The following is a 115343-nucleotide window of genomic DNA, read 5'->3' on the forward strand; positions in this document are numbered from 1 at the left end:
GCAACCCGATACGACAGACGTGTCAGCAACTTCTTGAGCTTCATCCATCTCGCCGCAGCCATGCTATGGATGCGCTGAATGTCGATTCAGCCTAGGGCGTTTTGCGAATCTGGGTGATCACAGAACTCGGGGGCGCCTTGGCGCCCCCGTTTCGTGTCAGACCTCAGGACCGGCTCAAGCCGCCGCAAGTTCGCCCTTGCGCTTGTCGACCACCTTCTGCGCCACCGGTCCGGAGAGCTCCTGAAGATGGTCGAACTCCGCCTCGAAGGTACCGACGCCGGCCGTCGCCGATCGTAGCTCGACGATCAGCATGCCCATCTCGGCCTGCGGGATCAATGCTTCGGTCACATCCCAGCCTTGCCAGCCGTCACGACCGTCGAAGCCGAGAAGCTGACCACGCCGTCCGGTGACGATCTGGTTGATGCGAGCGGTAAACTCGCTCGGCCCGTAGAACTTCACTTTCAGGATTGGCTCCAGCAGCACCGGCGAGCACTGCGGTAGTCCTTCGCGCATGCCGATGCCGGCCGCCGTCTTGAAGGCCATGTCGGAACTGTCGACCGGGTGGAACGAACCATCGGACAGCGTCACCTTGACGTCCACCAGCGGAAAGCCGAGGGCGCCCCGCTTCAGGCTTTCGACGACGCCTTCTTCGATCGCCGGGAAGTAGTTCTTCGGCACGGCGCCACCGGTGACCACTTCAGCGAAAGCGAAGCCCTCGCCGCGCCCCAGCGGCTCGATGGTCAAGACGCAATCGCCGAACTGACCGTGACCGCCCGATTGCTTCTTGTGGCGGCCGCGCACGGTGATCGACGACTTGATGGTCTCCCGGTAGGGAATGACGGGATCTCGCGTCACCACGGCGACGCCGAACCGGTTCTGCAAACGTTCGAGCTGAACGCGCAGGTGCATTTCTCCCTGCCCCTCGATCCGTGTCTCCGCCGTGTCGGCGTCCTGCACGACTACAAGCGACGGGTCCTCTTCCGCGAGACGCCCCAGCGCCGTCGACAACTTGACGTCATCCTTGGCTTCCTTCGAGGCCACCACCATGGAGATGACCGGCGGCGGCGGAATGAGCGGCGCGAGCTCCTGTGGCGGCGCCTTGCCGGACGACAACGTCAAGCCCGTCTCGGCTGGATCGACCTTGCCAATACCGACCACAGAACCCGCGACTGCCTCCGGCATCTTGCTCGGCGCTCCCGTACCGAGCGCATAAAGGCCGGACACGCGACCAACCGTGCCATCGGCGGCCGTCAGCGCCAAGCCGTCGGTGAGTTTGCCCGAGAGCACCCGCACGATGGAGAGCTTGCCGGCATGCGAAGTCTGCACGGTCTTGGCCACTTGCACGATGGTCTCGGTGGCGTCGGAAAGCCCCAGCCGCGCTCGCGTTTCGTCGATGCCGGCCGCGTCATGACGCAGCGCCTTGAGAAGGCGGGTGATGCCATTCCCCCGCTCCGCCGAACCCACGAACACCGGCGTGATCTGCCCGGACCGCATTTCCTTGCGCAAATCCTGGAAGATCTGGCTTCGATCGGGAGCGACGTCGGACAGCAGTTCCTCCATCAGCTCGTCATCATAGTCGGCAAGGCGCTCCAGCATCTCGTAGCGGGCGGTCAACTCGTCGGCCTGATGATCGGAGGGAATGGGAACTTCCTGGCTTTCGGCGTGTTCGCGGTAGACCAGCGCCCGTTCGAGGGCCAACTCGATGGTGCCTACGGCCGCCCCGTCCTTCCAGATCGGAATCTGACGCAATACCAGCGGCGTCGTCGACGCCGACTGCATGAGCTTCAGGGTATCGCGCAACGTGGCATCGGCCTTGTCGATCTTGTTGACGAACAGCACGTGGGGAACGCCCGCCGCTTCCAGGCGCCGAAGTACAAGTTGCAGGGCTGGGATCTTCTTCTCGTCCGCCTCGCAAACCACCACCGCCACATCGGCGACGGCCAACACGGGCTGCATCTCGAAGGCGAACTCGACAAAGCCCGGGCAATCCAGGAAGGTGTAGCGGTCGCCCAGGAACTCGGCGTCCGCAGCGTTGAGGTCTATGCCCATGCCGTGGGCACGAGCCTCCTTGGAGCGGTCGCCAACGCTACTGCCCGCTGCCACGTTGCCAGCTTTCGGAATTGCCCCCGTCCGCTCGAGGATCGCCTCGAGAAGCGTTGTTTTGCCGCTGCCGTGAGGCCCCACGATGGCAACGCAACGGGGGCCGGCTGCTCTGCCGTCGGTGGTTGTTCCGGTATGCTCTGACATGGCTGACCTCCAGATACGTTTCCGTTATGTTCTCGCCTGTCCAATTCCGCAGCCCCCGTTTCCCGGGACTGCGGAGCGTTCACTCTTGGGTCGGACACCCCTCCTCCGATGGCCGACAAGGCAAGAATGTGCCTGTTTTCAAGGCTTGGCAATACGGGCAAGCGGCAGCTGGCGCGGAACCCGACTAAGGGATGAACGCGTTGCCGGGCGGGCAAGTTGCCCTGTGGGAAAACATCCGGAGAAAAGATGGCAGGCAGGAATCAGACGCGGGATGTCGTCCCCACGAGGCCGACATCCCGCGTCACTGGAGCCGGCGCTCGCCTCGGGAGGAACGGAAGCGAGAGCCGGGAGATCGGGAGCGGATGGTCTCCGCTCCCGGCTGTCGGGCGGTTCTCAGCCGAGACGAGCCCACTCAGGCAGCATGTCGCCATGGGCGCGGCAGAGATCGTCGACCAGCGACCAGATCTGGTCGAGGTCGAGCTCGGCGGCCGTGTGCGGATCCATCATCGCCGCGTGGTAGAGGTGCTCGCGATTCTCGGTCATCAGTGCTGCCACCGTCAGCTCCTGGACGTTGACGTTGGTGCGTATCAGCGCGGTGAGCTGCGGCGGCAGATCGCCGACGTAGGTCGGCTGAATGCCGGAGGCGTCGACGAGACAGGGGACCTCGGCCGCGCAATAGTCCGGCAGCGACGTGATGCAGCCATTGTTGCGGACATTGCCGTAGATCACTGACGGTTCACCCGTCCAGACTGAGTTGATGATCTGAGAGGCATACTCGTGGCTCTCCTTTACCTCGACGGTGTCGGAAGCCTTCAACGCCTCAAGATCCTTCTCCCAGCGGGCGATCTGCTCGACGCAACGCTTGGGATACTCGTCGAGCGGAATGCCGAACTTCTCGATGAGGTCGTCGCGGCCTTCCTTGATGAACCACGGCGTATACTCGGCAAAGTGCTCGGAGCTCTCGGTGACAAAGTAACCGAGCCGCGTCAGCATCTCGTAGCGCACCTTGTTGGGACAACGCGGGTTCCAGCTCGACGGCTTGGGATAGCGGCCTTCGCGGTAGCCCCGGACCAAGTCGGGATAGAGGTTACGGTAGCTGCCGTCGGCCTGGCGATGCTCGAACTTCAGGTAGAAGGCCATGTGGTTGATGCCGGCCGCCCGATAACGAATCTCCGAGATCGGAATCTCCAGGTCACGGGCCAGCTCCTCGGCGGTACCCTGCACAGAGTGGCAGAGACCAACCTGGCGAATTTTCGGGTACTTGGCCGAAATAGCCCAGGTGTTGATCGCCATGGGATTGACATACTGGAGCAACACCGCGCTCGGGCAGACCTCCATCATGTCGGCGCAGATAGCCCAGAGGTGCGGGACCGTGCGGACGCCGCGCATGATGCCGCCAACGCCCAGCGTGTCGGCGATGGTCTGGCGCAGACCGTACTTCTTGGGCACGTCGAAATCGGTGACCGTGGCCGGCTTGTAGCCGCCGATCTGGAAGGCGACCACGACGAAGTCGGCGCCTTCGAGCGCCTTGCGGCGGTCGGTATAGGTCTCGATCTTCGCCGGGGCATCGAGCAGCCTGACGAGACGGCCGACGACCATTTCGCTTTCTGCAAGACGCTTCTCGTTGACGTCCATCAAGGCGATGGTCGCGCCCTTGAGTGCCGGCCGGTGCAGCACGTCGCCGAGGATGTTCTTCATGAACACCGTCGAACCGGCACCGATGAAGGTGATCTTGGGATTGGCCGCCATCTTCGCTTTCCTCCAGGCAAACAGATTTCCCGCACGAACCGGCGCTGCCGGTCCGCCATAGGGGACTGGTTTGATGTTTTCCGTTTCGGGGCCCCGAGCCGTCACTCTCGACGTTCGGAGCCCTTGTCGGGGACCGCGATGCCTCCCTGGGAGCGCATGGCGTGCCCCGGATTACCGCCGCCTAAGCGGCCACTTCGAAGGCCGCCTTCACCAGCTTTTCGGTGTAGGCGGTTTTGGGTTTGAACAGGACTTCCTCGACCGGTCCCTCCTCGACGATCTGCCCATGCTGCATGACGATGACGCGATGGCAGAGCGCCCGGACAACCTTGAGGTCGTGGGAAATGAAGAGATAGCTGAGCCCCCGCTCGTCCTGCAGCTTGCGCAGGAGATCGATGATCTGAGCCTGCACGGACAGGTCGAGCGCCGACGTCGGCTCGTCGAGCAGGATGAACTCCGGCTCAAGCGCGATGGCGCGGGCGATGGCGATGCGCTGCCTCTGACCGCCGGAGAACTCGTGCGGAAAGCGCGACAGGATGTTGGTCGGCAGCCCGGCCGCCGTGAGCGCGTCGCGAACCCGATCGAGACGTTCCGCCCGGTTGGCGCCGATACCGTTGACGACCAGCCCTTCCTCGATGATCTGGCAGACCGACATGCGAGGGTTGAGCGAGGAAAACGGATCCTGAAACACCACCTGCATGCGCGACCTGAGCGGTCTCAGTTCTTCCCGGCTCTTGCCGTGGATAGGCTTGCCGTCAAAGTAAATCTCACCACCATCGGGATCGGACAGGCGGATCAGGGCCTGGCCAAACGTGGTCTTGCCGGAGCCACTCTCGCCGACGATGCCCAACGTCTCGTGGCGGCGCAGCGTCAGGCTGAGATTATCGACGGCGACCAGCTCGTGAAACTCGGCGTTGAAGAAACCGCCCTTCTTGAGCATGAAGGCAACGCGAACATCCTTGCCCGCGAGCATCACCGGCGACTCAGCCGGCAACGGATTGGCGTGGCCACGTGGCTCAGACCCGAGCAGGTGGCGGGTGTAGGGATGCCGAGGATTGCCGAACAGCGCCTCGGTGGTGTTGTGTTCCTTCACCTCCCCCTTCTGCATCACGTAGACGTAGTCGGAGAACTTGCGGACTACGGTGAGATCGTGGGTGATCAGGATCACCGCCATGCCATGCCGCTGTTGCAGATCGCGGATCAGCTGAAGGATCTGTGCCTGGACCGTCACGTCGAGGGCCGTCGTCGGCTCGTCGGCGATCAGCACGTCGGGATTGTTGGCGAGCGCCATGGCGATCATCACGCGCTGGCGCTGCCCACCCGACAGCTGGTGCGGATATTGGTTGATGCGCGATTCCGGCTCTGGAATGTGCACTTCCCGCAAGAGTTCGATCGCCTTCTCGCGCGCCTTGGCCTTCGACAGCTTCTGATGGATACGGATCGCCTCCACGATCTGGGTGCCGATCGAGTAGACCGGGTTCAGAGAGGATAGCGGCTCCTGGAATATCATCGAGATGCGATTGCCGCGCAGCACACGGCGGCGCTGCGACGACCACTTGAGCACGTCGTCGCCGTTGAAGAGGATGCTGGCGTCGGGGGCGACACGCGCGCGTTTCGACAGCAGTCCCATGATGGTTCGAGCGGTAACGGACTTGCCGGAGCCGCTTTCGCCCACCACGGCGATGGTCTCGCCGCGATAGAGCTGCATCGACACACCGCGTACCGCCTCCACTTCGCCGTCCTCGACCTTGAAGCGGACGGCGACATTCCGGCAATCGATAATCGGTTCCCCTGTGCGGCTTTCATGATCGAGCCGCACGTCCGGAGCGAGGTTTTCGTCTCTGTCCATGTTCGGCTTCCTCAATAGGGGTCGATCGCGTCACGCAGACCATCGCCGAGCGCATTGAAGGCGAAGACGGTCGCGAAGACGAAGGCCACGGGCGACAGAATCCAAGGATAGGAGCCGATAGCCGAGTAGTTGGAGGTATCCTGCAGCATCAGTCCCCAGGAGATCAGTGGCGGCTTCACGGCAAAGCCGAGGAAGCCGAGGAAGCTTTCGAGCAACACCACGTTGGGGATGGCCAGCGTCACGGCGACGATGACGTGGCTCATGACGTTGGGGAAGATGTGCTGGAAGATGATGCGCCGGTCGCGAGCGCCGATGGCCATCGCCGCACGGACGTAGTCGATGCGGGCGAGAGCCAAGGTTTTTCCTCGCACCTCTCGCGACAACTGCGCCCATCCTAGCGCCGACATCACGAAGATGACGAATGCGAGGAATACCGACGTCGGCGCCGTCACCGGGATCAACGAGGTGAGTGCGAGATAGAGAGGCAACTGCGGGAAGGCCAGCACCAACTCGACGAAACGCTGCATCCAAATGTCGAACCGACCGCCGAAATAACCGGAGACCATGCCGACCGTCGTGCCAACGACAGTGACGATCGACACCACGGTGAGCGCGATCATCAGCGAGATACGCGAGCCGTAGAGGGCGCGCGACAAGACATCGCGCCCAAACTTGTCGGTGCCGAGGAAATGCACCGGCTTGCCGTCGATGGCGCCAAACAGGTGCCGCTCCGCCGGAATCACCCAGAGCAGCTTGTAGGGCGCGCCCTTGACGAAGAAGCCGAGGTAGCGGGGATTGTCGTAGTCCGGCCCGATCAGGGGTTGATAGGTGATCGGGTCGAGCTCCTCCCCCTCCACCATCGGGTAGATGCGCGGAGAAAAGCTCCAGTTCCCGTCCTTGTCGGCGAAGGAAACGGTCTCGGGTTGCGAGTAGCCGACATCGGTCAACTTCGGATCGACCGGCGACAGAAAGTCGGCAAACAAGGCGATGAACACCAGGAGGATGACCATCACCAGTCCGGCCATGCCAGTCCACGAGCGCTTGAGGCGCCGCCAGACCAGGGAGACATAGCTCTCGCTGCCGTGCGTCTCGACGATTTCGCCGGCGTCGTTCAGGGTGGATTCGCCAGGAACTAGCATCAGTTGGCTCCTCCACCAAGGCGGATACGGGGATCGAGAAGAGCAAGCAGGATGTCGGCGATGATGTTGCCAACGATCAGCGTGGCGGAGAGTACGAGCATGAAAGTGGCTGTGACGTAGACGTCGCCGACGGCCATCGATCCGACAATGGCCGGGCCAACGGTTGGAAGGGCAAAGATGATGGCGGTTTCGATTTCGCCAGTCAGCATGTAGGGCAGCACGACACCCTGATACATGACGAGAGGATGCAGCGCATTGGGCACCGCGTGCCGCAGGATCACGACACCTTCCGAAAGCCCCTTGGCCCGCGCCGTTTCGACATACTGGGCGTTGAGAGTGTCGAGCAGATTACCGCGCATCACACGCATGTTGTAGGCAAGGCCGCCGAAGGTAGCGATGGCAACCACAGGCCAGACATGCTGTACGAGATTGACGAACTTGCCCCATGACCAGGGCGCACCGCCATATTTTGGCGAGAAGAAGCTGTTGATCTCACTGACATTGAAGTGGAACACAAGAATATAGACGATCACCAGCGCCATGAGAAATCGTGGAACCGTCATACCCAGGAAGGATATGAAAGACAGCAGGCTGTCTATCCATGAATACTGCTTGGTCGCTGCTATGATTCCGAAGGATATGCCTATGACGGAAGCCAACAAGTGGCATGTCAGCGCCAGTAGAAGCGTTCTGGGCAGACGCTCGGCCACCACGTCGGCAACCGGGCGGTTGTAGAAGAAGCTGCGGCCGAAATCGCCTTTGGTCACCATGCCGGCGATCCAGTTGACGTACTGGACAGGGATCGGCTTATCGAGCCCGTGCTCATGGGCATAGGCTTTCGCCTGCGCATCGGCTTGCTCGAAGGAAGCGCCGCCCTGGTTGATCAGCTGCGAGCGAATGAAATCGCTGTAGTCGCCCGGCGGGGCCTGAATGATGGCGAACGTGACGACGCTCAGGATGAAGAGAACCGGGATCGCCGAGGCGATGCGGATGAGCAAGAAGCGGAACATGGGTCTGAGACTTCCTGACTCTTGTCATGGATTTTGAAGGACCCATCTCTTGCGAAACGGGCTGGCTTGGATCGCCATCGGCCAGCGGCCACTGATGGCTGAAGATCTTAGGCTCCCTCGGACTCCCGGACAATTCTGCGGAGGTCTCGGAAGAAGTGTCCCGGCGGCGGGGGGCACCGCCGGGACGCTGCAGCATCCGCCGATCGGACTGGATCCGATCGACAAGCGGCTGCTCAGCCAGGGACTCGGAAGCACTCTTAAGTTGCCGACCAGATGTTCATCTGGTCGGCGAGTGCCCGGGCCTTTCGAGTGGGAAGATTACTCGACGGGGCCCTTCTCACCCGGCTTGCCGGGCAGAGAGTCGGTGGCCAGCTCGTAGTCGCCCTGCTTGTCGGCGGGGACGTAGAGGCGTTCGCGGAGAACCGTGTCTTCAGCCCAGTTGAACATGAAGATCGGGGTTCCCGGAGGAACATTGGCAAAGCGCTTGTTGATGATCAGAGCACCGGGGTACTCGGTCAGACCAACGCTGTTCACGTTGCTGGTTGCGACCTTGTTGTACTCCTTCATCAACTCGGCGCGTTCGGCGACGTCCTGAGTGGCGATGAACTTCTTGACGATGTCGACGAGCTGCTGCTCGAAGGGCATCAGATCCAGCTCACCGCTCTCCGGGGCACGATGGAACCACGAGGTCTTCGGGCCGACGGCCGCGAGCTGCTCGGTGTTCTGCACGACGGCCGTCAGCTCCGGACCATGCCGGTTGATCGTCCAGTCGAACTTGCCGCCGTAGTTGGCGTTGTCGCGCTGCTTGCCATCGAGGGCATTGAGGACGACGCGCAGACCGAGCTTCTCCATCTGACCGATCACGCCTTCGGCGAGGTTCTTGTCGGTGGAGTAGTCGGCGCTGACCAGCAGCGTGATCTCGACGTCCTTGCCCTTCATCGGGCCGTCCGTGTAGTTCACGACGCCGTTGCCGTCGGTGTCCTTGAGGCCGGCCGCTTCGAGTTCCTTCTTGGCCCCATCGAGATCGAAGGGATAGTAGAAGGTGCTCTCGCGGTCATAGAAGCTCGAACCGGAGGAAATGCCGCCCGGGTAGATGGCCGTGAACGGCCCCTTCACCAGCGCCTCGCCGAGCTTCTGCCGGTCGAGACCCATGGTCACGGCCTTGCGGAAGTGGTCATTGCGGTTCAACTCGCGCACCGCCTGGCCACGCTCATCCGGACCACCCCAGCCGTTGGCCGAGAAGTTCATGTAGAGGTTGTAGCCGATGAGACGCGGGCCGAACTCGAGGCGGGCCGGCGCTGTGGGCTGAGCGGCGCGCTTGAGCGACTCAACGAAGTTCTCGGGCTGCTCCAGGTTCGAAATATCACCCGAGCCGGCCACGGCCTGCACGTCACGATCCGCCCAGGTCGACAGCTTGAAGTGGACTTCGTCGAGATACGGCAGCTGATGGCCTTCCTCGTCGACCTTCCAGTAGTAGGGGTTACGGCGCAGGACGATGATGTCGTCAGGACGGTAGAGAACCGGCGACCAGGCGCCCATCACCGGCCAGTTCAGGAAATCCGGCGGGAAGGCGTTCTTGTACTGCTCGTAGGTATTCTTGGAGTACTTGGGATGCTGCGGCTTCAGCATATGGGCGGGCCCGGGGCAGAAAGTGCCGTAAGCCATGTTGTAGAGATACTGCTTGGGGAAGGCGTCCTTGAACGTCCACTCGATGGTGTAGTCGTCGATCGCCTTCAGCGTCGTGCCCGCGCCGAAAGTCTCGGCCGTGGCGCCGTTGGTCGGCGAAACGTTCGGATCGAGAACGTTGTCTTCCCAGTAGAACATGACGTCTTCGGAGGTGAAGGGCTCGCCATCCGACCACTTGGCGCCCTCGATGAGGTGCATGGTCAGCTTGTGACCATCTTCGGACCACTCCCAGCTCTTGGCGAGGTTCGGAAGCGGCTCCATGTCATCGGCTTTGATCTCGAACAGCTGCGCGGTGCGCGTCAGACATTCGTACATGCCGATGTCGATGCCGCCCCAGCCCTGCACCTGTCCGGCCTGATAGTTCCAGCCCTCGGGGCGACCGCCGATGACGTGGCGGAGCGCATCGCCATAAACGCCGATGCCGTCGGGCATGTTGCCGGTCTTGAAGACGAGCGGCTCCTTGGGCAGACGGTCTTTGACCGGGGGCAGGCGCCCCTTGTCGACGAAGTTCTTGGTGATGTACTCGGGTTCGCTATAGGACGGCAGCGCCTTGTACTCGTAAAGATCGCTGCGTGCGACATAGTTGACCTTGCCCTGCCCCTGGAACACCGGGGCCTCCGGCACGGCGGTCAGCTCAGACGCAAAAGCGGCCGTCGCAAAGAACGACGCGCCGAGCATCAGAGCCGACGTCAATTTCATCCGATAAGTCATTCCGTCATGTCCTCCCTCGTAAACCGACCACCGGCCATGAGCCGGCGAACGACCAATGCGATGGGCAGCGTCGGAACGCATCCCCCCGCGCCTCTTCCCAAGTCGACCGGTTTCCTCAACTGACCAGTCGGCTTCCCCATTGCGGCAGTCCGTAGTGCCTACCGCCTCCGGCGAGGACGACAGTCCACGCCGGAAAACTCATGAGCAACGCGGCCTCGTCAGACCTTGGTGCGCGCCTTCTCCTCACGGATCTCGTCGATGCCGCGCGCCTCCCGACGGGCCGCACCCTGCCAGTCGCGCGTCTTGACGGTCGACTTGGCGACCCTCTCCTTGGCCGCGTCGATGGCGTGGGCATACTGCGGCAACCAAGGCGCCTGGGCGACCAGCATTTCGTCGACCATCGCCCAGACTTCCTCGGGCGTGCAGATCGCCCCGACGAGCGGATCGTGCAGCATGGCGAGCTTCAAAAGTTCGACGTCGCCCGTCACCGCAGCGTGGACCGACATGCGCTGCACGTTGACCGACGACAGGCAGGTGGCCGCGCAAGCCTCGGGCAATGTGATGCCGGCCACCATGTTGATGCCGAAGCGGTCGACGAAGCCGGGCGATTCGATGATGCAATCTTCCGGCAGATTGGTAATGACGCCACGGTTCTTCTGATTGAAGTGACCGCGATAGACCCTGCCCGTTTCCAGCGCCTCGATAATATGGCTGGCGTGCTCGCTCGAGCGCCGCGCCGGGTCGATCTTCTCCTCGGCTTCCTTCAGGAACTCGGGGAACTCCGTCTCGAACCAGTTGCGCTGCTCGGTGGTGAAACGCAGGTAGCCACCCGTCTCGCCATGAATCCAGTCGGACATGTCGATCCAGTTCATGATCTCGCCGGGCCGCTTGCGATACCAGGGCAGGTACTCAGACAGATGGCCGTTGCTCTCCGTCGAATAGACGCCGAAGCGCTTCAGCACGTCGATGCGGACCTTCTCCTGCTTGGAGTAGACCGGGTGCGCCTCGAAGGCGGCGACGATCTCGTCCTTGGTCACCTTGCGGCCGCGGACGCGGACGTCGACGTACCAGGTCTGGTGATTGATGCCCGAGCAGACGTAATCCACCTCGTCATGGCCGACGCCGAAGATGTCGGCGATCTGCTCGCCACCGTGCTGAACGCCATGGCACAGGCCGATGGTGTCGACCTTGCCATACTCGATGGCAGCCCAGGTGTTCATGGCCATGGGGTTGGCGTAGTTCATGAACTTGGCGCCGGGCTCGGCAACCTCGCGGATGTCCTTGCAGAAATCGAGGATCACCGGGATATTGCGCTGCCCGTAAAGGATACCGCCGGCGCATATCGTGTCGCCAACGCACTGGTCGACGCCATATTTGAGCGGAATGCGAATATCATCCTGGTAGGCGTCGAGACCACCGACGCGGACGCAGGAAATCACATAGCGCGCGCCCTCGAGGGCCTTGCGGCGATCGGTGGTCGCGGTAACCTTGGCCGGGAGCTTGTTGACTTCGACGATCTTTCTCAGGATCGTCGCGATCATCGTCAGATTGTGCTCGGAAATGTCGGTCAGCGCGAACTCGACATCGGCAAATTCGGGTACGCAAAGAATGTCGGTAAAGAGCTTCTTGGTGAAGCCGACGCTTCCCGCGCCGATAATCGCAACTTTGAAGGCTGCCATGCTGTCCTCGTTCACTCGCCTAAGTCGACCGAGGCAAGGATACTTCCAGGCAATACAAAGACGTTGCGCAACCGACACTGTCGCTTTGCGCCTGACATCTTGTCCTGGGGGAAGTCCCTGGCTCCGTCCGTTCCGTTCTTCTTGTTGGCTGCATTAAGACGTAATATGGCCACCAAGGCCAGACGAGGATTGTGCTTCGATGGGTAATTCTGTGCTCGACAAACTGCGACAAAATGGACCGGGAATGACAACCATGTCGTTGCCGCGAGGGCGCAACCTGCTCCATACGATGCCCACCAGCACCGGTTATGATATTCAAACTTCAAAGGAATATTCTTGGGATGGACGCAAACGCGGACAGACCCCGTTCACGGTCCTCCAGCATACTATTTCCGGGCATGGAAATTTGCGCTACGAGGACAAGCACTATCGCATCAGCGAGGGCGAGGCGCTTCTGGTGCTGGTGCCGCACAATCATCGCTATTGGCTCGAGGACGGTGGACGCTGGGAGTTCTTCTGGATTTCCATGAACGGCGAGGAGGCGCTGAGGCTGCATAGGTCGGTAATGGCGGTCACCGGTCCGGTACTTCGCCTGAAGCCGCGAACCGTCGAAACGCTGGCCGACTGCTCTCTCAGGATGATGGAGGGCGAAGGGGAGACGCCAGGGGCCGCATCGGCCCTGGCTTACCGCGCCGCCATGGCGCTTTATGATGACGTCTTCGCAGGTACCTATTCGGACGCCACCCAAGCAAGTCCGATGGCGCCCGTGATCCGGCACATCCTCAACAACCTGCAAAGCGACTTGTCGGTCGATGAACTGGCCGGCGTGGCCGGCCTCAGCCGGGCCCATTTCAGCCGGGTCTTCACCGCCACCGAAGGACGACCGCCATCGGAGTATGTCCTGGCCGAGCGGATGCGCCGTGCCGCCAAGTTGCTCGCAGTCAACACGGAAATATCGGTGAAGGAAGTGGCGACGCTGACCGGCTTCCCCGACCCCAATTACTTCTCGAAGGTGTTCCGCCGCTTTTTCGGAGCAAGTCCGACCGAGTTCCGCACCACCGGAATGTACGCCACGCAGACGATCGGCACGGACAGATAGTATTGTGGGCGCAGAACTGGCGCCTCGCCATCAGCCGCCGTTGGCGGCGATCCAGGCGCCCAACGCCTCGCGCTCCTCGCGCGTGATGCCGGTTTCGTTGCCGAGCGGCATAACATCCGAATCGACCGCCTGCATCTTGATGAGTGGCGCATAGCGGCGAATGTGATCGATGTCGGTGAAGACGAGCCCCTTCGGCGGCTCGGTGAAGCCTTCGTGGGTCGGCTTGGCCGAATGACACATCACGCAATGCGTCGCGGTGATCCGAAGCACGTCGAGGTCGGTGACCGGCGCCGAATCGGCGGTCGTCTCCAAGCGCGGCACGGGCGCGGTGGCGATGATTGCGAGAAGAAGACCGGCCGCTGCCCCCGGAAGCGCCCACCAGTATTTCCGGAAAGAGTCGCCCGCTTCATGGCGGTTGAGAAGGTGGCGAACCATGCCGCCGATGACGAGAATCAACGCCACCAACAACCAGCCGTGCGGATGGCCGGTGAGCAGCGGATAATGGTTGGACACCATCATCAGAAGCACCGGCAGCGTCAGATAGTTGTTGTGGATCGAGCGCTGCCGTCCCTGCAATCCAAGAGCTGGGTCCGGTGGCTCGCCGGCCATCAGGGCGGCTGCGATCTTCTTCTGGTTGGGTATGATCACCCGGAACACGTTGGCGGCCATGATGGTGCCGACCAGCGCGCCAACGTGGATGAAGGCGCCGCGCCCCGAGAAGACGTTGCTGAAAAGCGCCGCGAAGCCGACGATCATCAGGAAGACGCAGAAGACGACAAGACCGGGATGATCGTCGGTCGTGTGTTTCAAGAGGCCATCATAGGCCAGCCAGCCGACGAGGAGCGACAGTACCGAGATGGTGATGGCCTGCCACGGCGCGAGATCGGCGACCGATGGATCGATCAGATAGGCCCGGGCGTTGAAGTAGTAGACCGTCGTCAGAAGAAGGAAACCGGAGACGAAGGTGAGGTAGGCCTCCCAACGGTACCAGACGAGATCCTCCGGCAGCTCTTCGGGCGCCACCGCGTATTTCTCGACGTTGTAGAAGCCGCCGCCATGCACGAGCCAAGCCGTGCCGTAGACACCAGGGTTCATCTTCGCCCGTTTGCGAAGACTGAGATCGAGGGCAATGAAGAAGAAACTGGTGCCGATCCATCCGATACCAACCACGAGATGGAACCAGCGGACGAGAATGTGCAGCCACTCGATGGCGAAGCTCAGCATGTAGGGCTCGGAACCTCGTTGCGGACGTCGCCCGGCCTAGCGTGTAGGCATGGCGCATCCATACGCATTTAGCCGTAATTTAGCTCCCGAGAGCCGACTTACGCAAGTCGGCAGACAGAGCGAAATGCCAATATTTCCGGCATGTTGACGGCTCATTCCAAAGCAGAGAGGCCGCCCGAAGGCGGCCCCGTGCGAGTTTAGCGAGAACGCGAACAGCCGAAGCTTACTGCGGCAGCTTGTCGTCGACGCCCTTGACGTACCAGTTCATGCCCAGCAGATCGCCATCGGGAGCGACGACGCCGTCGGCATAGCGCTCCTTGCCGTCCTGATCGAAGATCGGACCGGTGAAGGGATTCCAGCCGCCAACGATCTTGGCCTCGGTCTCCTCGGCGAGCTTCTTGGTCTCGTCGGACATGTTGGTGTAGTCGGCCATGTGGACAGTGCCGTCCTTGATGCCTTCCCACACGTCTTCGGCCTTCCAGGTGCCGTCGAGAACGGCCTTGACCGACTTGATGTAGTGCGGGCCCCAGTCATCGACGATGGCGGTCATCTGCGCCTTGGGCGCAAACTTGATCATGTCGGACGACTGGCCGAAGCCCTTGAGGCCACGCTCCTCGGCAACCTGAATGGCGGCCGTCGAATCGGTGTGCTGGACGATGATGTCCGCGCCCTGGTCGAACAGCGCCTTGGCGGCATCGGCTTCCTTGCCCGGATCGAACCAAGAGTTCACCCAGACGATCTTGATCTTGAAGTCGGGATTGATCGACTGCGCACCCAGCATGAAGGCATTGATGCCCATCACAACTTCCGGAATCGGGAAGGAGACGATGTAGCCGGCGAGGCCTTTCTTCGATTCCTTGGCAGCGATCTGGCCGAGGATGTAGCGGCCTTCATAGAAGCGGGCGTTGTAGAGGCCCATGTTGGGGGCGCTCTTGTAGCCGGTTGCGTGCTCGAACTTCACGTCCGGGAACTTCTTGGCCACCTTCAGTTCGGGATCCATGAAGCCGAACGACGTGCCGAAGACGATGCCGCAGCCTTCGCGGGCGAAGCGCTCGAAGACGCGCTCGGCGTCCGGGCCCTCGGCGACGTTCTCAACATAGGCGGTCTCGACCTTGTCGCCGAGTTCCTTCTCCACGGCGAGACGACCCTGGTCGTGCTGATAGGAGTAACCGAAGTCACCGATCGGGCCGGTGTAGACCCAGCAGGCCTTCAGCTTGTCGGCGGCCGCGGCACCGGAGACGGCGCCGATGGCGAGCGCCAGGGCCGTACCGGCAAGAAGCGCGAGTTTCTTCATGTTCATTCTCCCCTGGTGTGGGTTTTCCCACGGTCTGTCACGGTCTTGAATGAGGCGCCGGCCGACCGTATCGCCGACGCTTGTCGCAAACCCCTCCCGCCTCAGCGGTCGGGTACGAAAGACTTGCCCAGGCTGCTGGGCGTGTTGAAAAGCGTTGCCCGCCGATTGCCGGAGATGGCGACCAACACGACCACCGTGGCAAGGTAAGGCAACATCGCCAGAAACTGCGACGGGAACCCGACGCCAAACGCCTGGGCATGGAACTGCAACACGGTCACCGCACCGAACAGGTAGGCCCCGACGGCGGCCCGCCACGGTATCCACGACGCGAACACCACCAGCGCCAATGCGATCCAGCCGCGACCGGCGGTCATGTTCTCCACCCAGAGCGGAGTATAGGCGACCGACAGATAAGCGCCACCCAGACCGGCCATGGCTCCGCCGAAGGCCACCGCGAGATACCGCACGCCAACCACCGAATAGCCGAGGGCATGCGCCGAGGTGTGGTTGTCACCGACAGCGCGCAGGATCAGGCCGGCGCGCGTCCGGTTGAGAAACCAGGAAACGCCGAACACGGCCGCGAAGGACAGATAGACGAGGATATCTTGCCCAAACAGGATCTTGCCGACGAACGGCAGATCGGTCAGGCCGGGAACATCGAGGCTCTGGAGCTTGAGGCCGGGCTGGCCGACAAAGCTCTCGCCCATCAGACCGGATAGGCCAAGGCCGAACAACGTCAATGCAAGGCCGGACGCCACCTGATTGGCAACCAGCGTCAACGTCACGAAGGCGAAGATCAGCGACACGAGCATGCCAGCGACGGCGCCACCGACGATGCCGAGCAAGGGACTGCCGGTAGAAATCGTGACGGCAAAGCCCGCGACGGCGCCCATCACCATCATCCCCTCGACGCCGAGGTTCAGGACGCCGGACTTCTCAACGACCAGCTCGCCGGTGGCAGCCAGCAGAAGCGGTGTCGCCGCCGTGATGATGGTGAGGATGATGGCCTCAAGCATGAGCGCTCTCCCCCTCGCGGCCGGTAACCAAGCGCACCTTGTAGAGGATCAGGGTGTCGGCAGCCAGCACGAAGAACAGCAGTACGCCTTGAATGACGGTGGCGAGCTTGGAGGACATCTGAAGGGATGTCTGGATGGCTTCGCCGCCCAGGTAGGACGAAGCGATGACGAGGCCGGCGATCAGGATGCCGATCGGATTGAGGCGACCGAGAAAGGCGACGATGATCGCCGTGAAACCGTAGCCCGGCGAAATCACCGGCTGCAACTTGCCGATCTCGCTCATCACCACCATCATGCCGGCGAGCCCAGCCAGCGCGCCCGACAGGGCGAAGGCGAAGGCAGTCATGCGGCGGGTCGAAAATCCGGCAAAGGAGCCGGCGCGCGGGCTCTGGCCAAGAACGCGAATCTCGAACCCCTTCAGCGTCGAGCGCATGACCACCGCCAGGACGATGACAAGGAGCAACGCGATCGGTGCGGAGAGATTGAGATAGATGCCTCCGACGTCGACGGCGTTCAGCACCGCCCACTCGTGGAAATCGATGGTGATCGGGAAGTTGTAGCCCTGCGGGCTGCGCCAGGGGCCACGGACCATCCAGTCGAGGAACAGGTTGGAGCAGTAAACCAGCATCAGGCTGGTCAGGATCTCGTTGGTGCCGAAGACGGTCTTGAGCTTGGCCGGAATCAGCGCATACAGCGCGCCACCGGCCATTGCCATCAACAGCATCAGCGGCAGAACCACCGGGTTGACGAAGTCCGGAAACAGGATCGGCGGGATCGACCCGACAATGGCGCCGATGGTGAGCTGCCCCTCGGCGCCGATGTTCCAGTTGTTGGAGAGGTAACAGACGGAAAGGCCAAGGGCGATGATGACCAGCGGCGTGGCCTTGGTGATCAGCTGCTCGACGCCCCAGAGCGAGGTGATCGGCTCCAGGAAGAAATACCAGATGCCGGTGAGCGGGTTATGCCCCTGCGCGGCAAAAACGATGCCTGCGAACACCACCGTCAGAGCCACCGCGACGACCGGCGACAGCACGCTCATCAGACGGCTTTTCTCGCTCCGCTTGACCAGTTCGAGGCGCATCATGCCGCCGCCGCTCCCTTTTTCTCGGCGCCGCCAGCCATCAGCAGGCCAACCTTTTCCGTCGTCAGAGTATCGGCGTCTTCCGCCCTGGACAGATAGCCACGCGAGATCACCGCGATACGATCCGCAATCTCGAAGATTTCGTCGAGATCCTGCGAGATGACCAGGATTGCGGCTCCCTTGCGGGACAGATCGATCAGCGACTGCCGGATCACCGCCGCCGCGCCGGCATCGACACCCCAGGTAGGTTGGGCGACGATCAGGATCTTTGGCGTACGCTCGACCTCACGCCCAACAACGAACTTCTGAAGGTTACCACCCGACAGAGAGCGAGCCTCGGGGTCCAGTACGCCCTTTCGGACGTCAAACAGGCTGGTCACGGTCTCGACGATACGGCCAGCCTTGCCGAAGCGGGTGAAGCCGCGCCGCGCAATGCCTTCACCGGTGCCATGCCGGGTCAGCACGACATTTTCGGACAGCTTCAACGCCGGTACGGCGCCATGGCCGAGGCGCTCCTCGGGCACGAAAGCCGCACCAAGCAGCCGCCGTTCGTTGATGTCCATCAGCCCGGCCGCCTCGCCGGCGAAAATGACCATGTCTTCCTTCTCGAGCGGTTCCTCGCCGGACAGCGCGTCGAACAGTTCCTTCTGACCGTTGCCGGCGATACCGGCGATGGCAACGATCTCGCCGGCGCGAACGGACAGGTTTATGTCCTGCAAGGACACGCCGAAGGCATCCTGCGAGACCTGCGTCAAGCCCTTGAGAAGAATGGCCTCAGGGCCAAGCTTTCCCTTCTCGCGGGTGACGCGGGTGATCTCGTTGCCGACCATCAGCTGGGCAAGCGTGTTCACCGTTTCCTTGGCCGGATCGGCCTCGGCCACCACCTTCGCACGACGCATGATGGTGGCATGATGACAAAGCGCCCTCACCTCTTCCAGACGGTGAGAGATGTAGAGAATGGCGCAACCTTCGGCAGCGAGGCGCCTGAGGGTGACAAACAGCTGGTCGGCCTCCTGCGGCGTCAACACCGATGTCGGCTCGTCCATGATGATCAGTTCGGGGTTCTGCAGCAGGCAACGAACAATCTCGACGCGTTGTCTTTCGCCCACCGACAGATCGGCGATGTGGGCATCCGGATCGAGAGGCAGACCATAATTTGAGGAAACTCGGGCGATGGTTTCGGCAAGTTCGCCAGTTGCCCGACAGTTGGGAAGCGCCAGGGCGATATTCTCTGCCACCGTCATGGCATCGAACAGCGAGAAGTGCTGGAACACCATGCCGACACCGAGCGCACGCGCCTCGGCTGGCGAGCCCACCGTCACCGGCCGCCCCTTCCAGAAAATCCCGCCGCTGCTTGGCTGCAGCGAACCGTAGATGATCTTGACCAGGGTCGATTTGCCCGCGCCGTTCTCGCCGAGCAGCGCATGGATCTCGCCGGGCATGATCTTCAGGCATACGCCGTCGTTGGCGGTAAAGTTGCCGAAACGTTTGGTAACGTGACGAACCTCGAGAAGCGGCGTATCGCCCCCCACCCGGCGGAGCATTTCTCCGGTGCTGTCCCCAGTCCCTTCGCCCATCAGAGCCGTCGTCCCCGTTTCACCGCGCTTTGTCTATTTTCTGTGCAACATACAAGCACGATTTCGCCCATTGGACGCGCCAAAAGATTCAGCCGGAATGTCCGAATTATTGGGCAGACTGCCTATTTTCTGATCTATTGCCCGATCGTCCGGCGTCGAGCGCTCCGCCCGGCGTCCTACGAAGTTTCTCGTCCACAATCAACAGTTCCGCCACAACGGAGACGGCGATATGCGCCGGTTCTTTCGAGGTTATCCCCGGCACACCAATTGGGCAGGTGAAAGCCCTGATGCGCGCTTCGGCATGACCAAGCTCGGCAAGGCGATGCTCGAAGCGAGCGCGCTTGGTGCGCGAGCCGATCAGCCCGATGTAAGGGAATCGGTCCTCGGACAAGGCTGCGTGCAGAATGTCGAGATCAAGGCCGTGATCGTGGGTCATGATCAACACGAAGGCATCGTCGGAGGCAGCCTTCAACTGGGCCGACGGCGTGCCGGTGACCACTTGCTCCAGCCGGGCGAGCGGTAGTTCGGGAAAGGCGCTCTGCCGACCATCGATCCAGCGGACATGGAACTCAAGCGGCGCCAGCGCCAACACCACGGCCCGGCCAACGTGCCCGGCGCCGAACAACAACAAGTCCCGCAGGGGCTCGCCGAAGCTCTCGTCGACCCCACCGCCTCGGCCAACGATCGCGGTCGGCGCGCGTCGTTCCGTTCCGACGATCCGGCGATCAATGGGCGCGTTGCCCACAATGCGACCACTCGTCTGGAAGGGCCCCGCCATCTCCGCCTTTGCGAGCTCGGCGACGGCCGCAAGCCTTGCGGCGGTGAAGAACTCGATCATCACACTGACAGCGCCGCCGCAACACTGGCCCATCGAAGGGCCAAGAGCCAGATCGAGATGCTCGCTGCCGTCGCGCCCCTCTTGCAGGCCGGCGACGGCCCGCTCCATCGCTTCAAGCTCCAGCCTGCCGCCACCGATCGTGCCGGAGATGGCCCCGCCGATCGACACGACCATGCGGGCGCCCGCCTCGCGCGGCGTCGATCCCCTCGCCCCGACAACCGTCACCAGTGCCGCGACGCCGTCGCGGTTCAGGAGACGATGAAGCGGGGCGAAGACTTCCTTCATGCCTCGCCCCGCCGCATGATCGCCACGGCCCGCATGATCGACTCCGGGGTCGCCGGCGCATCGAGCGGCGGTACCGCGCCGGGCTTCAGGCTGGCGACGGCATCGAAGATCGCCGAGAACACCGAGCATGCCAGCATCAGCGGCGGCTCACCGACCGCCTTTGACGAGTGAATGGTTTCTTCGCGATTGGCGCCGTCCCACAGACGGGTGTTGAAGACGGTCGGCACGTCGCCGGCCGTCGGGATCTTGTAGGTGGACGGAGCATGCGTCGAAAGCCGCCCCTTGTCGTCCCACACCAGCTCCTCGGTGGTCAGCCAGCCCATGCCCTGGATGAAGGCGCCTTCGATCTGGCCGATGTCGATGGCCGGATTGAGAGAGCGGCCGCAGTCGTGGAGGATGTCCACCCGATCTACCTTCATCTCACCGGTCATGGTGTCGATGGTCACCTCGGCGCAGGCAGCGCCGTAGGCGAAATACAGGAACGGCCGCCCTTCCGCCTTCTGACGGTCCCAGTGAATCTTGGGCGTGGAATAGAACCCGGAGGCGGACAGCTGAACGCGTCCCTCGTAACAGGACTTGGCGAGATCGGCGAAAGACAGCGAGCCGCCGGAATGACTTACCCGTCCTTCGGCGAACACGATGCTTTCCCGCAGAGCATTGGTGGTTGCCACCAAATGGGCGATCATCCGCTCCTTGATCTCGTCGCAGGCCGCGAGCGCGGCCATGCCATTGAGATCGGAGCCGGAAGAGGCGGCTGTCGCCGAGGTGTTCGGCACCTTGGACGTGTTGGTGGCCGTGATGCGAACCCGGTCGAGCGGTATGCCGAAGGCATCGGCCGCCACCTGCGCCACCTTGGTGTTGAGCCCCTGCCCCATTTCGGTACCGCCGTGGTTCAGATGAACCGAACCGTCGGCGTAGACATGCACCAGGGCGCCCGCCTGATTGAGGTGGGTCAGCGTGAAGGCGATGCCGAACTTGAGCGGCGTCAGCGCGATCCCCTTGCGAAGAATGCGGTTCTTCGAGTTGAAGGCACGGCATTCCTGCCGGCGCTTGACATAATCGCAAGAGCGCTCGAGGTCGGCGACCAGCTCCGGCAGGATGTTGTCCTCGACCTTCTGGCCATAGGGCGTCACATCGCGACCGGGGCCGTAGAAGTTCCGCTTCCTGATTTCCAGCGGGTCGATGCCGGTGACGATGGCGAGCGTATCCATGATGCGCTCGGCGGCCAGAATGCCCTGGGGACCACCGAAGCCGCGGAAGGCCGTGTTGGTCACCGTGTTGGTCTTCAGCCGTTCCGACTTCAACGCGACATTGGGATAGAAGTAGGCATTGTCGGCGTGAAACAGCGTGCGGTCGTTGACGCCGCCAGAGAGATCGGCCGAATAGCCGCAGCGGGCCATGAAGTCGATGTCGGCGGCCAGGATCTTGCCCGAACTGTCGTAGGCCACGGAAAAGGCCGTGGTCATATCGTGCCGCTTGCCGGTCATCACCATGTCGTCGTCGCGGTCGAGCCGGAGCTTGCAAGGCCGACCGGTAACCCGCGCGCCCAGCGCGGCCAGACAGGCCCACTGACTCGCCTGGCTTTCCTTGCCGCCGAAGCCGCCCCCCATGCGCCGGACTTCCACCGTCACCATGGCGTTCGGCAGGCCGAGCATATGGGCGACGCAGTGCTGGACCTCGGACGGATGCTGGGTCGACGAGTAGACGTGCATGTCGCCCGTCTCGCCGGGAATCGCCAGGGCGACCTGCCCTTCGAGGTAGAAGTGCTCCTGTCCGCCGTTGCGGATGACGCCGTCGAATCGACGTTGGGCACTGGCAAAGGAGCGAGCGACGTCGCCACGGCCATAGCCGTAATCGTCGAGCACCCGCAGCCCCTTGGACTTTGCCTCCTCGACCGAGAGAACGGGTGGTTCAGCCTCCCCCTCGAACAAAGCCAGCCGCGTCGCCCGGCGGGCGGCGTCGCGCGTTTCCGCCACGACGCAAAACAGCACCTCGCCCCAGAACTCCACCTCTTTGTCGGCGAGGATCGGATCGCCGCCGATCGACGTCGACCAATCGTTGCGGCCGGGAATGTCCGCCGCCGTCAGCACGGCGACGACGCCCGGCGCCTGCCGAACGCGGGACAGATCGATATCGCGGATTCGGCCGCGCGCCATGTCCGGGCAAAAACCCGGCGCGAGGTGCAGCGTACCGGTCGGCTCGACCATGTCGTCGATATAGACGGCGCGGCCGGTAACGTGCAGCACGGCGCTATCATGGGCGGTCGAACGATGAACGACCCGCTCGACGGCGACTTCGGAGATATCGGACTCGGGCGCGCTCATCAGACAACCTCCGCTTCCGGAGCCTCGCGGCGGCCGATGACGCGGGTGCGGCTCGTGGGGGCGCCTGCGCACTCGACCAGAGCCTTGGCAAGCAGCGCCTTGGCCGTTTCCATGCGGTAGGCCGCCGACGCCCGCATATCCGAAATCGGCGCGTAGTCCTCGCCGAGCGCCTCGATGGCAGCCCCCCAGCTCGCAGCTCGCGCCGGTTGGGCCCCAGCAAGGCGAGCCTCGGCGTTGAGGGCGCGCTTGGGTGTCGCCGCCATGCCGCCAAAGGCAATGCGCGCTTCGGTGATGACGCCATCGTCGATGGTGAAGCGGAAAGCCCCCATCACCGCCGAAATGTCCTCGTCGAAACGCTTGGAAATCTTGTAGGCGCGGAACACCTGGTTCGGCGCCAGTTTGGGAACCAGGAGACCGGCGACGAACTCGCCCGGCTGGCGGTCCTGCTTTCCATAGGCGATGAAGTAGTCCTCGAGCGGTAGCGCGCGACCATCCTCGCCATGGGCAAGCTCAAGCGTAGCTCCCAGGGCGATCAGGGCCGGCGGCATGTCGCCGATAGGGGACCCATTGGCGATATTACCGCCGATAGTGCCAACGGCGCGCACCTGACGCGAACCGATGCGACGGACGAGTTCACCGAGATCGGGATCAATGTCGGCGAAGGCGCCTGCGGCGTCCTCGTAGGTTGCGCCGGCGCCGAGGATCAACGCGTCGCCGACATCCTCGATCTGTCGGAGCGCCGAGACGCGACCAACGTGGATCACCTGCGAGATCGGCTGCATTCCCTTGGTCACCTTGAGGCCGACGTCAGTGCCGCCGGCAAGAAGCGTCGCCTCGGGGTATTTCATGACCAGTTGCGCCAACGCGGAAAGATTGGCCGGCGCGGCAAAGAAGGCGCTGTTGGAGCCGATGAACACATCCTGCCCGTCGGAGAGAAACTGCAAGAGCCCGGCGGTCTGGGGCATGGCTTCCGTGAACCGGTCGGCCGGCGACTCGGCCATGGCGGCGAGCGCGGCATCCACGATCGGCCTGTAGCCGGTGCATCGACAGAGATTGCCGGCCAGCGCGGTGACGACCTCGTCGCGCGCCGGCGGACCGTCGCGCCCTTCCTGATGATAGAGTGCGAACAGGCTCATGACGATGCCCGGCGTGCAGAACCCGCATTGCGAGCCATGCGCGTCGACGATCGCCTGCTGCACGGGGTGCAATCGGCCATCGGGCCAGGCGATATCCTCGACGGTGACAATCTCCTTGCCATCCATGGCGCCGAGGAACTGGATGCAGGAGTTGACCGGACGGTAGACGATCCGGTCATCCCGCCATTCGCCGATGACAACGGTACACGCACCGCAATCGCCTTCGTTGCAGCCTTCCTTGGTTCCGACGGCGCGTTCCCTGAGGCGCAAGTAGTCGAGCAGCGTCTCGGTTGGCCTGATGTCGTCGATTTCGACAATTCGCCCGCGGCGGACGATGCGGATCGAGTCGCGCATGGGCTCAGCTCCCGCGATAGGTTGAGTATCCGTAGGGCGAAATCAGCAGTGGCACATGATAGTGCGCCGAAGCGTCCGCGATGCCGAAACGGATGGGTACGATGTCGAGAAAGGCAGGGTCTGCAAGGGAGTGGCCGACAGCACGCAGATAATCGCCCGCGTGGAACACCAGTTCGTAGATCCCGGAGGAGAGAGCAGAGCCCGCAAGCAGAGCACCGTCGATGCGGCCATCGTCGTTGGTGATTGCCTCACGGACAAGGTCGCGGGCACCATCCAGGCGAATCGCCCAGAGTTCGATCCTCAGGCCGACGGCCGGTCGGCCCGTCGCCGTATCGAGCACATGGGTCGTCAGGCGCCCCTCAGCCAACGCATAGTCCTTCCCTGTTGGGACCGGCGGAAAGCCGGCTTCTCTCACAGACGTTTTGTCTGGCACGACTTGCCGTCTTTAGGAAGGGCCATTTCCCGAAACGGGGCCGTAGATCAAAGCTTTTCCAGCTGGAAACCGCGACTCGCCCAAAAAGAAAATAGTATGGGTTTCCAAACTCGTCGCGACTTTTTTGAAAGTGAGAAATCAAGATATGGATCGGGCGCCGTTGCGTGAAAGCCATCGGCGCCCGCCAAAAAATCAGTGCAGAATCTGCCCCAGGAAGAGCTTGGTGCGCTCGTGCATGGGATTGGAGAAGAACTCCTCCGGCTCGTTCTGCTCGACGATCTGGCCCTGGTCCATGAAAATGACGCGGTTGGCCACCTGGCGCGCAAACCCCATTTCGTGGGTGACGCAGACCATGGTCATGCCTTCCTCGGCGAGACCGACCATCGTGTCGAGCACCTCCTTGACCATCTCGGGGTCGAGAGCCGAGGTCGGCTCGTCGAACAGCATGATCTTCGGCCGCATGCAGAGCGACCGGGCGATGGCGACGCGCTGCTGCTGGCCGCCCGAGAGCTGGCCAGGGTACTTGTGCGCCTGCTCGGGGATCTTGACGCGCGTTAGGAAGTGCATCGCCACCTCCTCCGCTTCCTTCTTCGGCATCTTGCGCACCCAGATCGGCGCCAGCGTACAGTTCTCGAGGATGGTCAGGTGCGGAAAGAGGTTGAAGTGCTGGAACACCATGCCAACCTCGCGCCGAACCTCGTCAATCCGCTTGAGATCGTTGGTGAGCTCGATGCCGTCGACGATGATCTTGCCCTTCTGGTGCTCCTCCAGGCGATTGATGCAGCGGATGGTCGTCGACTTGCCCGAACCGGACGGACCGCAGATGACGATACGCTCACCGCGTTTCACGGAGAGATTGACGTCGCGCAGAACATGGAACTCGCCGAACCACTTGTTGACGCCGATCATTTCGACGGCGGTCTCGGATTCGGTGGCGGCGGCTAGGGCGGTGTCGGCCATGAATAGGGTCCCTTGGGAAGCAAGCGGGGAGCTGAGAAACGCGGTTTACCGCTTGTGTCCGGTGTTGAGCTTTCTCTCCATGTACATCGAATAGCGTGACATCGAGAAACAGAAAACCCAGAAAACGGCTGCGGCGAATATCAAACCCGTCGGAGCGATCGACGGGGTCGACCAGTTGGCGTCGGAAAAGTTCCGCTGGATCGATCCGAGGAGATCGTAAAGGCCGATGATCATCACCAGCGACGTGTCCTTGAACAGCGAGATGAAGCTGTTGACGATGCCGGGTATCACGATCTTCAGCGCCTGCGGCAGGATGATCAGGCGCATCGATTGCCAGTAACCGAGGCCGAGCGAGGCGGCGCCTTCGTACTGCCCCTTGGGTATGGCCTGCAGACCGCCACGAATGGTTTCGGCCATATAGGCGCCCGTGAACAGGGCGACGCCGATCAGCGCACGCAAGAGCTTGTCGAAATTGACGCCGTTGGGCAGAAACAGAGGCAACATCACCGATGCCATGAACAGCACGGTGATGAGCGGGACGCCGCGCCATATCTCGATGAACACCACCGACACGATCTTGATGAACGGCAGCTTCGAGCGACGGCCGAGCGCCAGCAGTATACCCAAGGGCAGCGAGGCCACGATGCCGGTGACGGCCACGACCAGCGTCACCAGAAGACCACCCCAATTGGAGGTCTCGACCACCGGCAGGCCGAGACCACCGTAGAGCAGCCAGAAGGTCAGGACAGGGAAAGCCGTCAGCATCAGCCACACGCCTTCACGCCGGCGCGGCATCTTCGGAATGGCAATCCAGGCAAGACCGGCAAAGAAGGCGATCATTACCAGCGCGGGGCGCCAACGCTCGTCAGCCGGATAGGATCCGAAGGTGAACTGGGCAGCCTTGGCGTTGATGAAGGCCCAGCAGGCGCCGACCGTCTCACCCCCCTTGGGCAGACAGGCATCGCGATTGTCGCCCGTCCAGACGGCATCGACAAACAACCACTTGAAAAGCGGCGGAATGAACCAAACCAGCAGGAACAGCATGGAAAGGCTGATGGCGATGTTGAACGGCGAGGAGAACAGGTTCTTGCGCGCCCAGCCCGGGAAGCCTCCGAGCGAGGCCGGCGGCGCCTCCGGCTCGAGAAAGTCGCGGCGGACGAAGACGGTGTCGGTTTCGATGCGGCTCATGACCGTCTCCCTCAACGTTCGACCAGCGCCACGCGGGCGTTGAACCAGTTCATCAGCGCAGCGGTGATGAGGCTCAGGGCAAGGTAGACCGCCATGGTGATGGCAATGACCTCGATGGCATGGCCGGTGATGTTGAGCGTGGAGCCGGCAAACACCGCCACCAGATCCGGATAGCCGATGGCCAACGCCAGGGACGAGTTCTTGGTCAGGTTGAGATACTGGCTGGTGAGCGGCGGGATGATGACGCGCATCGCCTGCGGCACGACGATGAGGCGCATGGTCTGGCGCGGGCGAAGGCCCAGCGAAAACGCTGCCTCGCTCTGCCCGGTCGACACCGCCAGAATGCCGGCTCGCACGGTTTCGGCGATGAAGGTGGCCGTATAAAGCGAGATGCCGAGCAGCATGGCGATCAGCTCGGGATGTACGACCATGCCGCCAGCGAAGTTGAATCCCTTGAGCTCGGGAATCTCGAACGACAGCGGTGCGCCGAGGACCACGAAAAGCACGACTGGCAGTCCGACGACAATTCCGAGCGAAGCACGGAACACCGGAAATGACTGACCGGTGGCGGCCTGGCGGTTCTTCGCCCAGCGGGCGATGGCCCATGCCAGCGCGACAGCAACCGGCACCGACCACATGACGATCTCGAAGCCTTCACCGGGGATCGGTCGTGGCATGGTCAGGCCACGATTGGAAAGATTGGCGGAAAACGGCAATACGTAGCCCTGCCGCGGACCGGGCAACACCGAGAGCACCGCCTTGTACCAGAACAGAAGCTGCAGCAGCAGCGGGACGTTGCGCAGCGTCTCGATATAGACGGTCGCCGCCCTTGCCAGCAGCCAGTTGCGGGACAAACGCGAAATGCCCACGACAAATCCGATGATCGTCGCCAGGATGATCCCGAGCACCGAAACGATGATGGTGTTGAGAAGACCGACCTTGAAGGCTTGTGCGTGCGAGGAATCCAGCGTGTAGTCGATGGGCTTCTGCGAAATGTCGAAGCCAGCCCGCATGTTGAGGAAGTCGAAGCCGAAGGGGATGTTGGCTGCGCGCAGGTTGGCGGCCGTGTTGTGAACCACCCAGACGGCGAACAGGATAAGGGCTAGCAGAACCAGTCCTTGAAAAACCCAGCCACGGATCGTCGCATCATAGAGGACGGCACGAACCCAGGACCGAGGTGTTTCGTCAGCCGTCTTGTCTCGGAGCGTCATGTCAGGCCTCGAGAGAGGGCGCCCGGTCGGCGCCAAAAGCACGCTTCACTATGCAAAGGAAATGCCGCCACGGGTCACGCGCCCAGCAGGAGCGATAACCAACACTCGCGCATCACCACATCCAGCCACGAACAAGCGCAGCCGGTCGCGACGCGAACCGATGCATTCCATTGTTCCGAAAGGAGGGAAAGCGCCGTTCAAGGCGCTTTCCCCTGTCAGTTCACTCAGCGGATCGGCGGGGCGTACTGCAGACCGCCCTTGGTCCACAGCGCATTTAGACCGCGAGCGATCTTGAGCGGCGAGCCTTCGCCGACATTGCGCTCGAAGGACTCACCGTAATTGCCGACGCCCTTGATTATGTTGTAGGCCCAGTCCTTGGTGAGGCCGATCGGCGTACCGAAATCGACACCCTCGCCAACGCCGAGCAGGCGCTGAACCTCAGGATTCTCGGACGACTTCATCTCGTCCACATTGGCCTGGGTGACGCCGAACTCCTCGGCGATCAGCATGGCGTAGTGGCTCCAGCGAACGATGGACTCCCACTGGTCGTCGCCCTGGCGAACGGCCGGCCCGAGCGGCTCCTTGGAGATGATCTCCGGCAGAACGATGCTGTCGTCCGGATTGGTCATCTTGAGGCGGATCGAGTAGAGGCCGGAGGCGTCGGTGGTGTACGCATCGCAGCGGCCGGCATCATAGGCGGCATCCGCCTCTTCCTGCTTCTCGAAGACGACGGCATTGAACGTCATGCCGTTCGACTTGAAATAGTCGGCGAGGTTGAGCTCGGTGGTCGTGCCGGACTGCACACAGACCGACGCGCCATTCAGGTCCTTGGCGGAGGAGACGCCGAGCGCCTTCTTCACCATGAAGCCCTGGCCATCGTAATAGTTGACGCCGGTGAAGGTGATGCCGAGCTGCGTGTCGCGGCTCATGGTGTTGGTCGAGTTGCGGGCCAGCATGTCGATTTCTTTCGACTGCAGGGCCGTGAAGCGCTCCTTGGCCGAGAGGCCGGTGTACTTCACCTTGGACGGATCCCCAAACACCGCAGCGGCAACGGCACGGCAAGCGTCGACATCGAGCCCCTTCCAGTTGCCGGCATCGTCCGGCGCACCAAAACCGGCAAGACCGGCACCGTTGACACCGCACTGCACAAAGCCTTTGGCCTTGACATCATCAAGAGTGCCCGCGGAAGCGGCAACAGCACCCGCCCCCAGGAAAACGGCGCCAAGAAGCAGAGTCTTGAATGTGTTGGAACGCATGAATGTCTCCCCTGATGACCAAGAGGCGCGGCGTGTGGGTGCTATTTTTCTTGTCGACACCCGCTTCGATCGTCGAGCGCCCGAAGCGCACCCAATCCACCGAGCCTCACTCAAAGCAACTCCCACAGGAACCCCACCGCAAACAAAGCCGTGGAATAGAAACCGATGAAAGCCGCTCCACGCCCGCCAAACCAGCGAGCTTCTCAACTACTAGATTACAAATTATGCCGATGGTCAATCGCAAAGCGCCTCAAATTGACCACAAACTACACATGCGCAAATGATAATCGAAACGCCGCCTACATAATATGCAACCAGGTTATTTTTTATCCATAGACCCTGTTGCTTAAGATAAACTCGAGCAGCGAACCAGCACAACACGAGAACCGCCCTGCGGAAAACTGGAAAAGGGCCGCGCGAGCGCCACGTGTTTCCACGTAGAAGATCGTAACCTTGGGTTTTTACGCATCACCACGCTCCGCACGCGCCGGCGTTGCCGTCGACGACAGACAGAGCTAGAGCGCCACCCGGCCATGGCGACCGCGCTCAGAGCTCATCACTTGGTCCAATAGGACTCAGGCCTTGGGCTGGAAGGTGTGCTCCAATCCAGGAAAGCTGCGCGCCTTGACCTCTTCGGCATAGGCGGCAGCCGCCTTGGACACTTCGGTTCCGAGATCGGCAAACCGCTTCACGTGACGGGGAATGAACTCGTTGTAGAGACCGAGCATGTCCTCGCTGACCAGGATCTGGCCGTCGCATTGGGGCGATGCACCAATGCCGATCACGGGGATCGGCGATTCCGCGGCGATCTCGCGAGCCAGCGGCTCCATGGTCCCTTCCAACACGAACGCAAAGGCGCCGGCTTCGGCGACGGTGCGGGCGTCAGCCTTGATCTTGGCGGCCTGGAACTGGTTGCGCCCTTGCGTCTTGTAGCCGCCGTAGACATTGACCATCTGCGGCGTCAGGCCGATATGGCCGAGCACCGGAACACCGCGCTCGGTCAGAAAGCGGATGGTCTCGCCCATCTCTTCGCCGCCCTCGAGCTTCACGGCCTGGGCGCCCGTCTCGGCGAGAACGCGCGAGGCCGAGCGGAAAGCCTGCTCGCGACCTTCCTGGTAGGAGCCGAAGGGCATGTCGACGACCACAAGCGACGTCGTCGACCCGCGCACCACCGCCGCGCCATGGGCGATCATCAGGTCAAGCGTCACCGGCAAGGTCGTCTCGAAACCATAGACAACCATGCCGAGCGAGTCGCCGATCAGCAGGAAATCGACATGCGGGTCCAGCAAGGCAGCCATCGGCGCCGTATAGGCCGTGAGGCTGACGATCGGGCGCACGCCCTTCAGAGCCTTGATGTCGGCGACCGAGACGCGGCGGGAGCGGACAGGAGCACTCATGTCAAAACCTCCTGGACCGAGGTCCGGGTTGTGTCTCTTCAGGGAACGGTGACGACGCGCTGATCGATGAGGCGCGTGCGGCCGATACGGACGGCGATCATAAGGGCAATTGCCGGAGGCGGCGCCTTGGGATCGACCGGCTCAAGCGTGTCCGCCGCTGCCACGGCGACGAGATCCGGCTCGGCGAGCGGCTCCGCATCCAGAACCCCGAGGATGATCGCTTCGATCTTTCCAGCGTCCACGAGACCGGCACCGATGGCTTCGGCGGCCGCTGCGAGTGAGCGACTGAGCACAGGTGCGGCAGCGCGCTCTTCGGCCGACAGGTAGACGTTGCGTGACGACAGCGCGACACCGTCGACATCGCGCACGGTCGGTACGCCGACGATCTCCAACTGGAACGAAAGATCGGCGACCATGCGCCGGATCACCTGAAGCTGCTGATAGTCCTTTTCGCCGAAGTAGGCGCGGTCCGGCTGAACGATATTGAACAGCTTGCCGACAACCGTCGCAACACCGCGGAAGTGACCGGGCCTTCGCTCCCCTTCCATGCGAGCCGAAAGACTTTCCACCTCTATGTGGGTGACGATCGGACGCGCGTACATTTCCTCGACCGGCGGCGCGAACACGATGTCGGCGCCATGGGCGGCCAGCAACGTGCGATCGGCGTCAAGGTCGCGCGGATAGCGAGCGAAATCCTCGTTGGGGCCGAACTGCAGCGGATTGACGAACACCGATGTCACGACAATGTCGTTGTCAGCCCTTGCCCGATCGACAAGGCTGGCATGGCCACGGTGAAGGTATCCCATGGTCGGGACCAGACCGACACTCTTCCCCGCGTATCGCGCCGATCTCAGTCGCTCACGGAGTTCGGCAATCGTGGTCACGGTTTCGAGCGGCAATCTTACCTCCGGCGCCTTCGCTTGGTGCGTCCTTTTACTGCCGTCAAAAACGCTTTGTCACCCAAGAATTGGGCAGGCTGCGAAAAAGCCAGCCAGCGATCTCGACCGCAGATCGACCGAAAGTGATCGGAGCCGCGTCTTTGATCGGAGATGCGTAAAGTTTTAGCCATTTGTTGATAGAATTATTCATCTCGTAACGTTCAAGGTGGCACAAAAGGCTTCTCAGCCCGGCTTTTGCCGAGTGAGTGAAAACGATATTCACAGGTTGCGCCGCGCCCGCGCCGCCGCCTGGAACTGAATGAGGTGCATGATGTCTCGCCACCGTAGTCTCGAACGGTTCTCGCCTTTCGATCCGCGAGCCTTGGCGGTGGATATCAAGGGCTCGATCGGCGTCATCATGGCGATTGCGTTGGTGGTGCTGATCGTGGCGGTTGGCGCCGCCGTCGATCTCGCCCAGGCGCTGCGCGCAAGGGAGATCCTTCAGGGCGCTCTCGACCAGGCAACCATCCGCGCCGCTCTGACCACCGGTCCGGGCTATGTCGAAGCGGGCCGCGCGACCCTTGCCGCAAATCTGGCGGACACCGGCGTCGCCGAAGAGAATCTCGGGTCCAGCTTCGTCCGCAACGCCGACGGCAGCGTTTCCGGCACTGCGACCGTCACCGTACCGCTGTCTTTCATGGGAATTGTCGGCAAGAACGACATGTCGGTCGGTGTCGCCGCCAAGGCAACGCCGAAGACGGCAACGACCACCACCCCGTCGGGTACGGTCTGCATCCTGCTCACCTCGAAGAACTCGCAGGCACTGCTTGTCAACACCGGCGCCACGATCAAGGCTCCAGACTGCGAAATCCACGTGCAATCGAGCGCGGGCACCGCGGCCATCTTCAACGGCGGCTCCACGATCAACTCGAAGAAGATCTGCATCAAGAGCGCCAGCATCATCGACAACGGCGGCACACATCCCAACCTTGAAAAGGGTTGCTCACCCGCCAGCGATCCCTATGCCGGATCACTGCCTGCCATTACGATAGGCGCCTGCGACTACAACAGCCGAAACATCGATAAAGAAGCCTACACGTTTGAGCCCGGAGTGCATTGCGGCGGCGTCAACTTCAACAGATCGAACACTGTAGCTACATTCAAACCCGGTCTTTACATCATCAAGGGCGGGGACTGGAATATCCAGGGAACGCTGAGAGGAACCGACGTCACCTTCTATTTCGCGGATACGTCGAAGTTTCAGTTCAACTCCGGCGCCGCGACCTATCTCAAGGCTCCAACCAGCGGCCCCTATGCCAACATCCTGATGTTCGAGACCACGGCCAACAGCAGGATGACGCAATGGCCATGGAATGACAGTCCAGGGCATGAGCTTTCCGGTCTCATCCATCTTCCGAGTCGGCAGCTGACCATGAACGCCGGCATGACCGCCTCGCTCGACAAGATGACCATCGTCGCCGACAGCCTGATCCTGAACCAGACCAACTGGAACCTGGCCCCCGACGTGACGGCCATTTCCAACGGCTCGACGAAGACAACAACCACGACCAGTGGCGTCTTCCTGTCGCACTGACGAAAAAGCCCGGAGCTACAGCCCCGGGCTTCGGTCCTCTCAGGAAACACGCCGCCCCTCAGGTAATGACATCCGGGGCCTGCCGACCGGTGCGCGACTTGATCTCGGCCAGCGTGTCGGCCGCCTCGATCACCTTGGCCAGCGCGGCCTGCGCGTCCTGCCCATGCTTGGCAGCATCGGGTTCGAAGCTTTCGAGATAGACGCGCAGGGTCGCGCCCTCGGTGCCGGTTCCCGACAGGCGGAACACGACGCGTTCGCCGCCCTTGAACAGAATGCGGATACCCTGCTTCTTGGTCACCGAACCGTCGACCGGATCGTTGTAGGCGAAGTCGTCGGCGCTCGCGACTTCCAAGCCCGCCACCTTGGTGCCGGGCAACGTCGGCATCATGTCGCGCAGCCTGCTCACCAACCCCTCGGCGGAGGCCGTATCGACCGCCTCATAGTCGTGGCGCGTGTAGAAGGTGCGGCCGTATTCGGCCCAGTGCTTCTCCTGAATGTCCTTCAGGCTCTCGCCGCGCACGGCGAGAATATTGAGCCACAGGAGGACCGCCCAGAGACCGTCCTTCTCGCGCACGTGGTCGGAACCCGTTCCCGCACTTTCCTCTCCGCACAGCGTCACCTTGCCAGCGTCGAGCAGATTGCCGAAGAACTTCCAGCCAGTCGGCGTCTCGTAACAGTCGAGGCCCTTCTTGGCGGCGACGCGATCGACGGCGCCGGATGTCGGCATCGAACGGGCGACACCGGCGAGCCCCTTGGCGTATCCCTTGGCGAGGTGCGCGTTGGCTGCCAATAGCGCCAGGCTGTCGGACGGCGTCACGACGGCGCCCCGGCCAATGACGATGTTGCGGTCACCATCGCCATCGGAAGCCGCGCCGAAGTCGGTTGCCTCGGGCGATGCCATGAAGTCATAGAGCTCCTTGGCGTAGATCGGATTCGGATCGGGATGGCCGCCACCGAAGTCGGGCAGCGGCACCGCATTGACGACGCTGCCGGGAGCTGCGCCGAGCTTGCCTTCGAGAATTGCCTTGGCATAGGGCCCGGTGGCCGCGTGCATGGCGTCGAAGCGCAACGTGAAACCGGACTTGATCAAAGCGGCGATCTTGTCGAAATCGAACAGCTTCTCCATCAGTTCGACGTAGTCCGCGACAGGATCGACCACCTCGACCTCGGTGTCGCCAGCCTTCGAGAGACCCAGACGATCAAGGTCGACGTCGGCGATGTCGGCGACGCGATACTCGGTGATGGTCTTGGTCGCCGCGAAGATGGCATCGGTGACGTTCTCAGGCGCCGGCCCGCCGTTCGAGCCGTTGAACTTGATGCCAAAATCGCCATCCTCGCCGCCGGGATTGTGGCTGGCCGACAGAACGATGCCACCAAAGGCGGCGAGCTTGCGAATGACATTGGAAGCGGCCGGCGTCGAGAACAGGCCGCCCTTGCCGATCACCAGTTTCCTGGCGCCGTGAGCGACCGCCATCTTGATGATGGTCTGGATGGCTTTGTCGTTGAAGAAGCGGCCGTCGCCACCGATCACAAGCACCTTGCCGGTGACGCCACCGACTCCGGCGAAGATCGCTTCGACGTAGTTTTCGAGATAGCCCGGCTGCATGAAGACGCGGGTCTTCTTGCGGAGGCCGGAGGTGCCCGGCTTCTGGCCGTCGATCGGCTTGGTGGCGATTGTCTTGATCTGCATTCCCTGTCACTCCCCGAGAGGCAATGTCATCCTATATCAATTTCTCAGGCCTTTACCTCGACGAAAGCGAGGAAGGTGCGCCCCGGAACCTCGACCGCCTGCCAGGCGCGGCGCGGTGTCGCGGCTGCGGGACGCCCGGTCGGCATGTCAGACGTCAGGATCGGCTTCCAGCTATGCTCTTCGCGCGTCGGCGGCAGGTGAAACCGTCGGTTGGCGCGGTGGGCATTCAGCATGAGATAGACAGCCTCGCCATCCGCCTCGACATGCGGCAACGCCGAATCGCGCAACAACACGCCAAACGCCTTGCACTCATGGCTGTTCCAGTCGCCGCTCGTCATCGGTCGCCCGGAAACGGCAATCCATTCGACGTCCGACAGGTCGTCCTGCGGCCTTGGCGCTCCATGCAGGAAGCGCGTCTGCCGGAAAACCGGATGTGACTTCCTCAGACGGACGACATAGGCCACGAAGTTCGCCAGCTCCACGTCGTCGGCTTGGCTCCATGTCACCCAGCCGACCGGATTGTCCTGACAGTAAGCATTGTTGTTTCCGAACTGGCTGTTGGCCAGCTCGTCACCCGCCAGCAACATCGGCGTGCCCTGCGACAGAAGCAGCGTTGCAAGCATGTTGCGCATCTGCCGCTTGCGCGTGGCGACGATGACCGGATCGGCCGAAGGCCCTTCGGTTCCATAGTTGGCGGAATGATTGTCGGAATGACCGTCCCTGTTGTCTTCGAGATTGGCTTCGTTGTGCTTGGCCGCATAGGAAACCAGGTCTCTCAGCGTGAAACCGTCATGCGCCGTAATGAAGTTGACGGACGCCGAGGGGCGACGATTGGATCGATCGAAACGATCGGGCGAGCCCAGAAGACGTGCGGCCAGTTCGGGCGCCACCAGTTCGTCGCCGCGCCAGAAGGCGCGTACCGTGTCGCGGAAACGGTCGTTCCACTCGGAGAAGCCGGGCGGGAAGTTGCCGAGCTGATACCCGCCGGGCCCGATGTCCCACGGTTCGGCGATCAGCTTCACGGTCGACAGCAGCGGGTCTTGACGCAGGGCCGTCAAGAAGCGGCCCTCAGGGTCGAAGCCTTGTGGTTCGCGCCCGACCGAGGTTGCGAGATCGAAGCGGAAGCCGTCGACGCCGATCGCCTCGACCCAGTAGCGGAGCGAGTCCAGAATCATCTGGGTTACGCGCGGATGGCCGGCATTCAGCGTGTTGCCGGTCCCGGTGTCGTTGATGTACCAGCGCGGACGATCGGGATTGAGCCGGTAGTAGCTGGCGTTGTCGATGCCACGAAAGCTCAAGGTCGGTCCGAACTGATCGACCTCGCCGGTGTGGTTGTAGACGACGTCGAGCAGGACTTCGATGCCCGCCTCGTGCAGGGCGCGCACCATGTCGCGCACGCGATCGATGACCGATGCATCCCGGGCGCCATGATCGTAACGCGGCTCCGGCGAGAAGTAGCAGAGCGGCGAGTAGCCCCAGTAGTTGACCAACCCCTTGCGGGTCAAGAAACCGTCGTCGACGAAGGCCTGGATGGGCATCAGCTCGATCGCGGTTATGCCGAGCTTCGTGAGATGCTCGATGGTCTCCGGCGCACCAAGTCCTTCGTAGGTGCCAACCTTGGCGCGCGGCAACCGAGGCATCTGCATGGTCAACCCGCGAACATGGGCCTCGTAGATCACAGTGTCGCGCCAAGGACGCTCCGGCCGGAAGCTGACGCAGGGTGGCACCTTGGAATCGATGACCAGCGCCTTCGGCACGACTCGGGCGCTGTCACGAGTGTCGAAGCTGGCATCGTCAAGCGTCACCGGCTGATAGCCGGCCATAAGGTCGTTCGAGCGCAGCCGCCCCGTAAGAACCTTGGCATAGGGATCGATCACCAGCTTGTGCGGGTTGAACCGATGCCCTCGCTCCGGATCATAAGGGCCGTGAACACGGAAGCCATAGGGGGTGCCGATGCCAATTCCCGAAACGTAACCGTGAAAGACCTCGTCGGTGCATTCGGGCAACGTCAGACGCGCGTGCTCGAAGCCGGTAAGCGGCTCGAACAGGCAGACGTCGACGCGCGTCGCATTGGCCGAGAAAATGGCGAAGTTCACGCCATCCCCGTCGAACTGTGCACCAAGGGGATACGGCCGCCCGGACCGGATCGTCACCGTCATGGGACCTCAGATGCCCTCGGTCGTCAGCTCGCGGTAGAGCGCGACGTAGTCGGGCGCCGAGTCCTCCCAACCGACGGGATGGGCCATCGCCCGCGCCTGCAGCGCTCGCCAGACTTTCTTGTTGTGGAAGAGATCGAACAGGCGCTCGATGGCGAAACCGAGACCACCGGCCGAGACCGGCGCGAACTGGATCCCGGTGGCCGTTCCCGCCCGAACCGAAGCGTCGTTGGCGTCGATCACCGTATCGGCAAGCCCCCCCGTGCGCGCCACAACCGGGATGGTGCCGTAACGAAGACCGTAAAGCTGCGTGAGGCCACAGGGCTCGAAGCGCGACGGAACGAGGATCGCATCGGCGCCGGCCTGCATGGCGTGACTGAGCGGCTCGCTATAGCCAATGTGGACGGCCACGGAACCCGGATTGGTCGAGGCCGCTTCAACAAAGGCGCGCTCCATGCTCTGCTCGCCGGTACCGAGGACGGCGAGCTGTCCGCCGCGACGCAGGATGCCTTCAAGGTTGGGCAGCAGCATGTCCAGGCCCTTTTGGCCAGTGAGCCGACTGACGACGATCATCAGCGGCGCGTCCGGATCGACGCGAAGCCCCATGCGGGTTTGAAGCTCCGTCTTGCAGACCGCCTTGCCGGCCATCTTTCGAGCGCTGTAGTTGGCGGCAATCAGCGGATCGGTAGCCGGATCCCAGCTCTTGGTGTCGATCCCGTTGACGATGCCGCTCAGCACGCTGGCGCGCTCGTTGAGCACGCCTTCCATGCCGAAGCCGAACTCCTGCGTGCGCAGCTCACGGGCGTAAGTGGGACTAACCGTGGTCAAGCGATCGGAGAACACGAGCCCGCCCTTCAGGAAGGAGCAGTAACCGTAATACTCGAGCCCAGCCGGCGTGTAGAAACTCGAAGGCAGTCCAAAGGTATCGAAATCCGCTCGACCGCAGATGCCCTGGAAGGCAACGTTGTGAATGGTGAAGACGGTCTTCGGCCGCCCTTCGGCCGGACCGGCCAGAAGATAGGGAGCAACGAGTCCCGCCTGCCAGTCATGACAATGAACGATCGCCGGCTTCCAGTCGCCGACTCCATGCCGCCCGACAGCGGCGCCAATCGCCGACAATGCGGCGAAGCGGCGGGTGTTGTCCCACCAGTCGTTGCCGTCGGGCCCGAGATACGGGTTGCCGGGCCGGTCATAGAGATGGTCGACATCGAGAGCCAGCACCTTCAGCCCGTCCGGCGTCTGCCCCGCCAGCAGCCGTCCAGATCCGCCGAACACGTCGGGATAGGTGGCAACTTCCTCGACGCCCTGAAGATGACCGACCACACCGGGATAAGCCGGCATCAGAACACGGACATCGCAGCCCAAGGCGGCGAGCGCCAACGGCAGAGCTCCCGCAACGTCGGCTAGACCGCCCGTCTTGATCAGCGGATAGCATTCGGAGGCAACGAATAAGACGCGCACTTGATCACCCCGACAGGTTATGCCAACTCGCCAAGATGCTGACGCATCCGCTCGTTGAAGTCATCACGATTTTCTCATTCCAGCCAAGGGCATGAGAAATCCGGGACCGGAATACCGAGCGCCAGCCTGAGCGATGCCCGATCACGTCCGCGCACGGCGGAACGGAATGCAGCCAAACCTTTTCACGCGGAGACGCCGCCTTCGGCGGTTTGCCGGCGGCGACGCCAATCCCGAGAAGGGATGGGGAGCGGGTTTTGCCACGCCCCCGAGCTATTTTCAACGTCGCGGTCAGAGCTGCAGCCGATCGATCATGTCCTGGGTAATCAGGCAGACGCCGCCTTCGCTCCGGCGGAAGCGGCTGGCATCCAGCTCCGGATCCTCGCCGACGACGAGACCGGACGGGATGATCACCCCCTTGTCGACGACGCACTTGGTCAGGCGTGCGCCCCGAGAAACCGAGACGTAGGGCAATATGACGCAATGCTCCACCTCGGAATAGGAGTGGGCATGCACGCCGGTAAACAGCAAGGACTTGTCGACGCGGGAGCCGGAAATGATGCAGCCGCCGGACACCAGAGAACTGGTGGCCGCGCCGCGCCGACCATCTTCATCGTGGATGAACTTGGCGGGCGGCGTCAGCTCGGTATAGGTCCAGATCGGCCACTTCGTGTCGTAGAGGTCCAGCGCCGGGACGAAGTCGGTAAGATCGATGTTGGCTTCCCAGAAGGCATCGATGGTCCCGACGTCGCGCCAATAGGGTTCGGCCTCAGACGACGAGCGAACGCAGCTGTCCGAGAACTTGTGAGCGATCGCCTTTCCACCCTTCACGATGGCGGGAATGATATCCTTGCCGAAGTCGTGGCTGGAGTTCGGGTCATCCTGATCCTGGCGCAGGAGGTCGATCAGGAAGCTGGTCTTGAAGACATAGATGCCCATCGAGGCGAGCGCTAGGTCCGGGCGACCGGGCATGGCCGGCGGATCGGCCGGTTTCTCGACGAAGGCAATGATGCGGGCACTCTCGTCGATCGCCATCACGCCGAAGCCCGTGGCCTCCATGCGCGGCACCTCGATGCAGCCGACAGTGACATCGGCGCCGGACGAGACATGCTGGTCGAGCATGATCTCGTAATCCTGCTTGTAGATGTGATCGCCGGCCAGAATGATGATGTATTCGATGTTGTGGGCTTCGATGATGTCGATGTTCTGCGTCACCGCATCGGCCGTTCCAACGTACCATTTGTCTTCGGCGACGCGTTGCGAGGCGGGAAGGATGTCGAAGCTCTCGTTGCGCTCCTGGCGGAAGAAGTTCCAGCCATATTGCAGATGCCGGATCAGGCTGTGCGCCTTGTACTGGGTCGCCACCGAGATGCGGCGAATGCCCGAGTTGAGCGCGTTGGACAGCGCAAAATCGATGATGCGGCTCTTGCCGCCGAAGTAGACCGCCGGCTTGGCCCTGCGGTCGGTCAGTTCCTTGAGACGGCTGCCCCGCCCACCGGCCAGCACGAACGCCATCGCTTCGCGCGCCAACCGTCGATTAGTGTGAGAATTGTCAATCATGCTGTCCTCCCGACTTCTCCGCCGTCGGCCCGGTCCCATCGATGGCGCAGCCGGCAATACCGGCCCGGAACGGAACCAGAGACGAATCGGACGGCGCTTCTTCCCCGCCCGCCCGTTCGCCATAATGGCTCGACGCAGGGGTACTATGGCGCGGCAGGGTTAATTTGTCTTCCCCCTATTTCGGCTGCGAAGGAATTCAAACTCTTGATGAAAACCGTGCCACGGGAGGCGGCGGACAGCCGCCCCGCGTCCATGGCGGGGCGGCATCCAGCTCAAGCGACTGATGCCGCCGGGCGCTCCAGCACCTTGACGACGGTACCGACCGGAACGCGCTCGAACAGGTCCATGACATCCTGATTGATCAGGCGAATGCAGCCGGAGGAAACGTTGCTGCCGATCGTCCAGGGCTCCACCGTTCCGTGAATGCGATAGAGGGTGTCGACATTGCCCTTGTAGAGGTAGTGCGCACGGGCGCCGAGCGGGTTGTCGGGACCGCCGGGCATACCGCCGGCCCACTTGCGCGCCTTGGGATCGCGCGCCTGCATTTCCACCGGCGGATGCCAGGACGGCCACTTCGCCTTGCGGCGAATGACGGCGCTGCCGGACCAGGCAAATCCCTCGCGACCAACGCCAATGCCGTACCGCATGGCCTTGCCGTTGCCTAGCACGAGATAGAGATAGCGAGCCGGCGTATCGATGACGATGGTGCCGGCCGGCTCGTCGGTGGTGTAGCTGACTTCGCGACGCAAGAAAGCCGGGTTGACCTGGGTCAGGTCGACGGCCGGAACAGTGAACCCGCCGTCCTTCACTTCGCTGTACATCGCCAGATACTGGGAGGACGGCCGAGGATAGCGCTTCGGCTTGGTCGGGTCGATGAGCGGCGGCATCGCCGGCGTTCCCGGAGCGGAGACGCAAGCGGCAAGAGCAAGGGGCAGCGCGGCGAGAAAGGCTCGCCTGGACGGTAGGTTCATAGTTTCCACTTTCTGTCGATTAAGCGGTGGCACTTCAGGAAGCCCGGGAACGCGGCAGTGCTCCCAGGGCTTATAAACATGTCCGGTAAATATCAGTTTTCTGGTGTCGGGTGCAGGATGCGTTCGCCATAACGCTTGTGAAAAGTCGTCATCGCCTTGTCGGCAACCCGTACCGTGAGGCGCAGGGTGCCGTCCTCATCGTCATGACGCTCCAGCACCTCTCCATGATCGTAGAGCCAAGCGAGTCCAGCCCCGTCCGACGAATCGAGAGTCAGCTCGTGCACGGGGCGACCGCCGAGCAGCCGCGCCTCGATGGAAGCCAGCAGCTCGGGAAGACCTTCGCCGGTCATCGCGGAGACGACCTGTCGCTCCTGCCCTCCTGGCGACTCGGTATTGGCCTGGGTGAGGAGGCTGTCTCTCCGCCCCGCGTCGACGAGGTCGACCTTGTTCCAGACCTCAATGATCCTGTCGCGATCGGACGGATCGAGGCCGAGCTGCTTCAGCACCTCGGCAACGTCGCTTGCCTGCGCCTCGGTGTCCTTATGCGAGATGTCACGGACATGCAGGATGATCGAGGCTTCGATGACCTCTTCGAGCGTCGCCCGGAAGGCTGCCACGAGATGGGTCGGCAGGTTGGAGATGAACCCCACGGTATCGGACAATATGGCGTCGGTGCCATGTGGCAGCTTGATGCGACGCAGCGTCGGATCGAGCGTCGCGAACAACAGATCCTTGGCGAAAACGTCCGCTTCGGTCAGCCGGTTGAACAGCGTCGACTTGCCGGCGTTGGTGTAGCCGACGAGCGCCACGACCGGATGAGGCACCTTGCGACGCTGGCGTCGGTGCAAATCGCGCGTACGCTTCACCTGCTCGAGATCTGCCTCGATACGGGTGATCTTCTCCTGAAGCTGCCGACGGTCGGCCTCGATCTGCGTCTCGCCGGGGCCGCCGAGAAAGCCGAAGCCACCGCGCTGCCGCTCAAGATGGGTCCACGACCGCACGAGGCGGGACTTCTGATACTTGAGATGGGCCAGCTCAACCTGCAGCCGCCCTTCGCGCGTGCGAGCGCGCTCGCCGAAGATCTCCAGGATCAGGCCAGTTCGATCGATGACCTTGGTCTTCCAGGCTTTCTCTAGATTGCGCTGCTGAATGGGAGTCAGGGCGTGATCGACGATGGCAAGGTCGATCTCCTCCTCCTTCACCGTCTCGGCGATTTCGTCAACCTTGCCGGCGCCGAACAGCGTCGCCGGCTTGGGCTGATTGACCGGCACTGGCAAGGTAGCGCGGACGTCGAGATCGATGGCCTGAGCCAGGCCGAAAGCCTCTTCGAGGCGCGCCTCGAGATCGCGCTGGGTCGCCGACGTCTCGTCCCGCCCTCCCCGCTGGCGAAGATCGGGCACAAGGACAAGCGCTCTCGCGGGCTCCTCGATGCGATCGACACTCTTCTTGCGAGGACGCGCCCCTTCTTCACGATCCTGTTCGTCGGTCACTTGACCTCCCGAGAGCCGCACCGCTGGCGGCCAACATGCGACAATCGCCGTGGCAGCCCGCCCGGGGAGCAAATCTCCACAGGCGGACAACAACGGAACAAACCGAACTCAGTTCGGTTCCTCGCTACCCTCGAAAAGGGCCAGAGGCTGAGCCGGCATGATGGTGGAAATGGCGTGCTTGTAAACGAGCTGGGAGTGCCCATCGCGCCGCAAGAGGACGCAGAAATTGTCAAACCAAGTGACCACGCCCTGCAGCTTGACGCCGTTAATCAGAAAAATCGTCAGCGAAATCTTGTTCTTACGGACGTGATTGAGGAAGGTGTCCTGAAGATTTTGGGCTTTGTCCGCCATTTTTTTCGGCCTTTTCGACTTCGTTTTTTTGTGAGGGGCAAGCGCCACACCGACGCCACGCGTCGCCCGAGCTTATGGTTACGCCGGGCGCGCCGGAAATTACCAGTCCATTTCGAGCGCGTGTCGCCGTCGACGGGCTCGTGCTATCCGTGTTTAGACGGGGATGTGACAATTTTGCCAAGCACGGTGCCAGCCGTCAAATCGGCGTCCGCTCCGCAAGGTCGTGGAAGCGCCGCCGCAGGCGGGCCGCCACACTGCCTGGCGCACCATTGGCCACCGTCTCGCCGTCCACGCTGACGACCGGGCAAAGAGTCGCCCCCGCAGACGTCAGGAAAACCTCACGCGCCGTCTTCATCTCGGCAACGGTGAAACGCCGCTCCACCACCGCCACGCCCTCGGTCTCCGCCACCTCCAGCAGAACCGATCGGGTGATGCCGCGGAGAATGCCACGGTCGGCCGGTCGGGTGACGAGCCGCCCTTCCCCATCGACCAGCCAGACGTTGGCGGAAGAGCCTTCGGTCACGAAACCTTCCGCATCGACGAAGACGGCCTCGAAGGCGCCAGCTTCGCGCGCCGCCTGCTTGGCAAGAGCGTTGGGCAGGAGGCCGACGGTCTTGATGTCCACACGCTCCCAGCGGTTGTCGGGTAGCGTGATGACCGGCACGCCCTTTTCATAGCGAAGCGCCGCAGCGGCGACATCTAGCGACTTCGCCGTTGCCGTGAAGGTGGGACGTACGCCTGTGGGGAATGCATGGTCTCGCGGGGCGGCGCCGCGCGAGATCTGCCAGTAGACATAGCCGTTCTCGACCCGGTTGCGACGCGCGACCTCCCGCAGAACGTGGGTCATGGCTGCCCGGCTCATGGGCGCGGCGATCCTGAGCTCGGCCAACGACCGATCGAGCCGGTCGAGGTGACGGCGAAGATCGATGATGGCACCGTCCTTGATCTGGCAGGCTTCATAGACCGCATCCGCGAACTGATTGCCGCGATCCTCGACGCTGACGACGGCCTCCCTGGACGGAACATAGCGTCCGTTGACGTAGGTGATGCGGGAAGTCATGGTCGGATCTCCAGGAACAATGCGACGGGCGATCGCGAACTACTCCAGTTCGATGATCCGCCCTTCATCGAGGGTAATGCGCCGGTCCATGCGTTCGGCCAGCGCCATGTTGTGCGTGGCGATGATCGCTGCGAGGCCGGTAGCCCTGACCAGGGCGGCCAGAGCGTCGAACACGTAATGTGAGGTCTTGGGGTCGAGGTTACCCGTGGGCTCGTCGGCAAGCAGCACCTTCGGTGCATTGGCGACGGCGCGGGCGATGGCGACGCGTTGCCGCTCGCCGCCCGAAAGCTGAGACGGCAGATGGGTCCCTCGCTTCTCGAGGCGCATGTAGGACAGGAGATCGTTACCGCGCTTGGCGGCTTCCTTCTTGTCGAGGCCGGCGATCATCTGCGGGATCATCAGGTTCTCGAGGGCGGAGAACTCCGGCAGAAGATGATGGAACTGGTAGACGAAGCCGATCTCGGTACGGCGAAGCCGCGTACGGACGGTGTCATCGAGCTTGCCGCAGGGCTTTCCCCCAATGATCACCTCACCGGCGTCGGGCTTCTCCAGAAGGCCGGTGATGTGCAGCAGCGTCGACTTGCCGGCCCCTGAAGGAGCGACCAGCGCCGTCAGTTCGCCGGCGAAAAGGTTGAAGTCGCAGCCTCGCAGGATGGGAAGCGTCCCCGATCCTTCCTTGTAGGACTTCTCGATGCCGACCAGCTTCAGGACCGGATCTTCGACGCCGGTGATGAGGGTTTCCATGGCCGGCATCACTCATACCTCAGCGCGTCGACGGGATCGAGACGGGCCGCCTTCCAGGCTGGATAGACGGTGGCGGCGAACGACAGCACCAGCGCCATGACCAACACGGTGATCGTTTCGTGCATCTGCATGTCGGCTGGCAGTTGGCTGAGATAGTAGAGCTCCGGCGAGAAAAGCTCGGTCGAGGTCAACCAGGACACAAACTGCCGGATCTTCTCCACGTTGAGGCAAACGACAAGCCCAAGGCCGAATCCGGCGACGGTGCCGGCGAAGCCGATCGCCGACCCGGTGATCAGGAAGACACGCAGGATGGCGCCCCGGCTGGCGCCCATTGTGCGAAGGATGGCGATGTCGTGGCTCTTGTCCTTCACCAGCATGGTCATGCCGGAAACGATGTTGAGCGCCGCCACCAGCACGATCAGCGTCAGGATCATGAACATGACGTTGCGCTCGACCTCAAGGGCCGAGAAGAAGGTCACGTTGCGCTGCCGCCAGTCGGTTATCAGCACTGGTCGCCCCGCGTCGATCGTCAGCTTTTCCTTGATCGACCCGATGTCGTCGGGATTGTTGACGAAGACGTCGATGGCGGTAACCTTGTCCTCCATCATGAAGTATTTCTGCGCCTCGGCGATCGGCATGAAGACGAAGGTGCCGTCGTACTCGCTCATGCCGATCTTGAAGATGGCGGCCACCGGATAGGCCTTGACGCGCGGCGTCGTGCCGAGAGCGGTAACGTTACCCTTCGGGCTGACCAGCGTGACCTTGTCACCGACCGTGACGCCCAGGCTCTCGGCAAGCCGCTGACCGATGGCGATACCAATGCCGTCATCGAACTTGTCGAAGGAACCGACCTGGACGGTATCGAAGACGAGAGGCAGCTTCTGGAGATCGGCGCTGCGCACGCCGCGAACCAGAACGCCGAAAGCGCCGGATGGCCCGGACGCCAGCACCTGGCCCTCCACGAAGGGCATGGCGAGCCTGACGCCGTCCACCCCGGACAGGCGATCGGCGACCGAAGCGTAATCGGTAAGCGGGCTATCGATCGGTTGGACCACGGCATGGCCGTTGATGCCGAGGATCTTCTCCATCAACTGGCCACGAAAGCCGTTCATCACCGCCATGACGATGATCAGCGTGGCGACGCCCAGCATGATGCCGACGAAGGAGAAGCCGGCGATCACCGAAATGAAGGCTTCCTTGCGACGGGACCTCAGATAACGGCCGGCCAGTTTCCACTCGAAGGGGGCGAAGGGCCGCCCCGCTTTCGCCTCGCTCATCCAAAGACCTCCAAACGCCGGAACGCCACGCCACCGCCAAGAAGACCGATGGCCGACTCGGGCGCCACCGGACGGCGACGCGTGAGACTAGCAAATTCCGTCCGCCGACAAGCTGTCCATTCCGTGTTTTCCAAGCGGAATCGGACAGCCACGGGGGCGGCATGCGACCGCCCCTCTTCGGCGACAATCAGGCCTTTTCTGTGACGCGGGCGATCGCCGACTCCAGCGACACCAGTTCCTTGTCGCCGGTGGCGCGGCGTTTCAGCTCGACGACGCCGTCGGCAAGCCCCTTCGGACCGATGATGATCTGCCAGGGCAGTCCGATCAGATCCATGGACGCGAACTTGGCCCCCGGTCGGGCGGCGGTGTCGTCGTAGAGGGGATCCTTGCCGGCAGCGGCGAGCTTCGCATAGGCGTCTTCACAGGCAGCCGTCACGGCCGCGTCGTCGGGGCGAAGGCTGATCACGCCGGCACCGAAGGGCGTCACGCTCTCCGGCCAGATGATGCCGGCGTCGTCATGGCTGGCCTCGATGATGGCGCCAATGAGACGCGACACGCCGATGCCGTAGGATCCCATGATCACAGGCTGCTCGCTACCGTCCGGCATGGCCACCTTCGCGCCCATCGGCTCGGAATACTTGGTGCCGAAGGAGAAGATGTGACCGACCTCGATGCCGCGCGCCGATACGCGACGCTCTTCTGGAAGCGCCCCGAAGGCCGTCTCGTCGTGCATTTCGTCGGTCGCGGCATAGCGGCTGGTGAACATGTCGACAACAGGCGAGAGATCGCCGTCGAAATCAATGTCCTCGCCCGGCACCGGAAGATCGAGAAGGTCCTTGTCGCAGAACACCGCACTCTCGCCGGTGGAGGCGAGGATGATGAACTCATGGCTGAGCTTGCCGCCGATCGGACCGGTGTCGGCGCGCATCGGAATGGCAGTGAGGCCGAGCCGCTTGTAGGTCCGGAGATAGGCGATGAACATCTTGTGATAGGCGCGCAACGCGCCTGCCTGATCGACGTCGAAGGAATAGGCGTCCTTCATCAGGAACTCGCGGCCTCGCATCACGCCGAAGCGCGGACGCACCTCGTCGCGGAACTTCCACTGAATGTTGTAGAGGTTGAGCGGCAGGTCGCGGTAGGAACGCACGTAGGTGCGGAAGATGTCGGTGACCACCTCCTCGGCGGTCGGGCCATAGAGCATCTCGCGCTCATGACGGTCGACGATGCGCAGCATCTCCTTGCCATAGGCATCGTAGCGGCCGCTCTCGCGCCAGAGATCGGCGGGCTGGATCGACGGCATCAGGATCTCGACGGCGCCGGACCGATCTTGCTCCTCGCGGACGATGGCCTCGATCTTCTTCAGAACCTTCAGTCCCAACGGCAGCCAGGAATAGATGCCGGCGTTCTGCTGGCGCATCATGCCAGCACGCAGCATCAGGCGATGCGAGACGATCTCCGCCTCCTTGGGCGCCTCTTTTAGGATGGGCAGGAAATACCGGCTGAGACGCATGGAATCCTCTCGGGCGTTGAATATGCGCGCTACTCAAAGCGCATCGACCCTGAAAAAACAAGACCGATCGGTCCCCGATCATCCGAAAGCAACGGCGCACGTCGCCTTTCGCTATGACTTTAGTCTATGGGGCAAATCACGGATGAAGCGCCAACTCGGAACCGCTCCAGAACGCGCCGCCAACCCATTGATATGGCGATATTTCCCAATCCAAATTGTAAAGGCGACGAACGAAACGCCCTATGCCGAACAAGCATGCAGCCCATGCACAAATGGATGACAAACCAAAAAACGCAGTGTATGGTACCCGCCATAAATAAGGATGGCACGGCCAAAAGACGAAATGCTTCAGTAAATGAAGCCGTCAAACTAGGCAAAAGTAGAATGCCCTCCAGTTATCGCGGTCTGAGTCTTGGGAGGGAAAACCCATATAGGCGCGGAAAACGCTGCCGCCAGCGGATGGATTGGGAGGTCTTTCTATCTGTAGGCTTTATGGGCTGACACGCGGAACTAGAAAGCAGGGCTTCGGCCCTGCTTTTTTATTTCGACCTTTCGGATGATCATGCCTGTTCTTGCGCAGGCCGCTGACTTCAAGATGAAAACACCGTTCAACAAACGGCCGCTACCGCTCATCCGCAGAAGCCCCTATCTTGTCTGAAGCATTCGTGGTCCGAGCTGAAACAGTCCGGGCGCAAATGTTTCGACTATACGTGCTGGAGAGCCGCCTTTCGATCCGGGCGGCTCAACCGACCGGCGAACGTTCTCGCAACAGGAAAGGCAGATCATGAGCATTCCCGGCAAGGGCGGAAATGACCGCGTCGAGGAAATCATCCTTCCGAACGTCCGCGACCTCGGCGGCTTCAAGGTGCGCCGCGCCCTGCCGTCGGCGCAGCGCCGCATGGTCGGCCCCTTCATCTTCTTCGACCAGATGGGGCCGGTGATGTTCGGCGCCGGAGAGGCGGAGGACGTGCGGCCACATCCGCATATCGGCCTCTCCACCCTGACCTACCTGTTCGATGGCGAAATGGTCCATCGCGACAGCGCCGGTCACAAGGAGACGATCAGGGCCGGTGAGGTCAACTGGATGACGGCTGGAAACGGTATCGTCCACTCCGAGCGTTTTCCCGCCGAGGTTCATGCCGCCGGAGGAAACCTGTTCGGTACACAGATCTGGGTGGCCCTGCCGAAAGCAAGCGAAGAGGTCGCCCCTCTCTTCAGTCACCACGACAAGGCAGCGCTTCCCGTTTTCTCCGATACCGGCATGCGCATGACGCTGGTGGCCGGGGAAGGATTCGGCGTTCGCTCGCCGGTGCCGGTCTACTCCGACCTGATGTATGCCGACGTCCATCTGGAAGCCGGCACGCGCTTCAAGGTACCTCCCGACCACGTCGAGCGCGCTGCCTATGTCATCAGCGGTGGCGCCGGCATCGAGGGGCAAGACGGCGCCTTCCCCCCGAACCAGCTGGTCATCTTCCGACCCGGCGCCGAGGTGATCCTGGTGGCGACGGAGCCAACGCGCCTCGTGCTGATCGGAGGAGAGCCCTTCCCCGAGAAGCGACACATCTACTGGAACTTCGTTTCCTCGTCGAAGGAGCGCATCGAAGCAGCCAAGGCCGACTGGCGCGCCCGGCGCTTCCCGGAGATCGCCGGCGAGACGGAGTTCATTCCGCTGCCGCCCGATCCGGTAGGGCTTCGCGTCAAGGACTGACGTCAGCAGCCTTCCAAGCTGAAGACGCAAACGGAAAAGGGCGGCGCCATCGGCACCGCCCTTTCCACATTCCAAATCCGAAACCGGATCAGCGCTTCGAGAACTGGAAGCTCCGGCGAGCCTTGCGCTTGCCGTACTTCTTGCGCTCGACGACGCGGCTGTCGCGAGTCAGGAAGCCAAGCTTCTTGAGCACGCCGCGCAGGCCCGGCTCGTAATAGGTCAGCGCCTTCGAAATGCCGTGGCGCAAAGCGCCGGCCTGGCCAGACAGACCGCCGCCGGAAACGGTGGCGATGATGTCGAACTGGCCATCGCGAGCGGCGGCATAGATCGGCTGCTGCACGATCATCTGAAGCACCGGGCGACCGAAGTAGGCGGTGAACTCCTTGCCGTTCACGACGATCTTGCCGGAACCCGGCTTGACCCAGACGCGAGCGATGGCGTTCTTGCGCTTGCCGGTGGCATAGGCGCGGCCGAACTTGTCGAGCTTCTGAACGTGCACGGGGGCCTCGGCCACCGGAGCGACGTCGGCAGCGCCGAGTTCGGCGAGGGAGGAAAGCTCAGCCATGGATCAAGGCCTCGTGTTCATCTTGTTCATCGACTTGACGTCGAGGACTTCCGGCTGCTGGGCGGCATGGGGATGCTCGGCACCGGCGTAGACGCGGAGGTTGGAAAGCTGGCGACGGCCGAGCGGGCCTTCGGGGATCATGCGCTCGACGGCCTTCTCGAGCACGCGCTCGGGGAAGCGCCCCTCAAGGATCTGGCGCGCCTTGCGCTCCTTGATGCCACCGATATACCCGGTGTGCCAGTAGTAGGTCTTGTCGGTGTACTTGCGTCCCGTCAGAACCACCTTGTCCGCATTGATGACGACGACATTGTCTCCGTCATCCATGTGAGGGGTATAGGTGGCCTTATGCTTGCCGCGGAGGCGCATCGCGATCACAGTCGCGAGGCGGCCGACCACGAGGCCTTCGGCGTCGATCAAGACCCACTTCTTCTCGATGTTCGCCGGCTTCGCCGTATAGGTCGTCATGGGCGTTACCGTCTTCCGGTTGGGCCGCCCCAAGAGGCGGCCGGTTCGTCTCATCTTTCGCACCGTTTCCGATGCGAAAGGGCGGCTCCCGTTGCCGGTCGCCGCCGTCGCGTTCTCCAATATGGAAACACCGCCCATTTGTCAAGCAGGCTGAACGGCTTCATCCCTTTGAAAATCAACAACCTAACAAATACGGTATCTTATTACCACACGATTTTTGCGGGTCAGGCCAAGCCGAGCAGCGCCTTGACGTCGGCGATGTCGGAAGGTTTGCCGAAGTCGATCACGCCCTCCGCCGGCGCAATGCGGCGAATAAGGCCGGACAGGACCTTGCCGGCGCCAACTTCCACGAACTTGTCGACACCAGCTCCGGCCATAGCCGACACGCTCTCGCGCCAGCGCACGGTGCCGGTCACCTGGGCGACGAGTTGCTTGCGGATTGCCTCGGGATCGGACGTCGGCGCCGCGGTGACGTTGGCGAAGATCGGCACGATCGGCGCATTGATGGTCGCCGTGCCGAGCGCCTCGGCCATCGCCTCGGCCGCCGGTTGCATCAGTCGGCAATGGAAGGGGGCCGAGACGTTGAGCAGCATGGCGCGCTTGGCGCCCTTGCCCTTGGCGATATCCACGGCGCGAATGACGGCAAGCTTGGCGCCGGACACCACGACCTGACCGGGCGCGTTGTCATTGGCCGCCTCGCAAACATCGCCCTGTGCGGCTTCCTTGGCGACGGCGACCGCCGTCTCGAAATCGAGACCAAGCAGCGCGGCCATGGCGCCCTCACCTACCGGCACGGCTTTCTGCATGGCATTGCCGCGCGCGCGCAGCAGGCGGGCGGCATCGGTCACCGAGAGCGCACCGGCGGCGGCCAAGGCCGAGTACTCGCCAAGCGAATGACCGGCAACGAAGGCGGCGTGCTGCTTGATGGTAATGCCTTCCGCCTCCAGGGCGCGCAGCGCGGCCAGACTGACGGCCATCAGGGCCGGCTGGGTGTTGGCGGTCAGCGTCAAATGGTCTTCGGGGCCGTTGAAGATGACGTCGGACAGCTTCTCGCCGAGAGCCTCGTCCACCTCCTCGAACACCGCCCGCGAGGCGGCATAATGATCGGCAAGGGCCTTGCCCATGCCGATGGCCTGACTGCCCTGACCGGGGAACACGAAGGCGTTGGTCATTTGTTGGCTTTCCTCAATGGTTTTCGGGCGGACACGACCATCTGGCCGCGCAAGAGTCAAGGCCGCGCCACAGGAATCCGGGGAAGACGACGCTAAGGTCGACGAGGCATCAGCGAGCCGATGGCGACGACCAGCCAACCAAGGATCAGCGCGACTCCACCTGATGGCGCCGCCATCGGAAACAGGCTCCTCGCCATGGCCGCCTTGAAAACCAGATCGCCTGAGAACAATAGGCAGCCAGCCACGAACAAGAGGGCTGACAGTCCTCTCAGTCGCCGTTCGCCGGCATTGGCAAGGCCCAGCAGCGCCGCCGCGTGAAACAGGAGAATGCTTCCGGCAACATCAAGGTTGGCGCCGGTGACGGCATGGGCTCCGACGGCCAGTGTCGCCACGCCGACGGCGCCGAGAACTCCCGCAGACAATCCGATCAGTCGTTGATGAGACATCTCGCAATCCTTTGGACGTGCCCCTCTGGCATCCACGCCTCGCACCTAATAACGGTGTCTCATGTTCCCCCGTCAAGAAGCGGAAGACAAAGCCATGATCATTCCGGTCACCGATCCGAGCGATCCGCGCCTCGCGCCGTTCATGAACGTGCGCGATCGCGATCTTCGGCAGACCCATGGAAACGCTTTCATCGCCGAGGGGGAAAGCGTACTCGCCGTTTTCCTGTCGACGGGCTCGCGCTATCGGCCCGAAGCCCTTCTGATCGCCCGTAACCGTGTCGACACCGTTCTGGCGTGGTCGCCGCCCGACGATTTGCCGATCTTCATCGCCGATCAGGAGCTGATGGATACGGTCGTCGGCTTCCCCATCCATCGCGGTCTTCTCGGCCTCGGCCGACGCTCGCCCTCCCCGCCGCTCGCCGACCTGCTGGCGGACCATCCGCGAGTCGTGCTCGGCCTTGTCGGACTCGCCAACCACGACAACATGGGCGGCATTTTTCGCAATGCCGCGGCCTTTGGCGCAGGAGCGGTCGTGCTCGACGCGACGTCATGCGATCCGCACTACAGGAAAGCGATCCGAGTGTCGGTCGGCGGCGTCCTGAACGTGCCGTTCACGCGGCTCGACACGGGTTCGAGCGTCGCCGCCGCCCTCGCCGACCAGGGCTATCGAGTATTGGCGTTATCGCCACGTGGGGCCATGCGGCTCCATGAGGTTCCGACCGATCGACCGGTGGCCTTGCTGTTGGGGACGGAAGGGCCGGGACTGCCGGATGCCGAAATGTCCGCCGCCGAGACGGTGCGCATCGACATGGCCAGCGGATTCGACAGCCTCAATGTCGCGACAACCAGCGGCATTGCGCTCTACGAACTGACGCGCAGGATGGCCACACGAAGCTGATCGCAAATCGCTTTCGGACCCCGCCCAGTCCCCAACAAAGGGGGCTGGGCAGGATCGAAAGTGATGTCGGCTTATCCTCTCGAGATGACCGTCGCCATGTCCCGCCAGGAGCGCGCCGCCGTCGGCTCACCCAGAGCCCTCTCGCGAGCGAACAGGGTGGCCTCTCGCTTGGCGATATAGTCGCGGGTGATCGGCACCACGTCGTTCCGATGCGTGAGCTGGAACTGGTAGACGACAACGTCGAGGAAGCGGAAAGCGGCCTCGCACATGGCGAGATAGCACTCCCACATCCGGCAGAAGCGCTCGTCGTAGAGCGCCAGCGCCTCGTGGCGCCGGGCCATGAAGCGAGCACGCCACTCGCGAAGGGTGTCGGCATAGTGATGTCGCAGCACCTCCACATCCGCCATCATCAGTCCGGACTTCTCGACGGCGGTCACCACCTCCGACAAGGCGGGCAAATGACCGCCGGGGAAGATGTACTTGGTGATCCAGCCGTTGGTGAGACCCGGCGTCGACGTATGGCCGATGGTATGCAGCATGAACACGCCGTCGTCGGCCAGAAGATCGGCCGCCTTGCGGAAATAGGTGTCGTAGTTCTGGGGGCCGACGTGCTCGAACATGCCGACCGAAATGATACGGTCAAAGGTTCCGCGCGTGCTGCGGTAATCTTCGAGCTCGAACTTCACATGGCCGTACCCCTTGTCGTCGGCGCGCTTTCTGGCGATCACCAGTTGCTCGTCAGATAGCGTGACGCCCTTGACGTTGCCAGCCTGCCCGACCTCGGCAAGGTAGAGCCCGAGCCCGCCCCAGCCGGAGCCGATATCGAGGACACTCATGCCCGGATCGATCAGCAGTTTGGCGGCAAGATGCCGGCACTTGGCGCGCTGGGCCTCCTCGAGCGTCATGTCCGGGGCGGCATAGTAGGCGCAGGAATACTGGCGATCGGTGTCCAGGAAGAGATCATAGAAGGCCGCGTTGAGGTCGTAGTGATGAACGACATTGCGACGCGACCGCAGAAGCGTGTTGCGCCCGACCAGCAGGTGCCTGATCTTGCGAGCCATCAGGAACAGCTTCCGACCGGTGAACTGCCGCATGCCCACGCCATGCTGAAGCAGCAGTTCGAGAAGTTCGTAGAGCGTGCCTTCGACGACGTCCAGCCGACCGTCCATATAGAGCTCGCCGAACCGGACCTCCGGGTCGCGGATCAACTCCGCGGCGACCTTTCGATCGGCGACGCGAACCAAGACACGCTTGCCGCTGCCATCGCCGAAAGTCCAGCGGGTTCCATTGTAGAGTTCAACTTCAAACGAACCCCGCGTCACCAGCTTATTCAGCAGGCCGCGGAGAATATTTTCCGCCCAGACCATCGCATGGTCCCCCACCTACGCTATCGCGGCGGCATCGGTTCTGCGGTCTTCAACAAGGCCGAAATCGTAAACGTCCGATGGCGCCAACTGAAACTGCAACCGAGGCCGTAGAGGATCGTCGCCAATGAAATGAAGTCCGGTCCGGAGCCGGGTCCGCCAGAGGCGGACGGCGGCCCCTATCGGCGGCCCATTCATAAATATGACTGAAACCCAAAAAGGTTCCAGGAAAATCCAGGGATTGAGCCGGAGACGGCGATCACGACTGCGAGAGCTCTCTATCCGGTCCATCAGATGTCTGCCAGGCGAGTTCTCGCGAGAGGCCTGTCACTGCTCTTGCCCCTTCCGCCCGGCGACCTCCACACGCGCCGTTTCGGTCGGAACCGGCAAACCACGTTCGACGAACAGACGGACCACGCCGGCAGGGATCGGGCGGCAGCCGCAGTTTGCAGCATGTCCTGCATGCCAAGCCATGCGCTGCTCCGGCTTGGGATTTTTCGGCATGGGATTCGCCTCATGCCACGCGCGATTGAGTATGCTCACAACCTGCCCCACTCCCGACCTTCCCTGTCTACTCCCAACGAGACGACAGAAGATGTCAGCAAGGCTTCCATCTGGAATTGGGCGTAGCGCCCAAAAAAGAACGGCCCCCGTTTGCCGGGGGCCGTCCTTCATGTCGTCAGAAAAGTCTCGAACTTACCGGAAACCGGTCAGCCCTTGATTTCCCACACGTCGGCCGTGCGCTCGAGGCGGGCCGTGAACAGCTGACGCTCAAGCTCCACTTCCTTGGGGAGACGATCCCCAAACTGAGCGAAGTACTTGCCCTGATCCTCGGCCTCGGCCAACGCCTTGGCCTTGGTGACCTTCAGGATGGCATCATACTTGGCCTTGGAGAAGTCGATGCCCTCCATGTTGAGGTCATCATAACGCGGCACCAGACCGTAGGGGCACTCGACGGCGTCGGCTTCACCATTGACGCGACCAACGATCCACTCGAGAGCTCGCATGTTCTCGCCGTAGCCCGGCCAAATGAACTTGCCGTTGTCGTCCTTGCGGAACCAGTTGACGCGGAAGAAGCCCGGCGCCTTCGGCAGGTTGCGACCCATGTCGAGCCAGTGCGCCCAATAGTCGCCCATGTTGTAGCCGCAGAAGGGCAGCATGGCGAAGGGATCGCGACGCATGCCGGTACCCTCGGCAGCGGCCGTCTGCTCGGAGCCCATGGTGGCGGCAAGATAGACGCCGTGGCTCCAGCTGAACGACTGCATGACCAGCGGGAAGGCGGTGGCAACGCGGCCGCCAACGATGAAGGCCGAGATCGGAACACCGGCGGGGTTCTCCCAGTCCGGGTCGATCGACGGAACCTGGCTCGCCGGAGCGGTGAAGCGGCTGTTCGGATGAGCAGCCGGGCGGCCGCAATCCGGGGTCCAGTCCTTACCCGTCCAGTCGATCAGGTGCGCAGGCGCCTCGTCGGTCATGCCTTCCCACCACACGTCGCCATCGTCGGTCAGGGCGACGTTGGTGAAGATGCAGTTGGCGTGCAGGGTGCGCAGCGCGTTCGGGTTCGACACTTCGTTGGTGCCGGGAGCAACGCCGAACAGGCCGTTCTCGGGGTTGATGGCGCGCAGTTCGCCATCGGCGTTCGGCTTCACCCAGGCGATATCGTCGCCAATGGTGGTGATTTCCCAGCCCGCGTAGGCCTTGGGCGGGATGATCATGGCGAAGTTGGTCTTGCCGCAGGCCGACGGGAAGGCGGCCGCGACGTAGGACTTCTCGCCCTTGGGGTTCTTGACGCCGAGGATGAGCATGTGCTCGGCCAGCCAGCCCTCGTCGCGGGCCATGACCGAAGCGATGCGGAGCGCCAGACACTTCTTGCCGAGCAGCGCGTTACCGCCGTAGCCCGAACCGAACGACATGATCTCGCGGGTGTCGGGGAAGTGGACGATATACTTGGTGTCGTTGCAGGGCCAGGCGACGTCCTTCTGGCCGGCTTCGAGCGGAGCGCCGACAGAGTGGATGCAGGGCACGAACTCGTCGTTGCCGAGCACGTCGAGCACCTTGGTACCCATGCGGGTCATGATGCGCATGTGGACGGCGACATAGGCGCTATCGGTCAGCTCGACGCCGATCTGAGCGATCTTCGAGCCGAGCGGTCCCATGGAGAAGGGGATCACGTACATCGTGCGGCCCTTCATGCAGCCCTTGAACAGGCCCATCATGGTGGCGCGCATTTCGGTCGGGTCAGCCCAGTTGTTGGTCGGGCCGGCTTCTTCCTTGGTCTTGGCGCAGATGAAGGTGCGGCTCTCGACGCGGGCAACGTCCGACGGATTGGAACGGGCGAGGAAGCTGTTCGGACGCTTCTTGTCGTTCAGACGGGTGAAGGTGCCGCCGTCGACCAGCTCCTGGCAGAGACGATCATATTCTTCCTGCGAACCATCGCACCAGTAGATGCGGTCCGGGGTCGTCAGCTTGGCGACTTCTTCGACCCAGGCAATCAGCTTGGCATTCTTGGTAGGAGCTTGTGACATCAGCTTTCTCCGATGGACATATCGCCGCCCGTTCCGGTCTCATTTGCGTAGAGAGGACTTATGAGACGATGCGCCGATAGGGGTGGGTAAGGTTCGCAGCCTGAAGAAAGAGACGTCCGCCGTGGCGACTACACCACAAAAGAGCAGCATCGGGAACCTCACGGCCCCATCAGACAACCCCATGACGATCAACTCTCCTACCAGTCTCTCCAACGCCCGGCACCCATAACCGAGCGGCCCGGATTAGCGTTCCTGAAAAAGACAATACCGACTGAAGTATGAGGGATCAATCGTTGTAAGACCGTACGAGACCACAGAAACAATCGACGAAATATGCGAACACACAGGGAACAAATGGCACGATACGGGCCGGTCAACTGATCATTTCGGCTAATTTCCGGGCTTTTTCCTGCCCCAAACGATCCGGTTACCGGTTTCGCCCAAAGTTCTACGTGCCACTACGTATTAAATACGTATTTTGTACTAAGTTTTTCAAATATCGATCCGCAAGCGGCATCAGAGTCGGGCCTTCACTTCGAGAATGGCCGGATCGACGGCATTCAATCGATTATGATTCCCCTACCGGCGCCCCCGGGCGAGGCTAGACCGCCCCTGCCCCACCCTCCGCCGAAGCAAGTGCGATGCGCCGGTCGATGGAGATGGCCTCAAGAAAAGACTCATCGTGGCTCACAACCAGAAGTGATCCATCATAGGCCCGAAGACCGGCCTCCACGGTTTCGATCGACTCGACGTCGAGGTGGTTGGTCGGCTCGTCAAGAATAAGGAGTTGCGGCGGGCGCGCGCGGCCGAGCACGCAGGCCAGCCCCGCCCTGAGGCGTTCGCCCCCCGACAGGCTACCGACCGTTCTGAGCGCGGCATCGGCACGAAACTTGAACCTGGCGAGACTCGCCCGGCAGGCTTGCTCGCTGGCGCCGGGATCCAGGCGGCGATAGTTGTCGCGGATCGTTTCTGCCTCATCGAGAAGCGAGACGCGCTGATCGAGAAAAGCGAAGTCGACGCGCATGTCCACCACCCCAGAGAGCGGCGGACGATCGCCAATGATCGTCCTCAACAGAGTGGACTTTCCCGATCCGTTCGGTCCGGTGACCGCGACACGCTCCGGTCCTCGGATTTCGAGCGACAGGGCATGCACGAGCACCCTGTCGCCATGGCCGGCCGAGACCGCGTCCAGCTTCAGTACGAGGCGATCGTCGACGAGGCCCGACGGAGGCAGACTGACCGAGAAGGGAACGAGAACCTCCAACTTGCCGCGTGCCTCCTCCAGGGCGGAGGCCGCCGCGGCCATGCGCCGCTCCCCAAGACGAGCGTCGGCGGCGCGCGTTTCTTCCGCCTTGCGTTCCAGACCACCGGCCACGATCTTGGGCATGTCGCCTTTCGCGGCCTTGCGCCCCCCGACCCCGGCCCGTCGCGCCTGCTTCTCAGCCTGGACCTGGGCCGCCTGCCGTTCGCCGACAAGCCGCCTCTCCGCATCGTCGTAATCGTGCCGCGCCGCGGCGAGTTCGAGAGCCTTGCGCTCTCGATAGGCGCTCCAGCCGCCCCCATACCGGCTGGCACCAAGCGAGGTGAGCTCGACGATGCTGTCCATGGTCTCCAACAGCTCGCGATCATGGCTGATCACCATCGAACCACCACGCCAACCGGCCAGAAGGTCGATCACCGCCCTTCGCCCCTCGCGATCGAGATTGTTGGTGGGCTCGTCGAGCAGCAGCATGTCCGGCTCATCGAACGTCAGCGCCGCCAGGGCGACCCGTGTCGCCTCGCCACCGGACAATGCGTTGAGCAGCGTACCCGGCCGAATATCGAGACCAAGCCGAGAAAGCGCAGCCTCCAGGCGTACTGGAAGCGTCCAATCGGCATCAGCCAACTCGACAAGGCTTGCCTCGCCCGCCTCGGCGCGGTCGAGCAGCGCCATACCCTCGGTCACTCCGAACAGGTCGGCGACGGTCATCTCCGGAGGCGGCGCCACGATCTGCCGCAGCATGGCGAGCCGTCCGCCAACGGCGATAGTGCCCGAGCGAGGCGCCAGTTCGCCGGCAATCAGGCGGAAAAGCGTCGACTTTCCAACGCCGTTGCGTCCGACGAGACCGGTACGCTCGGCGTTGAAGACGATGCTGAGGTTGTCGAATAGAGGGCGGCCGTCAGGCGTAGAATAGCTGAGACCGGAAAGCGTGATGGAAGCGGGCATGAATGAGAGTCCTGATGGCAGGGAAAACGAGATCTGCGATCAGGCTGTCATTCATTGTGGTCATTCCATGTTGCGCAGGCGTTGCTGCTTGAACGGCGGGGTATAGGCCGCTCAACCTTGGCAGGCAAGAGTGTGGCCAAGGAAAATCCGCATCTTTTTACCTTTCGTCAACCAAGGTCGCAGTCTCCGTCTCCTGCTCAAGGTGTGATTTTAGCGCCTCGACGAACAATCGCGCTTTCGGCGGCACCAATCGCGCCGTCGGATAAACAGCCCAGATACCGAGTCCTTCCGGCTCGCCGTCGTCGAGCGGCAAGGGAACCAGACGACCGGCGGCGACATCGGAGGCGGCGTTCCATTCGGCAAGAAGCGTAACCCCCACTCCTCGCAGACAAGCCTCGTGAAGGGCTTCGATGGAGTTGCTCGAATAGCGCCCCGAAACGCGCAACCGTCGCATTTTGTCGCCGACGGCGAATGCCCAATGAGTTGCGCCGGAAAGGACCAGACATTGGTGCCCTTCGAGATCGGCAAGCCGACGCGGCGTTCCGGCCGACGCCAGGTAGCCGGGCGAGGCGTATAGGCGGCGCGGGCTGTCGGCGAGGCGGCGCGCAATCAGCGAGCTGTCGCGCAAGGGCGCGATGCGGATGGCAACGTCCATGCCGGCGGCCACGATGTCGACCAGATCGTCGGTGAGCAACAAGTCGACGCGCAGATCCGGATTGGCGATGAGAAACGCCGGCATCATCGCACCGATCACCTTTCGACCGAAGGGTTCGGATGCCGTGAGGCGCAACAGGCCGGCAATGCCCGAAGCCGACGGCCGCAGCGCGGCGCGCGCACTGGCGGCATCCTCGACCATCGCCTCCGCGTACGGCAGGAAGGCTTCCCCCTCGACGGTGAGAGCCAGCGCCCGCGTCGTTCGGTGAACCAATCGAACGCCCAGTTCGGCCTCCAGGGCAGCGAGACGACGAGAGGCGGCCATGGGGACCACACCGAGCTCGCGCGCGGCCGCGGCCAGACTTCCGGTTCGCGTGGCCTCGACGAAAACGGCAACGCAATCAATATTCATTATAACGACATCCGTTATGCGGGCCTAACTTGCGACCGCACTATACGCCAACTCGTTATGGTCTGTACTATGTGTCCATGATCGACCGTCGCAAAGAGCCGCCGCGCGGCATGGAGCCCAACGTGACCACGCAAGCCGCCGAAGGCACACCCCCCGCCCTATCCCGCGGCCTCACACTGGCGATGGCCGCCGCCGCCGGCCTTGCCGTCGCCAATATCTACTATAATCAACCGCTTCTCGGCGTGATGCAGAGTGACCTCGGCAGTCCGCTCACCGCCTACATCCCGACTGCCACCCAACTCGGTTACGCAGCCGGTCTGTTCCTGATGGTGCCGCTCGGCGACATCATGGAGCGTCGAGCGCTGATCGTCGCGCAGTTCCTCATGCTGGCGGTATCGCTTGCAGCCACGGCGTTGGCTCCGGGAGCTGCGACAATGCTGGCCGCCTCCTTCGCCGTCGGCCTTGCCGCCACGGTCGCTCAGCAAGTGGTGCCCCTCGCCGCCCACCTGGCGCCACCGGAGCGCCGAGGAGCCACGGTCGGAACGGTGATGGCCGGCCTGTTCGCCGGCATCCTGCTGAGCCGGACGGTCGCCGGCTTCGTCGGCGAGCACACCGGCTGGAGAACCATGTTCTGGCTTGGCGTTCCAGTTGCCTTGGGCGCCGCGCTCTGGATGGGGCTCCGTCTGCCGAGAAGTCATCCCGGCAGCGGACTAGGATACGGTCGCCTGATGGCCTCGCTCATCCACCTTTTCCGCGAGTTCAGCGAGCTGCGTCTGGCTGCGATCACGCAGGCGCTGCTGTTCGCAGCCTTCTCCGCCTTCTGGACGGTTCTCGCGCTTCGCCTCGAAGACCCACGCTTCGGCCTCGGCGCCGATGTGGCCGGTCTCTTCGGCGTCGTCGGGCTCGTCGGCATTCTCGCGGCACCCTTGGCGGGGCGGATCGCCGACCGACGCGGTCCGCACGGGGTCATTGCGCTCGGCGCGGCCCTGACGCTCCTGGCCTGGGCCGTCTTCGGCCTCTGGTCGTCGATCGTCGGCCTTGTCGTCGGTGTCGTGGTGCTCGACTTCGCGGTCCAGAGCGCCCTGATCTCCAACCAACACATCATCTACGCGCTCCGCCCGGAGGCACGAGCCCGCATCAACACGCTGTTCATGGGGCTCATGTTCATTGGGGGCGCGATCGGTTCTGCTCTCGCCGGAGCAGCCTGGCCGCACGGCGGTTGGCCGGCGGTGGCAGCGCTTGGGGCGGCGTTCGGGCTCATCGCCACCGTGCTGCAGATCGGAAGCCTCATCCAGCGAAGCGCCAGATGAGGCGAAGGCTTCAAAGTCGGGCCACGCCGCGCCGACGCAGGAGATCGATGACACGTTGCGGCGTCTTGAAGCATGCGATGCCAAGGCGCTGCTGCTCCATGATCAGCTCCAGCATCATGAAGCGGCCAGGTGCGTTGTCCGGCGGTGGCTGGACACGGAACCCACGGACCGACGCCAGACCGACATAAGTCTTGCGATAGGCGTAGTGCGCGAAGAACCGCCGTCGCATCGGCGCGTCACGATCGACGATGACCAGCTCGCTTCCCGACAGAAGGATCAGCAGACCGGTGGTGACGCGTCGACGGTTCTGGGCGTTGCGACAGGACCTGCCGGGCGGTTCGAAGTGGATCGGAAGCATGAACTGGCCGCCCTGGCGCTCCTCGGCCAGCATGGCGTTGAAGAAGAAATCCTCGAACTCCTCGGCCTCGTTGGCCAAAACCGGACCAAAGTCATCCGGCACCATGAGCTGCTGACGAATGAAGCCGACAACGCGGCTCATCAGATCGGCGGAGACGGAGTTGTAGCTCACCGTCAGTGCATCGCCCTCCTTGAGCAACAGCACGAACTCGGAACGCAGAAGATTGCTCACCGTCCGCACGGCGGCCACCTCGTCCCACCCCAGATATCGCTGGGTAAAGCCTTCGGCTCCGTCGGTGGCCGTCAACGACGTGAAACCGTCGTCATCCATCGCAAAGACGGCCCCGTAAAGATCAGCGCCGGGAAACGCGTCGCGCCGATCGATCGAGCGTGGGATCTTGATCAAGTAATTGGCGTGCTTCAGCCCCTCGTAGGCCGATCGAAATCGAGGAGGCATTTCGGCCTCCGATCCGACCCGCAAGAGCCAGGGACCGAAGGCGTCGTACTCCCGAAGGTCCTCGGCATCGGCGCCAACCCGGCTCCAGGCCGGGCGCTGCGGCGAACGTCCTCTAAAAAGTCCGAACACCCTTGCTCCCCCTTGCTGCTCGCATGCAGCCATTGATACGACGCCAACCTCCCGTCGTGGTCATCAGAGGCGGCGATACCTCAGGGCCAATCGACCCGCAGCCTGGACTCGGTCGACGAACGCTCCCCGATGATCGAGCGCGGGACACGTACGGCCCGGATCCGTTTCAGGATCGCCTTGGGTCGATGATCGCCGCCTTCGACTTCCGATTGTCAGGCTCGAAGAAGCCTACCACCACGCTCCCTCGGTTTTGAAGCGACACTTTCGCCCTCCCCGCTCCGTCTGGGTCGCGGTTCCCGATTGCTATCTCTGCCAACGTTTCAAATCCACAAAAATCAGCCGGAGAGCAAACCGGGCTCATCGCGCTCGCGAAAGCGGGGCCAAGCGACCGTCCCTATCTGCCTGAAAGCGCTTTAAATCGGGGCAACCCTGCCGGAAAAATCCACTTTCCCTAAGTACAAACCCAAGGTGAGCTTGCATCTGACCCAGAAATAGGCCTAGACCTTTAGTCGTATCGTTTTCGTTGGCATCGCCAAAGAATGCCGCGTTTTCAACGAAGCCATGACAGGAGACCGCCGACCTTCCGAAACGACCCCTTGGACATAAGTCGACGTTGCGTCTATTGCTCAACGCACGCTCCTGTGCTACCCCATGGAAACGCTTCCACCACATGTTTGCTCACATGCGCCCGACGATCAAGGACATAGCAGAGAGAGCTGGGGTTGGCCTCGGCACCGTCTCACGGGTGCTGAATGACCATCCGCGCGTTTCCGAAACGACGCGCGCCAAAGTCATGGGCGCGGTTCGCGACCTTAACTATGTCCCTAATCTGGCGGCGCGTGGCCTTTCGATGGGCAAGACGCAAAGCATCGCCGTCATCGCTCCTTTCTTTACGCGTTCGGTGTTCGTCGAACGTCTCCACGGCATTGAGGAAACGACTTCGGCAAACGGTTATGACGTCGTGATCTACAATGTCGACGCAGTCGAGAAGCGGGATCGCTATTTCCGGACCGTCCCGGATCCGCGCCGCGTTGATGGAGTGATCGTCATCTCTTTGCCGCCAACGCCGCCGGATGTTGCGCGCTTTCAGCGATCGACCGTTCCGGTTGTGTTCGTCGATGTCGGCAATCCGATTTGCGAGCCGTTCGATCGTATCGTTATCAACGACGTTGCCGGCGGACGGAAGGCTACCCGCCACCTTATCGATCTCGGACATCGCCGGATCGGCTATATTGGTGACATCCCTCAAGCCGGCTTCAACTTCACCGCAGGCGAGGACCGCTTCGAAGGCTACCGGCGCGCATTGATCGAGGCGACCATCGAAGTCCGGCCCGAATATCATCTCGATGGCCGTTTCGGTCGTGAGGTGGCGAGGGACCTCGCCACTCGGCTGCTTGGCCTCAGCGAGCCGCCGACGGCGATCTTCGCCTCGAACGACACCCAGGCCCTGGGCGTGCTGGAGGCGGCACGCGACCTGGGGCTCGATGTCCCCGGCGATCTGTCGGTGATCGGCTATGACGACATTGAAATGGCCGACTATCTGGGGCTGACGACCGTTCGCCAGCTTCTCTTCGAATCCGGGCGTCGCAGCGTCGAAGCCCTTCTCAGGCGAATTGAGGAGCCGGAGAAGGGGCCGTCATGCGACACACTGCCCGTCGAGCTCATCGTGCGTCGGACGACTGCTCCGCCACGCTGATGACGCCGCCGCTTTCCGTCGAGGGGGAGGCGTCAAGGTCGCGCAGGTTGCGCGATTGTACTTTAGGAAGACCCGATTTGGGAGGTTTGTATGAAACTGAAATCGCTTAATGCCTGCCTGATGGCGTCGGCTTTCGCCGCTTTCGCCGCTGTCACGGCCGCCGCGGCTGCCGACAATGTCCCGCCCGAGCTGGCCGACGCCTTCGCCGGCAAGTTCAAGGGCGCCAAGGTCACCGCTTTCGGCCCCTTCACGGCCGGTGACGAAGTGCGCTTCAACGACACCATCAAGGCGTTCGAGGAAGCCACCGGCATCGACATTCAGTACGAAGGTTCGAAGCAGTTCGAAGCGACGATCGCCACGCGGTCCGACGCCGGCAACCCGCCCGACATCGCCGACTTCCCGCAGCCCGGCCTGCTCGCCAACTTCGCCAAGGCCGGCAAGCTGGTCGACCTTTCCGGCAACAAGGACTACTTCCTGCAGCAGTACATCCCGAGCTGGGTGGACATGGCGACCAAGGAAGGCAAGGACGGCAAGCCCGGCATTTACGGCGTGTGGGAGCGCGTGAACGTCAAGAGCCTGGTTTGGTATCCGAAGAAGGCCTTCGACGACGCCGGCTACAAGGTGCCGACGACGTGGGCGGAGCTCGAGGCCCTTCAGGACCAGATCGTCGCCGATGGCGATACGCCTTGGTGCGTGGGCATCGAGTCCGGCGCCGCCACGGGCTGGCCGGCGACCGACTGGCTCGAGGAGTTCATGCTCCGCACGACCTCGCTCGAGAATTACGACAAGTGGACCGAAGGCAAGCTGCCCTTCGCCTCGCCCGAGGTGAAGCATGCCGCCGAGACCCTCGGCAAGATCTGGCTCGACGAGAAGTACGTCTACGGTGGCCGCAAGGGCATCGTGTCGACCAGCTTCGGTGACTCGCCGGTGAACATGTTCACCGACCCGCCGAAGTGCTGGCTGCACAAGCAGGGCAACTTCATCACCGCCTTCTTCCCGGAGAAGGCCAAGGCCGGTGTGGACTACTCGTTCTTCTACCTGCCGGGTATCGATGAAGCCTATGGCAAGCCGGTCCTCGTCGGTGGCGACATCTGGGGCGCCTTCAACGACCGTCCGGAAGTCAAGGCCGTCATGCAGTACTTCGCCAAGGCCGAGCATCTGAAGGCCTGGCTCGCCGTCGGCGGCGCCATCGCCCCGCAGAAGGACGCCGATCTGGCCTGGTACGAAAACGAAGTCGACAAGGGCGTCGCCGCCATCCTGGCCGGAGCCACCGCTGTCCGCTTCGACGGTTCGGACCTGATGCCGGGTGAAGTCGGCGCCGGTTCGTTCTGGAAGCAGATGACCGCCTGGGTGTCCGGGACCACCGACCTCGACACCGCCCTCAAGGACATCGACGCTTCCTGGCCGAAGAAGTAAGTCCTCGACTTAATCCGACTGGTCAACGTGGTTGACTTTCGGTTAAGACTTACGACAAGCGAGCCCCCGCTTCAGAAGAGTGGGGGCCGCGAACTGAAAAGGCGGGCCGGAACATGTCGATGCTTGTAGAAAGCGTCTTCCTCCAGACCGACCTTTCACGCGGATCCAACGGGACGAAGCACCGCTTCCCGCCCGAACGGCACTGGCTCGAAGCCGGATGCTTGATGAGGATCCGCCAATCGGGTCGACGCCGGGTCGGGAAGGCTCGGTCGAAGCACCCGGTTTTTTCAAACGCCGCTGTGCATATGAAAGAGCCGGCCGTCACGGGGTCGCGCTCCGGGGGACAGACATGACGCTTCTCAATCCCGACGCGGATGACCACTCCGCCGAACTTGCGCGCGCCCGTCGACGGCGAAATCGCGCGATCCTCACCCTTCTGAGCGGCATTGTCGCAGCGCTCGTGCTGTTCGAGGGCTTCTTCATCCTGCGCGACAGCCAGGCACCGAAGCTGGTCACCGCCCTGTTCGCCATGGTCTGGGGCGGAGGCGGCACGGCGATCCTCTATCTGATCGTCAACCAGTTGATCGAGTTCACCTCGTCGAAGTGGCAGAAGCGCCTCACCCCGTTCCTGTTCGTTCTGCCGGCGATTGCCTTCGTGGTCTATTTCCTGGCTCTGCCGGCCATCCGAACCTTCATCGCCAGCCTGTTCGATCGTGACGGTTCCAGCTTCGTTGGCCTCGCCAACTACATAACGGTATTCACCGAACCGTTCATGCTGGTCACCTTCCGCAACAACGTATTGTGGATCGTGTTCGGAGCCAGCTTCACCATCATCTTCGGCCTGCTCGTCGCAGCGCTCGCCGACCGCAGCAAGTTCGAGAACCTTGCCAAGGCCATCATCTTCATGCCGATGGCCATTTCGCTCGTCGGCGCCGGCGTCATCTGGAAATTCATCTACGCCGTTCGCGATCCCAGCGACGTTCAGATCGGCCTGCTCAATGCCATCGTCGTCGCCCTTGGCGGCGAACCGCAAGCCTGGGTCGCCATGCTGCAGCCCTGGAACAACCTGTTCCTGATCGTCATCGTCGTCTGGATGCAGACCGGTTACGCCATGGTGCTGTTCTCGGCCGCCATCAAGTCGGTGCCGACCGACATCATCGAAGCGGCCCGCGTCGACGGCGCCGGCGAGTTCAAGATCTTCTTCTCGATCATCATTCCGTCGATCATGGGCACCGTCGTCACGGTGTCGGCCACGGTCATCATCTTCACGCTGAAGATCTTCGACGTGGTTCTCGTGATGACCGGCGGCCAGTTCGGCACCGACGTCATCGCCACCCAGTTCTACAACCAGTATTTCGTCAACCGGAACGCCGGTCTGGGCTCGGCCATCGCCATCGTTCTGCTTCTGACCGTCATTCCGGTGATGGTCTACAACCTGCGCCAGTTCAACAAGAGGGAGACCCTGTGATGGCCAAGTCAAAGGGCAACCCCTTCCCCCGCGTCTTCGTCAACACCACGCTGGTGATCATCTGCCTTCTGTGGCTGATCCCGACGCTCGGCCTGTTCGTTTCGTCCTTCCGCCCGCGCGACGACATCATGTCGTCGGGCTGGTGGACGGTCCTGCCGCACCGCGTGTGGGTGACCACCGAGCAGTTCAAGCCCGACCCCTCCATCGATCGCAATGGCGTCATGACCTTCGAGGGCGCCACCGGCACCTTCGAGGAGTTGCGCCAGGGCGTGGAGTCCTCCGACGGCAAGCGTGTCATCTGGATAGGCAACAAGCGCGCCGGCACCATTCAGGTTCAGGAGCAGAAGTGGAGCGGCCTGCCCGCCACCACGTTGCAGAACTATCATGACGTGCTGGCCGGCAAGGACGTGACCATCTCTGGCAACGCCGAGGAGGCCGCCCGAAAGGGCGAGGACATGTCCGACGCCTTCATCAACTCGATGGCCGTCACGTTCCCCGCCGTGGTCATCCCCATCCTGATGGCCGCCTTCGCCGCCTATGGCTTCGCGTGGATGCGCTTCCCCGGCCGCAAGCTGGTGTTCGCGCTGATGGTGGCGCTTCTCGTGGTACCCTTGCAGATCGCGCTGGTTCCGGTGCTCAGCGACTACGTTCACCTGAAGCTCAACGGCACCTACATGTCGGTCTGGCTGGCCCATACCGGCTTTGGCCTGCCGCTCGCGGTGTTCCTGCTCTACAACTACATATCGACGTTACCGCGCGAGATCATGGAGGCGGCCATCGTCGATGGCGCGTCGCACTTCAAGATCTTCTGGCGGCTGGTCCTGCCTCTGTCAACGCCAGCCCTCGCCTCCTTCGCCATCTTCCAGTTCCTCTGGGTCTGGAACGACTATCTGGTCGCGTTGATCTTCATCGGCAACGTGCCGGGCGTGCAGGTTCTGACCATGCGGCTTGCCGACATGGTGGGCTCGCGCGGTTCCGACTGGCATCTGCTCACCGCCGGCGGCTTCATATCGATGCTCTTGCCGCTGATCGTCTTCTTCTCGCTCCAGCGCTACTTCGTCCGCGGCCTTACGGCCGGCTCGGTGAAGTGAGCGACTGAACAAAGGACACCAACCCCGTGCGTGCGGTTCCGGGAAAGCGGAACCCGCCGGGCCTCAGGAAACAAGGGAGTAGGTTATGGCGAGCCTCACGATGCGCAATGTGCGCAAGAGCTTTGGGCGGGTCGAGATCATCAAGGGCGTCGACATGGACATCGGTGACGGCGAGTTCGTCGTCTTCGTCGGTCCGTCCGGCTGCGGCAAGTCGACATTGCTGCGCATGGTCGCCGGTCTCGAGGAGATCACCTCCGGCGAGATCTTGATCGACGACAAGCTGTGCAACGATATCGCCCCCAAGGACCGCGGCATCGCCATGGTGTTCCAGTCCTACGCGCTCTATCCGCACAAGTCGGTCTACGCCAACATGGCTTTCGCCCTGGAGATCGCCGGTTTCTCCAAGACCGAGATCGCCGAGAAGGTCGACAAGGCCGCCAAGATCCTCCACATCGAGCATCTTCTGGACCGCAAGCCCGGCCAGCTCTCCGGCGGTCAGCGCCAGCGCGTCGCCATCGGCCGCGCCATCGTTCGCGAACCGAAGATCTTCCTGTTCGATGAGCCGCTCTCCAACCTTGACGCCGCACTGCGCGTCTCGACCCGCGCCGAGATCGCCAAGCTGCACGAGGACCTCGGCTCGACCATGGTCTACGTGACCCACGATCAGGTCGAGGCCATGACGCTGGCCGACAAGATCGTCGTGCTGGAGGCCGGCAACGTCCGCCAGGTCGGCGCGCCGCTCGAACTCTACCATCGGCCGCAGAACCTGTTCGTCGCCGGCTTCATCGGCTCGCCCAAGATGAACTTCTTGAAGGTGAAGGCCAGTGCGGTCGATGCCGACGGCATCACGGTGGCTGGTGACGGCGTTCCGACGCTCAAGGTGGCGGTGACTTCCACCGGCGCCACCGTCGGCGAGGACCTCACTCTCGGCATTCGCCCCGAGCACATCAAGCTCGGCACAGAAGGCGGCCTGCCAGTCACGGTGACCTTCGTCGAACGCCTTGGCCACCAGACCATCGTCCAGGCCCATCGCGGCGACGACGAGACCTCGCTGATCGCCGTGCTCGACGGAGACGTTCCGGTCAAGGCCGGCGAGCAGCGCCAGTTCCTCTTCTCCGGGACCGACTGCCACTTGTTCAACGCACAGGGCAACGCCTACCCGCGCGGCTTCGTGCCCGAATGACCTCGCGGACCGTCGCCAACGGCGGCGGCCATGCCAAACAGATCACTTCCGGGACGTCCCGGAAGTGATTTTCGTTTCTCCTCCGGGGATCTCGCCATCGACCGATCCGGTCCGTATCGCGCGCCGAAGCCCCGGCAATCCAAAACAACGCCGGACGGCTCCCTGGGAGACATGACCGTGAAGAACCAAGTCCAGCTCATCACCTATGTCGACCGGCTGACCGCCGGTGGCTTTTCCGACCTCAAGGCGCTGGTCGACGGGCCCCTCAAGGGCGTCATCGGCGGCGTCCATCCCCTGCCCTTCTTCGACCCGATCGACGGCGCCGACGCCGGCTTCGACCCGATCGACCATACCCTCGTCGATCCGCGCCTCGGAGACTGGAACGACGTCAAGGCGCTGTCCGCTTCCGTCGACATCATGGCCGACATGATCGTCAATCACGTCTCGGCCGACGCGCCAGCCTTCAAGGACTTTCTGGCCAAGGGCGAAGCGTCCGAGTTCGCCGACATGTTTCTTACCTTCGGCAAGGTGTTCCCCAACGGCGCCACCGAGGACGACCTCATCGCCATCTACCGGCCGCGCCCCGGCTTCCCCTTCAACAAGATGACCTTCGGCGACGGCTCGAAGCGCCTCATCTGGACCACCTTCACGCCGAAGCAGATTGACATCGATGTCTTCTCCAGGCACGGCGCCGCCTATCTCGATGCCATCCTCGCGCGCTTCAAGGAAGGCGGCGTCACGGCCATTCGCCTCGACGCCGCCGGCTATGCCGTCAAGAAGCCGGGGACCAGCTCGTTCATGATTCCGGAGACCTACGCCTTCCTCGGCGAGCTGGCCGACAAGGCCAGAGCGCTCGACATGGAGGTGCTGGTCGAGATCCACAGCTACTATCGCGACCAGATCGAGATCGCCAAAAAGGTCGATCGCGTCTATGACTTTGCGCTGCCGCCGCTGGTGCTGCACGCCCTGTTCACCGGCGAGGCCGGGCCGCTCGGCGAGTGGCTGAAGATCTCCCCGCGCAACGCCATCACCGTGCTCGACACCCATGACGGCATCGGCGTCATCGACGTCGGCGCTGCCACCGATGGTCGCCCCGGTCTGCTGGCGCCGGCCGACCTGGACGCGCTGGTCGAGACCATGCACGAGCGCTCCGGCGGAGAGAGCCGGCAGGCCACCGGCGCCGCGGCGTCCAACCTCGATCTCTATCAGGTCAACTGCACCTACTATGACGCACTCGGCAAGCGCGACGGCGAGTATCTGATCGCCCGCGCCCTTCAGTTCTTCGCGCCGGGCATCCCGCAGGTCTACTACGTCGGCCTGCTCGGCGGCGTGAACGACATGGAGCTTCTCCACCGCACCAAGGTCGGCCGGGACATCAACCGCCACTACTACACGCCGGAGGAAGTCACCGCCTCGCTCGAAAGCCCCATGGTGCGCAAGCTCTGCGATCTCGCCCGCTTCCGCAACAGCCACCCGTCCTTCGATGGTGAGTTCACAGTCGAGCTGCCGTCAGCCAACCGCCTGGTGCTGAGCTGGACCAAGGGGAACGAGCAGGCGACGCTCGACGTCGACTTCAAAGCGATGACCGCCACTGTCACCCACAAGGGCGCTGCCGGCAACGGCCAGTTCGCGGTCGGGTAAAACCACGTCGGGCAGCGAAGCTCGAAGTTCCGCGCAGCGGGCGGCCCATCAAGCGGGCCATCCGCTGCGTTTTCGTTCAGGCCTCACTCTCGCTCGCGCCGTTCATCCGGTTGAGATAGCGGTAAATCGTCGTCTGCGAACAGCCGAGCTTGTCGGCGACGTACTTGACCGCACCCTTCATCATGAAGATGCCCTTGGCGTTGAGAATCTCGACCAGGGCCAGCTTGTCGCGGTGGCTCAGTCGATCACCATTGGCTTCACGGGAGCGCAGTTCCTCGTCGAGCAGGTGGTCGGTGAGCTCGGTCAATGAGTTGGGGAAGCTCTCGCTGTTCTCGGTCGGCGGCGGCGTTGCCTGTACGGCCGCCGCTTCCTCATTGTAGGCGAAGTTCGTCTCGACGAAGATGTCGGGGTGGCGCAACTTCAGGATACGATCGGACAGCTCTCGGTAACGGCTGTCGTCGAAGTTGATGCAGAGCATGCCGACAAGGCGCCCCTCCTCGTCCTTGACGAAAAACGTCGACGATCTCAGCAGCTTGGTACCGGCGACGCCGACATAGTTGAGGCGATAGTCCTGCGTCTCGTAAGAGTGATTGATGATCGACTGCAAGGCCACCGAGGTCAGCGGCGCCCCGATCGTGCGTCCGCTGACGTGACCGTTTGCGATGGCGATGATGGACTTGTCGGCGTCGCCGAGATCATGCAGCACCACTTCATAGTCCGGCCCGAGGACAGCCCCCAGAAACTCCGTCAGCTTCATGTAGCGCAAGATCCAACCACCCGGCATCGGCACGCCTCCCTTCCGGACTCCTTGCGACTTTCTCGCCTGACTTGCGGTGGTCGCATCGGTTTTGTCAATCCGGGTTCGCGGCCGGATAGGGCGCGCCGATTCCTCGTACATTTCCTGTAAGTCTCCGCTCACGACGCAATTGTTGGCATGTTTGGGCCAACGAAACGCAACACAATTTCCATCACTCGCGCTAATTGCAAAAATATCCACACATCTGCTCCGAAAAATCAGAGAAAACCCTACCGTAGTGTAAATTAATTGACACTTTTGCCGGGCAATGCCACAAATATGAACACATGAGCACTGGAATCCCGCTCATGTGGAAAAATGTTTGCAGATTCCTAGAGACGCTGTCCGCCAGTCGCTCGCGACGACCGGGGTGCCCAATGGTCTGTAGGAGGTAACGGACAAATGGCTATCAAGTATTTCCCCGAACCATTCCGGATCAAGGTGGTGGAGCCGCTTCGGATGCTGACGGCGGAGGAGCGCGCAGCGAAGATCGCGGCGGCGAAGTACAACCTCTTCAATCTGGCCGGTGAGGATTGCTACATCGATCTGCTCACTGACAGCGGCACCAACGCCATGAGCCAGGAGCAGTGGGCCGGCGTTATGCGCGGCGACGAGGCTTATGCCGGCGCGTCGAGCTATTACAAGCTGCTCGAAGCGGGCAAGGACATCTTCAACTTCGGCTACATCCAGCCCGTGCACCAGGGCCGCGCCGCCGAGAAGGTGCTTTTCCCGCTGCTGCTCGGCAAGGGCAAGTTCGCCATCTCCAACATGTTCTTCGACACGACGCGCGCCCACGTCGAGCTGACCGGCGCTCGTTGCATCGACTGCGTCGTCGCGGCCGCCAAGGATCCGTCGCATCGCGCGCCCTTCAAGGGCAACATGGACGTCGAGAAGCTGAAGAAGACCATCGCCGAGCTGGGCGCCGAGAACATCGGCCTGATCGTCATGACGATCACCAACAACTCGGCCGGCGGTCAGCCGGTGTCGATGCAGAACATGCGCGAGGTGGCCGAGGTTGCCAAGGCCAACGGCATCCTGCTCGACATCGACGCAGCCCGCTACGCCGAGAACGCCTTCTTCGTTCAGCGTGACGAGCCCGGCTATCAGAACAAGTCGATCAAGGACATCATCCGCGAGATGTTCTCCTACGGCGACCTGTTCACCATGTCGGCCAAGAAGGATGCCATCGTCAACATCGGCGGCATGCTCGGCGTCAAGGATGCCAACTCGCCGCTGATCCTGAAGATCAAGGCGAACTGCATCTCCTTCGAGGGCTTCTTCACCTATGGCGGTCTCGCCGGACGTGACCTCGAGGCGCTGGCCATCGGTCTCTACGAAGGTATCGACAACGACTACCTGCGTTACCGTATCGGTCAGATCGAGTATCTCGCCTCCCGTCTCGACGATGCCGGCATCGGCTATCAGTCTCCGGCCGGCGGCCACGGCGTCTTCGTCGACGCTCGCGCGATGTTCCCGCACATTCCTTACAACGAGTACCCGGGCCAGGTCCTGGCCATCGAGCTCTACAAGGAAGCGGGCATCCGGACCTGCGACATCGGTTCCTACATGCTGGGCAATAACCCGGACACGGGCGAGCAGCTCAAGGCCGATTTCGAGTTCACCCGTCTCGCCATTCCGCGCCGGGTCTACACGCAGGCTCACATCGACATCATGGCCGAGGCCCTGATCGAGATCAAGAAACGCGCCCACACCATCAAGCGCGGTTACCGCATCACCTGGGAGCCGCCGATCCTCAGGCACTTCCAGGCCCATCTCGAGCCGATCGCCAACGAGGTCGAGCGGACCAAGAAAGAGGAATACACGGTCGCCGCCCAGTAATGGCGGACTGACCGGACCAATCAGGCGGGCGCCACGATCTGAGGAGGGAATGGCGCCCGCCCCGACGGGGGACAACCGGATATTCGGCCACCTTTGGCTCGTGCTATTCGGCTCAACGGGAGGACATCATGTCGTCAGACACGCAATCGCATCTCGCGCGCGGCCTCAAAAACCGCCATATCCAGATGATCGCTCTCGGCGGAGCGATCGGAACGGGCCTGTTCTACGGATCGGCCGCCTCGATCCAGCTTGTGGGACCGGGCATCATCGTTTCCTACATCATCGGCGGCTTCGTGATGTATCTCATCATGCGCATGCTTGGTGAGATGTCGACAGAAGAGCCGGTGGCCGGCGCCTTCAGCCACTTCGCCTACAAGTATTGGGGCGAGTTCGCCGGCTTTCTTGCCGGCTGGAACTACTGGTTCCTCTATATTCTGGTTTCCATGGCCGAGCTGACGGTGGTCGGCATCTATGTCGCCTATTGGTTCCCGGACTTTCCAGCGTGGCTGACATCATTGATCGTTCTGGTGACGATCACCGCGGTCAACCTGATCAACGTGCGCCTCTATGGCGAAGCCGAGTTCTGGTTCGCCATCATCAAGGTGCTGGCCGTGATCGGCATGATCGTGCTCGGCCTGGTGCTGATCGTCTTCGGGCTTGGCGGCGAAGCGACCGGCCTTTCCAACCTGTGGGTCCACGGCGGCTTCTTCCCCAACGGCATATGGGGCCTTCTCCTGTCGCTCGTGGTCGTCATGTTCTCCTTCGGTGGGACCGAGCTGATCGGCATCACCGCCGGCGAAGCCGACGATCCCAAAAAGTCGATCCCGCAGGCCATCCGCCAGGTGATGTGGCGTATCCTGATCTTCTACATCGGCGCCCTCACGGTAATGATGATCATCTTCCCGTGGAACCAGGTCGGCATGGAAGGCAGCCCGTTCGTCACGATCTTCAGCAAGCTCGGCATCGGCTCGGCCGCGCACATTCTGAACTTCGTGGTGCTGACGGCGGCGATCTCGGTCTACAACTCCGGCATCTATTCCAACGGCCGCATGCTCTACAGCCTTGCCGAACAGGGCAACGCCCCAAAGGTGTTCACCAAGCTCGGCGCCAACAAGGTCCCCTATGTGGCGATCCTGTTCTCGTCGGCCTGCACCCTGGTCGTCGTCGCCATCAACTACCTGATCCCGGAAGGCGCTTTCATGCAGGTGATGGCCGTTGCCACCACCGCCGCCACCATCACCTGGGTGATGATCGTGCTGGTTCACATGAGGTTCCGCAAGGCGCACGCCACCGAAGCCGGCAAGCTGACCTTCCCGGCGCCCTTCTATCCGATCGCCAACTACTTCTGCGTTGGCTTCATGGCCCTGATCATCGTCATGATGACGCAGATGGAGTCGATGCGGGCGGCGGTCATCGTGCTGCCGGTGTGGCTGATCGTCCTCTACATCGGCTTCCTGTTCCGCGGAAACACCCGGACGGCCGTGGCCGAGTGACCCCAGTCACCTGAAAGACGAAACGGCGCGATCCTCCTGGGATCGCGCCGCTTTTCATTTGCGGTCGATGGGATCAGGCGACGGCGTTGTCGTTGTCGTCGAACTTGATCGAACGCAACTTGTCGACGCCCATCACCTGCAAGGCGAGCTTCTCATAGAAGGGCTCGGACTGGCCGGTCCGGATCTTTCTCAGGAAGTATTTCTCGAAACCGACCTTTGCGACGTGCACCCAGTAGCCGGACGACGACCAGTTGACGTTGCGCGGCGGAATCTGCGGTTGGGCGACGAAGGCGACGCCGTTGTCGCCGAAATCGGCCAGGCAGATGGCATTCCACGACGCCTCGGCATTGGGTGCCTTACCCTCGATCATGCGCTCGATGTTGTGAGCGGTGGCCGTCACCATGGATTCGATCATGAATCCGGTCTTGGGGACGCCAACCGGTACAGCTGTCTTCCCCATTGGCGGGATGGCGACGCAAACACCAATGGCGAACACGTTCGGGAAGGTCTGATTCTGCTGATGCCGGTCGATGGTGACGAAGCCGCGTGGATTGACCAAACCGGCGGCGGATCGCAGCGCGTCGACACCTCGGAAAGCGGGCAGGATCATGGAGAAGGCGAAAGGCAGGTCATGCTTGGCTTTCGATGCCCCGTCCTCGGTCAGCTCCTCGACATGCATCACGCCGTCGTCGACCGTCTCGATGCGCGCATTGGTGATCCACTTGATGTGGTGGCTTCGCAACTGACTCTCGAGCAAACCCTTGGTGTCACCGACGCCGTCCAGGCCAAGATGGCCGATATAGGGCTCCGGCGTCACGAAAACCATCGGCACCCGGTCCCGGACCTTGGCATCGCGCAGGGCCTTGTCCAACACGAAGGCGAACTCGTAGGCCGGGCCGAAGCACGACGCCCCCGGCGCCGCGCCGATGATCACCGGCCCCGGGTTGGCGATCAACCTGTCAACGGCGGTCTTGGCCTCAACGGCGTGGCTGACCTGACAAATCGACTGCGTGTGCCCCTCGGGGCCCAGACCCGGCACTTCGTCGAAGGCGAGCTCCGGACCGGTTGCGACGACAAGATAGTCGTAGGAGACGCTGTCTCCGTTGGTGAGCTCGATACGGTTCTCTTCCGGGACCAATCGCTCCGCCCCCTCCGGACGAAGAGCAATGCCGGCTTTCGAAAAGACAGGCACCAGGTCGACCTCCACCGAGGCCGTATCTCGCCAGCCGACCGCAACCCAAGGGTTCGACGGTACGAACGAGTAGGTTGCGCCCCGATTGACGACGGTTATCTGATGCTCACGGCCGAGGACCTTGCGAAGCTCGTAGGCCATGATCGTTCCGCCCAGTCCTGCCCCCAGCACCACCACATGCGACATGATCGCTCTCCTCACGGCCCAACGGGCCTCTCTTTAATTTAGTATTTCATTATATACCGCGTTCAACGATAAACGCCGATGCGACTTTGGTCAGAACTTTTGAGGGTCGACGCCATGACAAAAGGGCCGCCACGCAGGTGACGGCCCCATTCCGAACTCGATTGAAGTCTTGCCCGCTCAGATGAAGAGTGTGGCTGCCGACTGCTGCGCCTCTCCGAGGAAAGTGGCAACGCCGCCGATCTCGACGCCGTCGATCAGCTCCTCGCGGCGGATGCCCATGACATCCATCGACATCTGGCAGGCCACCAGGGTGGCGCCCCCCTCGACAAGCGAAGCGAGCAGGCTCGCCGGCGTGTCGACGTTCTTGTCTCCCATCACCTTGCGCATCAGCCGCCCACCGAAGCCACCGAAGTTCATGTTGGAGAGGCGATTGAGCCGGCGCGCGCCCTTGGGCAACATGAAGCCGAACGCTGCGTCGATCATCGGCTTGCGCGGGCTCGGGGCGTCAGGCTCCCTGAGGACATTGAGCCCCCAGAAGGTGAAGAACAGCGTCACCTTCGAGCCCATGGCAAGCGCGCCATTGGCGATGATCAGCGAGGCCATCACCTTGTCAAGGTCACCAGAGAAGACCACGAGAGTCGTGCCGTCGCGAGGCGCCGCCACTGCCCCCTCCGTCGGCGCCGGCGCCACCGCCACCTTGCGGATCCTGGCGGTGATGATGCCCTTTTCGGTTCCCACGCCGAGCAACTGGTTGCCGGTCTTGTCGGCCCAGGCGCGAATGTCGCGGCCGAAGGCGGGATCGGAGGCCTTTACTTCCAGAAGCTCGCCCGTCTCCATCGCTTCGATGGCGCGGAAGGTCTTCAGAATGGGGCCGGGACACTGCAAGCCGGTGGCATCGAGCATCTGAACGTTGCCCGCGACCTCCACCCGGCAAACGCCCTTCTGCGCCTCCATCTCCGAGGGATCGCGGCGGCGGATGTCCTCATAGTCGAACAGGTCCGGACTCGCCTGCTTCTCGGTGGCCCAGGCATAGGTCTTGAAGCCGCCGGTCAGGTTGCGCACGTTCTTGAAGCCTTCCTGCTTCAAGACGCGATAGGCGAGATAGCCGCGCAGGCCAACCTGGCAGAAGACGATCAGCGGCTTCTCCCGACCGATTTCGCCGAGCCGCTCGCGCAGATGGTCGAGCTCGATGTTGCGGGCGCCCGGCAGTGTCCGGATCGAGAACTCTTCCGGCGTCCGCACGTCGACCAGCTGGACGGAGGCGGGATCGTCCCGAAGGAGGTCGCTCAGCTCGCGCCAACCGATGATCTCGTGGCTGCCGTTCAGCACGTTCTCGGCGACATAGCCGGCAACGTTGACCGGATCCTTGGCCGAGCCGAAGGGCGGCGCATAGGCCAGTTCCAGTTCGGTGAGCTCGGTCACCTTGAGGCCGGAGCGGATGGCGGTGGCAATGACGTCGATGCGCTTGTCGGCGCCGTCGACGCCGACAGCCTGGGCACCCAGGATGGTGCCGTCGAGACCGTAGACCAGCTTCAGGCTGATCTGCTGGCTGCCGGGATAATAGGATGCGTGCGAGCCCGAGTGCGTGATGCTGGCACGATAGGGAATGCCGAGCGCCCTGACAGCCGTTTCGTTAAGGCCAGTACAAGCGGCCGCGAGATCGAACACCTTGAGAATGGCGGTGCCGAGCGTGCCGCCATAGCTGCGATAGCTCGCGGAATCGGCCGAGAGCATGTTGTCGGCGACGATTCTCGCCTGCCGGTTGGCCGGCCCCGCCAGCGGGATCAACGCCATGCGGCCGGATACCTTGTTCATCACCTCGATCGCATCGCCAACCGCGAAGATATCGGGGTCAGAAGTGGCTAGGTGTTCGTCGACCTTGATGCCACCAACCGCGCCGAGTTCGAGACCTGCCTCGCGGGCAAGTTTCACCTCTGGCCGGACGCCAATCGCCAGCACGACGATATCGGCCTGGATGCGCTTGCCGGACGCCAGGAAGACGATGGTATGATCGGGGCGGTCCTCGAAATGCTCGACCTTGTCGTCGAGATGGAGCTCAATCTCCTTGTCGCGCATATGGGCATGGACGATGGCCGCCATCTCGTCGTCGAAGGGGGCGAGCACATGCGGCGCGCCTTCGACTACGGTAGTGAACAGACCACGCTCGTGGAAGTTCTCGGCGACTTCCAGGCCGATGTAGCCGCCGCCGATCACCACGGCCCGACGCGGCTGGTTCTCGGCCAGCGAGGACATGATGCGGTCAAGATCGGGGATGTTGCGCAGCGTGAAGATGCGCGGCGACGTGATGCCGGGGATCGGCGGCTTCAGCACTTCGGCGCCGGGCGACAGTAGCAGACGGTCATAGCTCTCGGCCGTTTCCTCGCCACTGTCGAGGTTGCGCAGGATTACCGTCTTGGCGGCTCGATCGATGGAGAGGGCCTCGGTGTGAGAGCGGACATCGACATGATAGCGCGCCTCGAACATCGTCTCGGAGGTGACCAGCAGCTTGTCTCGCTCGGCGATGGCCCCGGAGATGTGATAGGGCAGACCGCAGTTGGCAAAGCTGATGTAGGGGCCACGCTCGACGAGAACGATTTCCGCCCGTTCGTCGAGACGACGCAGGCGAGCCGCCGCCGTGGCGCCGCCAGCAACACCGCCGATGATGATGATCTTCATGCTCAACTCCATTTCTTGAAGTTGTTATATACGAACGTACTAATCTACGAAAGTCGTAGGAAGACGGATGATGTCCGTCATACATGTTGGGAAAGTACCTGCAAGGCCTGTCGCGTACGTCTGGAGGAAAAGTCGTGGCATGCGGGGGATCGTCCTTGAGCCCCACTGCCAAAGCCGGCCTCTCGGAGGCCTCCCGGAGACGCTGTGTCGCGCCCTGCCCCGTCTCAGCCAAAGGATGGAAAGACGGCGATGATGCCGGCGAAAACCGCAAGCGACACCAACGTGTGGACCGTCAGCACCTGCATGATCAGGGGTCTTTCGGCCGCGGCGCTCGCATCGTCTGGCATGAACAGCGGCACGATGAATGGCGGCGGAAGGATCATCAGCGTGAACAGCGCCACCTGGTAACGCAGCTCGAAGCCAAGCAGGTGACCGAGCACCAGAAAAGCGGCGATACAGGCCAGCGGCAACTGCACCAGCGCCCGGGCGCCCATGACCCGGACGATCTTGCGACCATCGACGGCCTCGAAGCGGAGGCCGTAGCCAACGACGATCAGAACCGCCGGAACCACCATGGGCGCCAGGAAGCGCAGGCTGTGGATGACGGCGTCGAGCCCGGGGATGGTTTCGAGCGTCGCTGTCCGAAGGCCGAGACCATTGAGCAGGAGGCCGGCCAGGATCGCGACCGTCACCGGATTGCGGACGAAGCCGAGAAGCAGGTCGCCCGGACGGGCCGAACCGTCGCGGGCGGCGATCAGCAAGGCGAAGAACACGAACCAGATGAACAGTTCATGGCCCAGCGCCACCACGGCGATCGACGGTAGCGCGCTCGCACCATAGGCGCCGACGAACAGGCTGACGCCAAGCATGCCGAATTCATAGCCGCCGGCCAGGAAGGGTGTGAAACGATCGACTGGGTAGAGCCGTCTGACCAGCACCCAGGCAAGCGCCAGGCCGAGACAGCAAGTCAGGAACACAACCGCGATCAGGGACAAGTGGCCAACCGACAGGTTCATGTCGACGAACGACAGGAACAGCACCGACGGCAGCACCATGCGCACCACGATCTGACGAAGGCCATCGACGCCCTCATCGGACAGCCAACCGAAGCGGCGGCTGACAACACCAAGGGCGATCAGCAGGAAGATCGGAAGAATCTGGCCGACGAGCGACATGGCAGTCCCCATGAGTCTGGAAAAGCCAGTATCGCCCGAGCGGCCAGCACTCTGAATAGTCGTATGAATGTCTATGCGGCGAAGCGGTTGCTTCCGCATTCGCTTTGCCGGTGGGTCAGGAACTCACCGAGCCGATCGGCCAGATGGTGCGGCCATAGACCTCGTTCAGAACCTGCGCCAGGCCGGCGTAGATGGCCGAAGCGCCGCAGAACAGCCCTTCCCAGCCGGCAAGGTGGGTGATGGCCTCATTGCCGGTCGCGTCGCCGATGGCGAGCAGTGCGAACAGCACGGTCAGCGAGCCGAACACCACCTGCAGGGCACGGTTGAGACGCAGCGTTCCGATGAACAGGATGGCGGTAAACACGCCCCACATGCCGAGGAAGGCCGGCATGGCGGCATCCGGCGACGGGCCGGCGATGCCGAGCGAGGTCTTCTGCAGGACGATGAGGCCAACCAGAGCCAGCCAGAACATGCCGTAGCTGGTGAAGGCCGTGGCGGCAAAGGTGTTGCCCTTCTTCCACTCCATGATGCCGGCGATCATCTGCGCGAGACCGCCGTAGAAGATGCCCATGGCCAGGATCATCGTATCCATCGGATAGAAGCCGGCATTATGGAAGTTGAGAAGCACGGTGGTCATGCCGAAGCCCATCAGCCCCAGCGGAGCGGGGTTGGCGGTGGCGTCGGTCGAGTGGGCGGAACTCATCGGGATCAATCCAGGCAGGAGAGGCAAACAACCGGAGCCCACCGGCGTATCTCGACGCCCGCGGAGAACTCCGGCGGCGCCATCCCTAGAGGAGATGCCTGGAAAAACGAGTTGGGAAAGACGCATATCGGCCGAGGCGGTCAGTCGTCATCGCGGAGAAACATCACCGCGAAGCCCATCTGCACGCTGGAAAAGGTAAGCCCCACCGAAAAGGTGAGGATAGCCAACGCCAATCCCGCCGAAGAGGAGGCGAAAATCAGCTTGGCGATGCCGCCGATGTCGAAGGCCAGCAGCAACCCGACAAACAGTATGGCCACGCCGAAACCGATCGCGGCATGGCGGATCAGGAAGCGGACCAGAAGCGGCAGGCTGGAGATGGTCATCGTCTCGCGTCCTTCGTTCGGCGCCACGGCGGTTCATCGGAGAAGCCGACAATAGCGCATTTCCAGCCAAAAGACGAGAAACCTGAAAACGATCATCATGTTCCGACGAACTGGGGTCAGGCCTCCTCGGACGCCGCTTCCGAACGAAAGCGCGACCGCTCGAACAGCAGCACCACCACCAACGCCATGATGAACGGAATGATGAGATAGAACAGGCGGAATACCAGCAACGCGGCGATCACGTCGGCATCGGCCATGTCCGGCAACCCCATGAGGAAAACCAGTTCGAGTACGCCAAGGCCGCCCGGAACATGCGAGATCAACGCTGCCGAGAAGGACATGAGAAAGATGCCGAGCACAATGAAATAGCCGGGGTTTCCGGCTTCCGGCAGCGCGAAGTAGATGATGCCCGCCGCTCCCAAGAGTTCGCAGACCCCGACGGCAAGTTGCGACAGGGTCACGTGCAGCGACGGATAGACGATTGCCAGCGGGCCGACGTTCAGCGACTTGAACCGCATCACGCTGCCGAGCACGTAGAGAGCCACCAGCAGAAGCAGGAAGGCGCCGGTCGCCCTCGACGCCGTCACAGGGAGGAGATCGCCAAATCGCAGCGTGATATCTGGATCGAGCACCAGCACCAAGCCGATCAGCGCCACCATGCCGAGGATGAAGGTGAACGAGCAAAAGGCGACAAGCAGGCCAATCTCGGCCGGCGACAATCCCTTGGTGGTATAGGCGCGATAGCGGACCACGCCCCCCGAGACCACCGAGGCGCCGATGTTGTGGGACAGCGCATAGGTGGTGAAGGAGCAGACCGTGATGAACAGCCAGTTGATTCGCTTGCCGAGCTGGAGAAGCGCCACGCGGTCGTAGCCGGCGAGCGCCGCGTAGGCGACCAGGGTGCACAGGGCGGCCAGAACCCAATGGAACGCGGGGATTGCCGCAAGGCTGTCGTTGACCTTTGCCAGAGAAAGCCCGCGAAGTTCCCGCAGAAGAAGCCAGACGGACAGCACGATCGTCGCCGTCGCCACCGTCGGCCAGAAATAACGCTTCAGCTTCATTCGCTCCGGCCGCCTAGAGGCACCTCTTACCGATGAGAGGCCTCAAAGACCTCGGCGAGGGCCTCACCTTACGAGGCGGGGCAGGAGCGGATCAATCCTCAACTTTGTTCCCCGGCAAAAAGTGCGGTCTCGCTCCACACGACGGGCGAGCCCCGAAGACACAAACAAGTTCCTGCCAGTCGGGTTTCGCCCATCCCTCGCTGCTACGCCGGTATAATGAGCCCAATATCCGGGATGGACGATCGTACTCCGCAGCGACCGCTTACTTCGACGCCTTCTCGATAAAGTCGGCCGTCTTGTCGATCAGCTCATCAACGGTCACATGGTCTTGGAACGAGTTGAAGGAGTGGTCCATCGGGCGCGTCCAGAGCTCCCCAGGTCCTTGATGATAGTCGAGGAAGACTTGAGCGGACTCCGGCTGAGGAAACACGATGACATCGTTGGTCCCTGCGGTCACAAGCAACGGGCCATGATAGGCAACGCTTTCGGCAACCGGATCAATCTCGGTCAGGCTTCTGAAGAACGGCCCCTTGAGGCTGACGGTGGAACCCCAAGGCAGCTTGACGTCCAGCGGAACGTCCCCTGTCGCCAATCCCTTGCTCACGGCATCGGTGCCCATAAGGAACGCCATGGCGTTCGCCGGATTGTTGGCAGGCTGCCAAAGCGAAACGGAGGCGATTGGAGTTTTGCTGCGGCCGGCGACGACAGCGCTGACGGTGCCACCCAAGCTCCATCCGACGAGCGATATCTTCTTCGCGTCGATGTCGGTGCGAGCCGCAAGGAAGTCCAGGGCGGCCATGGCGTCGGCGACCTGCCCCTGCAGCGTCGTATCGGCGTAGCTGCCCTCGCTGTCACCGCTTCCGAAGAAGTCAATTCGCAGGCTCGCGATCCCCTTGTCGGCAAACATGCGGGCGGTGCGCCGGAAGATGCCCTCGTTGTCCGCTGAAGGAATGGCGAGCTCGTCGCGGCTGCCGGTAAATCCATGCAGCAAGAGAGCCACGGGCGGCGTCTTGACATTGTCGGGGATGTTCAATGTCCCGACGACCTTCTTGCCATCGACCTGAAACGTAACGTTCTGCTCAGCGGCGAGCGCGCTCGGGATCGAGGCGATGCAAGCCAAAGCCAGGGCGGTAAAAGTTGCAATCACGTTCTTACGCATGAGCAGCTCCTCATAATGCCATTGCCGGGTGGGTTCACTGACTACGACGGCACGCGGCAAGAATTTTGGAAAGAACAGAAATTCAACGAAATCAGCGCATTGCAGCGGATATGCTTGTCATTTCCACCAAGCCTAGCTCAGACGATTTCCGTTGGCGATCCCCTTATTTCGGCTAGCCTCCCCTATGGGCAAAGACTTGGAGCCTGGCACGCCCAAGTGCCAGAGGCCTCCATCTTGGATGCACACAACATGGGTCGATGGCCTTGGAAAACCCTCGGCCCGTTCGTCAGCCGAGACGCAAGAGGACATATGAGGAACGACAAATAGTCAGATAGGCGGCATCCGGTTTGGACGCCGCCTATCTGAAGGTATCGCATTTTGGACAGGCACTGCGCCCGTCAGACCCGTTCGATCAGCTGCAACCGCTCGTCGAGCCGCAGGTGTCGCACTTCAGGCAGGTGCCGTTGCGGACCATGGTGAAGTTGCCACACTCCGAGCAGGACTCGCCCTCGTAGCCCTTCATGCGGGCGTGAGCGACGCGGGTCGCGTAGTCGGGCTGGGCCTGCGTCGAGCCGACCGACGACGGCGCCGGGGTTTCTTCGGCATCGCGGCGGAAGGCCGTCGCGGTCGAGCCGCCGACGCCAGTCACCGCAGCACCGGCCCGTGCCGTGGCGAAGGCCGACACGTTGGCGCCGGTCGCGCCGGCTCCTGCCGAGCCCTTGGGCTCTGGAGTGGCGGAGACGAGCTTCAGCTGCTTGCCGCGCACGAGGCCCTTGGAGACCACGGCCTCGCCACCGCGACCGCTGGTGTCCCTGCCCTCGCCGCCCGACGGCTTCAGGTCGTCCGGCACCACGTGGGCCAGCTCGTAGCGGCCGAGATAGGACACGGCGAGTTCGCGGAACACGTAGTCGAGGATCGACGTGGCGTTCTTGATCATCTCGTTGCCCTGCACCATGCCCGCCGGTTCGAAGCGGGTGAAGGTGAAGGCGTCGACATACTCTTCCAGCGGCACGCCCCACTGCAGGCCGAGCGACACCGAGATGGCGAAGTTGTTGAGTAGGGCCCGGAGCGCCGAACCTTCCTTGTTCATGTCGATGAAGATCTCGCCGAGGCGGCCGTCATCGTATTCGCCGGTGCGCAGGAACAGCGTGTGACCGCCGATCTTGGCCTTCTGGGTATAGCCCTTGCGGCGGGTCGGCAACTTCTCCTGCTCGCGGTCGCGCACGTGCTTTTCGACGATGCGCTCGACGATCTTCTCGGAGATCAGCGCGGCGCGCGCCGCCGCCGGAAGAGCGGCCAGCGCCTCGGCTGCGTCCTCGGCCTCGTCGTCGTCATCGGCGAGCAGCTGTGAGTTCAGCGGCTGACTGAGCTTGGAGCCGTCGCGATAGAGCGCGTTGGCCTTGAGCGCCAGGCGCCAGGACAGCATGTAGGCTTCCTTGCAGTCCTCGACGGTGGCGTCGTTCGGCATGTTGATGGTCTTGGAGATGGCGCCCGAGATGAACGGCTGGGCCGCCGCCATCATGCGGATGTGGCTCTCGACCGACAGGAAACGCTTGCCGATGCGGCCGCAAGGGTTGGCGCAGTCGAACACCGGCAGATGCTCGGCCTTGAGGTGCGGTGCGCCTTCCAGCGTCATGGCGCCGCAGACATGCGTGTTGGCAGCCTCGATGTCGGCCTTGGAGAAGCCCATGTGAGCGAGCAGCTCGAAGGCCGGATCGTTCATCTGGGCATCGCTGACGCCGAGCTTCTTCATCTCGTCGTCGCCGAGCGTCCAGCGGTTGAACACGAACTTGATGTCGAAGGCGCTCTTGAGACTGCCCTTCACCTTGTCGATGGCGGCGTCCGACATGCCCTTGGCGCGAAGCGAGCCGGGGTTGACGGCCGGCGCCTGATCGATGGAGGCGTGGCCAACGGCGTAGGCCTCGATCTCGGCGATCTGGCTTTCCGAATAGCCGAGCGTACGCAGGGCCTCGGGAACGGCGCGGTTGATGATCTTGAAGTAGCCGCCACCGGCCAGCTTCTTGAACTTCACCAGCGCGAAGTCGGGCTCGATACCAGTGGTGTCGCAGTCCATGACGAGGCCGATGGTGCCGGTCGGGGCGATCACCGAGACCTGGGCGTTGCGATAGCCGTGCTTCTCGCCGAGGGCGAGCGCGGCATCCCAGGAGGCGACCGCAGCGTCGAGCAGCGGCTTGTCCTTGATCGAGCCATGGTCGAGCGGCACCGGCAACGTGTTGAGCTTCTCGTAGCCGGTCGCCTTGCCGTGGGCGGCGAGGCGATGGTTGCGGATGACGCGCAACATGTCCTGCGCGTTCTTCTTGTAGCCGGGGAACGGACCAAGCTCCTTGGCCATCTCGGCCGAGGTGGCATAGGCGACGCCGGTCATCACGGCGCTGATGGCGCCGCAGATGGCGCGCCCCTCGGCGCTGTCATAGGGAATGCCGGACGACATCAGCAGGCCGCCGATGTTGGCGTAGCCAAGGCCGAGGGTGCGGAACTCGTAGGAGAGCTGGGCGATCTGGCGCGAGGGGAACTGCGCCATGGTCACCGAGGTCTCGAGCACGACCGTCCACAGGCGGCAGACATGCTTGAAGCCCTCGACGTCGAAGCTCTTATCGGCGTTGAGGAAGGGCAACAGGTTGACGGAGGCGAGATTGCAGGCCGTGTCGTCGAGGAACATGTATTCCGAGCACGGATTGGACGCGCGGATCTCGCCCGACTGCGGGCAGGTATGCCAGTCGTTGATCGTCGTGTGGTACTGGATGCCCGGATCGGCCGACGCCCAGGCGGCGTAGCCAACCTTCTCCCAGAGGTCAGACGCTTCGAGCGTCTTGACGGTACGTCCGTCCTTGCGGGCGGTCAGGTTCCACTTGCCGCCAGTCTCGACAGAGCGGAGGAAGGCGTCCGTGACGCGCACCGAGTTATTGGAGTTCTGGCCGGCAACGGTGAGATAGGCCTCCGAATCCCAGTCGGTGTCGTAGACCGGGAACTCGATCGAGGTATAGCCCTGCTTGGCGAACTGGATGACGCGCCGGATATAGTTCTCCGGCACCAGCGCCCTCTTGGCGGCGCGCAGCTCGCGCTTCAGGGCATGGTTCTTCAGCGGATCGAAACGATCGTCGCCAGTCGCCTCATCGGCGGTGATCGCCGCCATGATGGCGGTCAGGTGCTTGGAGCAGATCTTGGAGCCGGTGACCAGCGCCGCGACCTTCTGCTCTTCCTTGACCTTCCAGTTGATGTACTGCTCGATATCGGGATGGTCGATGTCGACCACCACCATCTTGGCAGCGCGTCGCGTCGTGCCGCCCGACTTGATGGCGCCAGCGGCGCGGTCGCCGATCTTCAGGAAGCTCATCAGGCCCGACGACTTGCCGCCGCCGGCCAGCTTCTCGCCCTCGCCCCTCAGCTTGGAGAAGTTGGAGCCGGTACCCGAGCCATACTTGAAAAGACGCGCTTCACGGACCCACAGGTCCATGATGCCACTCTCGTTGACGAGGTCGTCTTCCACCGACTGGATGAAGCAGGCATGCGGCTGGGGATGCTCGTAGGCAGTGGCCGAGCGGACGAGCTTGCCGGTCTTGAAGTCGACGTAATAGTGCCCCTGGCTCGGACCGTCGATGCCATAGGCCCAATGGAGACCGGTGTTGAACCACTGCGGCGAGTTCGGGGCGACGCGCTGGGTGGCGAGCATGTAGCGGAGTTCGTCATGGAAGGCGTGTGCCGCCTCTTCCGACGAGAAGTGGCCGGCCTTCCAGCCCCAGTAGGTCCAGGTGCCAGCCAGACGGTCGAACACCTGCCGCGCGTCGGTCTCACCGACGATGCGCTCGCCTTCCGGCAGTTTGGCAAGGGCTTCCTCGTCAGGAACCGACCGCCACAGCCACGACGGAACGGCATTCTCCTCGACGCGCTTCAGCACCGCCGGCACGCCGGCCTTGCGGAAATACTTCTGCGCGAGGATGTCGCTCGCCACCTGGCTCCAGGCGGCGGGCACGTGGATGTCGGCGGCGCGGAAGACGATGGATCCGTCGGGATTGCGGATCTCGCTGACCGCTACGCGGAATTCGATTCCGTCGTATGGCGAGTGCCCTTCCTTGGTAAAGCGCCGCTCGAACAACATTGGTTAGCCCCTTGAAATTTGTTGGAAACACACCCTCGGGGCGCGCTCCATTCGTCCTGCTCGGTCCATTTTACGTCCGCTGACACCATTTGCCGAATGGCGCGGGATTCCGGTCATTCGCCGGCTCCGCACTTCATCTAGTGTCCGCATCCGTCCATCGACCCCTACATGTAGGGTTCTGCCGATTCCGTAAATTAAGTGTTAATGCGTTTTCCCCAAACTTCGGAAGCTTTCAACAACCTTCGGCAACCAGTCCGGTTTTCGTGCCCCGATGAATGATTCCGTCTTGACGGGAGCTTTGCCGGCAACCGACTCGCCGAGCAGCCGGAAGCCGATCCTTGCAACCGATCGTCCGAGGAAGAGAGGCGTCGCCCGCCTTTCCGGCATCAGCGAAAAAGCGGGCGGGACTCACCGCAAACACTGAAGGATGGTAGGCCAACGGCGCGTTCATGACAACATCATGTAGCGCAGACTTGATATGCGAACACCATATATAGAAAACTCAGGCTTTTCCCTTGACGTGAAAAAGCGAGGATTCAGACGGTCTCAACCATATCGATTCAAGGGTTCTTGAGGCTTTTGTGGTCTGCTCGTCACACTGCAGATTTGGGCGCGCACCCTGACGACACGCGCCGACGTAAACGAGTTCCGGAGCCGACGCGAATGCCCCACCACGCCACCTACGCCGTTCCCAACGAGCTGCTGGATGTCGCGGTCATCGACGATTCCAAGACTATGCAGGGCATTATCCGCTCCATGCTGAATGCCATGAAAGTGCGCCGCGTCCGGCTGTTCGACAGCACAGAGGCCGCCTTGCACGCCATGCTGCACGAGCCGCCCAATCTCATCATATGCGAATGGAGAGCCGGCCTCGTCAGCGGACACCAGTTGCTTCGTATGGTACGCGCCCGCTTCATGGAGCCGCTCTGCTACGTCCCGGTGATCATCCTGACAGCGACGCCGACGCGCGCCATCATCGACAAGGCGATGGGGTCTGGCGCCAATCTCATCGTCGTCAAGCCGATCTCGCCGGCGGTGCTGCAGGAGCGGATCAGCTGGCTGCAGCGAGACCAACGCCAGTTGGTCCTCGGGCCGCGTGGTTCCTTCGAGATAGAAGGCGTGCGCGAAACCATGATGGCTCAGAAAGAGCGCGCCGCGGCCGTGCGCAAGGCGGCGACAACCAAGCCCGTCCGCAAGCCGGAGGGCACACCGGCGCCCGCCGCGCCCGAGCCCCAAGGCAATGGCGACATGGCCGCCGATCAGTGGCAGGCTTTCCTGCGCACCAAGGAGCAGCTCGAGCGCAAGGCGGGCCTCAGGCCCGACGACACGCCCTCCGGACAGAAGCCGGCGGTCAAACCCGCCTGGACGGCACTCCGTCGAGGGTGATCCATCAGGTCGCAAAAAGCTCGGACCAGCTCTGGACAAGACCCCGCCGCCTCGCCATAGTTCGCGCAACTACGTGGGTGGCGAGGCCGTCGGTCGCGCCGGTGCGATGGACTCGAAGATCATGACCTTCAAGGAACTGCTGACCGAAGTCTTTACCTGGTGGAACGGGCAGACCCTCGGCACCCGCTTCTACACCTGGCGGAAGGGCCAGCGCGTCGGCGAGGACGAGTTTGGCAACGTCTACTACCAGACCAAGGGCGGCGAGCGCCGCTGGGTGATCTACAAGGGCGAGGCCGACGCCTCGAAGATCACCGTCGACTGGCATGGCTGGATGCACCACCGCGTCGACGTGCCTCCGACCGCAGAGACCTATCGTCGGCGGGATTGGCAAAAGCCGCATAAGCCCAACATGACCGGAACGGCCGCGGCCTATCGCCCCAAGGGATCGCTCGCTTCCGCCGAAGGCCGCCCCGCCGTCACCGGCGATTACGATGCCTGGACGCCGGGAACCTGAGCCGGAAAGACAAAACGAGACAGTCTCCGCAAGACAACGGGACGGATCGATCCGTCCCGTTTTTCGTGGGGCGGCGGAAAAACCGGCATCGGTATTCAGTGGAGTTGGACTCCCCCGATCCAAGCGGATAAGGTCTTGATTCAAATAAGTTAGTGTTTCCGTCCGCGACGGCGGGCGGCAAACGGAGGAAATGTTCGGATGTCTCCACGCTCGATCATCATCGATACCGATCCCGGTCAGGACGACGCTGTCGCCTTCATGCTGGCGCTCGCCTTTCCGCAAGAGATCGACGTGCTGGGCATCACTACCGTGGCCGGCAACGTGGGCCTCACGAAAACCTCGACCAATGCGTTGAAACTGCTCGAGCTCATCGACCGCACCGACATACCGGTGTTTGCCGGCGCATCGGCACCGTTCGCCGTCAAGCTCGAGACGGCGGAATATGTCCACGGCGAAACCGGCCTCAACGGCTGGACCTTTCCCGACCCGGTGACGCCGCTCCGTCCGGAGTTCGGGCCGGACTTCATCGTCGACGCCGTCATGAGTCGGCCGGAGAAGTCGGTGACGCTGGTGCCGCTCGGCCCGCTCACCAACGTTGCCATGGCGATCGCCCGGGAGCCACGCGTCGCAACCCGACTCGACAAGATCGTGCTGATGGGCGGCGCCAACATCGAGGGCGGCAACTCGACACCGGCTGCCGAGTTCAACATCTGGGTCGATCCCCACGCGGCCCAGCGCGTGTTCCGTTCTGGCGCCGAGATCGTGGTGATGTCGCTCGACGTCACCCATCAGGCGCTGATCCGCAAATCCTGGCTCGCCGATCTCGGCGCGCTGAAGCGCAAGGCGGCCGAGGCCTTCGTGGGCCTGCTCTCATTCTACGAGCGCTTCGACGAGCAGAAATATGGCTCCGACGGCGGGCCGCTGCACGATCCGACCACCATCGCCTACCTGCTCAAGCCCGAGCTGTTCGAGGGCAAGTTCGTCAACGTCGAGATCGAAACCACGCCGGGCCTGTGCTTCGGCCAGACCGTGGTCGATCGCTGGTCGGTGACCGGGCGCGAAAAGAACGCCACCTGGATCACCAAAATCGACGCCGACGGCTTCTTCGAGTTGATTCTGGAAGCATTCCGGCGGCTGCCCTGATAAGGGATGCCCAGAGCTCGCCGCATTTGGCGTGTTGGGTGCCGCAAGGCCCCGCACGACCGCGGCAAGTCCCAAGCCCACGCCAGCAGACGCCATCCATGACGATCAAGTTCCTTCTCCCGCTTGCCGCCCTCGGGCTGACGACCGCCCTCGCCGGCCCGGCCGCCGCCGAGAAGATCGCCAACAAGGTGGCTGTCTTTACCGGGCTCGACAAGATCACCGGTCGGACGATCGACTTCGACGTCTACGTCGACGAAACCGTACGATTCGGTACGCTGCGCGTGACGCCAAAGGTCTGCTACAGCCGTCCCGCCACGGAAGCGGCCGAAACCGACGGTTTCGTGGAAGTGGACGAGATCACCCTCGACAACGAGATCAAGCGGATCTTCTCGGGTTGGATGTTCGCCGCGAGCCCCGGCCTCAACGCGGTCGAGCACCCGGTCTACGATGTCTGGCTGATCGGCTGTCGCATGGACAGCGACATTCCGCCGCCGGTGGCCAACAGTACCGAGGTGCGCGTCGCTGTTTCGAACCAAACAGCGGGCGGCGCCGGCAGCGTCGATGACGGAGCGCCGGTCGTTCTGAACTTTGTGGGCGGCATTCCACTTCCGCCGGACAAGCCCAGCATGCCAAGCATGATGATGGAAGATACCCCTGCGGAGCCGCCCGCCGAAGAGGGAACGAACGGCCAGATTCTCGACTGAGACGTGCTTGGCGAAGCACCTTTCACCGAGTCAAAACGGCGGGCCGCGTCTTTTGCAAAGTGATCTGCAAGACGCCGGTTCGCGCTGTCACGCCTCGCTCTGCTCTGGCGTCGGCAGCCAGCGGAGCGCCTCCTCGCCGGAAATCGATGGTCCCAAAGCGTGAAAGTCGCCTTGCGTGGCGAGAGCCGCCGACAGGCGTTGGCCGTAGATGCGCTTGGGAACCTCGATGGCGCCGAAGCGAGCGAGATGCTCGGTGACGAACTGGGTATCGAGCAGCTTGTAGCCACCGGCCCTCAGTCGCGCGACCAGATGCACCAAGGCAACCTTCGAAGCATCGGTCACCCTCGAGAACATGCTCTCGCCGAAAAAGGCGCCGCCGATCGACACGCCATAGAGCCCGCCGACCAACTGCCCGTCCTGCCAGCTTTCGATGGTATGGCAGTGGCCGCGCGCGAACAGCTCGCCATAGAGCTTGCGGATGGTGGCGTTGATCCAGGTCTTTTCGCGCCCTGGGGCTGGCGCGGCGCACCCATCGAGCACGCCAAAGAAATCCGTGTCGATCCTCATATCGAAAACGCCACGTCTCATAGTGCGGGCGAGACGATGCGAGACACGAAAGCCATCGAGCGGAATGACGCCACGCCACTCCGGCTCGATCCAGAACAGGTTGGGATCGTCGGCGCTCTCGGCCATCGGGAACATGCCCACGGCATAGGCCTTGAGCAGGATATCCGCCGTGAGCGTCGGCACGCTCGATGTACGATCCGCCATTTCCGCGCGTTCCTCCACGATCACAACCAGCTGCACCCGGCGCGTTTATAAACCCTTTGGTCAGTTGTATAACCTAGTCTTCGATCGACCGCATCGGGCGACAAGCATGCCGCCGATTGCGCCGAGAGACGGAGCGGGGGCGAGATGAGCGGCTTGTCAGGATACGAGATCGCGGTACTCTCCGACGCTGCGGCCATCCCCAACCTGCTCGCCTCTTCCGGTCTCGAGAGAACGCCATTTCAGTCTCCGGCGTGGTTCGACGTCTGGTTCTCAATATTTCAGCCGGCAGGCATGGACTGTCATCTCGGCGTCATCCGCAAATCGGAAGGCGGCCAGCCGTTGTTCCTTCTGCCCCTCGTCCGCGAGAGGCGGTGCGGCATCACCGTTCTGACCTTGCCCGATCGCGGCATCAGCGACTATCACGCCGCGCTCGTAAGCCCGGAGTTCACGCCAGACGGCGATACCATGGACCGCCTGTGGGGCGCTCTCGTGGCCATGCTGCCGCCGGCCGATATTCTGTCCATCGAGCGCGTACTGCCCGAAAGCGCAGCGCGCATGCGGCTCTCCCACCTCATGCACCCGTCGCGCTTCTCTGCCCATGCCCTGCCGATCGACGCTGATTTCCCCACGATCAGGGAGCACCGGTTCGATCCGTCCACCGGCCGTCGACTTGCCAAGAACCGCCGAAAACTGGAAAACAAGGGACGGCTGGAGTTCGATTTCGTCAGCGGACCCGAAGCGCTCCCCGAGCTCGACCATTTGCTCGAATGGCGCCGGCAACGTTTTCAGGAGATGAACGACGACAGCGAGACCGTCGTCCAGCTGGCCTTTTACCGACGCCTTGTCGAGCAAGGGACGCTGGCACGGATCGGCCGGTTACGCCTTGATGGCGAACTGGTTGGGGGCTGCCTCGGCCTTGTCGAGGGAAATCGGATTCTGCTTCTGGCGGTTGCCTACAACAAGGCGTTCGCCAACTGGGCGCCCGGCCTGCTGACATTGGAGAGCTGCCTCATCGCCGCCGAGGAAATGGGTCTTGCCATCTTCGATTTGACGATCGGCGATGAGACCTACAAGCAGTTCTTTGGAGCCGATACCGTCGGCCTTCTTGAGCTTTGTCAGCCATTGTCTCTCCGCGGGCGCCTCGCGCTTGCCATTGTCGCGCTCAAGCCAAAGCTCAAAACTGCTCTCGCAAAGGCGGGGCTCCTTGAGCTCGTCCAGCGCCTCAGGGGGAAAAGGCCGGCGAAAAGGTGAAGGCGACACGAAAGAATTCAACATATAAACAAAGACTTGGGTAAAACTGCGGTCCATCCGACCATTGTTTTGCTCTAGGCTCCGCTGGCGGGCAGCGAGTCGTGCCCGCAAGCGAAAGCGGAACGCGAGCCAATGACGTCGAAGCGGCCGAAGATTGCCCTCTACTATGCAAGCCACGACGGGCAAACGCGCAAGATCGCGGATCGCCTGGCAGCGCACCTTGGCGCGCGCGACATCGACGCTTCCACGACCGATCTATCGACAAGCCCGATTCCGACGATCGACACGGAAGCCGATCTCGTGCTGCTTGCCTCCGCCATTCGTTACGGCTTCCACCTGCCAGCCGCGCGGCGCTTCCTCGGCCGACTGCGGACCGAGGTACCCGACGGCCGGATCGCGGTGGTCTCGGTCAATCTCACGGCCCGCAAGCCAGGACGGCAGACGGCCGAAGGCAACGTCTACCTGCGCAACTGGCTGAAGAGGACCGGCCTCAGACCAGCCTTCGCGGCGGCGGTTGCGGGCAAGCTCGATTATCCCGCCTATCGCTGGTTCGACCGGACGATGATGCGGGCGATCATGACCATCTCCGGCGGCCCCACCGATCCCTCGACCGTCATCGAATACACCGATTGGGCTGCTGTCGAGTCGCTGGCGGCGGAACTGGCCGCGCTCGTCAGCGCGACGCCGTAAAGACTTTCCTTACCATAACTTGCGATCCTGAGCTCGGAACGGAGCTTTTTCGCGCGCTTGCACCCTTGGGTTTTGGGTTGGCCGGCGCGTGAATGCTTCGTCAGGGTAAGCGTTGAGTGAGTTTTGGCATGGCGACGTTGACAGCCTATTCAAGCGGTTACGAGCCGATTTCCTTCAAGTTGTCGTTCCGTTTCAGAGGCCTGCCGGTCGTCGCCGGCTTTGCCGCGGTGACCGCCGCTGCGACCGTCTGGATCGGTCTCAGCCTGACCGCAGTCGGCACCGTCAGCGAAAGCCTCTCCGCCGCCCGTCAGTCGATCTACGACTCCGACCTCTCCGTCCGGCCATTGCAGGCAACGCTGGCGCCGACGAAGAAGCCCACCAAGTTCGACAAGCTTCCGGCCATCGTAGAGCCCGCTTCGACCAGCCTTTCCGCCGATGCCATCCTGCTGTCTCGACAGAACAAGGCCACCGCCGCCGTCGCCCTGCGCTTGGCCGAAGCGGCGGCCGGGCTGAGGCAGAGACAGTTCGAAGCACGCTTCCTCTCCGCCGCCTCCCCCGCCACTCGCACCGCGCTTGCTGTCCGGCATGACGGACTTGCCGCGCCAGACGCCGGCCCGCGCATGCCGATGATGCTTGCCGAAGCGCCCCTGCCCGTGCCGCGCCCGCCCGCGCCCGCAAAGCCGGTGGAGGCTGTATCGGAAGCGGCGAAGGTCGCAGCCTCGACACCGGCGATTGCCGCCGCGCCGGAAAAGAAGGAAAAGCCGGCCGTCGCTCTCGTCGATCCGAAGCCAAGGACAGAGGTGGCCGTTGCCCCGCCGCTTCGGCGACCGGGCGTCGCGGTTTACGACATCACCGCGGGTATCGTTCATATGCCCAACGGCGAGAAGCTCGAGGCTCACTCCGGTCTTGGCGCCTACATGGATGATGTGCGCTACGTCCACGTCAAGATGCGCGGTCCGACACCGCCGGGAACCTACAGGCTGACCATGCGCGAGAGCCTGTTCCACGGCGTGGAGGCGATCCGCCTCACCCCCGTCGATGGAAAGAAACCGTTCGGGCGCGACGGGCTCTTGGCCCACACCTACATGCTGCGCAAGCCCGGCGAGTCCAACGGCTGCGTATCTTTCCGCGACTACGCCCGCTTCCTTGCCGCCTTCAAGCGTGGCGAAGTCAAGCAGATGGTCGTCGTCCCCAGGATGGCCACCAAGGACGAACCCAAGGTCGCCTCGCTATTCTCCTGGTTCGGGGGCTGAGCGGAACGCGCTCGCGTTCCGTCACGGAACGAATGCGCGGATCGCACCCGGAAGAACGCGAAAGACAGCCGGCGTCCGGGTGACGATTTCGCCGTCGGCGTTGACCGGCATCGGCCGACGGGTGAGGATCTCAAAGCGAGTGCCGCTCATCGTCCGTACGTCCTCCGCCAGCCCGTGCCGCCCCTTGCGAAAGGCGAGCGCCATGAAGGGCAGCTTCCAGATATCCTTGAACTCAAGGGAGTAGAGATCGAGACGGCCGTCGTCGATCTCGGCCGTCTCCTCGACGATCATGCCACCCCCGTAATGGCGGCCGTTGCCGACGGCGATCTGAAGCGAGCGGACGGCGACCTCGTCGCCATCGTCGCGGCGGATGACGGCGCCGAAGCGGCGGGCCTCGATCAGCACCTCGGTCGCGGTCAGGGCGTAGGCGAACCGACCCCAGCGACGCTTCGTCTCCCGGGTCAGTCGGTCGGCAAGGCTGGCGCTCATGCCGAGGCTCGCCACGTTGAAGAAGGGCTTGCCGTTGACCTCGCCGACATCGATCGCCCGAATGCGTCCCCCGGCGATCACCCTCGCCGCGCCGACCATGTCGAGCGGCAGGCCGAGAGTGCGGGCGAGATCGTTGGCGGTGCCGCCCGGCAGGATGCCCAATGGCAAGCCGCTTTCGATCAACGCCGGCGCCGCTGCGTTGAGGCTGCCGTCCCCCCCGGCGATGACCACGAAATCGGCCTTGTCGCGGTATCGCCCGATGGTGGCGGAAAACGACTCGCCTTCGTGCCAGGCCGGCCGCAACACGTCGATGCCTGCCTTGCGCAGCTCGGCGGCGGCGGCATCAACGCCGGCACCGGCGGAGCGACTGTGAGGATTGGCGAGGATGAGGGCGCGTTCCATTTGGTCTCAGATCAAGAGGCTGCCGATATAGGCTGCGATATGAGCGCCGGCAAAGATCAGCACGCCCGTCCAGATAAAGGTCGCCAACGCCAGGACAAGGCCCACCAAGAGAGCAAGACCGTCACGGGCCACCAGAGACAGGCCGATCACAAGCAAGCTGACAACCGGACCGACGTTGCCGAAGGGAATGGGCAACGCCAGCACAATGGCGAGCAACAACACGGGAATGCCCACCAGTGCGTGGCTCGACCGGCCCGTCAAAGAGCGCCATCGCCCCTGGCGGACCACGGTCTCGAACCGGGCCACCCAGGGCAAAGCGCGCGTGATGACCGATGTCACGCCACCCGCCGCGAGATGACGCTTGGCGAGAAAGCGAGGCAGGGCGAGACGTTGCCAGCCAAGCAGCATCTGAAAGGCGATCAGCACGAGGCAACTGCCGGTCACCATGCCGAACGGCCCGGGGATGGGGATCATTGCAGGCAAGGCCAGCGCGATCAGAGCGAGGCCGAACCCACTTTGTCCCAGGTGATGCAACAGCTCCCCGAACGACACACGATCGCGACTGGACATGTCGACAGCAATACGATGAAGCACCGATGAGGCGTAACCGCGGGCTTGCCTGCCAGCCGTCATTGATCGGATCTCCTTCCCGGATACGAACTTGGCTCCGACCGTGGCAGGCGCCGCCCATGCCATATTGGGATGCCCATAGGTATATTCAATTACAGCAGAGTACCAAGGATGGCCTCTCTCGAGAACTACGGCGAGGCGGGGACGCCAATGTCGAACGCCGAAAATGCCATCGGGTTCCAAATGAGACTTTTGGAGTGCACTCCGGGAAATCTTGCGAAATCGGCAGGGCCAAAACGCTTCTAGTTATTTCCCCGATCTTTCTTGACCGTCCGGTAAAGATAATAGCGGGGGTTCCTGGGCTGAGACCCACTTTCCGCCGCAGCAAGCAGGCGGACAAGCAAGAACCAAATATCTGGGGGCTGGATTGAACCTCTCAAGAAAGAAAAGCGTCGCCGAACTGATGGCGCAGGCGGGCGGCAAGGCCCTGCCTCGCACGCTCGGCGCCTTCGACCTGTTCATGATGGGCATCGGCGTCATCATCGGCACCGGCATCTTCGTGATGACCGGCGTCGCCGCCGCCACCTACGCGGGACCGGGCATCATCCTGTCGTTTGCCTTCTCGGCAGTGGCCTGCGCCTTCATCTGCCTGGCCTACTCGGAGCTCGCCGCCGCGCTTCCCGCCGCCGGCAGTTCCTATGCCTACAGCTACGCAGCAGCCGGTGAGTTCGTTGCCTGGCTGGTTGGCTGGAACCTCATCCTCGAATATACCGTCGGCGCCTCGGCCGTTGCGGCCGGCTGGTCGGCTTACTTCACCGGCATCCTCAAGTCGGGCGGCATCGAGCTGCCGCACGCGCTGACCGCCGTTCCGCATGACGGAGGCATCATCAACCTGCCCGCCGTGCTGATCATCGCCTTCCTGACGTTCCTGTTGGTGATAGGGGTCAAGGAAAGCATTCGCCTTTCGCGCATCCTCGTCTTCATCAAGCTCGGCGCCATCTTCCTGTTCCTCCTGCTGGCGACACCGGCAGTCACCCCGCAAAACTGGACGCCGTTCCTGCCGTTCGGCATGCAGGGCATCACGGCCGGCGCGGCGATCATCTTCCTCGCCTACATCGGCTTCGACTCGCTTGCGACCGCCGCCGAGGAGACGAGGAACCCGCAGCGCAACATGCCGATCGGCATCATCGCTTCACTGGTCGCCTGCACCGTGCTCTACATGGCCGTGTCGGCGGTTCTGACCGGCGTCGCGCCCTACACCGAGCTCAACAACGCCGAGCCGGTGACCTACGTTCTGCGCAAGATCGGCTACAACTTCGGCTCCGCCATCGTCGGTGTCGGCGCCATCGCCGGCCTGACCACGGTCTGCTTGGTGCTGATCTACGCCCAGACGCGCGCCTTCTTCGCCATGTCGCGCGACGGGCTGATCCCCGAGGGCATCTGCAAGGTCCATCCGAAGTTCGGGACGCCGCACATCGCGACGATCCTGGTCGGCACTGTCATCGCGCTGATCTCAGGCTTCACGCCGATCGGCCTCGTCGCCGAGATGTGCAACATCGGCACCCTGTTCGCCTTCATCGTCACTTCGGCCTGCGTGCTGATCCTGCGCAAGACCCACCCCGACCTGAAGCGGCCATTCCGCTGCCCGGCCGCCTGGGTGGTCGCGCCGCTCGCCATCATCTGTAGCCTGATCATCATGTTCAGCCTGCCGGGAATGACCTGGGTGCGCTTCGTCCTGTGGAGCCTTATCGGCGGCGTGGTCTACCTTCTCTACGGTGCTCGCCATAGCAAGCTGACGGCGGACACGGTCGCCGTGCCGGCCGAGTAAGGCGAACTGGCGTCATCGCCGATGACCGCTCTCGCGATTGTCATCGGCGGGGATGCCGCTTTCCCTTGATGCGACTGCGAGGCGACGGCACATAGGAGGACCAACCGCACGGAGACCTCCATGCCGCCGCTTTCGATCCTCGAACTCGCCCGCGTCACCGAAGACACCGATGCGAAGGGCGCGCTCGACAACGCCCGCGACCTTGCCCGCCATGCCGAGAACCTCGGCTACCGGCGCATCTGGGTTGCCGAGCATCACAACATGCGCGGCATCGCCAGTGCCGCCACGTCGGTCGTGATCGCCCACATTGCCGGTGGCACATCGACCATCCGCGTCGGCGCGGGCGGCATCATGCTGCCCAATCACGCCCCGTATATCATCGCCGAGCAGTTCGGTACGCTGGCTCGCCTCTACGGCGACCGCATCGACCTCGGACTGGGACGGGCTCCCGGCACCGATCAAATGACGCTACGGGCCATCCGTCGACCGCCCGAAGCGTCGGACAACTTCCCCGAGGATGTCATCGAGCTTCAGGCCTATTTCGAGCCGGCGGCCGAGGGCCAGAGGCTGGAGGCGGTGCCCGCCGCCGGAACGCGCGTGCCGCTCTGGATCCTGGGGTCGAGCCATTTCGGCGCCATGCTGGCGGCCGAGCTCGGCCTGCCCTATGCCTTCGCCTCACATTTCGCGCCCGACCTGCTGCTGCCGGCGCTCGATATCTACCGCAGCCGTTTCAAGCCGTCGGCAGCGCTCGAACGCCCCTATGCCATGGTCGGCGTCAACATCATCGCCGCCGACAGCGACGAGGAAGCGCGGCGCCTGTTCACGACGCAGCAGATGTCGTTCGCCGGCATCCGGCGCGGCGCGCGCAGTCTGGCGAAGCCGCCGATCGACGATATCGACAGCTTCTGGACGCCGGAGGAGAAAGCCGTCGTCGACCGCATGCTGGCGCGTTCGATCGTCGGGTCGCCGCAAACGGTGCGGCGTGGCCTCGACGATCTCGTCGGCGAGACCGGGGCCGACGAGATCATGCTGGTGTCCGACGTCTACGACCACGCCAAGCGGCTGAAGTCCATCGCACTCATTGCCGAGGCAGCCGGCTCGGCGGCCGACGTCAAGGCAGCGGTTCTCTGACGCTCCGCCTCAGTTGAACCCCGCAACGGCGTGCGGCACATAAGGACCTTCGAGGGCAGCGATCTCCTCGGCCGTCAGCCGAACATCGAGCGCGGCCACGGCGTCATCAAGCTGACCGGGCTTCGACGCGCCGACGATGGGGGCCGACACCTCGGCCTTCTGAAGCACCCAGGCCAGCGCCACCTGCGCGCGCGGCAGACCACGCGCCGCGGCTATGGAGGCGACGGCCTCGACGACCTGACGGTCGGACTCCTCGGTACCGTTGTAGAGCGTCTTGCCGAAAGCATCGAGTTCCTGACGGCGGGAGACGCTGTCCCAGTCGCGCGTCAGGCGACCGCGCGCCAGAGGGCTCCAGGGAATGACGCCGATCCCCTCGTCGCGGCAGAGCGGCAGCATCTCCCGTTCCTCCTCTCGGTAGAGCAGGTTCAGATGGTTCTGCATGGTGACGAAGCGCGTCCAGCCGTTTCTCTCGGCGACGTGCAGCGCCTTGGCGAACTGCCAGGCGAACATCGACGATGCGCCGATGTAGCGAGCCTTGCCGGCCTTCACCACGTCGTGGAGCGCTTCCATGGTCTCCTCGATCGGCGTGCCATAGTCCCAGCGATGGATCTGGTAGAGGTCGACGTAGTCGGTGCCGAGCCGCTTCAGGCTGGCGTCGATGCCCGCAAAGATGGCCTTGCGGGAAAGACCCGAGGCGTTCGGCACTTTCTTCGCTTCATTGAAGGCCAGCGGGAAGTAGATCTTGGTCGCCAGCACGATCTCGTCGCGTCGAGCGAAATCCTTGAGCGCCCGTCCCAGGATCTCCTCCGACGTGCCGTCGGAGTAGCTGTTGGCCGTGTCGAAGAAGTTGATGCCGGCCTCGATGGCCTGCCTGATGAGAGGCCGGCTCTGGTCTTCGGGCATCGTCCAGGGATGCGCGCCGCGCTCGGGAACGCCGTAGGTCATGCAGCCGAGACAGATGCGCGATATGTCGAGGCCGGTACGGCCGAGCTTGGTGTAGTCCATCGGAATCCCCTCGATCCATGTCGTTTGCGGCGACCCTAGCAGGTTCGGCGTCGATGGAAACAGCGCGTGCGGGCAAGCCAGCCGTGCGCCCGAAGCTCATCGGCGGCATAGACCGAAGTCATCGGCAAAGGCGATTTGTCGACGGGCTCGCACCGCGATACAACCGGCATGTCAGATCGTTCGAGGGCGTCATGCAAAGCTTCACCTACTGGAACACCACCCGAATTCATTTCGGCAAGGGGCAGATTGCCCGCATCTCCGAGGAAGTGCCGGCGGATGCCCGCGTGCTCGTCACCTACGGCGGCGGTTCGGTGCTGAAGAACGGCGTGATGGATCAGGTGCGCACCGCCCTCGCCGGCCGAACGGTATTCGAGTTCGGCGGCATCGAGGCCAACCCGCATTTCGAGACGCTGGTCAAGGTGGCGGACCTCGCCCGTGAAGAGAAGAGCGACTTCCTTCTCGCCGTCGGCGGCGGGTCGGTGGCCGACGGCACCAAATTCGTCGCAGCTGCCGCGCTGTTCGAGGGTGACCCGTGGGACATTCTCGTGGAGCGCGGCACGAACGTCCGGGCCGCCCTGCCGGTCGGCTGCGTCATGACGCTTCCGGCCACCGGCTCGGAGATGAACCGCAATGCGGTGATCACCCGCGCCAGCACGCAGGACAAGCTGCCGATGAACTCGGTGCATGTGATGCCGCGCTTTTCGGTGCTCGATCCGGAGACCACCTTCTCGCTGCCGCCACGGCAGACGGCCAATGGCGTCGTCGACAGCTTCATGCACGTGCTGGAGCAGTATCTGACCTATCCGGTCGGCGCCAAGGTACAGGACCGATTTGCCGAGGGACTGCTGCTGACCATCATGGAGGACGGTCCGTTGGCGCTCAGCGAGCCGACCAACTATGCCGTCCGCGCCAACCTGATGTGGGCGGCGACCATGGCGCTCAACGACCTCCTGTCGCGCGGCGTGCCGGGCGACTGGGCGACGCACCGCATCGGCCACGAGTTGACCGGCCTCTACGGGCTCGACCACGCCGCGACGCTGGCTGTGGTGTTGCCATCGCTGCTCAAGGTGAAGCGCGCGCAGAAGCGGGAAAAGCTGCTTCAATATGCCGAAAGGGTGTTCGGCATAACGACGGGCAGCGAGGACGAGCGCATCGATGCCGCCATCGAGCGGACGCGCAGCTTCTTCGAGGCGATGGGCGTCAAGACGCGGCTCGCGGATTATGGGCTCGACGCTCGCGTCATTCCCGAAGTGGCGGACAAGCTGCGCCAGCACTGGCAGGTGCCACTCGGCGAACACCGCGACGTCACGCCCGAGGTTGCCTCCGAGATTCTTGAACTGGCACTTTAGGAAAGAAATACTTCTCAATATGAATCAGCAGTCTAGCCGGAATCCTTCACAAAGTGGTGGATCTCGACTTCGATGACAGAAAGGGCGGCTGCGGCCGCCCTTTTTAGCTCACTGCAACGGCCCGATCACCTCGACATGGCCGGCGTCGGTGCGGGCCTGACGTTCCGGACGGTACATGTCCTCGAGCGTCGCGGCCGGCAGGTTGAAGCTGCCGGGGGCAATGGCGCGGGCCATGTAGGCGAACTGGAACTCCGTGGTGTCCTTCAGGTCGAAGGCCACGGTGAAGCGGTCGGTCTGGTACTCGGTGTGCGCCGCGTTGTCGAGCGGCGCCAGCCAGTCGAGCGCCGCCACGTCGCCGGCGCGAACCAGCGACGGATTGTCGATGGCAAAGCCGGCCGGCAGCGGATCATTCAGCACGAGGCGCGCCCAGCCGGACTGCGTCGACGTAACGGCGAGCACCACCACCATGCGGTCGCCCAGCTTGACCGCAGACGGATCGATCTCGTTGCCGTCGAGATCGTAGTAGCTGCGCGTCAGCGCATAGCCGTTGCCGCCCGCCGGTTCCGGCGTCTCGGGAATCCCGGTGACCGTCACTTTGGCGTCGACCGCCGACTTGCCGACGTTCTTGATGGCGAGTTCCTTTGCCACATCGTCGACCGAGTATTTCGCCGTGAAGACGCCATCGTGGCGGCTACCGCCAATGTCGAGTTCCGGTTTCATGCCGTCCTTCAGCATGGCGTGGGCGGCCAGTAGCATCCATGCCTTTTCCTGCGTCGAGGTATAGGTGCTCTCCTTGTAGAGCTTGCCCACCTCACGGCTGAGCCCCTGATAGTCGAAGGCGGACAGCTTCGATTCCGAGGCAAGCGCCAGCACGGCGGCACCATCGCGGAGATCCGAGCCGTAGTCGGCGCGCCAGATGCGTGCACCGTCCCTGCCTTCGTCAAGCAGGTCGAGGGATGAGCGGAACGCACCCGAGGCCTTCTGGCTGTCGCCATAGAGCGCAAGCGCCGCGCCAAGCTGCGCCCGCGCGAGCGGCGTCCCGAAGGAGTCCAGCTTGGTCTCGGCGTAGAAGCGCAAGTCCCCGATCGATGCGCGGCCGTTGCGGGCCAGCACATAGAGGGCGTAGGCGACGTCCTCGCCACCATCGGAGAAGTCGGAGGCGTAAGCGATGCGGTTCTTGAGGTTGGTGACCGCCATGTCGTAGGCGACCGGCGGCACCGTGTAGCCCTTCTCCTTGGCGCGGGTCAGGAAGTCGGTGACATAGGCGTTGAGCCACAGGTCTTCCGAGCCGGCCCCCCAGAGACCGAACGAGCCGTCCGAACCCTGGTTGACCAGGAGCGCGTCGATGGCCTTCTGCACCCGCTCGCGCACCGGCGCCTCGCCGGCAAGACCGGCCGCCAGGATGACGTCGTCGAGATAGACCAGCGGCAATGCGCGGCTGGTGATCTGCTCGGAGCAGCCATAGGGGTACTTGTCGAGCGCGTGGACAAGGCCCGGCAGGTCGATGCCGGCCACCGTACCGACCGTCAGCGTCGCAACGCCGTTCGCCGGCTTGAGACCCGAGAACAGATCGGCCGTCAACTTCAGCTCGCCACTTCCCGGCTTCAGGGACATGTTGCTGACCCTGGTGACGGCGGGTTCGTTATCGCGCACACCGAGTGTCAGTGTCTTGGTAAAGACGGTACCGTCAGGCGCGGTCAAGGCTGCGGTGATCGTCTCATCGCCGACCGCGTTGCCGGTGATCGGAATCAGCACGCGAGCCTTGCCCTTTTCGGGCAGGGAGACCGTGGCCTTGGCAAGCTTCTCGTCGACACCGACAAGATCGCCGGCCGCCGTCACGTCGAGCGAGAAGTCGCCCGTCGGCCCTTCGACATGGGTGAAATCGAGCGCCAGGCGCGAGCGATCGCCCGGTGCGAGGAAGTTCGGCAACGAGGCCTGTATCACCACCGGGTCGCGCACCAAGACGTCACGCGAGGCATGGCCGACGCCGGTCTTCGACCAGGCGATCGCCATGACCTTCACCGTGCCGTTGAAGTCCGGCATCTTGAAGGACGCATGAGCGAACCCGTCGGCGCCGACCTTGGTCACGCCCTGGAAGAAGGCGACCAGCCGTTCCGTGGGAGGCGGCCCCATCAGCTTGGAAATACCACCGCCGTCGCCGCCGGTGCGGACCTCGCCCAGCGCGCCCAGCGTGGTGTCGATCAGCTGGCCATAGAGGTCGCGGAACTCGATGCCTAGGCGGCGCTGAGCGAAATACCAGTCCTCCGGCGCCGGTGCCTTGAACTCCGTGAGGTTGAGAATGCCGACATCGACGGCCGCGATGGTGACGTAGGCGTCCTCGTCGGCCTTTGCGCCGTCGACCTTCACGGCGACGTCGAGGTCGGTCTGCGGCCGCATGTCCATCGGCGCATCGATGGCGACGCCCAGCAGGCGCTCGCCGGGATCGACGCCGGCCCAGGCAAGGCCGAGCGCACGCGACGGCATCCGCTTTTCGGCGATGTCCAGCGGGCGGAGCAGAGACGCCGTCACGTAGGCACCCGGTCCCCAGTCGGCGGTAACAGGCAGTTCGATGGTCGAGCCGCCGGCCGGCACCTCAACCGTCTTCATGGCGATCAGCCGATCGTCCACCACCGACACCACCGCCACACCGGCAAAGCGCGGCTCGATGTGCGCCTTCAGCGTGTCGCCGATCGAGTAGCGCGGCTTGTCAAGGGTGATCTTCAGAAGATCGGGCGTTTCCTCCGATGTCGTCGGCACATACCAGCCGGCCTCGAAACCCGTCGACACCGGAATGAGCGCGCCATCGGCACTGGAGACCGTGAGCTGGTACTCGCCCCACTCGACGCGCGCCTCGATGCGGGCGGGCTGGCCGGGCTCGACGTCGAGCTTGCCGTCGGCGACACGGGTCGAAGTCTTGATGGCGTGGTAGTCCCAGGAACCGTCGCTTTGGTACCACTGATAGTTCGTCTGGACGCGGGACAGCGTCCAGCTCAGATCCTTGGCGCCGATCTTGGCGTAGTCGGCGTCGAGCACCGCGACATCGAAGGCGGCATTGCCGCCCTCCTCCACCGATCCGTCGAACAGCGGCTTCACGCCGATCCGTTCGTGTCCGGTGGAGACCGGCAGCGTCAGGCGCCGTTCGACTGGCCGACCGTTGGTGTCGAGCACGCGCACGTGCACGGCGGCCTGCAACGGTCGGGTGGTATCGGCGACCTCCGGCGTTGCCAGCGAGATGGCGGCGTCGCCGTTCTCGTCGGTTCCATCCGACTGGACATCCTGAACGGCCGAGGTGAAGTCGTCGTCCGTGAGGCCGAAGCGGTAGCCCGGCGCCGAGGGAATGTTGGCTGCCGGCGTCACGTAAACCTCGCCCTCGATGGCAAGGTTGGCCGCCGGAGCGCCATAAAGCCAGTCGGCATGCAGCGTGGCGTCGACGCTTTCACCGACGTGCAACAGCGTGGCGTCGGTCTTGATCGCGAAGTCGATGCGCTCGGGCTGGAAATCCTCGACCTTGAAGGTCACCTCCTGCAGGGCTGCCGCCTTCGGGTCGGTATAGGCCGCAGCGCGCCAGGTGCCGCGCTGCGCTCCGCCGGGCAGATCGAAGATAAGGTCGCGACCACCGGCGCCCTCATCGGCGACGAGCCGGCGAATGAACTCGTTGCCGTCGGGACGGCGCACCACCAGCGTCAGCGGTACATCGGACAGGGCCGCCGCTGCCGGATCGCGGGCGAGCACAGTGAGGTTCACGGCCTCGCCGGGCCGATAAACTCCCCGCTCGGTGGACATGAAGACGTCGACCGGCTTCGGCGGATCGCGCCCTTCGACGCCGCGATCAGTGAGATCGAAGGCGGCTTTCTGCAGGTTGAGGAAGGCGAAGTCGCCGTCCTTCGTCGCCAGCAGAAGCTGTGGCGCCGCACCACCGGTGCCCTTCACGAGCCCGGCGTCGAAACGAGCGTATCCCTGGTCGTCGGTGGTCGCCGATCCCAGCACGTCGTTGTCGTTGGCGATCAGCTTGAGATCGACGCCGGCAACGGCCTTGGCGTCGCTCAGCGCGCGGATCACCACATGCATGCCGTCGTTGCCGGTCATGGTGGCAAGGCCGAGATCGGACACCACGAACCATTGCGTGGCGTCGGCCGACCACTCTTCCTTCTTGTTGATGTCGCGGACCACCAGCGCATAGACGCCGGGCTCCAATGTCTTGACCAGTTCGCTCACGGGTACGGCGGTTGTCACTTCGCGATTGGTGTCGCGCTTGACGGCGATCTGGCCGGACCAGACCTCGCGCCCCTCGCGGTCGGCGACGGCGTCGGCGCTCCACTTGTCGAGCTGGCTCAGGAATCGATCCTGGCCGATGGCGTTGACCAGATTGCGATCGCCGATCTTCAGAACGCGGGCATCGAGCGTGTCGACATTGACGGAGACGACGGGAATGGTGGCGTTCGGCGTCTTGGGCAGCACGTAGGCCTTGCCCATGAAGCGAACCGACGCATCGCGATCGCGCACGTAAATGTCGAGATCGACGGTCTTGTTCAGCGCCTCCTCGCCGTCCTTGGCGGGCAGCCCCTTGCGGACAGTGACGTGATAGCGGTTGCCGTACTCGACCCCGGCAGCGCAGATCTGGTTGTCCTCGGCCTCGATCGCAAGCCGCTCGCCGCCTTCCACGGCGAAGTAGCCGGTGATCGACGGATCGTTGCGGGCGATCGGATCGGAGAAGGCGACGCAGATGCGCGGCGTCGACGACTGGGTATCCACCGAGTGGTCGGCAACGCGGAAACCGTGCTGGGCAATCCAGTCGTCGTAGGCCGAGCGCCAGTCAGGATCGTCCTGGAGCGCGAGGCGACGCCGCAGCGTCTTGATGCCCAGATCCCAGTTGTCGCGCGTCACGAAGGAGTTGGCGAGCGAGTTGAGAGCGGCAACCTGTTCGTCGGCGTCCGATGCGCGCAGATAGGCGTTGATGGCTGCGGCTGTCGACTCCCGAACGAAGGTGCTGTGGCGGTCGTTATCATTGGGTACGAGGATCGCCTGGTCGGAATAGCGCCACCAGAGGTCGTTGCGGTCAGGTTCGAGGCGGATGGCCTTGCGCAGGTTCTCGGCGGCCCGAAGGTTGTCGCCGGCATCGATCGCCTTGTCGCTGGCGGCGAGCAACCTGTCGAGCTTTCCCTCGGCCGGCTCGTCGGCAATGGCGCCCTCCAGCTTGCGGGCTTCGTCAATGTAGCGCTGGCCGATGAACCCGAGCTCCTCAAGGCGGGTTTCAGCAAGGGCCGGGTCGGTCGCCTCGGAGGAAACGATCCGGCCAGCCACGGCTCCGGCGAAACTGCGCAGATCGCCGACAGTGCCCTTCTTGAAGCACCACTGGGCCTTGGTGTTGTAGGTGAAGGCAACGCAGTGCTCGTCGGCCACGCAAGCTGCCTCGCAGTCGCCGAGTTCGACACCCTTCAGCGTCTCGATGTCCTCGCCGAAATAGTCGGCGCCCTCGGTGATCACCGCCCGTCGCTCGGCCGCTTCGCCCGGCACGGCGAGGCTCAGCCCCACGGACGAAAGACACACGAGCGCGAAAAGTCGCGCGAAGCGTCGAACGGACACCATGGATATCCCCCTCGGAAACCGGCAGTCGGCCGGACAATGACATCAATCAAAGGCGACTTGATGAAAACACCTACCTCAGCAATAGCCGGAGGCAGGCCCGGCGGCAACTCGGCCAAAGGCGATGTCTTCCCGCTGCGAGACGGTCAGGAGCGGGCCTTCGCAGGATCGGCGGCGTCGACAACACGGATGTTGACGCGCGGCGCGCCCTGCCACCAGTCGAGATCGACATGGCCGGCGATATGGACCGAGCCGCCCCGGTTGGCGGCCAGGAAATCGCCGAGCGGCTGCCCGACGGCGCGGAAGGCCATGGCCTTGACCCGAGTACCGGCCGAGGAGGCGAGCGTCAGGCGAAGGTGGTTGCGGCCGGCGGTGTCGAGATAAAGCAACCGATGCGAGGGAAAGACGAACAGCGGCTCGGGCTGGGCGGATCCGAAGGGGCCGACCCGCCCAATCGCTTCGATCAGCTCCGGTGTAGCGCCATCGGCGGTCAAGGCGGCGTCGACCTCCAGCGCTTCTGCGGCGCGCGCGATGGCCACGCCATCGGCCACAGCCGCCGACACGAAGGCCCGGAAGGCGTCGACCCCGTCGGCCGGGAGTGAAATGCCCGCCGCCATGGCATGCCCGCCGCCCTTGGTGATCAGACCTCGTTCGAGCGCAAGGCGCACCACGGCGCCAAGATCGATGCCGGCGATCGAGCGGCCCGAGCCGACCGCCCCTCCCTCTCCGTCCAGCGCGATGGCGAACGTCGGACAGCGGTAGCGTTCCTTGAGACGGGCGGCGACGAGGCCGACGATGCCGGGATGCCAGTCGGCAGAGGCCTCGACGATGACCGGCGGCGCGTCTCCGCCGAGCCGGGCGACGACCATCAGTTCGGCCGCGTCCAGAGCTTCCGCTTCCAGCGCCTGCCGCTCGCGATTGAGCCGATCGAGCTCGACGGCGATGCGGCCGGCCGCCACATGATCGTCGGAGGTCAGCAGACGCGCACCGAGACCGCTGTCGCCGATGCGGCCGCCGGCATTGATGCGTGGCCCCAGCATGAAGGCAAGATTGTAGGGCGTTGGCGGCCCGTTGAGCTTGACCACGTCGGCGAGCGCAGCAAGGCCACGGTTGCCGCGTGCTCTCAAAACGGACAGGCCCTTGACGACGAAGGCCCGGTTGAGGCCGATGAGCGGCACCACGTCGCAAATAGTGCCGAGCGCCACGAGATCGAGCAGCGCCAAGAGATCGGGGGGCGTCGTGCCCTGTCGGTCGAACCATCCCCGCCGCCTGAGCTCGCGATTGACGGCGACAAGCGTGACGAAGGTGACGCCGACGGCCGCAAGATGGCCGTGGCCGGAGAGGTCGTCCTGCCGGTTGGGATTGACCAGCGCCAGCGTCGGAGGCAGCTCGACGCCGGCCTGGTGGTGATCGAGGGCAACGACATCCAGCCCGAGCCGTCCTGCTTCCGCGAAGGCTTCGAAACTGGACGTGCCGCAGTCGAGCGTCACGAGCAGCGTAGCGCCACCGGCGGCCAACTCGCCAACGGCGCGCGGATTGGGACCGTAGCCATCGACGAGGCGGTCCGGAATGTAGATGGAGGGATCGAGCCCCTGGCTGCGCAGATAGCGGACGAAGACCGCGACCGACGTGGCGCCGTCGACGTCATAGTCGCCGAAGACGGCGACCTTCTCGCCCTTCTCGACGGCGTCGGCGATTCGACCGGCAGCGGGTTCCATATCGGTGAATAGCGATGGATCGGGTAGTAGCGTGCGAATCTGAGGATTGAGATAGGCGTCAGCCGCCTCGGCCGGCACGTCGCGGGCGGCGAGCAGCCGCGATACGACGTCCGGCAGCCCGACCTCCTGGGCGATCTGACGAGCGAGCGCGCTGCCGCGCGTGTCGAGCCGATCGCGCCAGGGGCGATCGGTCGCGGAACGGGTCACGCCGAGAACGGCGCGGCGACCGGCCGGGAGGGTCGGCGGAACGGATTCGGCAGGTGCGATCATCGCTTCTCAATAGAGCAAGCGGCACCGCCGCGCAAAGCCGCAGACTCGCGCGGCGGCGGATCTCTCAGGCGCTGCGATGTTCGGCAGCAATCATTGCTACCAGTTGGCCGAGCATCGGATGGTCTGGCCAAATCAGACCGAGCAGCTCGGTCGCAAAGCTCGATGGCGCGGCACCCGGAGCGGTCACCAAACCCGCATCGGTCACGGCGCGTGGCGATTCGACGTAGAGCGCTCCGTCGTAATCCGACACATTGTCGCGCAGGAAGCCGGCGGCGTTGCTGGTGTGACGGCGCTTGTTCAGAACGCCGGCACGAGCAGCGGCAAGCGTCGCTCCGCAAATCGCGCCAACCGGCTTGTCAGCCGCCAATGCCTCGCGGATGATGGCGCCGATATCCGGCGCATCGGCGGCTTCCCAACCGGACGATCCGATCACCGCCAACGCATCGAACTTCTCCGACGTCAGCGTTTCAAGGGGGGCATCCGGCGTAACGCTCAGGCCTCCCATCGACCGAACCACACGCCCACCGGGCGTGTAGTGATCGACCTGGGCACCGAGCCAGGCCCTGGCGGCCGCGGCGAACAACCCGTGCTCCCAATCGGCGAACTCGTCGATAAGCACGATGGCGATCCGTTTGGCTGTCATGGTCAGTCCTCTCAGTAAGTGATCAACGGCATTTTCGACTATGACGCGACAGTTTCGTGTCAGCAGCCCGGAAAGGTGAAGGACCTTCAAAAGAAAAGGCCCGGCGCGGGCCGGGCCTTTCCTCGTTTCCTGGTCGAAGCCTAAGGCGCTCAGGCGCCCTTGACGACGCTGCGGCCGGCGTACTTGGCCTGGCTGCCCAGCTCTTCCTCGATGCGGATGAGCTGGTTGTACTTGGCGATTCTGTCCGAACGGGCCAGCGAACCGGTCTTGATCTGACCGCAGTTGGTGGCAACCGCGAGATCGGCGATCGTCGAGTCTTCCGTCTCGCCCGAGCGGTGGCTCATGACGGCGGTGTAACCGGCCTTGTGGGCGGTCTCGACGGCGTCGAGGGTCTCGGACAGCGAGCCGATCTGGTTGACCTTGACCAGGATCGAGTTGGCCGTGCCGGCCTTGATGCCCTTGACCAGACGCTCGGTGTTGGTGACGAACAGGTCGTCGCCGACGAGCTGGCACTTGGAGCCGATCTTGTCGGTCAGCTTCTTCCAGCCGGCCCAGTCGTCCTCGGACATGCCGTCTTCGATGGTGATGATCGGGTAGTCGGACGCCAGCTTGGCGAGATACTCGACCTGCTCATCGATCGAGCGGACCTTGCCCTCGCCTTCGTAGTGATAGGCGCCGTCCTTGAAGAACTCGGTCGAGGCGCAGTCGAGACCGAGATAGACGTCCTTGCCAGCCTTGAAGCCGGCCTTCTCGATCGAGGCGACGATGAAGTCCAGAGCCTCAACAGCCGAGCCGAGGTTCGGAGCGAAACCGCCCTCGTCACCGACGTTGGTGTTGTGGCCGGCCTTCTTGAGGCCCGACTTCAGGGTGTGGAACACCTCGGTGCCGATGCGCACGGCGTCGGCGATGGAGTCGGCGCCGACCGGCAGGATCATGAACTCCTGGAAGTCGATCGGATTGTCGGCATGAACGCCGCCGTTGACGATGTTCATCATCGGAACCGGCAGGATGTGGGCGTTCGGGCCACCGACGTAGCGGTAGAGCGGCAGGCCGGCGGCCTCGGCAGCGGCCTTGGCGACGGCGAGCGACACGCCGAGGATGGCGTTGGCGCCGAGGCGGGCCTTGTTCGGGGTGCCGTCCAGCTCGATCATGGCCTTGTCGATGGCCAGGAGATCTTCGGCATCCATGCCGGCAACCGCCTTGTAGATCTCGTCGTTGACGGCGGCGACGGCCTTGGTGACGCCCTTGCCGAGATAGCGGGAACCGCCATCGCGCAGCTCGACGGCCTCATGGGCACCGGTGGAGGCGCCCGACGGAACCGCAGCGCGGCCGAAGGAGCCGTCTTCCAGGGTGACGTCGACTTCGACGGTGGGGTTGCCGCGGCTGTCGAAAATCTGGCGACCGACGATATCGATGATGGCTGTCATTGTGCGATGCACTCCCAGTTGGATTGGGGTCGAATTCCTCAGAGAACCCGAGCGTTCTATAGACCGTCAGTGTGACGCTGCAAAGATGCGAACTGGCACGGATGTCAAGATTGTAATTGGTTTAGGTGAACCGTTTGACGGCGGCTCGAATCGACTCTCCGGCCATGTCCAGAAGACCCTTTTCGGCGCTGGATTGGAAGAGATCGCTCGGTTTTTCAGGCGTCCGGGGCGCAAAAGGCGCTTGTTCGCTCCCCTCCTTGCCCGCGACTTTCCCGACAAAAGACGCGACTTTGGTCTTGTTGGCTGGAAAGTATCAGCCTCCCGCCCCGTCGTTTGGCCGTCTTTCGTCGACTTTCAGGCGAACTTACAATGAGTTGAAGGCGATATTTCTTGACCTCGAAATGCCCTCGGCCATGTTTGACACTTCACGCCCGTCACCGGGTTCATCGTCACGACAGTCGGAGAGCTTCATGACCAGTCATCGCGTCGTCGTCGTGGGAAGCGGGTTCGCCGGACTGCAACTCGTGCTCGATCTCAAGGGGGCGCCCGTCGACATCACGCTGATCGACCGGCGCAACCACCATCTGTTCCAGCCCCTGCTCTATCAGGTGGCCACCACGCTTCTGGCCACGTCGGAAATCGCCTGGCCGGTGCGGCGCCTGTTCAGAGATCGCCCGGAGGTGAAGACGATTCTGGGCCATGTCACCGGCGTCGATCGGCAGGAAAAGACCGTGCAGCTGAGGGACGGCAGCGCCATTGCCTACGACACGCTGGTGCTGGCCACCGGCGCCCGCCACGCCTATTTCGGCCACGACGAGTGGGAGGCCTTCGCGCCGGGGCTCAAGACGCTGGAGGACGCCACCACAATTCGCCGGCGCGTGCTTCTGGCCTTCGAGCGGGCCGAGCTGGAGACCAATCCTGAGAAGAGGCAGGCGCTGCTCACCTTCGCCATCATCGGTGGCGGTCCGACCGGCGTCGAGCTTGCAGGCATCATCGCCGAGCTGGCCCACCGTACGCTGGTCGACGAGTTCCGCTCGATCGATACGCGCAGCGCCCGCATCCTGCTGATCGAAGCGGGACCGCGCATCCTGCCGGTGTTCACGCCCGACATGTCCGACTACGGCGCGAAAGCCCTTGAGAAGCTCGGCGTCACCGTGCGAACCGGCGTGCCCGTAACCGACATTTCGGCGGATGGGGTGCGCATCGGCGAGGAGTTCGTGCCGGCAAGAACGGTGTTGTGGGCAGCCGGGGTGCAGGCGTCGCGCGCTGCCGAGTGGCTAGGTGTGCCTGCCGATCGGGCCGGGCGTACTGTCGTCGAGAGCGACCTTACCGTTCCCGGCGCACCCGACATCTTCGTGATCGGCGACACGGCATCGGTGACGACGACCGATGGCAAGCCGGTGCCGGGCGTGGCGCCGGCCGCCAAGCAGCAAGGCGCCCACGTGGCGAAGATCATTCGGAACCGCCTCGCCGGCAAGCCGGCGCCTGGCCCGTTCGTCTACCGCCATCAGGGCAACCTGGCGACCATCGGTCGCAGTGCCGCCGTGGTCGATTTCGGCCGGATCAAGCTGAAGGGCGCCATTGCCTGGTGGGTGTGGGGTATCGCCCACATCTACTTCCTGATCGGAACGCGCAGCCGCTTCGCCGTGGCCTGGAGCTGGCTGTGGATCTTCATGTCCGGCCAGCATTCGGCCCGTCTCATCACCCAGAAGGAAACGCTGAAAGACGAGAACGGCCGCTGAGGCAGTTGAGCCGACAGTCGCTCCACAATGCAAAAGGCGCCCCTTCCGGAGCGCCTTTTCCTCGTTCAACTCACTTCGAATGGCTCTCTCACTCGCCGGCGATCGCCCATTCCATGGGCTCGCGGCCCTCGCGCGTCTTCTTGATGCGCTCGGCGACCAGGAAGGCAAGCTCAAGCGCCTGATCGGCGTTGAGGCGCGGGTCGCAGTGGCTGTGGTAGCGATCCGAAAGCTGTTCACCGGAGATGGCAACGGCGCCACCGGTGCATTCGGTGACATCGCGCCCGGTCATCTCGATGTGGATGCCACCGGGATGGGTGCCCTCGGCGGCGTGCACGTCGAAGAACGCGCCAACTTCCTTCAGGATGCGGTCGAATGGCCGCGTCTTGTAGGAGTTGAGCGTGATGGTGTTGCCATGCATCGGATCGCAGGACCAGACCACGGAACGGCCTTCGCTCTGGACCGCCCGAATGAGACCGGGCAAATGATCTTCCACCTTGTCGGCGCCGTAGCGGGTGATCAGCGTCAGCCGGCCCGGCTCGTTGTCCGGATTCAGCGTATCGATCAGACGGATCAACTCGTCAGGCGCCAGTGAGGGGCCGCACTTCAGGCCGATCGGGTTCTTGATGCCGCGGCAGTATTCCATATGCGCATGGCCGGGCTGGCGCGTACGATCGCCGATCCAGATCATGTGGCCGGACGTGCCGTACCAGTCGCCCGTGGTGGAGTCGATGCGGGTCAACGCCTGCTCATAGCCGAGAAGCAGCGCCTCGTGGCTGGTGTAGAAGTCGGTCGTCCGCATCTCGGAGACAGTTTCGGGATGGATGCCGCAGGCCCGCATGAAAGCGAGGCTTTCGGTGATGCGATCGGCATATTCCTGGTAGCGCGACGACTGCGTTCCCTTGACGAAGCCAAGCGTCCACTTGTGGACGTTGTCGAGGTTGGCGTAGCCGCCACCGGCGAAGGCGCGCAGCAGATTCAGCGTCGCCGCCGACTGGCGATAGGCCATCTCCTGGCGCTGCGGATCGGGAATTCGCGCTTCCGGCGTGAACTCCATGCCGTTGATGATGTCGCCACGGTAGGACGGCAGCTCGACGCCTTCGATGGTTTCGGTCGACTTGGAACGCGGCTTGGCGAACTGGCCAGCGATGCGGCCAACCTTCACCACCGGCTGCGCGGCGCCGTAGGTCAGAACCACCGCCATCTGCAGGAAGACGCGGAAGAAGTCGCGGATGTTGTCGGCGCCATGCTCGGCGAAACTCTCGGCGCAATCGCCGCCCTGCAACAGGAAGGCTTCGCCTGCGGCCACCTTGGCGAGCGACTTCTTGAGCTTGCGGGCCTCACCGGCAAACACCAGCGGGGGATAGCTCGCGAGACGCGCCTCGACGGCGGCGAGCGCCGCCATGTCGGGATAATCGGGCACCTGCTCGATGGGCAGGGCACGCCAGGAATCGGGCTTCCAGGTGGAGGGCATGACGCGACTCTTCTTCTCGATGCGTCGCTCCGCGAAAACCGCCGCGGAGCAGTCCGGATTTGGCGCCTTTTACATGAGGCGCCGGTGAAGCACCACCACTAATGCGCGACGCGCAGCTGGGTGGTGCGGAAGGCGGTGGTCCGCTTCACCCTGTCCGACGCGAGGGTCGGATGCGGGCGATCACGAAGCCACAAATGCAAAAACCCCGCCTTTCGGCGGGGCTCGTTCTCGCGCTGGGCCTGTCAGTCAGACAGCTGCGGAACCGGCCACGCCGAAGAGGCATGCCACGCATAAAAGCCCATAAAGCCGTAGGAAGTCGGAACCGCGTTCCGCGAAAGCGGAGCGATCAAGGATGTCCGAATGTGCTGAACGCGCAACATGGATATCGTCCGACAAGGCGCTTCGGCAAAAGTTGCTGAAGCGAAGTTGGTGGACAAAAACCATCGCAGGCTGATGACGTCAAGCAAAATCGCGCCGAGTCCGACCAAGGGAGAGTCAGATCAGCGCCAGTTCCCGCAGCGCCCGGCGCATGCCCTCGGGAATATCGCCGTCGATTTCCGACTGCCGGATGTCGGCTGGGG

At 63.1% G+C, this 115343-nt stretch carries 84 protein-coding genes and 1 pseudogene (1 of these 85 running past the window's edge); 24 read left to right on the top strand and 61 right to left on the bottom strand.

Translation table 11 applies throughout. The features are described from left to right. Positions 1-174 precede the first annotated feature (174 nt). The 7 genes from M4J40_RS11350 to M4J40_RS11380 form a co-directional block, all read right to left on the bottom strand. The gene (locus M4J40_RS11350) at positions 175-2247 is read right to left on the bottom strand and encodes an elongation factor G (protein ID WP_251754278.1); all 2073 of its coding nucleotides are present in this window, start codon (positions 2245-2247) and stop codon (positions 175-177) included. A gap of 393 nt (positions 2248-2640) precedes the next feature. After that, positions 2641-3996, bottom strand: a complete 1356-nt coding sequence (locus M4J40_RS11355; protein WP_251754279.1) for an alpha-glucosidase/alpha-galactosidase — start codon at positions 3994-3996, stop codon at positions 2641-2643. A gap of 181 nt (positions 3997-4177) precedes the next feature. Further along, a complete protein-coding gene (locus tag M4J40_RS11360; protein WP_251754280.1) occupies positions 4178-5842 on the bottom strand; it encodes an ABC transporter ATP-binding protein in 1665 nt (554 codons plus the stop codon). A gap of 11 nt (positions 5843-5853) precedes the next feature. After that, complete coding sequence (locus tag M4J40_RS11365) at positions 5854-6981, bottom strand: ABC transporter permease (protein WP_251754281.1); 1128 nt, start codon at positions 6979-6981, stop codon at positions 5854-5856. Continuing rightward, the gene (locus tag M4J40_RS11370) at positions 6981-7991 is read right to left on the bottom strand and encodes an ABC transporter permease (RefSeq protein WP_251754282.1); all 1011 of its coding nucleotides are present in this window, start codon (positions 7989-7991) and stop codon (positions 6981-6983) included. Before M4J40_RS11370 ends, M4J40_RS11365 begins: the two co-directional genes overlap by 1 nt. Before the next feature lie 318 nt (positions 7992-8309). Next, on the bottom strand, positions 8310-10376 hold the full coding sequence (locus M4J40_RS11375; protein WP_405030747.1) for an ABC transporter substrate-binding protein: 2067 nt from the start codon (positions 10374-10376) through the stop codon (positions 8310-8312). 230 nt (positions 10377-10606) lie between these two features. Then, a complete protein-coding gene (locus M4J40_RS11380) occupies positions 10607-12067 on the bottom strand; it encodes an alpha-glucosidase/alpha-galactosidase (protein WP_251754284.1) in 1461 nt (486 codons plus the stop codon). 199 nt (positions 12068-12266) lie between these two features. Between M4J40_RS11380 and M4J40_RS11385 the strand changes: the two genes are divergently transcribed. After that, a complete protein-coding gene (locus tag M4J40_RS11385) occupies positions 12267-13166 on the top strand; it encodes an AraC family transcriptional regulator (RefSeq protein WP_251754285.1) in 900 nt (299 codons plus the stop codon). Between the two features lie 30 nt (positions 13167-13196). Here the strand turns inward: M4J40_RS11385 and M4J40_RS11390 are convergent, their stop codons facing one another. From M4J40_RS11390 to panC, 15 genes are all read right to left on the bottom strand, one after another. After that, positions 13197-14390 (bottom strand): urate hydroxylase PuuD, encoded by a 1194-nt coding sequence (locus M4J40_RS11390; protein ID WP_251754286.1) that lies wholly within the window; start codon positions 14388-14390, stop codon positions 13197-13199. Between the two features lie 223 nt (positions 14391-14613). After that, on the bottom strand, positions 14614-15684 hold the full coding sequence (locus M4J40_RS11395) for a BMP family ABC transporter substrate-binding protein (protein WP_251754287.1): 1071 nt from the start codon (positions 15682-15684) through the stop codon (positions 14614-14616). Positions 15685-15785: 101 nt separating this feature from the next. Continuing rightward, complete coding sequence (locus M4J40_RS11400) at positions 15786-16700, bottom strand: ABC transporter permease (protein ID WP_251754288.1); 915 nt, start codon at positions 16698-16700, stop codon at positions 15786-15788. Further along, positions 16693-17781 (bottom strand): ABC transporter permease, encoded by a 1089-nt coding sequence (locus M4J40_RS11405; protein WP_251755586.1) that lies wholly within the window; start codon positions 17779-17781, stop codon positions 16693-16695. Before M4J40_RS11405 ends, M4J40_RS11400 begins: the two co-directional genes overlap by 8 nt. After that, complete coding sequence (locus M4J40_RS11410; protein ID WP_251754289.1) at positions 17781-19325, bottom strand: ABC transporter ATP-binding protein; 1545 nt, start codon at positions 19323-19325, stop codon at positions 17781-17783. Before M4J40_RS11410 ends, M4J40_RS11405 begins: the two co-directional genes overlap by 1 nt. Before the next feature lie 139 nt (positions 19326-19464). Continuing rightward, positions 19465-20481 (bottom strand): xanthine dehydrogenase accessory protein XdhC, encoded by a 1017-nt coding sequence (xdhC, locus tag M4J40_RS11415; protein ID WP_251754290.1) that lies wholly within the window; start codon positions 20479-20481, stop codon positions 19465-19467. Continuing rightward, entirely contained in the window at positions 20478-22805 is a 2328-nt protein-coding gene (gene xdhB / locus M4J40_RS11420; protein WP_251754291.1) for a xanthine dehydrogenase molybdopterin binding subunit, read from the bottom strand. The genes xdhC and xdhB overlap by 4 nt, the downstream gene beginning before the upstream one ends. Then, the gene (xdhA, locus tag M4J40_RS11425) at positions 22805-24295 is read right to left on the bottom strand and encodes a xanthine dehydrogenase small subunit (protein WP_251754292.1); all 1491 of its coding nucleotides are present in this window, start codon (positions 24293-24295) and stop codon (positions 22805-22807) included. Before xdhA ends, xdhB begins: the two co-directional genes overlap by 1 nt. A gap of 4 nt (positions 24296-24299) precedes the next feature. After that, entirely contained in the window at positions 24300-24662 is a 363-nt protein-coding gene (gene uraH / locus M4J40_RS11430; protein ID WP_251754293.1) for a hydroxyisourate hydrolase, read from the bottom strand. Positions 24663-24920: 258 nt separating this feature from the next. Continuing rightward, positions 24921-25688, bottom strand: coding sequence for an amino acid ABC transporter ATP-binding protein (locus tag M4J40_RS11435; RefSeq protein WP_251754294.1), 768 nt, complete (start codon positions 25686-25688; stop codon positions 24921-24923). Positions 25689-25733: 45 nt separating this feature from the next. Next, entirely contained in the window at positions 25734-26876 is a 1143-nt protein-coding gene (locus tag M4J40_RS11440) for an amino acid ABC transporter permease (RefSeq protein ID WP_251754295.1), read from the bottom strand. Between the two features lie 11 nt (positions 26877-26887). After that, positions 26888-28087 carry an amino acid ABC transporter permease gene (locus M4J40_RS11445; protein ID WP_251754296.1) on the bottom strand — a complete coding sequence of 400 codons (1200 nt, stop codon included), beginning with the start codon at positions 28085-28087 and terminating at the stop codon, positions 26888-26890. Positions 28088-28311: 224 nt separating this feature from the next. Then, entirely contained in the window at positions 28312-29343 is a 1032-nt protein-coding gene (locus M4J40_RS11450) for an amino acid ABC transporter substrate-binding protein (RefSeq protein WP_251754297.1), read from the bottom strand. A gap of 575 nt (positions 29344-29918) precedes the next feature. Then, positions 29919-30740 carry a 3-methyl-2-oxobutanoate hydroxymethyltransferase gene (panB, locus tag M4J40_RS11455; RefSeq protein WP_251754298.1) on the bottom strand — a complete coding sequence of 274 codons (822 nt, stop codon included), beginning with the start codon at positions 30738-30740 and terminating at the stop codon, positions 29919-29921. Positions 30741-30778: 38 nt separating this feature from the next. Beyond that, positions 30779-31639, bottom strand: a complete 861-nt coding sequence (panC, locus tag M4J40_RS11460; RefSeq protein ID WP_251754299.1) for a pantoate--beta-alanine ligase — start codon at positions 31637-31639, stop codon at positions 30779-30781. 307 nt (positions 31640-31946) lie between these two features. Here panC and M4J40_RS11465 point away from each other — a divergent pair, with 307 nt between their 5' ends. Continuing rightward, positions 31947-33212, top strand: a complete 1266-nt coding sequence (locus M4J40_RS11465; protein ID WP_251754300.1) for a TadE/TadG family type IV pilus assembly protein — start codon at positions 31947-31949, stop codon at positions 33210-33212. 58 nt (positions 33213-33270) lie between these two features. On the opposite strand, the gene M4J40_RS11470 is transcribed toward M4J40_RS11465, so the two are convergent. From M4J40_RS11470 to proS, 11 genes are all read right to left on the bottom strand, one after another. Further along, positions 33271-34902, bottom strand: a complete 1632-nt coding sequence (locus M4J40_RS11470; protein ID WP_251754301.1) for an alpha-D-glucose phosphate-specific phosphoglucomutase — start codon at positions 34900-34902, stop codon at positions 33271-33273. Positions 34903-34946: 44 nt separating this feature from the next. Further along, entirely contained in the window at positions 34947-37061 is a 2115-nt protein-coding gene (glgX, locus tag M4J40_RS11475; protein WP_257235208.1) for a glycogen debranching protein GlgX, read from the bottom strand. Positions 37062-37067: 6 nt separating this feature from the next. Then, the gene (glgA, locus tag M4J40_RS11480) at positions 37068-38519 is read right to left on the bottom strand and encodes a glycogen synthase GlgA (protein ID WP_251754303.1); all 1452 of its coding nucleotides are present in this window, start codon (positions 38517-38519) and stop codon (positions 37068-37070) included. A 288-nt stretch (positions 38520-38807) separates the two neighbouring features. Next, positions 38808-40076 (bottom strand): glucose-1-phosphate adenylyltransferase, encoded by a 1269-nt coding sequence (gene glgC / locus M4J40_RS11485; RefSeq protein ID WP_251754304.1) that lies wholly within the window; start codon positions 40074-40076, stop codon positions 38808-38810. 272 nt (positions 40077-40348) lie between these two features. Then, positions 40349-41047 (bottom strand): L,D-transpeptidase, encoded by a 699-nt coding sequence (locus M4J40_RS11490; protein WP_251754305.1) that lies wholly within the window; start codon positions 41045-41047, stop codon positions 40349-40351. Positions 41048-41139: 92 nt separating this feature from the next. Continuing rightward, complete coding sequence (gene hflX, locus M4J40_RS11495) at positions 41140-42537, bottom strand: GTPase HflX (protein WP_405030748.1); 1398 nt, start codon at positions 42535-42537, stop codon at positions 41140-41142. Between the two features lie 108 nt (positions 42538-42645). After that, a complete protein-coding gene (gene hfq, locus M4J40_RS11500; protein WP_026791804.1) occupies positions 42646-42888 on the bottom strand; it encodes an RNA chaperone Hfq in 243 nt (80 codons plus the stop codon). 196 nt (positions 42889-43084) lie between these two features. Then, positions 43085-43948: a D-amino-acid transaminase gene (locus M4J40_RS11505; RefSeq protein ID WP_251754306.1), complete on the bottom strand. Its 864-nt coding sequence runs from the start codon at positions 43946-43948 to the stop codon at positions 43085-43087. Positions 43949-43987: 39 nt separating this feature from the next. Next, complete coding sequence (locus M4J40_RS11510) at positions 43988-44692, bottom strand: ABC transporter ATP-binding protein (RefSeq protein ID WP_251754307.1); 705 nt, start codon at positions 44690-44692, stop codon at positions 43988-43990. Between the two features lie 8 nt (positions 44693-44700). After that, positions 44701-45969 (bottom strand): lipoprotein-releasing ABC transporter permease subunit, encoded by a 1269-nt coding sequence (locus tag M4J40_RS11515; protein WP_251754308.1) that lies wholly within the window; start codon positions 45967-45969, stop codon positions 44701-44703. Positions 45970-46156: 187 nt separating this feature from the next. Next, complete coding sequence (proS, locus tag M4J40_RS11520) at positions 46157-47479, bottom strand: proline--tRNA ligase (RefSeq protein ID WP_251754309.1); 1323 nt, start codon at positions 47477-47479, stop codon at positions 46157-46159. Between the two features lie 784 nt (positions 47480-48263). Here proS and M4J40_RS11525 point away from each other — a divergent pair. Next, positions 48264-49187 (top strand): pirin family protein, encoded by a 924-nt coding sequence (locus M4J40_RS11525; protein WP_251754310.1) that lies wholly within the window; start codon positions 48264-48266, stop codon positions 49185-49187. An 88-nt stretch (positions 49188-49275) separates the two neighbouring features. Here M4J40_RS11525 and rpsI read toward each other — a convergent pair whose 3' ends face one another. The 4 genes from rpsI to M4J40_RS11545 all read right to left on the bottom strand — a co-directional run bounded on the left by rpsI (position 49276) and on the right by M4J40_RS11545 (position 51835). Beyond that, positions 49276-49752, bottom strand: a complete 477-nt coding sequence (gene rpsI / locus M4J40_RS11530) for a 30S ribosomal protein S9 (protein ID WP_251754311.1) — start codon at positions 49750-49752, stop codon at positions 49276-49278. A 3-nt stretch (positions 49753-49755) separates the two neighbouring features. After that, positions 49756-50217 (bottom strand): 50S ribosomal protein L13, encoded by a 462-nt coding sequence (rplM, locus tag M4J40_RS11535; protein ID WP_251725712.1) that lies wholly within the window; start codon positions 50215-50217, stop codon positions 49756-49758. A gap of 224 nt (positions 50218-50441) precedes the next feature. After that, entirely contained in the window at positions 50442-51389 is a 948-nt protein-coding gene (gene fabD, locus M4J40_RS11540; protein WP_251754312.1) for an ACP S-malonyltransferase, read from the bottom strand. A 92-nt stretch (positions 51390-51481) separates the two neighbouring features. Continuing rightward, positions 51482-51835, bottom strand: a complete 354-nt coding sequence (locus M4J40_RS11545; protein WP_251754313.1) for a DUF423 domain-containing protein — start codon at positions 51833-51835, stop codon at positions 51482-51484. A 94-nt stretch (positions 51836-51929) separates the two neighbouring features. Between M4J40_RS11545 and M4J40_RS11550 the strand changes: the two genes are divergently transcribed. Continuing rightward, a complete protein-coding gene (locus M4J40_RS11550) occupies positions 51930-52733 on the top strand; it encodes an RNA methyltransferase (protein ID WP_251754314.1) in 804 nt (267 codons plus the stop codon). A gap of 71 nt (positions 52734-52804) precedes the next feature. Here M4J40_RS11550 and M4J40_RS11555 read toward each other — a convergent pair whose 3' ends face one another. The 4 genes and pseudogenes from M4J40_RS11555 to M4J40_RS11570 form a co-directional block, all read right to left on the bottom strand. Further along, entirely contained in the window at positions 52805-54055 is a 1251-nt protein-coding gene (locus M4J40_RS11555) for a class I SAM-dependent methyltransferase (protein ID WP_251754315.1), read from the bottom strand. Positions 54056-54807: 752 nt separating this feature from the next. Beyond that, positions 54808-56631, bottom strand: a pseudogene (locus M4J40_RS11560) (phosphoenolpyruvate carboxykinase (GTP)); the annotation flags it as partial. A 592-nt stretch (positions 56632-57223) separates the two neighbouring features. Then, positions 57224-58828 carry an ABC-F family ATP-binding cassette domain-containing protein gene (locus M4J40_RS11565; protein WP_251754317.1) on the bottom strand — a complete coding sequence of 535 codons (1605 nt, stop codon included), beginning with the start codon at positions 58826-58828 and terminating at the stop codon, positions 57224-57226. A gap of 157 nt (positions 58829-58985) precedes the next feature. Next, entirely contained in the window at positions 58986-59894 is a 909-nt protein-coding gene (locus tag M4J40_RS11570; protein WP_251754318.1) for a LysR family transcriptional regulator, read from the bottom strand. 110 nt (positions 59895-60004) lie between these two features. On the opposite strand from M4J40_RS11570, the gene M4J40_RS11575 reads away from it, so the two are divergent. Next, the gene (locus M4J40_RS11575; protein WP_405030759.1) at positions 60005-61204 is read left to right on the top strand and encodes an MFS transporter; all 1200 of its coding nucleotides are present in this window, start codon (positions 60005-60007) and stop codon (positions 61202-61204) included. A gap of 10 nt (positions 61205-61214) precedes the next feature. Here the strand turns inward: M4J40_RS11575 and M4J40_RS11580 are convergent, their stop codons facing one another. Then, complete coding sequence (locus tag M4J40_RS11580) at positions 61215-62018, bottom strand: hypothetical protein (protein ID WP_251754319.1); 804 nt, start codon at positions 62016-62018, stop codon at positions 61215-61217. 799 nt (positions 62019-62817) lie between these two features. On the opposite strand from M4J40_RS11580, the gene M4J40_RS11585 reads away from it, so the two are divergent. The 6 genes from M4J40_RS11585 (at position 62818) to gtfA (ending at position 70642) form a co-directional block, all read left to right on the top strand. After that, a complete protein-coding gene (locus tag M4J40_RS11585; protein ID WP_251754320.1) occupies positions 62818-63843 on the top strand; it encodes a LacI family DNA-binding transcriptional regulator in 1026 nt (341 codons plus the stop codon). A gap of 90 nt (positions 63844-63933) precedes the next feature. Next, positions 63934-65259 (top strand): ABC transporter substrate-binding protein, encoded by a 1326-nt coding sequence (locus M4J40_RS11590; protein ID WP_251754321.1) that lies wholly within the window; start codon positions 63934-63936, stop codon positions 65257-65259. A gap of 349 nt (positions 65260-65608) precedes the next feature. Beyond that, complete coding sequence (locus M4J40_RS11595) at positions 65609-66727, top strand: carbohydrate ABC transporter permease (RefSeq protein ID WP_251754322.1); 1119 nt, start codon at positions 65609-65611, stop codon at positions 66725-66727. After that, positions 66727-67818 (top strand): carbohydrate ABC transporter permease, encoded by a 1092-nt coding sequence (locus M4J40_RS11600; protein WP_251754323.1) that lies wholly within the window; start codon positions 66727-66729, stop codon positions 67816-67818. The genes M4J40_RS11595 and M4J40_RS11600 overlap by 1 nt, the downstream gene beginning before the upstream one ends. A gap of 85 nt (positions 67819-67903) precedes the next feature. Next, on the top strand, positions 67904-69001 hold the full coding sequence (locus tag M4J40_RS11605; protein WP_311134117.1) for a sn-glycerol-3-phosphate ABC transporter ATP-binding protein UgpC: 1098 nt from the start codon (positions 67904-67906) through the stop codon (positions 68999-69001). 177 nt (positions 69002-69178) lie between these two features. Beyond that, entirely contained in the window at positions 69179-70642 is a 1464-nt protein-coding gene (gene gtfA, locus M4J40_RS11610; RefSeq protein WP_251754324.1) for a sucrose phosphorylase, read from the top strand. 76 nt (positions 70643-70718) lie between these two features. Here gtfA and M4J40_RS11615 read toward each other — a convergent pair whose 3' ends face one another. Next, on the bottom strand, positions 70719-71426 hold the full coding sequence (locus M4J40_RS11615) for a transcriptional regulator (RefSeq protein WP_251754325.1): 708 nt from the start codon (positions 71424-71426) through the stop codon (positions 70719-70721). Between the two features lie 414 nt (positions 71427-71840). On the opposite strand from M4J40_RS11615, the gene M4J40_RS11620 reads away from it, so the two are divergent. Both M4J40_RS11620 and M4J40_RS11625 read left to right on the top strand, forming a co-directional pair. After that, on the top strand, positions 71841-73277 hold the full coding sequence (locus M4J40_RS11620; RefSeq protein ID WP_251754326.1) for a tryptophanase: 1437 nt from the start codon (positions 71841-71843) through the stop codon (positions 73275-73277). Positions 73278-73405: 128 nt separating this feature from the next. Then, positions 73406-74770 (top strand): amino acid permease, encoded by a 1365-nt coding sequence (locus M4J40_RS11625; protein ID WP_251754327.1) that lies wholly within the window; start codon positions 73406-73408, stop codon positions 74768-74770. Between the two features lie 73 nt (positions 74771-74843). On the opposite strand, the gene M4J40_RS11630 is transcribed toward M4J40_RS11625, so the two are convergent. The 8 genes from M4J40_RS11630 to M4J40_RS11665 form a co-directional block, all read right to left on the bottom strand. Further along, complete coding sequence (locus M4J40_RS11630) at positions 74844-76148, bottom strand: NAD(P)/FAD-dependent oxidoreductase (protein WP_251754328.1); 1305 nt, start codon at positions 76146-76148, stop codon at positions 74844-74846. Positions 76149-76325: 177 nt separating this feature from the next. Then, positions 76326-78824, bottom strand: coding sequence for an FAD-dependent oxidoreductase (locus tag M4J40_RS11635; protein WP_251754329.1), 2499 nt, complete (start codon positions 78822-78824; stop codon positions 76326-76328). 224 nt (positions 78825-79048) lie between these two features. After that, entirely contained in the window at positions 79049-79999 is a 951-nt protein-coding gene (locus M4J40_RS11640; RefSeq protein ID WP_251754330.1) for an AEC family transporter, read from the bottom strand. A gap of 115 nt (positions 80000-80114) precedes the next feature. Next, complete coding sequence (locus M4J40_RS11645) at positions 80115-80702, bottom strand: acetate uptake transporter (protein ID WP_251754331.1); 588 nt, start codon at positions 80700-80702, stop codon at positions 80115-80117. 140 nt (positions 80703-80842) lie between these two features. Beyond that, complete coding sequence (locus M4J40_RS11650; protein ID WP_251725661.1) at positions 80843-81085, bottom strand: hypothetical protein; 243 nt, start codon at positions 81083-81085, stop codon at positions 80843-80845. A gap of 116 nt (positions 81086-81201) precedes the next feature. After that, positions 81202-82146: a lysylphosphatidylglycerol synthase domain-containing protein gene (locus M4J40_RS11655; protein ID WP_251754332.1), complete on the bottom strand. Its 945-nt coding sequence runs from the start codon at positions 82144-82146 to the stop codon at positions 81202-81204. 262 nt (positions 82147-82408) lie between these two features. Further along, positions 82409-83305: a S9 family peptidase gene (locus M4J40_RS11660; protein WP_251754333.1), complete on the bottom strand. Its 897-nt coding sequence runs from the start codon at positions 83303-83305 to the stop codon at positions 82409-82411. A gap of 412 nt (positions 83306-83717) precedes the next feature. Next, complete coding sequence (locus M4J40_RS11665) at positions 83718-87422, bottom strand: vitamin B12-dependent ribonucleotide reductase (protein WP_251754334.1); 3705 nt, start codon at positions 87420-87422, stop codon at positions 83718-83720. 663 nt (positions 87423-88085) lie between these two features. On the opposite strand from M4J40_RS11665, the gene M4J40_RS11670 reads away from it, so the two are divergent. The 4 genes from M4J40_RS11670 to M4J40_RS11685 all read left to right on the top strand — a co-directional run bounded on the left by M4J40_RS11670 (position 88086) and on the right by M4J40_RS11685 (position 91169). Next, positions 88086-88808: a PleD family two-component system response regulator gene (locus M4J40_RS11670; RefSeq protein WP_251754335.1), complete on the top strand. Its 723-nt coding sequence runs from the start codon at positions 88086-88088 to the stop codon at positions 88806-88808. A gap of 121 nt (positions 88809-88929) precedes the next feature. Continuing rightward, the gene (locus M4J40_RS11675; RefSeq protein WP_251754336.1) at positions 88930-89322 is read left to right on the top strand and encodes an NADH:ubiquinone oxidoreductase subunit NDUFA12; all 393 of its coding nucleotides are present in this window, start codon (positions 88930-88932) and stop codon (positions 89320-89322) included. 198 nt (positions 89323-89520) lie between these two features. Next, positions 89521-90465, top strand: coding sequence for a nucleoside hydrolase (locus M4J40_RS11680; RefSeq protein ID WP_251754337.1), 945 nt, complete (start codon positions 89521-89523; stop codon positions 90463-90465). A gap of 98 nt (positions 90466-90563) precedes the next feature. Further along, complete coding sequence (locus M4J40_RS11685) at positions 90564-91169, top strand: DUF2155 domain-containing protein (RefSeq protein WP_251754338.1); 606 nt, start codon at positions 90564-90566, stop codon at positions 91167-91169. Between the two features lie 87 nt (positions 91170-91256). Here M4J40_RS11685 and aat read toward each other — a convergent pair whose 3' ends face one another. Beyond that, positions 91257-91940 carry a leucyl/phenylalanyl-tRNA--protein transferase gene (aat, locus tag M4J40_RS11690; protein WP_251754339.1) on the bottom strand — a complete coding sequence of 228 codons (684 nt, stop codon included), beginning with the start codon at positions 91938-91940 and terminating at the stop codon, positions 91257-91259. Between the two features lie 144 nt (positions 91941-92084). Here aat and M4J40_RS11695 point away from each other — a divergent pair, with 144 nt between their 5' ends. From M4J40_RS11695 to M4J40_RS11705, 3 genes are all read left to right on the top strand, one after another. Continuing rightward, positions 92085-93191: a GNAT family N-acetyltransferase gene (locus M4J40_RS11695; protein WP_251754340.1), complete on the top strand. Its 1107-nt coding sequence runs from the start codon at positions 92085-92087 to the stop codon at positions 93189-93191. A 132-nt stretch (positions 93192-93323) separates the two neighbouring features. Continuing rightward, the gene (hemG, locus tag M4J40_RS11700) at positions 93324-93881 is read left to right on the top strand and encodes a menaquinone-dependent protoporphyrinogen IX dehydrogenase (protein ID WP_251754341.1); all 558 of its coding nucleotides are present in this window, start codon (positions 93324-93326) and stop codon (positions 93879-93881) included. Between the two features lie 128 nt (positions 93882-94009). Beyond that, the gene (locus M4J40_RS11705) at positions 94010-95134 is read left to right on the top strand and encodes a DUF2778 domain-containing protein (protein WP_251754342.1); all 1125 of its coding nucleotides are present in this window, start codon (positions 94010-94012) and stop codon (positions 95132-95134) included. 21 nt (positions 95135-95155) lie between these two features. Here M4J40_RS11705 and M4J40_RS11710 read toward each other — a convergent pair whose 3' ends face one another. Beyond that, positions 95156-96025, bottom strand: a complete 870-nt coding sequence (locus M4J40_RS11710) for a lipid kinase (RefSeq protein WP_251754343.1) — start codon at positions 96023-96025, stop codon at positions 95156-95158. A 6-nt stretch (positions 96026-96031) separates the two neighbouring features. Further along, entirely contained in the window at positions 96032-96658 is a 627-nt protein-coding gene (locus tag M4J40_RS11715) for an exopolysaccharide biosynthesis protein (protein ID WP_251754344.1), read from the bottom strand. 364 nt (positions 96659-97022) lie between these two features. Between M4J40_RS11715 and M4J40_RS11720 the strand changes: the two genes are divergently transcribed. Further along, entirely contained in the window at positions 97023-98423 is a 1401-nt protein-coding gene (locus M4J40_RS11720) for an amino acid permease (protein WP_251754345.1), read from the top strand. A 120-nt stretch (positions 98424-98543) separates the two neighbouring features. Continuing rightward, positions 98544-99554 carry an LLM class flavin-dependent oxidoreductase gene (locus M4J40_RS11725; protein ID WP_251754346.1) on the top strand — a complete coding sequence of 337 codons (1011 nt, stop codon included), beginning with the start codon at positions 98544-98546 and terminating at the stop codon, positions 99552-99554. A gap of 9 nt (positions 99555-99563) precedes the next feature. Here M4J40_RS11725 and M4J40_RS11730 read toward each other — a convergent pair whose 3' ends face one another. Next, positions 99564-100559 carry an aldo/keto reductase gene (locus M4J40_RS11730; RefSeq protein ID WP_251754347.1) on the bottom strand — a complete coding sequence of 332 codons (996 nt, stop codon included), beginning with the start codon at positions 100557-100559 and terminating at the stop codon, positions 99564-99566. A 191-nt stretch (positions 100560-100750) separates the two neighbouring features. Here M4J40_RS11730 and M4J40_RS11735 point away from each other — a divergent pair, with 191 nt between their 5' ends. Beyond that, positions 100751-101908, top strand: a complete 1158-nt coding sequence (locus M4J40_RS11735) for an iron-containing alcohol dehydrogenase (protein ID WP_251754348.1) — start codon at positions 100751-100753, stop codon at positions 101906-101908. Positions 101909-102016: 108 nt separating this feature from the next. Here M4J40_RS11735 and M4J40_RS11740 read toward each other — a convergent pair whose 3' ends face one another. The 4 genes from M4J40_RS11740 to eno all read right to left on the bottom strand — a co-directional run bounded on the left by M4J40_RS11740 (position 102017) and on the right by eno (position 111549). Then, positions 102017-107494 (bottom strand): alpha-2-macroglobulin family protein, encoded by a 5478-nt coding sequence (locus M4J40_RS11740; RefSeq protein WP_251754349.1) that lies wholly within the window; start codon positions 107492-107494, stop codon positions 102017-102019. Between the two features lie 143 nt (positions 107495-107637). Continuing rightward, complete coding sequence (recJ, locus tag M4J40_RS11745; protein ID WP_251754350.1) at positions 107638-109479, bottom strand: single-stranded-DNA-specific exonuclease RecJ; 1842 nt, start codon at positions 109477-109479, stop codon at positions 107638-107640. A gap of 64 nt (positions 109480-109543) precedes the next feature. After that, the gene (locus M4J40_RS11750; RefSeq protein ID WP_251754351.1) at positions 109544-110122 is read right to left on the bottom strand and encodes a DJ-1/PfpI family protein; all 579 of its coding nucleotides are present in this window, start codon (positions 110120-110122) and stop codon (positions 109544-109546) included. Positions 110123-110271: 149 nt separating this feature from the next. Continuing rightward, positions 110272-111549, bottom strand: a complete 1278-nt coding sequence (gene eno / locus M4J40_RS11755) for a phosphopyruvate hydratase (protein ID WP_251754352.1) — start codon at positions 111547-111549, stop codon at positions 110272-110274. A gap of 470 nt (positions 111550-112019) precedes the next feature. Here eno and M4J40_RS11760 point away from each other — a divergent pair, with 470 nt between their 5' ends. After that, the gene (locus M4J40_RS11760; protein ID WP_251754353.1) at positions 112020-113291 is read left to right on the top strand and encodes an NAD(P)/FAD-dependent oxidoreductase; all 1272 of its coding nucleotides are present in this window, start codon (positions 112020-112022) and stop codon (positions 113289-113291) included. An 88-nt stretch (positions 113292-113379) separates the two neighbouring features. Here the strand turns inward: M4J40_RS11760 and M4J40_RS11765 are convergent, their stop codons facing one another. Together M4J40_RS11765 and M4J40_RS11770 are read right to left on the bottom strand one after the other, a co-directional pair. Next, positions 113380-114762 carry a class II 3-deoxy-7-phosphoheptulonate synthase gene (locus M4J40_RS11765; RefSeq protein ID WP_251754354.1) on the bottom strand — a complete coding sequence of 461 codons (1383 nt, stop codon included), beginning with the start codon at positions 114760-114762 and terminating at the stop codon, positions 113380-113382. A 495-nt stretch (positions 114763-115257) separates the two neighbouring features. Further along, positions 115258-115343 carry the 3' portion of a DUF1489 family protein gene (locus M4J40_RS11770; protein ID WP_251754355.1) on the bottom strand. Its footprint extends 349 nt past the window's final position, so only the last 86 of its 435 coding nucleotides appear in the window; the start codon falls outside the window, past its right edge; the stop codon is at positions 115258-115260.

This window comes from Pleomorphomonas sp. JP5, from assembly GCF_023721815.1.
Taxonomy (GTDB): Bacteria; Pseudomonadota; Alphaproteobacteria; order Rhizobiales; family Pleomorphomonadaceae; genus Pleomorphomonas.

Excerpts from the sequence above, each read along its gene's own strand:
- M4J40_RS11355 (WP_251754279.1), bottom strand. The coding sequence starts at position 3,996 with ATGGCGGCCAATCCCAAGATCACCTTCATCGGTGCCGGTTCGACGGTG.
- M4J40_RS11685 (WP_251754338.1), top strand. The coding sequence starts at position 90,564 with ATGACGATCAAGTTCCTTCTCCCGCTTGCCGCCCTCGGGCTGACGACC.
- M4J40_RS11705 (WP_251754342.1), top strand. The coding sequence starts at position 94,010 with ATGGCGACGTTGACAGCCTATTCAAGCGGTTACGAGCCGATTTCCTTC.
- M4J40_RS11470 (WP_251754301.1), bottom strand. The coding sequence starts at position 34,902 with ATGCAGATCAAGACAATCGCCACCAAGCCGATCGACGGCCAGAAGCCG.
- M4J40_RS11515 (WP_251754308.1), bottom strand. The coding sequence starts at position 45,969 with ATGAGCGAGGCGAAAGCGGGGCGGCCCTTCGCCCCCTTCGAGTGGAAA.
- M4J40_RS11710 (WP_251754343.1), bottom strand. The coding sequence starts at position 96,025 with ATGGAACGCGCCCTCATCCTCGCCAATCCTCACAGTCGCTCCGCCGGT.
- M4J40_RS11680 (WP_251754337.1), top strand. The coding sequence starts at position 89,521 with ATGTCTCCACGCTCGATCATCATCGATACCGATCCCGGTCAGGACGAC.
- M4J40_RS11660 (WP_251754333.1), bottom strand. The coding sequence starts at position 83,305 with ATGCGTAAGAACGTGATTGCAACTTTTACCGCCCTGGCTTTGGCTTGC.
- M4J40_RS11765 (WP_251754354.1), bottom strand. The coding sequence starts at position 114,762 with ATGCCCTCCACCTGGAAGCCCGATTCCTGGCGTGCCCTGCCCATCGAG.
- M4J40_RS11445 (WP_251754296.1), bottom strand. The coding sequence starts at position 28,087 with ATGACGCTCCGAGACAAGACGGCTGACGAAACACCTCGGTCCTGGGTT.
- M4J40_RS11580 (WP_251754319.1), bottom strand. The coding sequence starts at position 62,018 with ATGCCTCCTCGATTTCGATCGGCCTACGAGGGGCTGAAGCACGCCAAT.
- M4J40_RS11665 (WP_251754334.1), bottom strand. The coding sequence starts at position 87,422 with ATGTTGTTCGAGCGGCGCTTTACCAAGGAAGGGCACTCGCCATACGAC.
- M4J40_RS11635 (WP_251754329.1), bottom strand. The coding sequence starts at position 78,824 with ATGAAGATCATCATCATCGGCGGTGTTGCTGGCGGCGCCACGGCGGCG.
- M4J40_RS11725 (WP_251754346.1), top strand. The coding sequence starts at position 98,544 with ATGCCGCCGCTTTCGATCCTCGAACTCGCCCGCGTCACCGAAGACACC.
- glgC (WP_251754304.1), bottom strand. The coding sequence starts at position 40,076 with ATGATTGACAATTCTCACACTAATCGACGGTTGGCGCGCGAAGCGATG.
- M4J40_RS11450 (WP_251754297.1), bottom strand. The coding sequence starts at position 29,343 with ATGCGTTCCAACACATTCAAGACTCTGCTTCTTGGCGCCGTTTTCCTG.
- rpsI (WP_251754311.1), bottom strand. The coding sequence starts at position 49,752 with ATGGCTGAGCTTTCCTCCCTCGCCGAACTCGGCGCTGCCGACGTCGCT.
- M4J40_RS11595 (WP_251754322.1), top strand. The coding sequence starts at position 65,609 with ATGACGCTTCTCAATCCCGACGCGGATGACCACTCCGCCGAACTTGCG.
- panB (WP_251754298.1), bottom strand. The coding sequence starts at position 30,740 with ATGAGTGCTCCTGTCCGCTCCCGCCGCGTCTCGGTCGCCGACATCAAG.
- M4J40_RS11625 (WP_251754327.1), top strand. The coding sequence starts at position 73,406 with ATGTCGTCAGACACGCAATCGCATCTCGCGCGCGGCCTCAAAAACCGC.
- M4J40_RS11615 (WP_251754325.1), bottom strand. The coding sequence starts at position 71,426 with ATGCCGGGTGGTTGGATCTTGCGCTACATGAAGCTGACGGAGTTTCTG.
- eno (WP_251754352.1), bottom strand. The coding sequence starts at position 111,549 with ATGACAGCCATCATCGATATCGTCGGTCGCCAGATTTTCGACAGCCGC.
- M4J40_RS11585 (WP_251754320.1), top strand. The coding sequence starts at position 62,818 with ATGTTTGCTCACATGCGCCCGACGATCAAGGACATAGCAGAGAGAGCT.
- M4J40_RS11605 (WP_311134117.1), top strand. The coding sequence starts at position 67,904 with ATGGCGAGCCTCACGATGCGCAATGTGCGCAAGAGCTTTGGGCGGGTC.
- M4J40_RS11385 (WP_251754285.1), top strand. The coding sequence starts at position 12,267 with ATGGGTAATTCTGTGCTCGACAAACTGCGACAAAATGGACCGGGAATG.
- M4J40_RS11575 (WP_405030759.1), top strand. The coding sequence starts at position 60,005 with ATGGAGCCCAACGTGACCACGCAAGCCGCCGAAGGCACACCCCCCGCC.
- M4J40_RS11370 (WP_251754282.1), bottom strand. The coding sequence starts at position 7,991 with ATGTTCCGCTTCTTGCTCATCCGCATCGCCTCGGCGATCCCGGTTCTC.
- hemG (WP_251754341.1), top strand. The coding sequence starts at position 93,324 with ATGACGTCGAAGCGGCCGAAGATTGCCCTCTACTATGCAAGCCACGAC.
- M4J40_RS11400 (WP_251754288.1), bottom strand. The coding sequence starts at position 16,700 with ATGCTTGAGGCCATCATCCTCACCATCATCACGGCGGCGACACCGCTT.
- M4J40_RS11545 (WP_251754313.1), bottom strand. The coding sequence starts at position 51,835 with ATGTCTCATCAACGACTGATCGGATTGTCTGCGGGAGTTCTCGGCGCC.
- M4J40_RS11735 (WP_251754348.1), top strand. The coding sequence starts at position 100,751 with ATGCAAAGCTTCACCTACTGGAACACCACCCGAATTCATTTCGGCAAG.
- M4J40_RS11505 (WP_251754306.1), bottom strand. The coding sequence starts at position 43,948 with ATGACTTCCCGCATCACCTACGTCAACGGACGCTATGTTCCGTCCAGG.
- hfq (WP_026791804.1), bottom strand. The coding sequence starts at position 42,888 with ATGGCGGACAAAGCCCAAAATCTTCAGGACACCTTCCTCAATCACGTC.
- recJ (WP_251754350.1), bottom strand. The coding sequence starts at position 109,479 with ATGATCGCACCTGCCGAATCCGTTCCGCCGACCCTCCCGGCCGGTCGC.
- M4J40_RS11350 (WP_251754278.1), bottom strand. The coding sequence starts at position 2,247 with ATGTCAGAGCATACCGGAACAACCACCGACGGCAGAGCAGCCGGCCCC.
- M4J40_RS11640 (WP_251754330.1), bottom strand. The coding sequence starts at position 79,999 with ATGTCGCTCGTCGGCCAGATTCTTCCGATCTTCCTGCTGATCGCCCTT.
- M4J40_RS11620 (WP_251754326.1), top strand. The coding sequence starts at position 71,841 with ATGGCTATCAAGTATTTCCCCGAACCATTCCGGATCAAGGTGGTGGAG.
- aat (WP_251754339.1), bottom strand. The coding sequence starts at position 91,940 with ATGGCGGATCGTACATCGAGCGTGCCGACGCTCACGGCGGATATCCTG.
- M4J40_RS11465 (WP_251754300.1), top strand. The coding sequence starts at position 31,947 with ATGATGTCTCGCCACCGTAGTCTCGAACGGTTCTCGCCTTTCGATCCG.
- M4J40_RS11510 (WP_251754307.1), bottom strand. The coding sequence starts at position 44,692 with ATGGAAACCCTCATCACCGGCGTCGAAGATCCGGTCCTGAAGCTGGTC.
- M4J40_RS11380 (WP_251754284.1), bottom strand. The coding sequence starts at position 12,067 with ATGGCAGCCTTCAAAGTTGCGATTATCGGCGCGGGAAGCGTCGGCTTC.
- M4J40_RS11590 (WP_251754321.1), top strand. The coding sequence starts at position 63,934 with ATGAAACTGAAATCGCTTAATGCCTGCCTGATGGCGTCGGCTTTCGCC.
- xdhC (WP_251754290.1), bottom strand. The coding sequence starts at position 20,481 with ATGAAGGAAGTCTTCGCCCCGCTTCATCGTCTCCTGAACCGCGACGGC.
- M4J40_RS11550 (WP_251754314.1), top strand. The coding sequence starts at position 51,930 with ATGATCATTCCGGTCACCGATCCGAGCGATCCGCGCCTCGCGCCGTTC.
- M4J40_RS11730 (WP_251754347.1), bottom strand. The coding sequence starts at position 100,559 with ATGGACTACACCAAGCTCGGCCGTACCGGCCTCGACATATCGCGCATC.
- M4J40_RS11760 (WP_251754353.1), top strand. The coding sequence starts at position 112,020 with ATGACCAGTCATCGCGTCGTCGTCGTGGGAAGCGGGTTCGCCGGACTG.
- M4J40_RS11645 (WP_251754331.1), bottom strand. The coding sequence starts at position 80,702 with ATGAGTTCCGCCCACTCGACCGACGCCACCGCCAACCCCGCTCCGCTG.
- proS (WP_251754309.1), bottom strand. The coding sequence starts at position 47,479 with ATGCGTCTCAGCCGGTATTTCCTGCCCATCCTAAAAGAGGCGCCCAAG.
- M4J40_RS11600 (WP_251754323.1), top strand. The coding sequence starts at position 66,727 with ATGGCCAAGTCAAAGGGCAACCCCTTCCCCCGCGTCTTCGTCAACACC.
- M4J40_RS11405 (WP_251755586.1), bottom strand. The coding sequence starts at position 17,781 with ATGCGCCTCGAACTGGTCAAGCGGAGCGAGAAAAGCCGTCTGATGAGC.
- glgX (WP_257235208.1), bottom strand. The coding sequence starts at position 37,061 with ATGACGGTGACGATCCGGTCCGGGCGGCCGTATCCCCTTGGTGCACAG.
- M4J40_RS11410 (WP_251754289.1), bottom strand. The coding sequence starts at position 19,325 with ATGCTCCGCCGGGTGGGGGGCGATACGCCGCTTCTCGAGGTTCGTCAC.
- M4J40_RS11360 (WP_251754280.1), bottom strand. The coding sequence starts at position 5,842 with ATGGACAGAGACGAAAACCTCGCTCCGGACGTGCGGCTCGATCATGAA.
- M4J40_RS11435 (WP_251754294.1), bottom strand. The coding sequence starts at position 25,688 with ATGGCCGACACCGCCCTAGCCGCCGCCACCGAATCCGAGACCGCCGTC.
- M4J40_RS11695 (WP_251754340.1), top strand. The coding sequence starts at position 92,085 with ATGAGCGGCTTGTCAGGATACGAGATCGCGGTACTCTCCGACGCTGCG.
- M4J40_RS11670 (WP_251754335.1), top strand. The coding sequence starts at position 88,086 with ATGCCCCACCACGCCACCTACGCCGTTCCCAACGAGCTGCTGGATGTC.
- M4J40_RS11395 (WP_251754287.1), bottom strand. The coding sequence starts at position 15,684 with ATGAAGAAACTCGCGCTTCTTGCCGGTACGGCCCTGGCGCTCGCCATC.
- M4J40_RS11490 (WP_251754305.1), bottom strand. The coding sequence starts at position 41,047 with ATGAACCTACCGTCCAGGCGAGCCTTTCTCGCCGCGCTGCCCCTTGCT.
- M4J40_RS11655 (WP_251754332.1), bottom strand. The coding sequence starts at position 82,146 with ATGAAGCTGAAGCGTTATTTCTGGCCGACGGTGGCGACGGCGACGATC.
- M4J40_RS11390 (WP_251754286.1), bottom strand. The coding sequence starts at position 14,390 with ATGCTGAGCTTCGCCATCGAGTGGCTGCACATTCTCGTCCGCTGGTTC.
- M4J40_RS11675 (WP_251754336.1), top strand. The coding sequence starts at position 88,930 with ATGACCTTCAAGGAACTGCTGACCGAAGTCTTTACCTGGTGGAACGGG.
- M4J40_RS11740 (WP_251754349.1), bottom strand. The coding sequence starts at position 107,494 with ATGGTGTCCGTTCGACGCTTCGCGCGACTTTTCGCGCTCGTGTGTCTT.
- M4J40_RS11525 (WP_251754310.1), top strand. The coding sequence starts at position 48,264 with ATGAGCATTCCCGGCAAGGGCGGAAATGACCGCGTCGAGGAAATCATC.
- fabD (WP_251754312.1), bottom strand. The coding sequence starts at position 51,389 with ATGACCAACGCCTTCGTGTTCCCCGGTCAGGGCAGTCAGGCCATCGGC.
- M4J40_RS11570 (WP_251754318.1), bottom strand. The coding sequence starts at position 59,894 with ATGAATATTGATTGCGTTGCCGTTTTCGTCGAGGCCACGCGAACCGGA.
- M4J40_RS11440 (WP_251754295.1), bottom strand. The coding sequence starts at position 26,876 with ATGAGCCGCATCGAAACCGACACCGTCTTCGTCCGCCGCGACTTTCTC.
- M4J40_RS11650 (WP_251725661.1), bottom strand. The coding sequence starts at position 81,085 with ATGACCATCTCCAGCCTGCCGCTTCTGGTCCGCTTCCTGATCCGCCAT.
- M4J40_RS11630 (WP_251754328.1), bottom strand. The coding sequence starts at position 76,148 with ATGTCGCATGTGGTGGTGCTGGGGGCAGGACTGGGCGGAACGATCATG.
- xdhA (WP_251754292.1), bottom strand. The coding sequence starts at position 24,295 with ATGCGCGACTCGATCCGCATCGTCCGCCGCGGGCGAATTGTCGAAATC.
- M4J40_RS11565 (WP_251754317.1), bottom strand. The coding sequence starts at position 58,828 with ATGCCCGCTTCCATCACGCTTTCCGGTCTCAGCTATTCTACGCCTGAC.
- M4J40_RS11375 (WP_405030747.1), bottom strand. The coding sequence starts at position 10,376 with ATGAAATTGACGTCGGCTCTGATGCTCGGCGCGTCGTTCTTTGCGACG.
- rplM (WP_251725712.1), bottom strand. The coding sequence starts at position 50,217 with ATGACGACCTATACGGCGAAGCCGGCGAACATCGAGAAGAAGTGGGTC.
- M4J40_RS11365 (WP_251754281.1), bottom strand. The coding sequence starts at position 6,981 with ATGCTAGTTCCTGGCGAATCCACCCTGAACGACGCCGGCGAAATCGTC.
- M4J40_RS11750 (WP_251754351.1), bottom strand. The coding sequence starts at position 110,122 with ATGACAGCCAAACGGATCGCCATCGTGCTTATCGACGAGTTCGCCGAT.
- xdhB (WP_251754291.1), bottom strand. The coding sequence starts at position 22,805 with ATGAGCGCGCCCGAGTCCGATATCTCCGAAGTCGCCGTCGAGCGGGTC.
- M4J40_RS11715 (WP_251754344.1), bottom strand. The coding sequence starts at position 96,658 with ATGACGGCTGGCAGGCAAGCCCGCGGTTACGCCTCATCGGTGCTTCAT.